The sequence below is a fragment of the Enterobacter cloacae complex sp. ECL72 genome (assembly GCF_019056635.1).
In the GTDB taxonomy this organism is placed as follows: Bacteria; Pseudomonadota; Gammaproteobacteria; order Enterobacterales; family Enterobacteriaceae; genus Enterobacter; species Enterobacter hormaechei_C.
This window is the reverse complement of record NZ_CP077659.1, coordinates 1,207,976-1,320,809: the sequence shown is the minus strand read 5'-3', so window position 1 is coordinate 1,320,809 and position 112,834 is coordinate 1,207,976. Positions and strand designations below refer to the sequence as shown.

Genomic DNA, 112,834 nt, shown 5'->3' with positions numbered 1-112,834 from the left:
GATAACTCTGGTTGGTAAAGCCAGCAAGAAGTCTTTGCATCAGGCACAAAAAAACCCGCGCGAGGCGGGTTTTTCAAAAAGCACCAGCTATGGTTATGCTGCTTTGCGATGGCGCTGCTTACCCTGCTTTTCCTTTCCGGAAACAGTGGCGTCAGTGAACGCGTTAGGAGCAGCCTTCATGAGCACTTCAACAGCAGCACCCATACCTGCGAATGCTTTCATTGTGTCGAATTTTACTTGTGGCTTGGTCGCTTTTTGAGTTTTCATGATTACCTCTGAGACTCGTGTGCCTCTTCTTTCATAATAAAGGTAGCACCGTGGCTATCCTTTACCAATCGTTCTGGCCGATTGGTGTCATCAAAACGTCCGTCAAGATAGTTTGATGGTTACGTTTACCTGAAAGGTAAATTTGGAAGGTAATCCTACAATGTGTAAAGGGATCCCGTCTACCCTAATTGTGCGAATTTGAGGAAAACAGCTTCGATTGTGGTTGTTTCACAGACCATAACATACCCGTTTCTATCCAGAACAAAGCCGAAAGAAGAATAGTAAGCAAGCAGTTCAGAAACAGGTTCAATGATACGAATTTCTTCACACTCGACCGCTTTACAGAACATGTATGCGCTCATCAGCGTAATCAGAACCATACGTCCATTAAGTGGATGAGGTTCATCATCGCGAGTAAAACGTTCAATCATATGAATGTTGAATGTATGGCTTTCTGTGTCGAACACACACAAAGCGGCACCATCTGGTACACCTTGTACTGCACCATGTGCTACAAACTTAATACATAGCTCAAATTTGCTCGGATCGTTACCATGAGTAGCAAGCGCATAATCCCACTCTAACTGTCCAAAGCCACCACAAAGAATTTTATAGTCATCATCGCTGATTGGGCCGACGGCTAAGGGAAGCTGAATATTATCCAAAATCAACTGGATATTATTTCTAACTGATTGGCCAATCTCTTCCAATGAAAGCATAGACACCTCAACAAGCGAAACGCGACGAATGCTTAGTTTACCCTATCCTACTTACGGAGGGTGCACCTGAGTTGTAAAAGATGTGTATACAGAACGACGATATGACAGGGGTATTGATGCAATGCACCTCGCGAATACCCCTGTCGTATCGCCGTAAAGCAAAAGCCCCGACTGGCGGGGCTCTCGTTATGTTCAAATTGTCGCTTATGTTCGCTGCCATCGCGGCGCAGCTCTGCCAAGCATGAATGAATTATCAAAATTCCTGGCTCGTTTTCAATGCTAAAATCGAAACTAAGCACGAAAAGCTAAAGAGCAATAATTCAATTCTGCTCAGCCAGAAGTTTCCGCGTAGATAAAAAGACCTTCGCCCTGAAGATTTCCAGGCACCAGCGAACACGTTTCCTGGCTTCCCAATCCGTTAGCCACGGTGCGATCGACTGTAACTCCCGCGTAATGTCTGAGATTTTTTTGCGTGTGGTATAATACTGGAGACCAACGATATACACCGGGTCATTAACATCAAGCGCCTGCAGCACCGACTGCTCGACAAAATCGACATCATCATCACGTATAGCTTCATCGATGATGCTGATATTGGGCTGTGGCCACAAAATGGCGTGAGCACGATTTAGCGCCTGCGGCCCTCTGAATCCCTCTGCTCGCGCTTGTTCTAGTGCAGCTGTAAAGCGAGACAATGCCTTGTCCGACCATCGCCCGCCCTTAAGAACATCCCAGCACGCATGAGAGCGAGGCAAGCGCGGCGCAGTTCCACCGCTTACCCCGTCTCCCCATGTTGTCAGTAGAGACTTAATCCATGCGGATTGAATACTGGTCAGGAGCATGCTTTTACCTAACCAGCTTTTGCGTGGCGCAGAAGCTGCTTTGCCCAGGGCTTCAATATGATTACGGCATTGACGTGGTGTCATCCTAATTAGCTCCTTACGCCAGAACGCCGAGCGCGTAGGCCCGGTCCAGCACTCTAATGATCATTTCCAACTGCGAGCCATATTTGCGCTCGAATGCCAGGCGGTCGTTATGCAGTTCGGTATGATGTTTTCGGCAAAGTGGAATGGAGAAGATGTCGTGCGCTTTTGTTGCCATGCCACCCTGCCCCCATCCGATTAAGTGATGCGGGTCGTCTGATTGCTGCTGGCAGCATTCGCAGGGCTGTGTTTTCACCCAATTCAGATAATCGCGACTTTCCCAGCGCAGACGCTTTGGTCGACGCATGAAAGACTGAGGAGGAACTGGATCCACCATCACGCCCACCAGCGGTTCTGTCAGCGCTTCAGGCAGGTCAACGGCTGACACTAATTTCTCAAGGATGCTGGTGGCCGGTACTTCGGGAATTATGTCACTTTCTCGTCCAATTGGACTTTCTTCACGCAGACGAAGAGCTTCACGAACGCATGATTCTGGAAGTGCATCCGTAACTTCTTTACGAACAGCCCACCAGCAGAGCTCTGCAAGTGAGATCTCCCGGCTTTTGTCCAGGCAAAGATGAATGCGGACAGAATCCAAAACAAAGGCAATTACATTTCTGCGTGCCAACTCTGCCAGTGCTTCGGTACGCTGCTCTCGCAAGTGGTTATCGCAATAGCCACAAAGCAGGATGGAGCCAGGCTCATGGTGCATAATAGTTAGTTCGTGATAGTGGTAATCACTATGCTCGTACTGGCACCGTCCACCAGCGTATCGCAGCAACCAGTAATCCAGACCACTAATCCCGCCAGCGGCATGAATCACTTTGTCATTCAGAAAGAAAGTGCGTAGCGATTTATCATCACCGAGAGGCTGGCGGGCATCAGGAACGCGACCCGTTTCCAGATGAGCCATGCTATCTGGCTGTCGCTCAATCAGCACTCTACCACCACCAAATAAGCTCATAAGTTCGCTGCCGGGCTTTAACAGCACGACACCAAGCTCTCTGGCGATTACAGGTTGAAGGAGCGCGCGCATCAGTCGATATTCCTGATAATTATCTGACCGACTTCACCCCATAGCTTCGTAATCCGTGCATCCCAGATATGAGCGTCATCTTCATAAATGGCATCGGAGAGTGCTTTAACTAGGTTATCGAAGTCAGGTTTACTCTGGTGTGGCTTACCATCAAACTGCTGGCGCTTCTTCTTACTCCAGCTTTTTGGCATTGGAAGAATGAAGGTAATGTGTGAATTAGATTCGGGCATAGTGACACCCAGGAGCCGGACATGGTCGCAGAAAGCCCGATAACGCATAACTTCCGGGCGCTTCTTCCATTTATCTGCACGCGTCATGCGCGGCTTTCCCATCGGGAGGATGTTGTAGGCAGTCACAATCACCCCCATGCCCGTGAACGCATACTTTGCTGCGTCTTAGGTGCGGATTTTTGCTGCGGCAGAAGTGCGCTGACTATCCAAAGGCGAGGGTCAATATCGAGACTCTTCTCGACAGGAACACCTTTAGACTTATAGCGCGCCTCCAGCTCATTGGCTTCTTCGGTTGTCAGCCCGGTGTGAGTGAACCAGCTTTTCTTCATGCAGCCTCCTGCAGTTGCAGAGGCAAAAGAAAATCGCTGGCCCTAATAAGGGTCAGTGAGGAATTAATCTTGTTTTTTTCTTGCGCCATTGTTTGTCTCCAGTGGCGCAGCAGGTATAGGGTGTTCAGGCCTATGAATTAAGTCTAACAGAGTTGAGGGTGATACGAAAACAGAAAGGAATACATAATTTATTTGTAGCAATAAAGAGGAAAACTGAGCCTGAATCGCCACGGATAATCTAGACACTTCTGAGCCGTTGATAATATAGGTTTTCATATTCAGCCGGTGGCATCTGCTCGCTCGAACCATGCCGACGCTTACTGTTATAAAACATTTCGATATAATCAAAAATATCGCTTCTGGCTTCGTCTCTCGTTCCGTAGATCCTTTTCTTAATCCGTTCGCGTTTCAGTAGCTGGAAAAAGCTTTCCGCAACCGCGTTGTCGTGGCAGTTACCGCGACGACTCATGCTGCCTTCCAGACCGTGTGATTTCAGGAACGACTGCCACTCATGGCTCGTGTACTGACTACCCTGATCAGAGTGAACCAGTACCTGCTTTTGAGGATTACGCCTCCACACCGCCATAAGTAATGCGTTCAGGACAATCTCTTTTGTCATGCGGGGTTGCATTGACCAGCCGATAACTTTTCGGGAGAACAGGTCAACCACCACGGCCAGATACAGCCAGCCTTCGTGGGTTCGGATGTAGGTTATGTCCGTCACCCAACGCTCATCCGGTGAGTCCGGATTGAACTGCCGCTGGAGCCTGTTGGGTGTCACGATACTGGCTTCGCCTTTACGTGCTCGTGGGCTACGGTACCCAACCTGAGCTTTTATTCCGGCACGCTTCATCAGCCGCCAGACCCGGTTCACTCCGCACTGCTGTCCGGTATCACGCAGATCGAGATGGATCTTGCGATAACCATAGACGCAGCCAGACTCAAGCCAGAACTGTTTGATTTGCCCGGTCAGCATCTGATCTGTCTGGTGACGCTGCGAATGTGGCTGCTGAAGCCAGAAATAAAATCCACTCGGATGGACATCCAGAACCCGACAGAGCAAACGAACAGGCCAGCAACGGCTGTTGTCGCGGATAAAGGCGTACCTCAGTCGGACAGCTTTGCGAAGTACGCCGCGGCTTTTTTTAATATGTCCCGTTCGTCCGTAACCCGCTTCAACTCTTTCTGAAGACGGCGGATCTCGGCCTGAGCATCTGACTGTTCATTATGAGTGGAAGAATCCGGGCCGTACTTCTTTATCCAGGCGTAAAGACTGTGAGTGGTGATATCGAGACGTGTTGCAACACTGGAAACAGAATGACCACGATCAACAACCTGTTTGACTGCTTCAATTTTAAACTCTTCAGGATAACGCTTACCGCTCATGGGCACCTCTCTTTAAGTCATCTTAAATGACTCTGAGGTGTCTGTTAAACCCGTGGCGATTCAGCCTAAGCCCGTTTTCAACATTACATAGCCAGTGTCAAATTACCATTTGTCACGATAATCAAAGGCGACAAAGTAATTAAACTTACTGGTATCAATACGATTCTGGAAATGAGGTTGCAGTAGTGGCACCCAACCATTATTCATATCGAATTCACCATTATTGAGGTTGTCCTTCATTGGAAGACCGAGGCTCTCTATTACTGAACTATCCTCTCCAAAGTCTTTAGAAACCTCTTCGCCCTTGAAGTCTTCTGTCTTCTTATCGAACCAGCTAATGCGAATTTTTAAGCCCATAAATCCCTATCAAAGATATTTTTTAATGTTGCGCTTCGGATCCGGCCCTTTTCCCTGCTTACCCGACGCAGGGTCAAACGCACCTAAGTGACTACCATCATTACTCGCGCGATAACCCTAAAGTTCCCCATGCTGGGAATCCCATTCCTAAATCTTACTCTTTTTATCACCATACCAGCGAGACCGTTTACCGCCAGCAGTTTGGAGGCACTTTAATGGGACTTCTTATGCAGAATGACTTGTGGTCGAATCCGAGAAGGAGAGCATAGAGTTATTGTCGCACCAACAACTCTATATTCAAAATTGAAATGTTTACTTATCTGAAACTAACTTGATGGCAAGTGAACCCGATACCCTGCCTTTTCCAACATTTGGGTAAATAACGTTGGCGTACCAATGATTTCTTCGTCCCGCAAAGGAGTGAACGACACCATATCTCCACGTCTATACATCAAAGCTCGATCACATTCTGGAAATGAGTGCAGTCTCGCAACGATAACCCCATCGTGACATCTGATTACCGCGTAGCCCTTGTTTGGTAATTCTTCTTTTTTGCTTCACCAATCTCCCCTCCAAACTGGAAAATTTCTGCATGCTGTTTCAATAAAACCAGTCGTCTGCACTTTCCCAGGTCTGCTGGAGGATTTCCTCAACCTTCTTCTTAGCTTCTTTTTTCGCCGCCGTAAACACTCAACCCATCGGAACCTGCGCGACGCACAATCAGACTGCACTCATCGAACTGACTCTGGAGTCGCTTTAATAATTCTCTCTCAAGTGCCGGGACTGCACCCTCTGGAAGTTCTTTAGTACGATCAATGGTTAATTCAACTTTCATAAGCGCCTCCACCGCAAAAGCTGTATGTTTATACAGTACACTTATGAAGAAGTTTGATCAACGCCTTAACAGCACGAATTGTTAAAGTATGATTATGTTGTTTACAAACGAGACAGTGGACGGTAATGTCGAAGCAAGTGTTATCCACCCAATAAATTCTTCATTAAATCAGCACTATATAACTAACCTTTAATAGAATCGACAAGCCATGACAATAGCCACTTCACCCAGACTCATTCTTCGTTCATTTAAAGAGAGTGATGCTTTAGCACTTCTGGATTATCTGTCTTCGCCACGTACTCCCTGTTTTCAGGATGAAACGCTCAACTCAGTTGAGGATGCCGTAGACGAAGTATGCAGAAGGGCAAAAGATCCAAGCCAATTTGCTGTTTGCCTCAAAGACACCGACCTCCTTATTGGCCATCTGTTTGCAGAAAATAGTGGCGAGCCAGATGCTAATACGTGGTCCGTAGGTTGGCACTTCAATCAGCGCTATGAAGGGTACGGGTATGCAACAGAATCAGTTGGGGCCCTGTTTAAATATTTATTTAACGTGAAACAGGCAAGGCGTCTCTATGCGTACGTTGAAGACTACAATCTGTCCTCTCAAAGATTGTGCTCCCGCCTTGGTATGCGACAGGAGGGTTGCTTTAAAGAGTTTGTTTCATTTATTACGGATGAAGGCGAGCAAAGATATGAGAATACATTTGTTTACGCCCTATTAAAAAAGGAATTTAAATCAACGATTTAAATCATATTTCAAGTACTTATCACAGTATGTAACTTTTGGCTGTGCCATATAAGTCCCCTGTGTGCAAGGATCGAACATTCATTGTACTGGTTTGTTGAGCTCAACCAGGCAAACAATGCTTCCTGCTGCAGGTTAATTATTATTTTGCCAAATGTTTTCGCATCAGTGCATTTTCTAATGTAATTCCACGGCAAATAGGAAAACCTCTCTCCACTACATGAAAGCCGTGTCGTAGAAAGAACGCTTCCGCAGCCTTACTTACATTTGAAGTAAGCTCACTAGTTCCATGTTGCCTAGCTTCCTCATGAATGCAATTCATTAGTAATGTCCCTACCCCCTGTCCTGAATAGGTTCCTGAGACATAAAAATGGTCAATGAACCCATTTGGTTGGAGATCTGCATATCCAGCTATTTCACCATCGAGCTCTACGACAAAAGGGCATAGTTCCCTCATGTGATTGGCCCATTGTTCCTGTTCGATTTCTGCCGGGGCCCAAGCATCAATTTGTTCTTGTGTGTAGTAGTGTAATGCGATGGTATGTACAGAAGAATAAAACACGTTAAATAATGAGATTTCATCCCCATTACGGAACCTTCTTATTTTCATAAAACCTCATTATGAAAACTGCTTGTAGAACAATACTACTTTTTGTGAAACAGGGTGTCATCTCCTCTCTCACAGTGGGCCCCTGCCCAGTTTGCCAGTCCGTTCCGTGCCAAAATCAGACTGATACTTCTTGTTCGAACGCATTCGCTAAAACCCGCAGTTTACCGACAATCAAAACCTTACCAGTACCTGGATTTGATATCCACCTGCTATAAGCGATATCACTTCATTGAATTATAGTGATCTATCACTTTTTCTATGCGTTCTAAAAGAGGAGTAAACCGTGAAAAATCAATAATACCTTTCTGCGCCTTAACAATATGCGTCGCAAATGCTTCTTTACTTAAGTCATTAACTTTGTCACGGTCAGCGACCGTATTAAAACGCTTTCCTTTATGTTCCCTGAGCCGATCAGCATCACTAAAGAAATACTCAATATCAGTCTCAGAACTTCCCGCTTGCTGAGGAGTGAGCACCAGATAAAGATTGCAAAAAATATGAACAAATTCAGACTGACGGATATCGCCCACACTTAGACCCGCTGGGAAAATATTAATACCCTTAACTCTTTTAACATCATTAATAAGGTTAACAGGGCCGGAGTCATTATCCACGAATGTTATTACTGGGTGCAATGGTTTAGGTGCTTTGTAAGTATTAAACAATGTTTTATAATTGGCTACAAAATCCCTCAGATAATCGCCACCACCAAAAAGCTCTAATAAGTATCGGGTTCGCTCATTATATTTGAAAAACTGAGTTAAAGTCTTATAAGGCTCTTTGGCGCTTTTCCCAGTTGCCAGTTTAGGGAATTGGACTGCGAGCTTCCATATTGCTGATTTTAAATAAATATTATCAGTCTGACCTTCAGTAAGAATCGTAGGTTTAGTGTTACCATAGAACCAGCGATAAAAAAGAAACTTACTAAATGTTGTCTCTCTGGACGTATGTAAATAACGCCTTCTTGAAGGGTTACTTTTTCTGATGGCGTCTTTTTTTAAATGATACTTAGGATTTAACTTTTCACCCTGACGAAGCCGGTTATAATGATCAACTTGGTCAATGAAAGTCAGTTTCCCTTCGAGCCTGTGAATATTGCCAGTCACCTCAGCGCCATTTATCGTCTCTTTAAACTCGCCCGTGTTAAAGAGATGATTACACTGAGCGCGAACAAGCCGCCAGTATTCTTTTTTAGTATTTGGTTTTTTATTTACAACTAACCCCGTAACTTCCTGCCGGGAGTCTTTGTATTGATCTCTCGTTTTCGATTCATTAATCGAAAATCCTGAACGGGCAATCTCTCTTCTGATGACCTTCCCTGCAACAAAAGTATGATCATCTGATTTTGCTACAGAAGAGGATAAACTTTCCCTCCTAGTTGAAAAGGTTATATCGTCTGCATATCTCGTATACGTACATGAATGCTTTGCGGCGACCGCCGCTAATTTGATATCTAAAGTATGGGTGATTAAATTAGAAATGACGGGTGAACACGGACTGCCCTGGGGCAGTTCGTTATTATAACAGGCTATTTTTGCAATCACCGTAGCTATTTCTGGTTCAAGCAAAAAGTTTCCGTTTTTAATGAAAAAACCTCTCACCCTTCCGAAATTAAAACTACCGAAGAAGTTTTCTAAATCGATATTGAAAACATGCTTTTTCCCTAAATGCATCATTGCGTTGGTAATAATTGAACGTTTTCTTTCAAATCCATGCGAAAGCGAGGGCTGTTTTATTTCTGAGCCAGAGCACTTCACTTTTAAAAAAGGAGAATTCTTTGCTTTTTGCCTCGTTATCTCTGAATCTGGGAACTTCAGAAAGATGATTTCATCCAAGCAGTCAAGTAATAAATCTGAAAGGGAGGATTGCAGTTTTTTTAGCATACCTGAGGGAGCGCTGATAATTCTTTTACCCCCATTTCTCTTGGGGATCTCGAATTTTACGTATTGATTTTCAGGTTTGACGATGTATAAGCAATGCGTTAATGCAGAGGGCTTGACGCCTAAAATCCTTGCTAAGTCCGGCTTTGTCTTTGCCGATTTTAATAATAAAAGTCTATTCACTATACGTCACCATTTGAAAAGGTTTATGGGCACTCTTACGCAAACTTGACAAGAATCTAAGTAGCGCCAGGACAATGAGTTCCTGAAAGGGCAATCCTATCGGACATTTTTTTCACTGATCGCGAAACGCGACCCAAAATCTGCCCATAAACCATCTTCAATATATCAAAAATCGGGCGACTTGCAATTTATCTGTTCCTGCTCGACTGACATTTTGTGATTTCAGCAGCATCCGCTTCTTGTACATAGGGACGTTGTTCACATTTCACGACCTGACCGCCCCTGATTTTTTTCTTTCCTTTCGGTAAAACGCCAATTCTATCGAATCGGCCTGATACAGCTCATAGCTCTATATATTGTGCCTCTCTCAGAAGGGAGACGTACCAGATATAGGGGACTGGCGGTCGGCATCGAGCAAGAACGCGCCGCTTTGCCTGCTTCAACATTCGGTAAAACTCCAGGCTTTAACCGAGTACGATTTACCGCCAGCTGAGCTTTTACCTTCCTCTTTTACAGACTTCACAATAGTTAGGTGGAGTTAGAAAATGTGATTGCTGACATTAATCAAATGTCCGCCGTGCGCTCAAAGCGGACCTTCATGAGCGTAGAGATGCCGCGGTTAAGCGGCATTCTCTTCTACATTCACCTTACTTTCTGGTGTGTGAGAAGCGTTTCAGGTCGAAATCGATAATTGCTCGTTGGTCACGGAAAATGCCGCAACGACCGTAACGGATCAATTCGTCCCGTGCAATGGCTATTCGTATGTATTTCTCTGCGGTGGTGCGATGCAGATCGAACATCGCAACGACTTCTTTCGTCGTGATACGGCCATGCTTTTTCACCAACTCAATGATCCTTGAAATGATTTGATTGCGTTCACTCTGTGTTTTTGGTCTCGGCATCGGTTACGCCCTCCCCGCTTGGCGCAGGCAGTCTTTACGACGCTTGGCGATACGGGCGACCTCAACAGCACTACCAGCTATGCCAAACATTTCTGAATACACCGCAGCAGCTCTTCGCCATAGCCCCTTATCCTCAAGTGACTTCGCTTTCTGCTCAGCAGCCTGCATCCTTACTGGATCACTTTTTTCCACCATGCACGGGATGATAACGTCTGGAATATCCGCGTGTGATACCGCCCTGTATGTGTACTGAACGCTATCACGTGATCGAATGATCACGCCTTCGTCACTGAGTTCACGCAGCAACCTGCCCGCTGTGCCGCCAGCCAAGTCCAGCGCTTCGGAAACATCGCCAACGGCGCAGTTCGGTTGATAGCGCACAAATACCGCCACCTTCTCTTTTTGTGTTAATGCTTTGGTCATTGGTCAATACTCGATTAGTTCGTTAAACCTGCCGCTTTACGGCGTTGGTATTCTTCCATCAGCAGCTGTGCCGGAGTTGGTCCTGCCGGATGCTGCGGTGCAGCTAGCTGTCGACGGATTGGTGGAACTGAAAGCCCGTTGCTTACTTGCTTCGTCCATTTGGTTAATAACTTCTTTGCCAGTTTTTTAAGTTCCCCCTCGGTCATCTGACGCTCAACACCAGTTCTGCGCATTTCGATGCAGATGTGATAGAGCACCGGCTGAGGCCAGGGGTATTTGTCACTACCCGAAAAAAGATACGACTCGTTACGCCAGCGACGGTATTCATTCATCACCCGGTCAGATGTCAGCCCGAACGGATTGGCACCACTCTCTGAAACCAGTGAAACGAACTCAGCAAGATCCGGGGGCCATGTATTACCTACTGCGCAACGGTCCATGCATTGCTGACAAACCAGTTTGATCTGGTTTTCAGTCATCGAACCTATCTGAGCTATCCACAGGGCCGTGGGTTCTGCCCCATTCTTCTGCGTCCAGCGGTTCGAGAAGATTTCCCCCATCACCTGCCATAACCGCCACGCCGTCTCCGTCGCCATCAAGTCCGTTCCGGCGTCGCCACTCTGCGTGTGCTGACTGTATTTGCTGAACAGCCCGGGATGCTGCTGGCTGTGGTCGAACTGATGCATTATCGGTACCTCCCGTTTGTGGTGCTTTCAGAACCTTTGCGCGATCCAGGTGGCGAGCGAACTTCTGCTCCCATTGAATTTGATGAAACACTTTCCCTTCGGCTTGCCAGTAAGCGATGAAGCTGCTCAGCTCGGCTTCGATATTTATGCCCGCCTTGATCGGCATTCCCCACAGATTTGCCTGTCGAGCAAAGTCGGCTGTTGGATTCCAGTTTTTAAACATCCGGAATTTGCCGAATGGCTGCTGTTGCCCAATTCCGATACCTGGCTGATCCGGATAATCAGGAATAACAGGTTCGACCAGTTCTCTATATGTGGGGTTTAGATCTTTATGGTTCCTTGGTAGATTCCGTGTCCCGTTTTTGGGACTGTTTAAAGGGAAAAACGGTACTCTTTGGTTAAAATCTGAACTGTTAACAATCCCGTTTTTGGTACCCTTATCACCTGAAATAGTCCCGTTAATGGCACTGTTTGTATTAACAGTTCCGTTTTCGGTACGGTTCAAATTAACCGTCCCGTTTTTGGGATCCTTTAAAGAGTTCCGGTTTTGGGTCTGTTCGGCATCGGGGATGCTTTCCTCAACACCGACCAACTTGTACACAGGAATTTGCTTTGTCCTGCCGCGCCGTTCACCTGTATCGACAACCAGGCCCATTTCCTGCAGATGCTGCAAGCCTGCAAGCACCGTCTTTCTGTCCATCTCAGTAGCCTCTGCAAGCGCAGCGACAGATGGATAAGCGCACAAGTCAGCGCCGCACATATCAGCCAGCCAAGTCAGGATCGCCTTACTGGAGGATTTTCCGGTCTTAACTTTCTTGGCCCACCGCATTGCATCAATGCTCATGAAGCCTCCGGGTTGAATTCATTGGTCAAAACTCGATTAAAAAAATTGCGGCGCTACGGCGCTGATACTCGCCAGTAGTGGTCCCGCCGCATCAGCAGGTAACATGTTGAACAAGGCGATTGCCGCTTCGCGGATCTCCTTCTCAAGCTTTTGTAGCGGTGCGCCTAGCAACTTCGCCTGATGCGCCTCACTGCATTCTTTGATAGCGCTCGCCACCAGCTCGGCTTCCGTTCTGGCATTACTGAGGCCATGCTTTCTGGCGATCTCAATGGGCATAGAGGCGATAATTGCCCCCGACAGTTGCATGACGTAAGCGGCGTATTTTTCCGAGCCACCTTCGTTTTTCAGATACCGGAATAAATTCTGCTTGTTGACCGCGATACCGCGGCCCCCTTCCTTCGCCCACTGCTCTGCCACCAGCTGAGCGATCTTTTCCTGAGCCTGGCCGGGCAAAGTGGATTCCCATTCCCGCACTGCAGCTTGTATTGAACGGTGCTTAAGGTTATCTCGCCGATGCGCCATAAACTGATTTTGAGTTTTCAGCGGTCCGGCCAGGCGTTGGTTATGATGTTGATATGTAGCTGACTGCATGATTAAGCCTCCTTCTGAGGTAAACCATCTGTTGCGTTGGGATAGAGGTCTGGACGTAATTCATGCGGGATGACTTCCCAATCCAAAGCTCTGCATGCGTTTAAAACCTCTGTGCTTGCTACCTGAGTACGAAACCAGACAGATACAGTCTGCGAGTTTTTACCTAAGCGGCGTGCCAGTTCTGATTGGCTGCCACACAGCGAAATAATTTTTTGTTGAATGTGTTCTTTCATGCTTCCTCCCAATTTATGAATCACATGATTGATAAATAATTTGTCAATGTCAAGAAACTTAATCAATCACATCTGATAAGAAAGTTTGTATGCTTGCTTATGGGTTTGATTTGGATACGAACATGAACTTCGAAGAAAGACTGTTACGAGCTCTTGATGAAGCCGGGATATCTCAATCTGAGCTGGGCCGCAGAGTGGGGGTAAACTCACAAACGGTTAGTAACTGGTGCAATACAGGTAATTTCCCTCGCAAGGAAAAGTTGGCTTTATTCCCGGAAGCATTAGGTAAGCCACTGTATTGGTTCTTTTTATCTGATGAAGAAGAGGCGCATCTTAAGGCAACCAGCGAAAGCAAAACGGTATTGAACGAGAAACAAGCTGCGTTGTTGGAAGTTTTTGATCAGTTACCTGAAGTTGAACAAACCAGGTTCATACAGCTGGCCAGCGACCGCCTCGAAGAGCTCGATAAATTTATGGCTGAATTTCTCAGCAAACGGAAGATTGAGCCCGCTCCAACCAAAGACTGATAAAGAACACTCTAAAGGCCGCATTTTGCGGCCTTTTTTTTGCCTCTAGTATCTCCTCAGCCCTCCTATAAAATCATCACTACAATTATTTATATCAGTTAAGTATTGACCTGTGACATATTTATTTGTAGCCTGATTTTAGAAAATCAGTCATCAAGGCAGGACGCCCACGAAGTAGCTGCCGGCGGCATACGAAACACCGGATGAGATGGCAAGACAATCGCGCAGCAGGTTTAACGTTCCGCTAGCCGGCGATAAGGCGAAATGAGTTAACACCCCTGGTTCACCCGACATAGGGGTTAACTATCAAGGTAGGAAATAATGCATATCGAAATATTCAGAATTGAAGGGCGAGCTTGTTTACTCATATCCCCCATCAGAATCTCTGTAGCGGAGCGACTGGCTTCCGCCATGGAAAACAGCGAAGTCGTTGCAGCTCTTGGTGCTTATTTCACACCCGTTGGCGAGGCACCAGTTGGTGAACTCGTTGGGCTCTATCTCTACTTTGATAACCTCGATACCGCTGCGTTCATAACGATCAATCATCTGATTGAAACGGATAAGCCAATCCCGGTAATCGTCAGGTAGAACCCACGAATCTGTCAGTAACTCTATGCAGGAATCATATTGGTCGCGGTTTTTGAACCAATAAACACTTATTGGACGGGTTGCCATTTTTATGTCCTTGCAGGCTGATTTCAGATTTCAGCATACCACCGAGACTGAGGTGGTTAAAAGGCAGGCATTAACAGGAGAAGATCAACTATGACCGATTTCGCTAGAAAACCAGCACGGTGCCAGGCCGTACATCTGCCCTATTTTTGGGCGGTAGTCCGCCGCATTTGCTACGCCCTGGCTCAAAAAGGCGATCCCACCGCTTCATAAAGCACAAAACCCGCGCAAGGCGGGTTAAGTACCCGGTCAGCCGACCAAAGCTTTCCGGAATCGAGTTTTGACCAATGACCACTACCCAAGGCGGCAATCACTAGCTGCGGGTATCTTACAACCAAAATTAAGGACCCGATATGGAATTCTTTCATTTAATCAAGGCAACACAGAAATCCGGCAAAGAAGATGCCGTTATCTGGTTCACGGCTAAATCAGAAGCGCGAGCCAATTTGCAGCTGGATGTAGAGCTGGAAGATGCTGGCATTGAAACCGGCCGGGGCAAGGATTATAGCAAGCCTATCCGTACCGATTTCCCTGTTTACAACGACCTGCCGGAAGAATGCAAAGTGGATTACACCTGGTGCAAACGCTACGAACTCCAAGACGATGGACGCACCTGGCTGCCAAAGGCTGGTGCTGAGTCGACTGGAGCCGTGGTCAACTCTGCCGCACCGGAAACCACCGTTAAAGTCGAAACTACCGTCGAGACTGTCCCTCTTGAAAACCGCACTCCAGCAGTACGTTTTGCCGTTCACCTGACCAGCGACAAGTATCAATCACGCATCACAAAAGAGCAGCAGCTGGCTGCCAGCGAAATGTCACTGGATGAAGGCAACACCTATCTTCAGAACCTGCTGCTGGCGAAGAACGACATCCCTGAAGTTACCGAACTCAGCCTGAACGCTGAGTGGAAACTCGTTCAGGCGATTAAGCAGGTATTCGCGCCAGATGAAGTTCACGAAACTGAAAATATCGCTGCATTCATGGCTGACTGGGCGAGAGCAGATGCCGGCGACCGCAATCAGTTAGTTGAAGAGTGGAGAAGCGGAAAGCTTGCTCTTCTCAAATCAGAAAGCACAAGCGACGCCGACGTTACAACTGGTCATGATCTCAAACCTGATAACGGTATCCAGATTGACGAGAATGATGACGAGACCACACGTTATCCAGTCGTTCGCATGCCCTTTCGCAAGCAGCTACTCGCCCAGTTCAACTCCAACGAACTGCGCCACCACATTACACGCGATGAATACGAAGGTATCAGCGAGCTGGAGATGGACACTGACAATAGTTATGTCCAGAACCTGCTGCTGGCGGCAGAAAACTGCGAACAGGTTAAGGGTTACGACACCAAAGACCTGTGGCGCTATACCGACGCCATTCGCAAAGTGTTCAGCCAGGAAAAGCGTGACGAACTCGCTTTGGTTCTCCGATTCTCCAGAATCTGGGCGGCGACTGATTACATTGACCGCGGCCTGCTGGTAAAAGAATGGGCCAAAGGCAATCGCATTGCAGAAATACAGCGTACTGAAAGCGGTACGAATGCTGGCGGAGGCAACAAGACCGACAGAAACCTTGACCTTAAACATGATCTCGACACTCTCGATTTAGAGATTGCGCTGGCCACGTTACCAATGGATTTCAACATTTATGATATCCCTGGTGGTGTTTTCCGTCGGGCAAAAGAGATCGTTAGTAAAAAAGAAAGTCCATTCAAAGAATGGTCTAGAGCTCTTCGCGCAACTCCGGGTGTTTTGGACTACTCGCGTGCAGCTATCTTTGCACTTATCCGCAGCGCTCACCCAGAGCATTACCTGTATCCGGCACGTCTCAGCGGATTCATTAACGCGAACCTGACTGAAAGCGATCATTCTGCTCCATCAGACGAAACTCTTGCGGCTGCGCGCCATAACCCTGAGGTGAGCTGGACAAACGAGATAGTGACTGATTCTGCTTTTGAAACTGGTGGCCAGAATGAAGGTGCACAAGTCGATGGCGGCACGCTGCCGGTTCTCGAAAAAGTTGGTAATGGTCTTTTTTCTATTGAAGGGCTGGCCACCGGCAACGCTGTAAATGTCCAACAAAATACCGCGGCGGAGTACGTTGATAATGTGCAGATGGAAGAAACTGGCAATGATGAAACCCCGGACGGTACTGCGTTATCAGAAGGCACGGAAGAAATTATCTCAGGCGCAGGCGCTACTGAAACTTATAGCAGCACAACTTCCATAAATAATGATTCCGGTCATCATAATTATACCGAGCATGAAATGCTCTATACACACCTTATGATCGATATTGAAGCTTTTGGTAAAAAAGCTGATTCACCAGTCGTATCTATCGGGGCCGTGTTCTTTGATCCATCTACAGGTAATACCGGTTCGGAATTTTACAAAGTGATTAGCCTGGAATCTGCCATGGCCAGCGGCGGAGTTCCGGATGCATCTACCATTATCTTCTGGCTAAAAGCTTCGCCCGAAGCGCGCTCTGAGTTGGTAATGGATGACGCTATTCCGCTCGATGATGCATTACTGCAGCTGAATGAGTTTATAGGAGAGAATGCGGTTAACGGCCCTGATTCTGTTCAGGTCTGGGGTAATGGTGCCACTTATGACAATGTCCTGCTTGAGGCATCTTATGACCGTACGGGGATCCCCTGCCCATGGAAATTCTGGAATAACCGGGATGTAAGAACTGTTGTCGAGTTGGGTAAAGCCGTTGGCTGCGAGCCTCGCTATGAGATCCCATTTGATGGAGAACCTCACAAGGCTATTTCGGATGCTCTTCATCAGGTCAAATACGTGTCAGCAATCTGGCAGCGTCTGACTGAACACTGATTTTTTAATTTCAGAAAATGGCCCTGATATGGGCCATTATGAGGTAAATCACATGCTTCAAATGCTGACTTTAGAAGAATGGGCTGCGGAAAAATACCGGAGTAATCCCCCAAGTCTGAATACTTTACGTCGATATGCTAAAGAGAGCATGTTCACTCCCCCAGCTACCAAAGAAGGAAGATACTGGCGGGTAAGAGAAGATGCCGAGATTACAGGTAATTTAACCCAGCCTGTGATTAAAAAATCTGATTCGCCTATGCTTCAAAGGATACTGTCTGATGGCTGCCCGACCACGTAAAAACAACGTCAAGATACCTAATCTTTATCCGCTCTACAGTCGTAAGGTAAATAAAATCTACTGGCGCTATAAGCATCCTGTTACTGGTAAATTTCACAGCCTCGGAACTAACGAGGCTGAAGCAACAGCAATAGCAATCGAAGCTAATGAGCGACTAGCTGAACAGCGCACCAGGCAGGTTTTGGCTATCAGTGACAAGATCGCCACCAGCAAAGGAAAGGCTATAACAACAAATACGTGGTTAGATCGTTATTGGAAAATTCAGGATGAAAGACTGGAGAATGGTGATATCAAGCCGAACACTCATAAGCAAAAGGCTAAACCAGTAGCCCTACTTCGTGAGAGCGTGGGAATGAAATTGATTTCATCCGTCGATGTTCGGGATGTTGCCCAGATACTGGAGTCCTATGTTGCAGAAGGTCAACCAAGGATGGCCCAGGTAATCCGCTCTGTTTTAATCGATGTTTTCAAGGAAGCCCAACATTATGGCGAGGTACCGCCGGGTTATAACCCGGCCCTTGCTACAAAACAACCGCGTCGGCGGATTAGCCGACAACGTCTAAACCTCGACGAATGGAAAAAGATTTTCGCGATAGCTGATGCCCGCCATCAATACATGGGAAATGCAATGCTATTGGCGCTCGTTACTGGTCAGCGCCTCGGGGATATTTCCAACATGAAGTTTAGCGATATTTGGGATCACCATCTGCATGTCGTACAGGAGAAGACGGGGAGCAAGCTTGCGATCCCACTATCACTTAGACTTAACGCGATTGACTGGAGTTTGAGAGATGTAGTTGCACGTTGCCGTGACTATGCAGTGAGTCCATACCTAATCCACTTCTTCCGGGCAACCTCAATGGCAGAACGTGGAGCGCAGGTGAAGTCGAATACCATAACAATGAATTTCAGTAAGGCCCGTGATAAAGCAGAGATAAATTGGGGAGACGGCACCCCAGCTACTTTCCACGAACAACGATCTTTAGCAGAGCGTCTATACGAAGTTCAGGGGGTAAATACACAAAAACTGCTGGGGCACAAATCCCCAAATCAGACAGCTAGTTACCATGATGATCGCGGTAAAGATTGGATAACTGTTGGAATTTAAGTGAAAACTCTCGAAAAATCAATTAACTAAGGAAGCTTTAAATTTCCTTAGTTAATAAGATCATTAATTAACTATTTTGATTTTTCTTTAAAGTAATAGCCAATTATAAAACCGAGCGAAGTACCTAAAGCACTAATAACAATCGAGAGTACTTTATCAATTTCAAGTGGTCTTATTAATTCAGAGGGATTCTCAATTCCTTTTTCTTTCAATTTGAGTAACCAATCAACTGCATAAGCGTTGTACCAAAAAACAAAAATAAAGCAAAAGACCAGTAAAACAAAAAAGCCCACTAAAAATGAAATGGTTAATGCACTACGAGTCTTGCTTTCACGCACACTGGAACTTAATGCGTTTTCTTCTGCTTCTTCGGCAACATTATCAGACTTTTTAGAATTAGTTGAAAGCTCTTCTAATAAATCTGTTAAATCTGAGAAATCCGTGTTAGCCATTATTGCTACCTCCATTCATTTTCGAAAGTAGCTTTAAGGCCTGGGCATAATCTTTTGTTGTTGATTCAGTAAATTTACCTGAAACTGCCAAACATTTTTTCATTTCAGGTAGAACATCATTATAGAATTCTAATCGACCACGTTCTACTTCAGAAAGATTCTGTAAGTTTTTATCGAATAAATCTTGTACATTATTAAGAATTTTTTCAATAAGACCCATTTGAGATTCGAGTAAATCACTTGAGTGCGAACGGAAGGTGGTCAGTTTACTTACAACTTTCGCATAATCATTTTTTTCTGACATTGGGTTTGATCCATCATCTAACTAGCAATAGCTTATGAGGATAATAGCATGTAAAAAAAAGAGGTCTAGCATCATAGCAGACTTGATCAGATATGCTTCTGTCGAATCGCTCCTGACGTAAGTGGAACACTATCCAGATGACTAGCTAATGGATAGGACATTGAAATTTTGATAACTCGTTTTGATAAAATTTTGATAACCATTCGAAAGCTAATAATAAAAACGGGAACCAATCGGCTCCCGTTCTTGTTTAACCCAGAGTCTGGATTACATATTCGCGATAATCGCGTCGCCAAACTCTGAGCATTTCAGCAGCTTAGCGCCTTCCATCAGACGTTCGAAGTCATAGGTTACGGTTTTCGCGTTAATCGCGCCTTCCATACCTTTAACGATCAGGTCTGCGGCTTCGAACCATTCCATATGACGCAGCATCATCTCTGCGGACAGAATGATAGAGCCTGGGTTGACTTTGTCCTGGCCTGCGTATTTAGGTGCAGTACCGTGAGTTGCTTCGAACAGGGCGCACTCGTCACCGATGTTCGCGCCCGGGGCGATACCGATACCACCCACCTGTGCTGCCAGCGCATCGGAGATGTAGTCACCATTCAGGTTCATACAGGCGATCACGTCATACTCAGCAGGTCGCAGCAGGATCTGTTGCAGGAACGCATCGGCAATCACATCTTTAATGATGATCTCTTTACCGGTGTTCGGGTTCTTAATTTTCTGCCATGGGCCGCCGTCGATCAGTTCACCGCCGAACTCTTCGGTCGCCAGCTGGTAGCCCCAGTCTTTGAACGCGCCTTCGGTGAACTTCATGATGTTGCCTTTGTGAACCAGGGTCACAGAGTCACGATCGTTGGTGATAGCGTATTCGATGGCGGCACGCACCAGACGCTTGGTCCCTTCTTCGGAGCATGGCTTGATGCCGATGCCGCAATGCTCAGGGAAGCGAATTTTCTTCACGCCCATCTCTTCGCGCAGGAATTTAATCACTTTTTCTGCATCAGCAGAGTCCGCTTTCCATTCGATACCGGCGTAGATGTCTTCTGAGTTTTCACGGAAGATAACCATGTCGGTCAGTTCCGGGTGCTTAACCGGGCTTGGGGTGCCCTGGTAGTAACGCACCGGACGCAGACACACATACAGATCCAGTTCCTGACGCAGCGCCACGTTCAGGGAGCGAATGCCGCCGCCAACTGGCGTGGTCAGAGGGCCTTTGATAGCAACGCGATAGTCGCGGATCAGGTCCAGCGTTTCGGCTGGCAGCCAGACGTCCTGGCCATAAACTTGAGTCGATTTTTCACCGGTGTAAATTTCCATCCAGGAAATTTTACGCTCGCCTTTGTAGGCTTTCTCAACAGCGGCATCAACCACTTTCAGCATTGCCGGGGTAACGTCTACGCCGATACCGTCGCCTTCAATGAACGGGATAATCGGGTTGTGAGGAACGTTAATCTTGCCGTTTTGCAGGGTGATCTTTTTACCTTCCGCCGGAACAACTACTTTGCTTTCCATTAACCTCTCCTTCGAGCGCTTCTGGTTGTTACTGATCTTATGTTAATAAATTGTAATGAGCCTTCCGATAGTACCTGATTGTCCGACGCCATGAAAGGTCTTCGTTATTAGGCTATAATGCGGCAATTGATAACGCCTGAAAATACCATGACGAAAACTTCTTTTAGAAAACACCGGGTTGAGCGATTCAGCTCACGACAAGCCACCAGAAAAACGCCAGAACCCCAGCCAACGCGGGTCATACTGTTCAATAAACCCTACGATGTATTGCCACAGTTTACCGACGAGGCAGGGCGCAGCACGCTGAAGGACTTTATTTCCGTTCAGGGAGTGTACGCGGCGGGACGTCTGGATCGTGACAGCGAAGGGTTGCTGGTGCTCACCAATGACGGCGTGCTCCAGGCCAGGCTCACTCAGCCGGGCAAGCGTACCGGGAAAATTTACTTTGTGCAGGTTGAAGGCGAGCCGGACGACGCGTCGCTGGCAAAACTGCGTAACGGCGTAACGCTGAACGACGGTCCCACCCTGCCGGCTGGTATTGAGCGCGTGAATGAACCCGAGTGGTTGTGGCCGCGCAACCCGCCGATTCGTGAGCGGAAATCCATTCCCACCAGCTGGCTTAAAATCACCCTTTATGAAGGCCGCAACCGACAGGTCAGGCGCATGACTGCGCATGTGGGCTTCCCTACCCTGCGACTCATTCGCTATGCCATGGGCAGCTACACGCTGGACTCGCTGGCAAACGGTGAATGGCGGGATGTTACCCCTAAGGAGATCTGATGTTTAAACCTCATGTTACGGTCGCCTGCGTGGTCCATGCGCAGGGGAAATTCCTGGTGGTGGAAGAGACCATCAATGGCAAAGCGCTGTGGAACCAGCCTGCCGGGCATCTTGAAGCCAATGAAACCTTACGCCAGGCGGCAGCCCGTGAGCTGTGGGAGGAGACGGGTATCCGCGCCGAACCGCAGCATTTTATCCGTATGCATCAGTGGATAGCGCCTGACCAGACGCCTTTCCTGCGCTTCTTATTCGCCGTTGAACTTAACGAAACGTGCGCCACTGAACCGCACGACGACGATATCGATCGCTGCCTGTGGGTGACTGCCGAGGAGATCCTGAACGCGCCAAACCTGCGTTCGCCGCTGGTGGCGGAAAGCATCCGCTGCTGGCAGTCTGCGGCGCGCCTGCCGCTGGATGTCATTGCAGAATTTAACTGGCCGTTTACAGAGGGTGTCAATGGTGGGGGGGCGTGATAGAATACGCCGCCTTGAAGTTCAATGTCGTGAGTATTCCATGTCAGATAACAGCCAGAAAAAAGTAATCGTCGGCATGTCCGGCGGTGTCGATTCCTCCGTTTCCGCCTACCTGTTGCAGCAACAGGGCTATAAGGTGGAGGGCCTGTTCATGAAGAACTGGGAGGAAGACGATGGCGAGGAATACTGCACTGCCGCTGCGGATCTCGCCGATGCGCAGGCCGTGTGCGATAAGCTCGGCATCGAACTGCACACCGTTAACTTTGCCGCAGAATACTGGGACAACGTTTTTGAACTCTTCCTCGAAGAGTACAAAGCGGGCCGCACGCCAAACCCGGATATCCTGTGCAACAAAGAGATCAAATTCAAAGCCTTCCTGGAATTCGCCGCGGAAGACCTGGGCGCAGACTACATTGCGACCGGCCACTACGTGCGTCGCGCGGATGTGAATGGCAAAAGCCAGCTGCTGCGCGGCCTGGACGGCAACAAAGATCAGAGCTACTTCCTCTATACGCTGAGCCACGAACAGATTGCCCAGAGCCTGTTCCCGGTCGGCGAGCTGGAAAAGCCGGAAGTGCGTAAGATTGCTGAAGATCTGGATCTGATCACCGCGAAGAAAAAAGACTCCACCGGTATTTGTTTTATCGGCGAGCGTAAATTCCGCGAGTTCCTGGGGCGCTACCTGCCTGCACAGCCGGGCAAAATCGTCACCGTTGACGGCGATGAGATTGGTCAGCACCAGGGGCTGATGTACCACACTCTCGGCCAGCGTAAAGGTCTGGGTATCGGCGGCACCAAAGAGGGCAGCGAAGATCCGTGGTACGTGGTCGACAAAGACGTCGAAAACAATATTCTGGTTGTGGCTCAGGGTCACGACCACCCGCGCCTGATGTCCGTTGGACTGATCGCGCAACAGCTGCACTGGGTCGATCGCGAGCCGCTGAAAGGCACGCTACGCTGCACAGTGAAAACGCGCTACCGCCAGACGGACATCCCTTGCACCGTAACCGCACTGGATGACGATCGCATTGACGTGCGTTTCGACGAGCCGGTTTCCGCCGTTACCCCTGGCCAGTCTGCTGTTTTCTACAGCGGCGAAATTTGCCTCGGCGGTGGGATCATTGAACAGCGCCTGCCGCTGCCTGCTGTTTAAACCGTTTGCACACATAAAGGAGACCGTGTGGCGAAGAACTATTATGACATCACCCTGGCGCTGGCGGGAATTTGCCAGTCAGCCCGTCTGGTGCAACAGCTGGCGCATCAGGGTCATTGCGACGCTGATGCCCTGCACGTTTCACTCAACAGCGTTATCGATCTTAACCCAGGCTCAACGCTGGGCGTCTTTGGCGGCAGTGAAACCAATCTTCGTCTCGGTCTTGAAACTCTGCTCGGCGTGCTCAACGCCAGCAACCGTCAGGGGTTGAACGCGGAACTGACCCGCTACACCTTAAGCCTGATGGTGCTGGAACGTAAGCTTAATGCGGCAAAAGGCGCAATGAATACCCTGGGCGACCGCATCGCCGGGCTACAGCGCCAGCTCGACCACTTTGACCTCCAGTCTGAGACCCTGCTCAGCGCGATGGCCGGTATCTACGTTGACGTGATTAGCCCGCTCGGCCCGCGTATTCAGGTCACCGGTTCGCCTGCCGTATTGCAAAGCCCACAGGTACAGGCGAAGGTACGCGCTTCGCTGCTGGCAGGCATCCGTGCCGCCGTGCTGTGGCAACAGGTCGGCGGTGGCCGCCTACAGTTAATGTTTTCTCGTCATCGCCTGACGACTCAGGCAAAACAAATTCTTGCTCATTGTTAACCTCCCGGAGTTGCGAATTATGGAATTATCCTCACTGACCGCCGTATCCCCTGTCGATGGACGCTACGGCGATAAAGTCAGCGCGCTGCGCGGGATCTTCAGCGAATATGGCCTGCTGAAGTTCCGTGTTCAGGTTGAAGTACGCTGGCTGCAAAAGCTGGCCGCCCAGACAGCAATCAAGGAAGTTCCTGCTTTTGACGCAAAGGCAAACGATTACCTTGATAAAATCGTTGCTGAGTTCAGCGAAGAAGATGCCGCGCGCATTAAAACCATCGAACGCACCACCAACCACGACGTGAAAGCGGTTGAATACTTCCTGAAAGAGAAAGTGGCAAGCGTCCCTGCCCTGCACGCGGTATCTGAATTTATTCACTTCGCCTGTACGTCTGAAGATATTAACAACCTGTCTCACGCGCTGATGCTCTCTACCGCGCGGAAAGAGGTAGTACTCCCTTACTGGCGTAAAATCATTGATGCGGTGAAAGCGCTGTCCGTGGAATACCGCGACATTCCGCTGCTGTCCCGTACTCACGGCCAGCCAGCAACCCCATCCACCATGGGTAAAGAGATGGCGAACGTGGCGTACCGCATGGAACGCCAGTATCGTCAGCTGGAGCAGGTTGAGATCCTCGGCAAAATCAACGGCGCGGTGGGTAACTATAACGCCCACATCGCCGCGTACCCGGAAGTGGACTGGCACCAGTTCAGCGAAGAGTTTGTGACCTCTCTGGGGATCCAGTGGAACCCGTACACCACCCAGATTGAGCCGCACGACTACATCGCCGAGCTGTTTGACTGCATTGCGCGCTTCAACACCATCCTGATCGACTTCGATCGTGACGTATGGGGTTACATCGCCCTGAACCACTTCAAGCAGAAGACCATCGCCGGGGAAATCGGTTCGTCCACCATGCCGCACAAAGTGAACCCAATCGACTTCGAAAACTCCGAAGGTAACCTGGGTCTGGCGAATGCCGTGTTGCAGCATATGGCGAGCAAGCTGCCGGTATCTCGCTGGCAGCGCGACCTGACTGACTCCACGGTGCTGCGTAACCTGGGCGTAGGTATTGGCTACGCGCTGATCGCCTACCAGTCCACCCTGAAAGGTGTGAGCAAACTGGAAGTTAACCGCGACCGTCTGCTGGACGAGCTGGATCATAACTGGGAAGTGCTGGCGGAGCCGATTCAGACCGTGATGCGTCGTTACGGCATCGAAAAACCGTACGAGAAACTCAAAGAGCTGACCCGCGGTAAACGCGTTGATGCTGAAGGTATGAAACAGTTTATCGACGGTCTGGCGCTGCCAGAAGAAGAAAAAGCGCGCCTGAAAGAGATGACCCCGGCAAACTATATTGGACGTGCCATCGCTATGGTTGACGAGCTGAAGTAATCGCCTTCCCCCTTTCCACCTGGAAAGGGGGCTGCTTTACATCATCGAGCCGACATTTCACGTCACATTATCTGTTTTGCCGGGATTAGAGCCTGCCGTCAGGCTGAATGTTATTTTTTGCCGTGGAATAACTTTCCGGAATATACCGTTTTAAGCCGAACGGGCAAAGTTTGAACTGGCACGGGGTTTCAGCCGTGCACGGGCGATCCATCTTCTGTCGGTTGCCTGGACACGCGTTTTTCTGTTTGAACCCCATCCAGCCTATTGATGTAAAGGGCATTGCCTGCGCTATCCATACTCTACGCCGCCGATCGTTAATCAGGATCCCCTGGTTTGAAGTGGTGATGATTTCACCTGTACGAACGTAATAATCTCCCTTTAACCACAGGATATAATTCAGGCCATACTGTGTTTCAACTTTGCAAAAGATGGTTCCGCTTTCCGGGCTCGCAATAGTCTCAACAACCTTCCATTCCATAAAATCCTCTTTACTCGCTATATTGCTGTTTTGTTGTGTAAAAATGCTGCTTTTCTGGCACATCTTATGCAAATCTAATTTCGCACCATAAAATAAGCGTAGACAAAGCCAGGCATAGTGAGAACATCCTTACAAAAAAAAGGGCAATATTTACAAAACTGGCGTGCCCGTGCTGTCCAAAAAGCGACTCGCCTTCAACAGTTCATAAACGGATGGCTGTTTTATCGGGATTGCGAAAGCTTGCGAAAACAAGTCAGTTTATATTACCCGCGCCTGCTGGGGGCGCATGAGGCTTACGTGAGTTGGATGGGTGATATGAACCAGGCTCAGGTCAACATACTTAATAATCAGGTGCCTGGCGTCATCCCCCCCTGTGTTCGGGAGCATGAAAAAAATCATTTAATTTCATTGCGCTGGTGTCAACCTGAATAATCAGCGTTAAACTATTCATACCATTTATAAAGGGAGAAGTGATGATGCGCGTACTGGTTGTTGAGGATAACGCATTGCTACGCCATCACCTGAAAGTTCAACTTCAGGAGATGGGTCATCAGGTGGATGATGCTGAAGACGCAAAAGAGGCCGATTATTATCTCAATGAACACCTGCCGGACATCGCCATTGTCGATTTAGGGCTGCCGGATGAAGACGGATTGTCCCTTATCCGCCGCTGGCGTAGCCATGACGTTTCCCTGCCGGTACTGGTGCTGACTGCCCGCGAAGGCTGGCAGGACAAGGTTGAAGTCCTGAGCGCTGGCGCGGATGACTACGTGACCAAACCCTTCCATATTGAAGAAGTCGCTGCGCGTATGCAGGCGCTGCTGCGCCGCAACAGCGGGCTGGCGTCACAGGTTTTCTCTCTGCCGCCGTTCCAGGTGGACCTCTCTCGCCGCGAATTTTCTATTAATGATGAAGTGATCAAGCTGACCGCATTCGAATACACCATCATGGAAACGCTGATCCGTAACAACGGTAAAGTGGTGAGCAAAGATTCCCTGATGCTTCAGCTCTATCCGGATGCCGAGCTGCGCGAAAGCCACACCATTGACGTGCTGATGGGTCGCCTGCGTAAAAAAATTCAGGCGCAGTACCCGCATGACGTGATCACCACCGTGCGTGGTCAGGGCTACCTGTTCGAATTACGCTAAATGAAAGGGATATTGCGCCACATTTTACCCCTTTCGCTGCGGGTTCGCTTTTTGCTGGCAACCGCCGCCGTCGTGCTGGTGCTGTCGCTCTCTTATGGGATGGTGGCGTTGGTCGGTTATAGCGTGAGCTTCGATAAAACCACCTTCCGCCTGCTTCGCGGCGAAAGTAACCTGTTTTATACCCTGGCGAAGTGGGAGAACAACCGAATCACCGTCGAGATGCCGGAAAACCTGAATCAGCAGAGCCCGACGCTGGCGCTGATCTATGATGAAAAAGGGAAATTGCTTTGGGCCCAGCGCGATGTCCCGTGGTTGAAAAAGCGCATCCGTCCGGAATGGCTGAAAACCAACGGTTTTCATGAAATAGAAGCCGACCTCAACTCCACCAGCAGCCTGCTGCGTGACGATCGCGCCTTACAGATCAAGCTAAATGAGATCCGTGCCGAAGATGACGACACGGAGATGACCCACTCTGTGGCCATCAACCTTTACCCCGCCACCCTGAACATGCCGCAGTTAACCATTGTGGTGATCGATACCATACCGGTTGAGCTGAAACGCTCGTATATGGTCTGGAACTGGTTTGTGTATGTTCTGGCTGCCAACCTGCTGCTGGTGATCCCTCTCCTGTGGGTTGCTGCGTGGTGGAGCCTCCGCCCGATTGAATCCCTTGCCAAAGAGGTGCGCGAGCTGGAGGAACATCACCGCGAGAAGCTAAACCCGGAGACCACGCGTGAGCTGACCAGCCTGGTGCGCAACCTCAACCGCCTGCTGAAAAGCGAACGTGAACGCTACGACAAGTATCGCACGACGCTCACCGACCTTACGCACAGCCTGAAAACCCCGCTGGCCGTGATGCAGAGTACCCTGCGTTCCATGCGCAGTTCGAAAATGAGCGTGGATGACGCCGAGCCGGTGATGCTGGAACAAATCAGCCGTATTTCACAGCAGATCGGCTATTACCTGCACCGCGCGAGCATGCGTTCCGGAAGCGCCCTGTTGAGCCGTGAACTGCACCCGGTAGCCCCGCTGCTGGATAACCTCACCTCTGCGCTGAACAAGGTGTACCAGCGTAAAGGGGTCAACATCAGTCTGGATATCTCACCGGAAATTAGCTTTGTCGGTGAGAAAAATGACTTTATGGAAGTGATGGGAAACCTGCTCGATAACGCCTGCAAATATTGTCTGGAGTTTGTCGAGGTGTCCGCGCGGGTAACGGATAACGAACTGCATATTATCGTTGAGGATGATGGTCCTGGCATTCCCTGTAATAAACGCGAAGTGGTGTTCGATCGCGGCCAGCGCGCCGATACGCTGCGGCCAGGCCAGGGCGTCGGATTATCCGTCGCCAGGGAAATCGTCGATCAGTACGAGGGCAAGATTGAAACCGGTGAAAGTTTGCTGGGCGGTGCCCGTATGGAAGTCATTTTTGGCCGCCAGCATCCCGTATCGAACGATAGTTGACCCGAAATGTGAAAAATACGCGGATCTCGCAGTCAGGGGGCGGTGCTTCCGTTATAATCCGTCTCAGTAAGAGCCTGCGGAATACAAAAATATGGATTATCAATTAACGCTTAACTGGCCCGAATTTATTGAACGTTACTGGCAAAAACGCCCAGTCGTTCTTAAACGCGGGATCAGCAATTTTATCGACCCTATTTCTCCTGACGAACTCGCTGGTCTGGCGATGGAAAACGAGGTAGACAGCCGTCTGGTGAGCCACCAGGACGGGAAATGGCAGGTCAGCCACGGTCCCTTTGAAAGCTACGATCACCTGGGCGAAAACAACTGGTCTTTACTGGTGCAGGCGGTCAACAACTGGCACGAACCCACCGCAGCCTTAATGCGTCCCTTCCGCGCCCTGCCAGACTGGCGAATGGACGATCTGATGATCTCCTTCTCCGTTCCCGGTGGCGGCGTGGGTCCGCATCTGGATCAGTACGACGTGTTTATCATTCAGGGTACCGGTCGCCGTCGCTGGCGCGTGGGCGAAAAAGTGCCAATGAAGCAGCACTGCCCGCACCCGGATCTGCTTCAGGTTGATCCGTTTGAAGGGATCATTGATGAAGAGCTGGAACCAGGTGACATTCTTTATATCCCACCGGGCTTCCCGCATGAAGGTTATTCCCTGGAAAACTCGCTGAACTATTCGGTTGGTTTCCGCGCGCCAAGCGGGCGCGAGATGATCAGCGGATTTGCTGACTATGTTTTACAGCGTGAGCTGGGCAGCTACCGTTACAGCGATCCGGACGTTCCGGCGCGTGAGCACCCGGCGGATATTCTGCCAGAGGAGCTGGATAAGCTGCGCGGGATGATGCTGGATCTGATCAATGAACCGGAGCACTTCAGACAGTGGTTTGGCGAGTTTATCAGCCAGTCGCGTCACGAACTGGACGTCGCACCGCCAGAGCCGCCGTATCAGGCAGATGAAATCTATGATGCGCTCCAGCAGGGCGATAAGCTGGTTCGTCTGGGCGGATTACGCGTACTACGCATTGGCGAAGAGGTATTCGTCAACGGCGAGCGCCTGGACTCTCCGCATCGCCCGGCGCTGGAAGCGATTGCCAGCCATATGGTGCTGACTGCGGATACCTTTGGCGACGCACTGGACGATCCCTCCTTCCTCGCCATGCTGGCCGCGCTGGTGAACAGCGGGTACTGGTTTTTTGAGGACTGAGCCATGATGTTTGCCGGGTGGCGGCTACGCCTTACCCGGCCTACATATTGCACCCGTAGGCCCGGTAAGCGAAGCGCCACCGGGCTTTGTTTTACTTCCGCTCCCCCGCCGCAAAATCCTCAATCTCACCCGCCCAGTCTGCCGGATATAACCCTTCCCGCACGTCCCGATGAAACGTTGAATATGGCCAGTCGACGACTTTCCCGACATAGCCATGCTTCAGCGGATTGATGTAGATGTAATCCATATGCCGCCGATAATCCTGCTCATTGCGAATAGTGTGCTCCCAGAAACGCGGTTGCCAGACGTGGCGCATTTCAATGTTGCGGCTAAACGTTTTTTTGATGTCGCGCCAGCGCGCTGAAAAGTCACTGTCCCCTTCCGGCAGGGTCCAGATACAGTGCATATGTTCAGGCAGGATAACCCAGGCGTTAATGGTAAAGGGCTTCGCACGCTTAACCGTGGCGGTAGCGGAACGCAGGCTGTCGATGTGGCGAGTAAGTAAATCGCTCTGGCGGTTTTGCAGATTGACGGTGAAAAACCAGGTCCCACCGGGGATGTAGTGGCGGCGGTAGTTTGACATTGGCACTCCTTGCCCATTGCCCGGTGGCGCTGCGCTTACCGGGCCTACGATCGAAATGTAGGCCCGGTAAGGCGTAGCCGCCACCCGGCATAAAACATTACCGCTTCGCGGTTAACTCCGCTATCCGCACGATCACCTGCACCGCTTTCTCCATCCCTTCCAGCGTCACGAACTCATGCTTGCCGTGGTAGTTATATCCACCGGTAAACAGGTTCGGGCACGGCAGGCCCATAAACGACAGCTGTGAACCATCGGTACCGCCACGGATCGGTTTCATCACCGGCTCGATGTCACAATCGCGCATCGCCTGCTGGGCGATATCAAGAATATGCGGATGCTCCATCACCTTATCGCGCATATTGTAATAGCTGTCTTCGATGATGAGTTCAATATAGCAATCCGGATGTAGCCCCTTGCCGACCTTTTTCGCGATCTCCATCATCTTACGTTTGCGTGCTTCAAAGGCTTTGCGGTCGAAATCGCGGACAATATAGTGCATCTGCGCGCTGTCCACGGTCCCCTTGATGCTGGTCAGATGATAAAAACCCTCATACCCTTCCGTCATCTCCGGGCTCTCTTCGGCGGGCACTTCCGCATGAATACGCGCAGCCAGCGACAGCGCATTCACCATCACCCCTTTCGCAGACCCCGGGTGCACGTTGTTCCCAACGATTTTGATCGTCACCGATGCCGCGTTAAAGTTTTCATACTCCAGTTCACCCACGCCGCCACCGTCGACGGTGTAGGCCCACTGCGCGTTAAACGCCTCAACGTCAAAGTGTTTCGCGCCTTTTCCAACCTCTTCATCCGGCGTGAAGGCCACGCGGATATCGCCATGTGGGATATTTTTGCCCTTCAGCACCGCCAGCGCCGTCATGATCTCGGCGATGCCCGCTTTGTCATCGGCCCCCAGCAAGGTTTTGCCGTCAGTGGTGATTAACGTCTGCCCCAGCAGCTGATGCAGTACCGGGAACATCACCGGCGACAGCACTTCGTCGCCAATGCCCAGCGCAATATCACCGCCGCGATAGTTTTCAACAATCTGCGGGTTTACGTGTTTACCGCTAAAATCAGGTGAGGTATCGACATGAGAAATAAAGCCAATTGCCGGGATATCGCCGTCAATATTCGCCGGCAGCGTTCCCATCACGGTCCCTTTTTCGCTGAGCGTGACATCAACCAGCCCCATGGCCTCCAGCTGCTCTTTCAGCAGATTTAGCAGCTTCCACTGGCCTTCGGTGCTTGGCACCTGTCGGACCCCCGGCTTAGATTGGGTATCCAGCGAAACGTAATGTAAGAAACGCTCAAGTAGTTTATCCATGCAGTCACCCTCACTTTTTGTGACAACATTATCATTAAGCAGCAAAACGCAAATATTGCGTCAGGTCACTTTTATCCCGCAAACGAGAACTTTTTACGTTTATATCGTTGTGCGTTAATAAATGTAGCTTATGAATAAGTGAGAAGGATTGGCGATTCAATGGGTTTGCCGTAGAATGTCCGCCCTCATTACGAGTCACCAAGGTGGTTACACACAAACCCCGCTTCAGTCTGCTGCCTGAGGCGTCTATATGGGACAGCGCGAAAATTGAATACACAACCCCGTTCCCTTTCACCGCTGGTGCAACTGGAACGAATTCGTAAAAGTTTCGATGGCAAAGATGTCATTTCCGACCTTAATCTGACCATCAATGACGGTGAGTTTCTCACGCTGCTCGGCCCCTCCGGCTGCGGCAAAACCACCGTCCTGCGCCTTATCGCCGGGCTGGAAAGCGTCGATAACGGCCATATCCATCTTGAGAACCAGGACATAACCCAGGTTCCAGCCGAAGATCGCCACGTCAATACCGTCTTTCAGAGCTATGCCCTGTTCCCGCACATGACCGTGTTTGAGAACGTGGCGTTTGGCCTGCGGATGCAAAAAACACCGGCCAGCGAGATCCCACCTCGGGTTACCGAAGCCCTGCGCATGGTACAGCTGGAGGCGTTCGCCCAGCGCAAGCCGCATCAACTTTCCGGTGGTCAGCAGCAGCGTGTGGCCATTGCCCGCGCCGTGGTCAACAAACCTCGCCTGCTCCTGCTGGATGAATCCCTCTCTGCGCTGGACTACAAGCTGCGCAAGCAGATGCAGAACGAGCTGAAAGCGCTTCAGCGTAAGCTCGGCATCACGTTCGTGTTTGTCACGCACGATCAGGAAGAAGCCCTGACCATGTCAGACCGTATCGTGGTGATGCGCGACGGCAAGATTGAGCAGGATGGCACCCCGCGTGAAATTTACGAAGAGCCGAAAAACCTGTTCGTCGCCAGCTTTATTGGCGAAATCAATATCTTTAACGCCACGGTGATCGAGCATCTGGACGATCGGCGCGTTCGCGCAAATGTGGAAGGCCGCGAATGCAATATTACCGTCAACTTTGCCGTCGAGAAGGGTCAAAAGCTCAACGTCCTGCTGCGCCCGGAAGATCTCCGCGTTGATGAGATCCACGACACGGCTGACGTCGAAGGTCTGATCGGTTACGTTCGCGAACGCAACTACAAAGGGATGACCCTCGAATCCGTTGTGGAACTGGAAAACGGCAAAATGGTGATGGTCAGCGAGTTCTTTAACGAGGACGATCCGGACTTCGACCATTCGCTGGATCAGAAAATGGTCATCAACTGGGTAGAAAGCTGGGAGGTTGTACTGGCTGATGAAGAACACAAGTAAGTTCCAGAATGTGGTGATTGCCACGATCGTCGGTTGGCTTGTGTTGTTTGTCTTTCTTCCCAACCTGATGATCATCGTGACCAGCTTCCTGACCCGCGACGACGCGAACTTCGTGACGATGGTCTTTACGCTGGACAACTACGCGCGCCTGCTCGATCCGCTCTATTTTGACGTGCTGCTGCACTCGCTCAATATGGCGCTGATTGCCACCCTCGCCTGTCTGGTGCTGGGGTATCCATTCGCCTGGTTCCTGGCCCGCCTGCCGCAAAAAGTGCGGCCGCTGCTGCTGTTTTTACTGATTGTACCCTTCTGGACCAACTCGTTAATCCGCATCTACGGGCTGAAAATCTTTCTCAGCACCAAAGGTTATCTGAACGAGTTCCTGCTGTGGCTGGGGGTGATCGAGACGCCGATCCGCATCATGTTCACCCCGGGCGCGGTAATTGTCGGCCTGGTCTATATCCTGCTGCCGTTTATGGTGATGCCGCTCTACTCCAGCATTGAAAAGCTCGATAAGCCGCTGCTGGAAGCGGCGAAAGACCTGGGCGCCAGTAAGTTACAAACCTTTGTCCGCATCATTATTCCGCTGACCATGCCGGGTATTATCGCCGGCTGTCTGCTGGTCATGCTGCCTGCGATGGGCCTGTTCTACGTATCGGACCTGATGGGCGGGGCGAAAAACCTGCTGATCGGTAACGTGATTAAGAGTCAGTTCCTGAATATCCGCGACTGGCCGTTCGGCTCGGCCACCAGCATAACGCTGACGGTGGTGATGGGACTGATGCTGCTGGTTTACTGGCGTGCATCACGCCTGCTGAATAAGAAGGTGGAGCTGGAATGATCGGTCGACTGCTTCGCGGCGGTTTTATGACCGCCATTTATGCGTATCTCTATATTCCGATAATCATTTTGATCGTGAACTCCTTTAACAGCTCACGCTTCGGGATCAACTGGCAAGGGTTTACCACCAAATGGTATGGCCTGCTGATGAACAATGACAGCCTGCTACAGGCCGCTCAGCACTCGCTGACGATGGCGGTATTCTCTGCCACCTTCGCGACGCTGATTGGCTCACTGACCGCCGTGGCGCTGTACCGCTACCGTTTTCGCGGTAAGCCGTTCGTCAGTGGCATGCTGTTTGTGGTGATGATGTCCCCGGATATCGTGATGGCCATTTCACTGCTGGTGCTGTTTATGCTGCTGGGCGTCCAGCTCGGTTTCTGGTCGCTGCTGTTCTCGCATATCACCTTCTGTCTGCCGTTTGTGGTGGTAACCGTCTACGCGCGTCTGAAAGGGTTCGACGTACGCATGCTGGAAGCGGCGAAAGATCTGGGTGCGAGCGAGATGACCATTCTGCGCAAAATCATTCTGCCGCTGGCGATGCCCGCCGTGGCAGCAGGATGGCTGCTCAGCTTTACCCTGTCGATGGACGACGTGGTCGTGTCCTCCTTCGTCACCGGGCCGAGCTATGAAATTCTGCCGTTGAAGATCTACTCAATGGTTAAAGTCGGTGTTTCACCCGAAGTGAACGCGCTGGCGACTATTCTGTTGGTGTTATCGCTGGTTCTGGTAATTGCCAGCCAGGTTATTGCTCGTGATAAAACAAAATCTCAGGGGACACAGAAATGAAAAAAATGCTTGCCGCTGCGGCACTGGTGCTCGGAATGGGCGCCGCGCATGCTGATGACAGCAAAACGCTCTATTTCTACAACTGGACCGAGTATGTGCCGCCGGGCCTGCTGGAGCAGTTCACCAAAGAGACGGGCATCAAGGTGATCTATTCGACCTACGAGTCGAATGAAACCATGTACGCCAAGCTCAAAACCTATAAAGATGGCGCGTATGACCTGGTGGTGCCGTCGACCTATTTCGTCGACAAGATGCGCAAAGAAGGCATGATCCAGAAGATCGACAAAACGAAGCTAACCAATTTTTCAAACCTCGATCCTGAGATGCTAAACAAGCCGTTCGACCCGAACAACGACTACTCCATTCCGTACATCTGGGGCGCGACGGCAATTGGCGTCAACAGCGATGCCATTGATCCAAAAACGGTTTCATCCTGGGCTGACCTGTGGAAGCCGGAATACAAAAGCAGCCTGCTGTTAACCGACGATGCGCGCGAAGTGTTCCAGGTTGCGCTGCGTAAACTCGGCTATTCCGGTAACACCACCGATCCGAAAGAGATCGAAGCGGCGTATAACGAACTGAAAAAGCTGATGCCAAACGTGGCGGCGTTCAACTCGGATAACCCGGCTAACCCGTATATGGAAGGTGAAGTGAATCTGGGTATGGTCTGGAACGGCTCTGCGTTTGTGGCGCGTCAGGCCGGGACGCCGCTGGAGGTGGTCTGGCCGAAGGAGGGCGGCATCTTCTGGATGGACAGCCTCGCGATCCCGGCGAATGCGAAAAACGTCGAGGGCGCCCTGAAGCTGATCAATTTCCTGCTGCGCCCGGATGTGGCAAAAGAGGTGGCGGAAACCATCGGCTACCCGACGCCAAACCTGGCCGCGCGGAAGCTGTTAAGCCCTGAAGTGGCAAATGATAAATCGCTTTATCCGGACGCTGAAACCATCAGCAAAGGGGAATGGCAGAACGACGTCGGTGACGCGAGCCGCCTGTATGAAGAGTATTATCAGAAGCTAAAAGCAGGCCGTTAATGCATAACGGGCGACGCAATGTCGCCCGTTACTCTTACAGCCCCTTCAGGAGTTTATCCACAAAGGCTGGCACCACCTCGCTCGCCAGACCGTAATGTTTCTCTTCAAACTCGCTCCCGACCTGGCTTGGCTCCAGATTAAGCTCCACCGTATGGGCACCTTGCAGTCGCGCTTCGTGAACAAATCCTGCCGCCGGATAGACATGTCCCGAAGTGCCAATGGCGATAAAGACGTCCGCCATGGCCAGGGCGCTGTAGATCTCATCCATTCCCAGCGGCATTTCGCCAAACCAGACCACATGCGGACGCAGACGCGAAGGGAACTGACAGCAATGGCAGCGGTCTTCGTCCAGCACGTCCTCTTTCCAGTCCAGCACCTGACCACTCCATGCGCACCGCACCTTGAGCAGTTCGCCGTGCATGTGGATGATGTTGTGGTTTCCGGCCCTTTCGTGAAGATTGTCGATGTTCTGCGTGACCAGCAGAAAACGATCCCCCAGCGCTTCCTCCAGCTTTGCCAGCGCCAGGTGCGCCGCATTCGGCGCAATCTCCGGCTGCTGAAGCTGGCGACGGCGGGCGTTGTAGAACGCCTGCACCAGCGCCGGGTCGCGGGCGAAACCTTCCGGCGTCGCCACATCTTCAACTCGGTGTTCTTCCCACAGTCCGTCCGCCGCGCGGAAGGTCTGAATACCGGATTCGGCGGAGATCCCCGCCCCGGTCAACACCACCACTCTGGGTTTATCCATCGCTTCTGGCATCATCCTGTCTCTGAAAAAGATCCGCTGACGCAGGCGTTCACGTAAGCGGCGTTTATTTTTGCGAAAACGGCTGAGTCGACCCTGGCGACGCGACAGCATAATAACCTCGTAAACTAATCGGTGAGATGAAGGAATGCGGCTCCGCGCATGCCTCCTGCGTCCCCGTGTCGCGCACGCTCAATGCGCGGCACGCGGGCGACCGGCAATAAATGTCGGGGCAGACGCCCGGACAACTGTTCCGTAATCGCAGTGAAATTTGACAGCCCTCCCCCGATCACCAGCAGATCCGGGTCGACGATGGTCAGGATATTCCCCAGGCACACGGCCAGCAGGTCGAGATAGCGTTCAACGTGCTCTCGCGCCTGCGCATCCCCTTGTTCCCACAGGGTAATGATTTGGGGGGCGTCATGTTTCTGATGATAGAAGTGTTCATAAAGCCATGCAAACCCACGGCCTGAAAGGTAACTCTCAATACAGCCGTGCTGACCACAACCGCAGCGGATCAACGGGAAATCACGTCCGACAACATCCAGCGCATCCACCGGCAGACGGATATGACCAAATTCGCCGGTAATGTAGCTGCGCCCGGTAATGGGCTTACCGTTAATGACTATCCCGCCCCCCACACCGGTTCCGAGAATCAAACCCATCACCAGCGGATAGCGACGAAACTCGTCGTCCCAGGCCTCTGAGAGAGCAAAACAGTTGGCATCGTTGTCTAAGCGCACGTCGCGCTCAAGGAGAGCAGAGAGATCGGCACGCAGCGGTTTGCCGCTGGCGGCAGGAACGTTGGCGGCATACAGCGTGCCATCGTCGGTTTCGGGCATACCCGGAATACCAATGCCGACGCTGCCTATGACGCCAAAGCGTTCATCCGCTTGCGCCACCAGCGCGGCAATGGCGGTTAAAAATTCATCGTAGCTTTCGCGCGGCGTGGGTACGCGGGTTTCCCATTGTAGCTTAAGGTCTTTATCGAACACGCCGAGCGCAATCTTGGTGCCGCCAATATCAAATCCGTAATACATGATGCATTCCTCTGTTTGATTCAGCGGCCAAAAGACCGCTAAACCATGACGAAATTACTGGCCACTTAATACCCTCGCCGGATCAATTCGGCTTGCGCGACGCGCCGGATACCAGCTTGCCAGCAGACTCAGTAAAAGTGCTGTAACCAGCACATAAATAACGTCCAGCCAGTGCAGTTCAGACGGCAGGAAGTCAATAAAATAGATATCGCCTGAAAGGAACTGATGGCCAATAAGCGCTTCAATCCCGTTGATAATCGGCGTCAGCTGAAGGGAAACCACCACGCCGATCGCCACGCCGCAGAGGCTGCCAAACAGCCCCGCCAGCAAACCGTACCAGACGAAGATGGCGCGAATAAGACCGTCTTTCGCCCCTAAGGTACGCAGCACGGCGATGTCGCCGCTCTTATCCTTAACGGCCATGACCAGCGTCGAGACGATATTAAAACACGCCACCCCAATCACCAGCACCATCGCCAGATACATAATCGCGCGGATCATCTGGATATCACGGTACATATACCCGTAAGTGCCGATCCAGCTTTTGATGTAGACATAGTTATTGGTCACGCTGCCAGCGTCACGCACCAGTTTATTGGCGTTGAAGACGTCGTTAACCTTAATGGCAATGCCCGTCACGCTGTCGCTCATATCCAGATACTGGCGCGCATCTTCCAGCGGCACCATCGCGAAGCTGTGATCGAGCTGGCCGCTCAGCTGCAAAATACCGGTGACGTGCAGACGTACGCGCTTAGGCTGCTGCAATTTGTGATCAGCGCTGGCGTTCGGGATCATGATCGAGACCCAGTCGCCCTGCTTCACCTTCAGCGCATCGGCAACGCCTTTGCCCATGATGATCTGCTGCTCGCCAGCCTTAAAGTTTGCCCATGCGCCATTTTGCACATAGCGCGGCAGCGCACTCAGACGCTCTTCCTGACGAGGATTTACCCCTTTCACCTGAATGGCGCGCAGGTTTACCCCGCTCTCTACCAGCCCGGTAAAGTTGATGTAAGGTGCAGCCGCCGCAATGCCGGGCACCTTTTCCACTTTGTTAAGGGCATCACGCCAGTTGGACCACGGCTGGTTAGCCGGCTCGATTTCACCGTGGGGGACAACGGCCAGAATGCGGTTATTCAGTTCACGCTCAAAGCCGTTCATGGCGCTTAAGCCCACGATCAACACCGCCACGCCCAGGGCGATACCGATGGTGGAGATCACGGAGATAAGGGATACCATCCCGCTCCGGCGACGACCGCGGCTAAAGCGTAACCCGATGAGTAACGATAACGGTGAAGCCATTACTCCGCTCCCATCAGCGTCAGTTCAGCATTCAGACGACCGTCACGCATTTCCAGCTGACGCCCCATCCGCTTAGCCAGTTGTAAATCGTGGGTGACCACCAGAAACGCGGTTCCCTGTGCGGCGTTCAGTTCGCCGAGAAGCTGGAAAATGCTGTCTGCGTTACGCGCATCGAGGTTACCTGTCGGTTCATCCGCCAGCACCAGGCGCGGGTTGTTGACCAGCGCACGGGCGATGGCCACACGCTGACGCTCACCGCCGGAAAGCTCAGACGGACGGTGATTCCCGCGATGACCCAGCCCTACCGCTTTTAGCATGTCGCTGGCGCGGGCATTAATTTCCGCGGGTTTCTTTTTACCAATCAGCAGCGGCATTGCGACGTTTTCCAGCGCCGTAAAGTCCGGCAGCAGATGGTGGAACTGATAGATAAAGCCCAGCTCGCGGTTACGCAGCTCGGCTTTCGCCGTAGACGACATTTTACTCAGCGGCTGCCCGGAGAAGATCACATCGCCTTCGGTTGGCGTGTCCAGCCCGCCAAGCAGATGCAGCAACGTACTTTTACCGGAACCGGAGCTGCCGACAATCGCCATCATCTCGCCTTCACCCACGCTAAAACTCACATTGTGCAACACGTCGGTCTGCACAGTGCCTTCCTGATAGCGTTTGGACAGGTTGTCGCACTGCAACAGGATCTTATTCATAACGTAAAGCCTCAGCGGGTTGAGTGGCGGCAGCCCGCCAGGAAGGATAAAGCGTAGAGAGCAGCGCAATGGCCATCGCGGCCAGCGCAATACCGACCACCTGGAGCGGCTCGATAGCCACCGGCAGCGCCGCGCCATCAAGCAGCGCGCCAATAATCGGCATGAGATTGTTGAGCTGGCTGGCGAGCAGCGCCCCCAGCGCCGCGCCGAGCAGCGCGCCGATGATGCCGGCGCTGGCGCCCTGGACCATAAATACCGCCATGATCTGGCGCGGAGTCAGCCCCTGAGTTTGCAGAATGGCGACTTCGCCTTGCTTCTCCATCACCATCAGCCCGAGCGAGGTGATGATATTAAACGCGGCAACGGCCACGATCAGGCTCAGCAGCAGCCCCATCATGTTTTTCTCCATGCGCACGGCCTGGAACAGTTCGCCCTTCCGGTCGCGCCAGTCCTGCCATTTCGTCCCTTCCGGTAGCGTCTGCTGGCTAAGGGTATCCACCTTCAGTGGCGCATCAAGCCACAGACGCCAGCCGGTGATATTTCCCGCCGGGTAGCGCATCAGACGCGAGGCGTCCTGAATGTTAACCAGCATCTGGTAACCATCGACTTCGCTGTTCGCCGCAAACGTGCCAATCACGTTGAACAGGCGCTGGCTTGGCAGACGCCCCATCGGCGTAAACTGACTGGCTGACGGCACCATCACGCGCAGCTGATCGCCACGGTTGACCCCGAGCTGCCCGGCAAGCTGCTCGCCGAGGATGACGTTGTATTTACCCGCTTCCAGGTCGGTTTGTTTCACATTGACCAGGAACGGCGTCAGCGGATCTTTTTGCGCCGGATCGATACCCAGCATCACCCCGACCGCCACGCTACGGGCGCTTTGCAGCACCACATCGCCCGTCGTGAGCGGCGCAACGCGCGTGACACCCTGTAACTTCACCGCGCTTTCCGGCAGCTGTTGCGGATTAACGGAACCCTGAGTGGAAGAGAGAACGGCCTGCGGCATCAGCCCCAGGATATTGTTTTGCAGCTCGCGCTCGAAGCCGTTCATGACGGAAAGCACCGTCACCAGTGCCATCACGCCAAGCGTAATGCCAATAGTCGAAAGCCAGGAGACAAAGCGAACGAAGCGGTCCGCGGCGCGCCCACGCATGTAACGTAAGCCTATAAAGAGTGCGACAGGTTGATACATGAAATCCGTCTGTTTGCTGATAGCAGACCCACGAGTATATAAGCGAATCCGCTAAGCGTAAATGACTGAAACCGTAAGATTCGGTAATCATTTTTCCGAAAAATTCAGATAAATCATCATGCTACTGACTGAACTTCCACCAGACAGCCTCCACCTTTTCCGAAAATCGTCCTGATACAGACTGTTACCCGTTACATCAGGGTTTCATTTTACAACAATCGTCCTTTCGGTTATGGCAACAAGGTCGTCACGCACAATGAAACAAAAAGCATTATGGATTAACCAGATAAAAGGTCTGTGCATCTGCCTGGTGGTGATTTACCACTCGGTGATCACTTTTTATCCTCACCTGGACGGGCTACAGCATCCGTTATCGGGCCTGCTCGCCAAATGCTGGGTCTACTTTAATCTTTACCTTGCCCCGTTCCGTATGCCGGTGTTTTTCTTTATCTCCGGCTATTTGATCCGTCGATATATTGACGAGGTGAACTGGCGCACCAGTCTCGACAAGCGGATCTGGGGCATTGTCTGGGTTTTGGCCCTGTGGGGCGTCCTGCAATGGCAGGCGCTGACTCATCTGAATGCCTGGCTCGCCCCCGAGCGAGAGCTGGCGACAGCATCCAATGCGGCCTACGCCGATTCCGTTTCAGGGTTTGTACGGGGAATGCTCACGGCCAGCACTAGCCTGTGGTATTTGTACGCCTTAGTGGTCTACTTTACGCTCTGTAAGCTGCTGAGCCGCTGGAAACTGCCGATGCTGGGGCTTCTGGCGCTGGCAAGCATCGCCATCAACTTCCTGCCGTTACCGTGGTGGGGAATGAACAGCGTGGTGCGCAACATGGTCTACTACAGCCTCGGCGCATGGTATGGCGCACAGTTGATGGCGTGGATGAAAGGGATGAATTTGCGCCGCAGCTGGCTGATCCTCATCGCCTCTGGTGCGGTGTCGGTGGTGCTGTGGTTCGCTAATGTCCCTCTGCCGCTCTCTCTGCTGTCAATCGTGGTTATCATGAAGCTCTTTTACAGCTTCGAGCAGCGTTATGCCGTTCATCCCAATAATCTGCTGAACGTCATCGGTTCAAACACCATCGCGATATATACCACCCACCGCATTTTAATCGAGGCATTTAGCCTGCTCCTGATCCGCGAAATGAATGCGGCGTACTGGCCGATCTGGGCGGAGTTAACGCTGATTCTGGTTTATCCATTTATCAGCCTGCTCGTCTGCACGCTGGTTGGGCTGGGGGCACGTAAGCTCTCGACCGCCCTCTTTGGCGATCTTTTCTTCTCCCCTCCCGCGCGGTTTTCGCCCGTGCCCACGACCCGCTAACTAACCCTGTCCCATACGGGCTACAAAATAAGGCCTGCACAGACGGCTCCCTCTCCCTATGGGAGAGGGCTGGGGTGAGGGTGAACATACAGCTGTGGTGCTCGTTCCGTTCACCTTATATTCCTTGCTATTCTATAACCGCACGAGCGGTGAACGTGCCAGGGTGGCTCATTCGCCACCACCCTGGCAACCCGGGCTCCCGGCGGTAAATCGTCGCTTCGCGATACCCTCGGCTTATTCCTTCCGGCTATCGGGTCGGGCATGAGCCTGCATCCATGCAGGCCACGCCCTCTCGGCGCATCCCTGCGCCTCGCCCCGGCCTTCAGGAAACGCCTCAGCGATTTACAGCCGGACCAGGGCATCGCTGAAAGCCCTCAGTTAGTCTGAAGACAACGTTATTGCTTCTGCTTTCAAATTACTGAGGAACCCTCTACCCATCCGGGGGCACTTTCCCTCTTGTGCGGTTACGATTTGCTTATGTAAAACGATCGAGGATAATAAAGACATTGCGTATCAGTGATATGCCCCAATACTGTTGGTATATCCCCAAGAGACTCTGACATAGCCATGCCTGAACACTATCGTTACTCCTTGCCTGTCAAAGCGGGCGACCAGCGCCAGCTGGGCGAACTCACGGGCGCGGCCTGCGCCACCCTGGTGGCGGAAATTGCTGAGCGGCATCCAGGGCCGGTGGTGCTGGTTGCCCCGGACATGCAAAACGCCCTGCGCCTGCACGACGAAATTCGTCAGTTCACCGATAGCCTGGTGTTCAGCCTGGCCGACTGGGAAACGCTTCCCTACGACAGTTTTTCTCCGCACCAGGAGATCATCTCTTCGCGCCTGTCGACGCTGTATCAGCTTCCCACCATGCAGCGCGGCGTGCTGATTGTACCGGTGAACACCCTGATGCAGCGCGTCTGTCCGCACAGCTATTTGCACGGCCATGCGCTGGTGATGAAAAAAGGCCAACGCCTGTCGCGCGATGCCCTGCGCGTGCAGCTGGACGGAGCCGGCTATCGACATGTCGACCAGGTGATGGAGCACGGCGAATATGCGACGCGCGGTGCGCTGCTGGATCTCTATCCGATGGGCAGCGATCGGCCATATCGTCTGGATTTCTTTGATGATGAGATCGACAGCCTGCGCGTGTTCGACGCTGACACCCAGCGCACGCTGGAGGAAGTGGACTCCATTAACCTACTGCCCGCCCATGAGTTCCCGACGGATAAAACCGCCATCGAGCTGTTCCGCAGCCAGTGGCGCGACAGGTTCGACGTGAAGCGCGATGCCGAACATATCTACCAGCAAGTCAGCAAGGGCACCCTTCCGGCCGGGATCGAGTACTGGCAGCCCCTGTTCTTTAACGAACCGCTGCCGGCGCTGTTCAGCTACTTCCCGGCGAATACGCTGATTGTTAACACCGGGGATATCGACGCCAGTGCCAGCCGCTTTGAAAGCGAAACGCGCGCCCGCTTTGAAAACCGGGGCGTTGACCCGATGCGTCCGCTGCTGCCGCGGGAAATGCTGTGGCTACGTACCGACGAGCTCAACGCCGAGCTGAAACGCTGGCCGCGCATGCAGCTCAAAACCGACGCGCTTGCCGAGAAGGCGGCGAACACCAATCTCGCGTTCCGGACGCTGCCTGATCTGGCCGTCCAGGCGCAGCAGAAATCCCCCCTTGATAATCTGCGCAAGTTTCTTGAGTCCTTCACCGGGCCGGTGGTCTTCTCCGTTGAAAGTGAGGGTCGCCGTGAAGCGCTGGGCGAACTGCTGGGACGGATCAAAGTTGCGCCGAAGCGCATTCTTCGCCTGAGCGAAGCGACCGGAAATGGCCGTTACCTGATGATCGGCGCCGCCGAGCACGGATTCATTGATACGCTCAATAACCTGGCGTTGATTTGTGAAAGCGACCTGCTGGGCGAGCGCGTCGCGCGCCGTCGTCAGGACAGCCGTCGCACCATCAACCCGGACACCCTGATCCGTAACCTGGCCGAACTGCACCCCGGTCAGCCGATCGTTCACCTGGAACACGGGGTGGGTCGCTATCAGGGGATGACCACCCTCGAAGCAGGCGGCATCAAAGGTGAATACCTGATGCTGACCTACGCCAACGACGCCAAACTGTACGTGCCGGTGTCGTCCCTGCACCTGATCAGTCGCTACGCCGGGGGCGCGGAAGACAACGCGCCGCTGCATAAGCTGGGCGGCGATGCCTGGGCGCGTGCGCGCCAGAAGGCAGCGGAAAAAGTGCGCGACGTGGCCGCCGAGCTGCTGGATATTTACGCCCAGCGTGCGGCCAAAGAGGGCTATGCGTTTAAGCATGATAAAGAGCAGTATCAGCTGTTCTGCGACAGCTTCCCGTTTGAAACTACGCCGGATCAGGCCCAGGCCATTAACGCCGTGCTGAGCGACATGTGCCAGCCGCTGGCCATGGACCGCTTGGTCTGCGGTGACGTGGGCTTCGGCAAAACCGAAGTGGCGATGCGTGCCGCCTTCCTGGCGGTGGAAAACAACAAGCAGGTGGCGGTGCTGGTGCCGACTACCCTCCTCGCCCAGCAGCACTTCGACAACTTCCGCGACCGCTTCGCCAACTGGCCGGTGCGCATTGAGATGCTGTCGCGTTTTCGCAGCGCCAAAGAGCAGACGCAAATCCTGGAACAGGCAAGCGAAGGCAAAATTGATATTCTGATCGGCACTCACAAGCTGCTGCAAAGCGACGTGAAGTGGAAAGATCTGGGGCTGCTGATCGTGGATGAAGAGCACCGCTTCGGGGTGCGCCATAAAGAGCGCATCAAAGCGATGCGCGCCGACGTCGACATTCTGACCCTGACCGCAACGCCGATCCCGCGCACCCTGAACATGGCGATGAGCGGCATGCGCGATCTGTCGATAATCGCCACCCCACCGGCGCGCCGTCTGGCGGTGAAAACCTTTGTTCGCGAGTACGACAATCTGGTGGTGCGCGAGGCGATCCTGCGCGAAGTGCTGCGCGGCGGCCAGGTGTATTACCTGTATAACGACGTTGAAAATATTCAGAAAGCCGCCGACAGGTTGGCAGAGCTGGTACCGGAAGCGCGCATCGCCATTGGTCACGGCCAGATGCGCGAGCGCGAGCTGGAGCGGGTGATGAACGATTTCCACCACCAGCGTTTCAACGTGCTGGTGTGTACCACCATCATTGAGACCGGGATCGACATTCCAACGGCGAACACCATCATTATCGAACGTGCGGATCACTTCGGCCTGGCCCAGCTGCACCAGCTGCGCGGGCGCGTCGGGCGCTCGCACCATCAGGCCTACGCCTGGCTGCTGACGCCGCATCCGAAGGCGATGACCACCGACGCGCAAAAGCGTCTGGAAGCTATCGCCTCGCTGGAAGATCTGGGTGCTGGCTTTGCGCTGGCGACCCACGACCTGGAGATCCGCGGCGCCGGTGAGCTGCTGGGTGAAGACCAGAGCGGCTCCATGGAAACCATCGGTTTCTCGCTGTATATGGAGCTGCTGGAAAATGCCGTCGACGCGCTTAAAGCCGGACGTGAACCGTCTCTGGAAGATCTCACCAGCCAGCAGACCGAAGTGGAACTGCGCATGCCTTCTCTGCTGCCGGATGATTTTATTCCTGACGTGAATACCCGTCTGTCGTTCTACAAACGCATTGCCAGCGCGAAAAGCGAAGGCGAGCTGGAAGAGATCAAAGTCGAACTGATTGACCGTTTTGGGATATTGCCCGATGCGGCGCGCAACCTGCTGGATATTGCCCGCCTGCGTCAGCAGGCGCAGAAGCTGGGCATTCGCAAGCTTGAAGGCAATGAGAAAGGCGGCGTCATTGAGTTTGCCGAGAAGAACCACGTCGATCCGATGTGGCTGATTGGCCTCCTGCAAAAACAGCCGCAGCATTTCCGTCTTGATGGCCCGACGCGTCTGAAATTCACTCAGGATCTGACGGAACGTAAAACCCGCATGGACTGGGTGCGTAACTTTATGCGTCAGCTGGAAGAGAACGCCATCGCATAACGGTATCCCCCGCCAGCGCCCGGCTGGCGGGGGGACAATTTACAAACTCTTTGCACTTCGCCCGAACTTCCCGACTATACATTCGCCATAATTATCATTAACGACTTAAAAAACAATAACCTTATAATTTGTATGGATTATGATAATGATGATTTCTTCGCGTTTTACCCGCTGGTTAACTCTGTTTGCGCTGGCCGCGACGGTTGCCGTCGCGCTCCCTGCTCGCGCAAATACCTGGCCTCTTCCGCCTGCCGGCAGCAACGTCGTAGGTGAAAACCGCTTTCACGTGGTTGAAAACGATGGCGGTTCGCTGGAAGCGATTGCCAAAAAATATAACGTCGGGTTCCTGGCGCTGTTGCAGGCCAACCCGGGCGTAGATCCATACGTGCCCCGGGCAGGCAGCGTACTGACGATTCCGCTGCAAACCATCCTGCCGGACGCGCCGCGTCAGGGCATTGTGATTAACCTCGCCGAGCTGCGTCTGTATTACTACCCGCCGGGCAAGAACGAAGTGACCGTCTACCCTATCGGTATTGGTCAGTTGGGGGGCGATACGCTCACGCCTACCATGGTCACCACCGTCTCTGATAAGCGCGCTAATCCAACCTGGACCCCGACGGCAAACATTCGCGCCCGTTATAAAGCTCAAGGTATCGACCTGCCTGCCGTGGTGCCTGCTGGCCCGGATAATCCGATGGGGCACCATGCGATTCGCCTGGCGGCATACGGTGGGGTTTATCTTCTGCACGGAACGAATGCGGATTTCGGGATCGGGATGCGCGTCAGCTCCGGCTGCATTCGCCTGCGCGATGACGATATCAAAACGCTCTACCGCGTGATCGCCCCTGGCACGAAAGTGAATATCATTAATACGCCGATTAAAGTGTCTGAAGAGCCGGGTGGCGTCCGTCTGGTTGAGATCCACCAGCCGCTATCGAAAAACATCAATGACGATCCGCAGACGCTGCCGATTAATCTAAATGCCTCGATGGTGAGCTTTAAAACGAATGCCAATACCGATGGCGCGGTGATGGAGCGGGCGATGGAAGCGCGCTCGGGGATGCCAACCGATGTCACGCGGCATCATGAGGTTGCTCAGCAATCAATGTAAAGCAGTAATAACGACAAACGCCCTGCATCAGCAGGGCGTTTTTTATTGCAGTGGCATAACGGAGGGTTGCGTTACGCTTATTTGTAGATAACAGCGGTACCGTGCAGGGTGTTAGGACCGGTCACAGAGGTGATGCGGAATGATTTCGCACCCATTTCGTCAGCTTTTTGTGCCAGCTGATCTTCCAGAGAGCCCAGATTAGTCCCGGCAGTGGCAGAGATGGTACCGACTTTCTGCTGGTCTGCTGGCGTGGATTGCACTTCAACAGCAGCGAAGCTTGCGAAAGAGAGTGAACTCAGAACGGCGGCAGCGATGAGGGTTTTAACGTTTTTCATGATTTTATACCTTTAGGCAGATGATGTAGTGGTCGTTAGTTATTTAGTTAACGATCGATAGGTAAATGATAGATGTGATCCAGGTCACACGTCAACCCATTTTTATAATGGTCGTTAAATTAATTTCATTTGCCTTATATTTCATAAAGATAAAATTAAATTATTTTTCAGAAATCACCGCTGGTCGTTGCAGACGTTTATTTTTATAATGACTATTCAACAAAACAACAGAGGACCAACGGCACATGACAACCGATGTCACGCGTTGCGCGAAGAAAAGCCGTGGCCGACCAAAAGTGTTCGACAGGGATGCGGCGCTCGATAAGGCCATGACGCTCTTCTGGCAGCATGGGTATGAAGCCACGTCGCTTTCCGATCTCGTGGAAGCAACGGGCGCGAAAGCCCCTACCCTGTACGCAGAGTTCACCAACAAAGAAGGCTTATTCCGGGCCGTTCTGGACAGATACATCGCGCGCTTCGCGGCAAAACATGAAGCCCAGCTGTTCTGCGAAGAAAAAACGGTTGAGCAGGCATTGCAGGATTATTTCACGGCAATCGCGACCTGCTATACCAGCAAGGACACGCCTGCGGGCTGTTTTATGATCAACACCTCCGCGACCCTCGCGGCATCGTCTAAAGAGATTGCCAACACGGTCAAATCGCGACATGCGATGCAGGAGGAGACGCTCAGCACGTTTCTGGCTCAGCGTCAGCAGCGCGGCGAAATACCGGCGCATTGCCGTCCGCAGGAGCTTTCCCAGTATCTGAGCTGTATTTTACAGGGGATGTCCATCAGCGCCCGTGAAGGCGCGACGCTGGAAAAATTGCAGGGGATTACGCAAACAACGCTGCGCCTGTGGCCTGAACTTCTTAAACTCTGACGCAAAAAAAAAGCTCCTCAGCCTGAGCGCATGAGGAGCTAAGTTCAGAGAACATCTTTTTTACACTTTGTTATTCAGTATCAGCTGACCGTTGCTGTCGAGAGGGATCTGCGTGCCAGGATCTTTATCCATGCGGATTTTGCCCTGCTGATCGCCAATTTTGTAGGTTACGTCGTAGCCCAACATTTTTTCAGACTTGTCATACACGGTTTTACAGCGCTGCTGCGTTGTGGTGTAGGTATCATTTTCCTGCATCGCGCCCTGTACCTGGTTACCGGCATAACCGCCACCCAGCGCACCAACCACCGTCGCGACATCCTTACCACGGCCGCCACCAAACTGATGACCAATCACCCCACCAGCAACCGCGCCCAGCACGGAGCCAGCGATACGGTTTTCATCCTGAACCGGACGACGGTGGGTGACAGAAACATTACGGCACTCCTGACGAGGCGTCTTGACCGTCTCTTTGATCGGTGTAGCGGAAACCACCTGCGCATACTGCGGGCCACGATCAAGTACGTTCAGACTGGCAACGGCAGCCACACCTAACGCAGCTGCGACGCCAATCCCTATACCCGCCAACATTGATTTATTCACGGGACTTCCTCCTTTGTTGCAATTGGTAGCAATTTTGCAGCGCAATAAACGCTTCGCCAATAAGATAAAGGATCAAAATCAGGGCTGTTGACCGGGACAACGTGGGTTTAAGAGAACTCTTAAGCGTCAGGAGGGAAATGCACAGCATGATGTGCTAAGAATTCCCTCCGGAGGGCCCGGAGGGAGAGAGAAATTAGTGCAGCTTCAGGCGTGGACGGATCACGCGGTTGATGCGGCCAACCAGCATCATCAGGCCGGTTTTGAAGTAGCCGTGCAGCGCAATCTGGTGCATACGGTACAGAGAAATGTACACGAAGCGGGCGATGCGCCCTTCCACCATCATGGAGCCGCGCATCAGGTTACCCATCAGGCTGCCCACGGTGGAGAAGTTTGAGAGCGACACCAGAGAGCCGTGGTCTTTGTAGACATAGGCTTTCATCGGTTTGCCTTTCATCTGCGCCAGGATGTTATGCAGCACGAGGCTTGCCATCTGGTGCGCGGCCTGAGCGCGAGGCGGTACAAATCCGCCTTCCGGACGTGCGCAGGAGGCACAGTCGCCAATGGCGAAGATGTCCGGATCGCGCGTGGTTTGCAGCGTCGGCTCTGTCACCAGCTGGTTAATGCGGTTCGTCTCCAGCCCACCGATATCTTTCATGAAATCAGGCGCTTTGATCCCCGCAGCCCAAACCATCAGGTCGGCCTGGATATATTCGCCGTCTTTGGTATGCAGGCCGCCCTCATCCGCGCTGGTCACCATGGTCTGGGTCAGCACGCGCACGCCCAGTTTGGTCAGCTCGTTGTGCGCCGCGCCGGAAATACGCGGCGGCAGCGCAGGCAGAATACGTTCACCTGCTTCCACCAGCGTCACATTCAGCGCTTCGTTAGTCAGCCCTTTGTAGCCGTAGCTGTGCAGCTGTTTGACCGCATTGTGCAACTCCGCCGATAATTCAACGCCCGTTGCGCCGCCGCCCACGATAGCAATGTTGACCTTGCCGTTAGCACCCATGTTATTGGTGTACTTCAGGAACAGGTTAAGCATCTCCTGATGGAAACGACGCGCCTGATGCGGGTTATCCAGGAAGATGCAGTGCTCTTTTACGCCTGGGGTGTTGAAATCATTGGAGGTACTGCCCAGGGCCATCACCAGCGTGTCATAGGCCAGCTTGCGCTCAGGAACCAGCAACTCGCCTTTATCATCACGCAGCTCAGCCAGCGTGATGGTTTTGTTTTCACGATTGATATCCACCACCGAACCCAGCTGGAACTGGAAGTGGTGGTTACGCGCATGCGCCAGATAGCTCAGCGCATCCACGCCCTCATCCAGCGACCCGGTCGCCACTTCGTGCAGTAACGGCTTCCACAGATGACTGTGGTTACGATCCACCAGCGTGATTTTGGCTTTCTTACCGCGACCCAGCTTCTTACCCAGCTGTGTCGCCAGCTCCAATCCGCCAGCACCACCGCCGACAATCACTATCTTTTTCAATGGCGTAGTCAACGTGACCCCCTCAAATTATTAACCAATTGTTAATTAAAAGTTATAGAAATAACCCTTAATTAACAACAGGTTACTGCGCTGAAACCATTCAGATTCATTGAGAATAGCACGTCAGGCGCATTGGTCATACCAAAATTGATATGTATCAAGTTTTGATGGTTTAAAAGTAGACAACTCTGACAAAAAAGAGGCCCGGTACGCTTTCACGTACCGGGCCTTTATCAGGTTCAAGGAGATCAGCCCAGCGTTTTAAAGGCTTTAATACGCTGCAAGTGCGGGGAAATGTTTTTGAACTTGTGGGTCTGCTCTTCGTCCCAGACAATTTCGTAGTAATGGTGCAGAAGCTCGGCGGCGCGGGAGCTGTTCAGCGCTTCATCGTTGCGGGAGAGGATCACAAGACACCGATCGCGGTTCTTTTCACGGAAATTGCTCACGCATTTAGTTGCGATGTCGGCGTACTCCTCCGGGCGATCGATTTTGCCTTCCATGTTTTCGTTCGGAAAGAGGTTAGGATTAAAAATGACCTGACGGATATCGCACAAAAAACCGATGCGCTCTGCCCAGTATCCTCCTAACCCCACGCCGCAGATCAGCGGGCGATCGTCGATATTGAGCTGCAACATTTTATCCACTTCTTTAAGCAGATGCTGCATGTCATGCTTCGGATGACGTGTGCTGTAACTGATCAGCCGGACATCCGGATCGATAAACTGCAATTGCAGCACTTTCTCATGATTACCAGGACTGTTTGAGTCAAAACCGTGTAAATAAATGATCATCGTCTCACCACGCTACGCCTTCCGGGATGAATTAAAGGGCTGCTTTATGTGCCTGCCAGCGCTCGTTCAGGGCTTCAAGCCGGGCGTTTACCGTTTTCCAGCGCGCCGAGTCCATCAGCTCCTGACGACTAAATGAACCTTTATGATACAATTGTGTAACACGTTCAGCATTGATCGGCGACAGGTTATCCAGCACGCTCACCGCCCCTTTACGATTATTGCAGACGAGGATCATATCGCAACCCGCATCCAGCGAAGCCTGCCCACGTTCGGCATAGCTACCCATAATTGCCGCCCCCTCCATGGATAAATCGTCAGAGAAAATTACGCCATTGAAGCCTAATTCCTGACGCAGTACGGTTTTCAGCCAGTGTGGAGAGCCGCTGGCCGGACGCGGATCGACCTCACTGTAGATGACGTGCGCAGGCATGATGGCATCCAGCTTGTTATCAGCGATCAGCGAGCGGAAAACCGACATGTCTTTAGCGCGAATGTCTGCTTCCGGGCGCGGATCGCGCGGGGTTTCTTTATGGGAATCCGCCGTCACCGCCCCGTGGCCCGGGAAATGTTTGCCGGTGGTTTTCATGCCCGCAGCATGCATACCGTCAATAAAGCGCGTCGCCATTGCCAGCGCAATACGCGGATCGTCATGATACGAACGCTCACCAATTGCCGCGCTAATGTGTCCTACGTCCAGCACCGGGGCGAAGCTGATGTCGATATCCATGGCGATCATCTCGCTGGCCATCAGCCAGCCGGCGTCCTGCGCCAGTTGACCGCCCTCTTCGATCCCCAGCAGCGCAGCAAAAGATTGCGCGGCGGGTAAACGGGTAAACCCTTCGCGGAAACGCTGCACACGCCCACCTTCCTGGTCTACGGCCACCACCAGGTGATTGCGCGACGCCGCACGGATCTGGCGAACCAGCTCACGCAACTGCTCCGGATCATGATAATTGCGGGTGAAAAGAATCAGCCCCCCTACCAGCGGATGCGCCAGAATTTCGCGCTCTTCCGCATCCAGCTCAAACCCTTCGACATCCAACATTACTGGACCCACACCTACCTCTCTTATCCTTTCGTTTGTAACTGACGCCAGGCATCATTTGCCAGCGCAATAAATTGTTTGTCATCTGTCTGCTGAAGGCGCATTTCAAACCATCCCGCCATCAGCATCAACACCCACGGACGCCAGCGCGCGACCTGCCGCGCAAGGGTGAGCGCATTGATGTTGGCGTTTCGGGCATAGGCGGTTATCAGCTGCTCGCGCGACGCCTCATCAGGCATCCAGACCGCAGCGAGTTCGAGCGCCACGTCACCGTCTCCGGCATATTCCCAGTCGATAAGTTTCTCGCCTGCCGTGGTATGAACGATATTACCCGCGTGGACATCCATATGCAGCGGCGCCAGACGTAACGCCTGCGGCTCTCCCGCTCTGCGTAGCCGCTTAAGCTGCGCCAGCCAGTAGGGCGTGCGTCGTCCAGGCGCAGCCTGCTGCCAGTAGTGATCCAGCAAAGGAAGTAACGTTACCCGCCAGCCCAGACGCGGCTGGCGATGCAGATGATACAGCATGGCTGCAAGCGCAGGCGTATCGGGAAGCTCGCTTTTGATCTCACCCGCAATAAACGCCACCGCCATCCAGTCTCTGATAAAGAGATGAGGTTGTGGCGCAAGGTCGGCGGGCAGGCGCTTCAGGGCGCGGAACTGGCGACGAAAATGGGAGGCAGGCGCGGCGGCATCGTGATGCTGACGTAAAACCAGCCGATGGTCGCCACGCTCAATAATGCAACTCGCGCCGCCAAGCCCGGCGGGGGCTTGCGGCGCGATAACACGGTACTGAGGGAAATAACGCGTCAGGACGTCATGACGCGTGCGCTTATTGTTGCGTAACGGCACCTTTACCTGACCAGATAATTTCGCCGGTCTGAACCAGCATTAACTGCATCTGCAACGACGGCGTGTTCACGTTGCCTGTCGCGTTAGAATAAAGGACATACTGCGCGCCAACGTTGCGGGCAATACCCATCGCTTTACTGCGCGAACCCAGGCTGTCCTGAGGCGACAGACCAAGCTGCTGCTTGGCGACCGCGAGCTGCTGAGCTGAGACCAGCGTAAATTTACCGTTGTTTGCCAGCGCGTTGCGCAGGGTTTCCGTCGCTTCTCCCGCATTCAGGGAACCGTTTGTACGGTTGTTCACGCTGTCCACCAGCAGCACGCTACCGGGCGTAACGCCCTGTGCCTGCAACATTTTGCCCACCATCGGCTGCATTGCGCCGTTCCAGTCATAGTGGCGTACTCGCGGCGCAGGCTGTGCGGTGTCGTCCGGATGTTCGATCGGGCCAGGCTGCGCCGGAATGGTCGGTACAGACGGCACGGTTGGAACAGGCTGCGCTGGCGTTGTTGGCTGTTCCGTTCCCGGCTTCGCCTGATCTACCGGTGCTGGTTCTTCCGTTCGCGTCACACAACCCGCCAGAAAGAGTGCAAAAGCACTCAGGAGCGCATAACGGCTCATTGTTTTAATCAAGGTTCACTCCTTACAAATAAAGATAAAGTCTCACCTTATGTGCACCCAGATAGCTGGCGCTGCCGTAGAGCGTGACTGACGATCTTGCCGGGATAGTCACGCTGCGCGGCGCCTCAAGCGGGTGCATCTCAAGACCTCTCACGTCATACCAGTAGAAGCGATAATGCACCGTCACTGGCTCTTGCCTTTCGTTATAGAGCGTAGAGGAGGCTGAAGACTGGATTTCGCTTATGGTCAGCGAAGGTTTCTCCGCCGTGATGCCCGCAGCAAGCACTGAGGACTCCATCACCAGCGTCTGTTCTTCACTGACCGGGATGGCGGGACGCGCGCTGCACCCAACCATTACCAGCGTCACGATCAGCGCTGCAATACGCCCAGTTAACATATTAAAGACCTTTATGTGCCAGCATCGGTCCCAGTGGACGTCCACCCAGCAGATGCATATGAATATGATAGACTTCCTGGCCGCCATGGCGATTACAGTTCATGATCAGACGGTATCCGTCTTCAGCAATCCCTTCCTGCTCTGCGATTTTCGCGGCCACCGTAAGCATACGGCCCAGCGCCACTTCATGCTCGGTTTTAACGTCATTGACGGTCGGGATCAGAATATTGGGAATAATAAGGATGTGCGTCGGCGCCTGGGGAGAAATGTCGCGGAAAGCCGTGACCAGTTCATCCTGATAGACAATATCCGACGGAATTTCTCGGCGGATAATTTTACTGAAAATCGTTTCTTCAGCCATGACCTTTTCCTTTTAAGTTTAATCTGGCGTCGTGCGTCCGTTGTTAACACACATTGTCTGATTTACTGCGTGACACAAGACAAGAGTATGAGCGAGTTTCTCCTGTCCTTTCAACCTTCTCCCGTGATTTCTTTCCTGATTGTCCGCCATCTGGCTGAAGAGGCATCGCTTTAGGACATTTCTTTTCTGAAACCTTATTTCAGTTCATCCCGAAACATCTGTTTACAGCGTTAATCACAATGCGTATATTTCGCATTTGCATTTTCATGCGCATTTTTAACATAGAAAACGACGTCAGCCCGTGCTAGCGGGACTGTCGCGAATTACCTTCACCATTCACCAAGGGTTTGATGATGTCTTTCATTAATCACACCAGGGATGGGCAACGTCAGCCTGCCGCAACACCTTCGTTGCTGGCCGCCTGCATTGCTATGGCATTGACGCCAACCGCCGCTTTCGCTGCTTCAACCACCGAAGATACCGTCGTCGTAGACGGGGGTTTTGACAACACACAGGATCTTTCTGCCAGCCAGGATCAGGATTACAGCGTAAAAACCACCACCACCGGCACCAAACTGTTGCTGGTTCCCCGCGACATCCCACAGTCCGTCAGCGTTATCAGCCAGCAACGTATGGCTGACCAGAATCTGCAATCCATCGGACAGGTGCTGACGAATACCACGGGCATTACGGCCCAGGTGCAGGACAGCGACCGTACCGTGTTTTACTCACGCGGCTTTTTCGTCAGCAACTACGCCTATGACGACCTGCCAACCTCCATCAGTGAAGTGTGGAACTTTGGTGATACCGCCGCGGATACCGCGATTTATGACCGCATCGAAGTGGTTCGCGGCGCCACCGGCCTGATGTCCGGCACGGGCAACCCGGCGGCGTACGTTAATATGGTGCGTAAGCACGCGGACAGCCCGGAATTTAAAGGTAACGTCTCCGCCAGTTACGGCAGCTGGGACAAGCAGCGCTACGTGCTGGATCTCCAGGCGCCGCTGGTAGAGTCAGGTAAGGTACGGGGCCGTCTGATTACCGGTTATCAGGACAACGACAGCTTCGTGGATAACTACCACTACCGGAAGAAATTCCTCTACGGTGTGATGGACGCGGATGTCACCGACAGCACCACCCTCTCGGTAGGGTATGAGTATCAGGAAAGCCATACCGCCGACCCAACCTGGGGCGGGCTGCCGACCTGGTACAGCGACGGAAGTAAGACCCACTACAATCGCAGCCAGACTGTCGCACCTGACTGGGCTTATTCAGATAAAGACAGCACCCGCATCTTCGCTAACCTGACTCAGCGTTTCGATAATGGCTGGGAAGCGCACATCAACGGCATGCATGCTGAAACCAACTTCGACTCCAAACTGATGTATATGTCCGGCTATCCGGATAAAGAGACCGGTGCGGGCCTGGTGGGTTACGGCGGCTGGAACCGTGGGGAACGTAAACAGGATGCGGTTGACGCCTTCCTGCGCGGCGGCTTCGATCTCTTTGGCCGTCAGCACGAAATGATGTTCGGCGGCAGCTTCAGCCGTCAGCGTAACCATTACGACAACTCCATGCCGGATGCGGTATACGGCATGGTTGATGTCGGCAACTTTAAGAACTGGAACGGGAACATCGCCGATCCCCAGTGGACGCCGTGGAAACTCTACAGCAAGGATGATATTCGCCAGTCTTCAGCCTATTCGTCGGCTCGTTTCTCGCTGGCCGATCCGCTGCACCTGATCCTGGGCGCGCGCTACACCCAATATAACATTCGTTATAACCCGGCAGGATCGCCGAATACCCGTCTGGAAAGCACCAAAGATGATGTCACGCCGTACGCCGGCCTGGTGTATGACATCAATGAGGACTGGTCGACCTACGTCAGCTATACCTCTATCTTCCAGCCGCAGGATAAGCGCGACGCCAGCGGACGTTATCTCGACCCTACCACGGGTAAAAGCTACGAAGCCGGGGTGAAGGCGGACTGGTTTAATACCCGCCTCACCACCTCGCTGGCGATTTTCCGCATTGAGCAGGATAACGTCGCCAGCAACACCTATACCTACATGCCGAGCGGTGAGTCGATCTATGAATCGCTGGACGGGGTGGTCAGCAAAGGGGTCGAGTTCGAGCTCAACGGTGCCCTGACCGATAACTGGCAGCTGACCTTCGGCGCGACGCGTTACATCGCAGAAGATAAGAATGGAAACGCCGTCAGCGCCGATCAGCCGCGCACAACCATGAAGCTCTTCACCCGCTATCAGTTGCCAATGCTGCCGGAACTGACCGTGGGCGGCGGCGTAAACTGGCAGAACAAAGTGTGGACGGACGTGGAAGGCGGCCCGGCAGGACGTTCCCGCGCGGAGCAAGGCAGCTATGGGCTGGTGAACCTGTTCAGCCGTTATCAGGTCACCAAAGATTTTGCGGTGCAGGCTAACGTCAACAACCTGTTCGACAAAGAGTATTACGATTACGTCGGTTCTTATGTAGTGTATGGCGCGCCGCTGAACGTCTCGGTGAGCGCGAGCTACGATTTCTGAGTGACAGAAGCCCGGTGGCGCTGCGCTTACCGGCCCTACCCATCACGTAGGCCGGGTAAGACGCAGCCGCCACCCGGCACCACAAACCGCAGTAATAAAAAAGGCAGCCATTCGGCTGCCTTAGTCTCCACAGGTCACAGCTTAGTTGTTGCGGATGTACTCATCCATTTCGGTTTTCAGGTTATCGGATTTCGTACCGAAGATTGCCTGAACACCAGAACCTGCAACAACGACGCCCGCTGCGCCCAGTTTTTTCAGACCCGGCTGGTCTACTTTCGCAACGTCGGCAACGCTCACACGCAGACGAGTGATACACGCGTCCAGGTTAGTGATGTTCTCTTTACCGCCGAAAGCAGCTACCAGAGCAGGCGCCATTTCGCTGGTCACACCGGCTTTGCTGTCTTCCGTTGCATCTTCACGACCCGGCGTTTTCAGGTCCAGTGCTTTGATCAGCACGCGGAAGACGGTGTAGTACACCACTGCGTAGCCCGCACCCACAATTGGGAACAGCCACAGCTTGCTGCTGTTACCGGACAGAACGATGAAGTCGATCAGACCGTGAGAGAAGGACGTACCGTCACGCATACCCAGCAGGATACAGATTGGGAATGCCAGACCTGCCAGTACCGCGTGGATGATGTACAGGATCGGCGCAACGAACATGAAGGAGAACTCGATCGGCTCGGTGATACCGGTCAGGAACGAGGTCAGCGCTGCGGAGATCATGATACCGCCCACTTTTGCACGGTTCTCTGGTTTAGCAGAGTGCCAGATCGCAATTGCGGCGGCCGGCAGACCGTACATTTTGAACAGGAAGCCACCAGACAGTTTACCTGCCGTTGGGTCACCCGCCATGTAGCGTGGGATGTCGCCGTGGAACACCTGGCCTGCTGCGTTGGTGTATTCACCAATCTGCATCTGGAATGGAACGTTCCAGATGTGGTGCAGACCAAATGGTACCAGGCAGCGCTCAATGAAGCCGTAGATACCGAACGCCACAACCGGGTTCTGGTAAGCCGCCCACTGAGAGAATGTCTGGATTGCTGTACCGATTGGTGGCCAGATGAAAGACAGAACCACACCGGTGAAAATCGCGGCCAGACCAGAAATGATCGGCACAAAACGTTTACCCGCGAAGAAGCCCAGATACTCAGGCAGCTTGATGCGATAGAAGCGGTTAAACATATACGCTGCAATCGCACCGGAGATGATACCACCGAGAACACCGGTGTCCGCCAGATGCTTAGCGGCAATCTCTTCAGCAGGTAAATGCAGTACCAGCGGCGCAACCACAGCCATGGTTTTCACCATGATGCCGTAAGCAACAACGGACGCCAGCGCGGATACACCGTCGTTATTGGTGAAGCCCAGAGCAACACCGATAGCGAAGATCAGCGGCATGTTAGCAAAAACAGAACCGCCTGCTTCGGCCATCACGTGGGAAACTACGGCTGGCAGCCAGCTGAAGTTTGCAGAACCGACACCCAGCAGGATACCTGCGATAGGCAGTACGGATACTGGCAGCATCAGCGATTTACCGACCTTTTGCAGGTTAGCAAATGCATTCTTAAACATAATTGAGAGTGCTCCTGAGTATTTGTGCTTTTTTTACGTTTTCACGCATTGGCCCGGGGGGAGTACCGCGCCGTGGACAGGACATCTAAGCGCCCTTTATTTATTACACAGAGTAAAATAATTCCCTCTGAGTTTGTTTGACGGCTATCACGTTTCAGTTCAAGACGGCCAAAAAACTTGCAGATATTTACATAAAGCATGTCTGGATGTGTCTAAAAACGCCATCACCGCCCCAAATGAGGCGGTGAACTTTACTCGTTTTACTTATTAATTACGAGCCTAAAAATAACAGGCGTATCAGACAGATTGCAGGCGGGCGGGGTCGATATGGAACAGACTGGCGAAGTTTTCCGTTGTCACGCGAGCCAGCTCTTCAATACTGACACCTTTCAGAACGGCCATATACTCAGCGACATCCCGGGTCATCGCTGGCTGATTCTCTTTGCCGCGATGAGGCACCGGCGCCAGGTACGGTGAATCGGTTTCCACCAGAATACGATCCAGCGGAACATAGCGCGCCGCATCACGCAGTTGCTCGGCATTGCGGAACGTGACGATCCCCGAAAACGAGATATAAAAGCCTAAATCAAGCAGCTTACCCGCCGTTTCTCTGTCTTCAGTGAAACAGTGTAGTACGCCACCGCAATCCGTCACCTTTTCTTCCCGCAGGATCGCCAGCGTGTCGGCACGCGCATCGCGGGTATGAACGATAACCGGCTTATTCAGTTCACGGCCAATACGGATATGGTTGCGGAAGGATTCCTGCTGGCGAGGTTTCGTTTCCGGGGTGTAGAAATAGTCGAGACCGGTCTCGCCCATCGCCACTACGCCCTCTTCTGCGGCAAGACGGCGTAAATCCTCAACGTCGTATGCTTCATCCTGATTCAGCGGATGCACGCCGCAGGAGAAGACGACATTATCGCGCTCGCCTACCAGTTCACGCATGGCGCGGTAACCCGGCAACGTGGTCGCCACGGCCAGGCAAAATTTCACATCGCGCGCGGCGGCTTTCGCCAGCACGTCGTCCACATTTTTATGCAGGGACTGATAATCCAGGCCATCGAGATGGCAGTGTGAGTCGACTAAAAACATAATGTCTCTCTCAGAGGTGGGAAACCGGCGGTATGACGCCCGGTTGCAGGTAGTGTTCGATACGCAGTAACTGGTCGGTCAGTAAAAGCTCGCGATTGAGACCGGTCACTGTCAAAAGTTGTTCACGGCTCTGGCAGATATCATGAAGGATAGCGTGCAGCGACTGCCCTGACAGGCGATTCGCCAGCGTGGTGACCAGCGCCCACACGTCAGGGTTAGTCAGAAGCGTCGCCCCCTGCTGGATTTTGAGCGCATCCAGCAGCAGTGCGGCCAGCCAGTGTAGCCGTTCCGGAGCCTGATCGCTGTTCAGCGCTGGCAGCACGCTCAGCCAGTCATGGCTGTCGAGGGCTGATTCAACCGCACGACACAGCGTTTCACGCTGAGACCACACTTCCGGCTGCAATAAGGCCAGCGCAGCCGCAGGCGCACCGCTGCACAGGCGCAACGCCGAGCGCGCCGCATCTTGTGACACCGTCACTTCTCGCTCAAGCCAGGCGAGCGCCCAGGATTCCTGAGGGACAGCGAGGTGGTGAAGACGGCAGCGACTGCGCAGCGTCGCCAGCAAGCGTTCCGGCTCGCGGCAGGAGAGGAAAAACCAGGTATTCTCTGGCGGCTCTTCCAGGGTTTTTAACAGGGCGTTGGCTGCGGCTTCCGTGAGCAGCGCGGCGTCTTTCAGCCACACCACTTTCGCCCCCCCCAGACGCGCATATTCGTACAGTTTCTCACTGACCTCACGCACCGCGTCGATACCGAGCGTATTTTTGCCCTTCTCGGGTTCGAGGGTGTAATAGTCAGGATGCGTGCCCGCCTGCATGAGCTGGCAACCCCGGCATTTACCGCAGCTTTTATGTCCTTCCGGCTGTTGGCACATCAGAAAGCGGGTGATGGCGTAAATCAACGCATCATCACCCATTCCCGGCAGCGCCTGGATCAGTAACGCATGATGCCCCCGACCAACCTGATAGCTGCCGATCAGCTGTTCAAAGTGTGGGCGCAACCATGGATACCATTTCATGCCTGCTGCTCCTGTAGCCACTGCGTAACGGTCTGCTGAATATCACGCGTAACGTCTTCAAGGGATTGCGTCGCATCGATGGTACGAATGGTCTTGTCCTGCCCGGCCAGTTCCAGATAACGCGCACGGGTGCGGTTAAAGAAATCAAAAGACTCCTGTTCAATGCGGTCCAGTTCGCCGCGGGCACGGGCGCGCTTCAGGCCCACCTCAGGGGTCACGTCCAGATACAGCGTCAGGTCAGGACGGAAATCGCCCAGAACCGCGTCGCGAAGCGTAGCCAGCATGGTCTGGTCGATACCCCGGCCACCGCCCTGATACGCCTGGGTTGAGAGATCGTGGCGATCGCCGATCACCCATTTCCCTTCTGCCAGAGCGGGTTTGATCACCGTCTCCACCAGCTGAACGCGCGCCGCATAGAACATCAGCACTTCCGCTTTGTCGGTAATAACTTCATCGCCAACGGATTTGATATCCAGAACCAGGCTGCGCAGTTTTTCCGCCAGCTGCGTACCGCCCGGCTCGCGGGTAAAGACCATGTCGGCAACGCCAAGCGACGTAAGCGTATCCACCACCACGTTACGGGCAGTTGTTTTGCCCGCCCCTTCGAGTCCCTCAATGACAATGTATTTACTGCGCATTTTTTTCCTTAAGTGCCTTCAGATAGTCCTGAACGGAGCGATTGTGGCTGGCCAGGTTGGTATTAAACGTATGCCCCCCTTTTCCGTCAGCCACAAAATAGAGATACGGCGTTTTGGCCGGGTGCGCGGCGGCCTTCAACGATGCTTCACTCGGCGTCGCGATCGGTCCAGGCGGCAGGCCGCTAATCACGTAGGTATTATACGCCGTTGGCGTCTCCAGATCTTTTCTGGAAATCCTGCCGTTGTAGTTTTCGCCCATGCCGTAGATGACGGTAGGATCGGTTTGCAAACGCATGCCGATGCGCAGACGGTTAATAAACACCGAGGCAACCTGGTCACGTTCGGCAGCAACGGCCGTCTCTTTCTCGATGATCGAGGCCATCGTCATGAACTGGTTTTGATCTTTATAAGGCAGGCCCTCTGCTCGCCCTTTCCAGGCAGCGTCTACCGCCGCGACCATTTTGTTGTGCGCGCGCTTCAGAATGGCCACATCCGTCGTGCCTGCCGTATACATCCACGTATCGGGCCAGAACCAGCCTTCCACCCACTCGGGATGTTCGAATTTTAAGGCGTCTGCCACGGTCTGGTAGCGGTCATCTTTCAGCGTATGCTTAATGTATGGCGCGTCCCGCAGCTGCCTGAGGTAATCGCTCAGACGCATACCTTCCACAAAACGCAGCGGGAACTGGGCTTCTTTACCACTCTCCAGCAGTTGCAGCATCTCGCGCACGGTCATGCCAGGGGTAAAGCGATAGGTGCCGGCCTTGAAATGGGACAGGTCCGGTTCAATACGCAGCAGCCACTGGAATACGCGTGGGCGATTGATAATTTTGTCGTCATACAGCTGCTGACCAAGCGCCTGCCGCCCGGTCCCCGCTTTCAGGGTAAAAATCGTCTCATCTTTTATCAGAATCTGACTCTCCGCCAGCTGACGGACTTTCCACACTCCCGCTCCGCCAGCGATACCGAACGCAACGATAAGAAGGAGGACAAAGCGTAACATTTTCTTCATGACTACCTGGTTTGCTCACATAACGGGGCCAGAAACTGGAACAGCTCGCGGGATGACCAGCATTTGCGGCCATAAGCGCGAACGGGGACAACGGGCATCAGCGCATTGCAGATTACGACTTCATCGGCAGACAGCAGCGCCTCTTCCTTAGCGTTGACTTCGACAACGCGAAAGCCTGCGCGTGCCAGCTGGTGCAGACAAAACTGCCGCATAATGCCGTTGACGCCGGCCTGCTCCAGCGAAGGCGTGAACACGTCACTGCCCTTCCGCCAGAGTAAATTAGCCGCACAGCATTCCGTAATGTACCCTTCGCTGTCAAGAACCAGCGCCTCCCCGGCCTCCGTCTGCTCAAGATGAGTACGAATAAGCACCTGTTCAAGGCGGTTGAGATGTTTTATGCCAGCGAGCATCGGGTTTCGCCCCAGACGTACCGGACTTAACGCCAGGGCTACGCCCTCTTCACGCCAGTGCGCATAATGGGAAGGATAATCTGAAACGGAAAGGACCCGCGTAGGATGCAGACAGGCAGAACCGCTATAGCCCCGGCCACCGCTCCCGCGGCTAATAATGACTTTCAGGACGCCGCTTGCTTTATCTGACGCCAGCCGACGCATTTCACTTTCAAGAATGTCCCACTGCGAGAAAGGGATCAGTAGTGCTTCGCAGGCTTTTTGTAAACGAAGGATATGGGCCCCGAGCAGACACACGCCACCGTCGAGAATACGCGCAGTCGTGAAACAGCCATCGCCAAACTGGGTCGCCCTGTCGCTTGCCGGCAGCGTTTCTTGCTCAAGGCCATTAATTAAAAACATGGTGGCTCCTTATGCGTGGAGGCTCAGTCTGGCAGGATGTGAGCAGCCGGACAAGGGGATTTCACCTAATAAAAAAGGCCCGGCAAGCGGACCTTTTTTTTTCGTCAGCGGCTAACCAGACTCAGACCTTTTTGAAGATCAGAGAACCGTTAGTCCCACCGAAGCCGAAGGAGTTACACAGGGTATACTCCATACCGCTAACCTGGCGCGCTTCGTGAGGAACGAAGTCCAGATCGCAACCTTCATCCGGATTATCCAGGTTGATGGTTGGCGGTACAGCCTGATCGCGCAGCGCGAGAATAGAGTAGATTGACTCTACTGCCCCCGCAGCACCCAGCAGGTGACCGGTCATGGATTTCGTGGAGCTCACCAGCACACGGCTGGCAGATTCGCCGAAGATAGACTTAACAGCCTGCGCTTCTGCTTTATCGCCCGCAGGGGTAGACGTCCCGTGCGCGTTAACGTAGCCAATCTGTGCCGGCGTAATGCCCGCATCGCGAATGGCGTTTTCCATCGCCAGCGCAGCGCCTGCGCCGTTCTCTGGAGGAGACGTCATGTGATAAGCATCGCTGCTCATGCCAAAGCCAACAACTTCAGCATAAATTTTCGCGCCACGTTTTTTCGCGTGTTCGTACTCTTCCAGTACGATCATGCCTGCACCGTCACCCAGCACGAAGCCGTCACGGTCTTTATCCCACGGACGGCTCGCCGCCTGCGGATTATCGTTTCGGGTAGAGAGCGCACGCGCTGCACCGAAGCCACCGACGCCCAGCGGGGTACTGGCTTTTTCAGCGCCGCCCGCAACCATAGCATCTGCATCGCCGTACGCAATGATACGCGCGGCCTGGCCGATGTTATGCACGCCAGACGTACAGGCTGTCGCGATTGAGATGCTTGGGCCACGCAGGCCGAACATAATGGTCAGGTGACCTGCCACCATGTTGACAATCGTAGACGGAACGAAGAACGGGCTGATTTTACGCGGGCCGCCATTCATCAGAGATGTATGGTTTTCTTCAATCAGACCAAGACCGCCAATCCCGGAGCCGATAGCGGCGCCGATACGGGTCGCGTTCTCTTCCGTAATCTCAAGGCCAGAATCCTGCATGGCCTGAACGCCAGCGACAATTCCATATTGAATGAAGGCATCCATCTTGCGCTGTTCTTTGCGCGAGATGATCTCTTCACAGTTAAAATCCTTTACTAAGCCAGCAAATTTCGTTGCATAGGCGCTAGTATCGAAATGGTCGATTAGGCTGATGCCGCTCTGACCGGCAAGGAGAGCTTTCCAGGTGGACTCTACGGTATTGCCGACAGGAGACAACATGCCAAGTCCGGTCACAACTACACGACGCTTAGACACGCTTGTCCTCCAGGGAGGGATAAAAAAAGAGATTCGTGGGACAACAAAAGATAAAACTCAGGCGGTCGAATGACCGCCTGGAGATGTTCACTTACGCCTGGTGACCGTTGATGTAATCAATGGCAGCCTGAACGGTGGTGATTTTCTCAGCTTCTTCGTCCGGAATCTCAGTATCAAACTCTTCTTCCAGAGCCATTACCAGCTCAACGGTGTCAAGAGAATCTGCGCCCAGGTCTTCAACAAAGGAAGCGGAGTTCACAACTTCTTCCTGCTTAACGCCCAGCTGTTCGCCGATAATTTTCTTAACGCGTTCTTCGATAGTGCTCATACTCTTAAATTTCCTATCAAAACTCGCTTTCGCGATGGTTTTCGTAGTGTATAAAATGTTGAAAAATTTGCAACTAAATCCCGGCAGGTCTTACCACGATTTTACGTTATTTTGAGGCCATTTGCCCAAATAACGCAAATATTTTCGATCGTGATTAAACCATGTACATCCCGCCGTTGACGTGGAGGGTTTCACCAGTGATGTAACCCGCTTCGTCAGAGGCTAAAAATGCAACCGCGCTGGCGATTTCTTTAGGGTCGCCAAGACGACCCGCCGGAACTGCCGCCAGCGTACCCGCACGCTGCTCATCAGTCAGCGCACGCGTCATGTCCGTTTCAATAAAGCCCGGAGCAACAACGTTTACAGTAATTCCGCGGGACGCGACTTCACGCGCCAGCGACTTACTGAAACCGATCAGACCTGCTTTCGCCGCAGCGTAGTTAGCCTGACCAGCATTTCCCATGGTACCAACCACAGAACCTACAGTGATAATACGACCATGACGCTTTTTCATCATAGCGCGCATTACCGCTTTTGACAGACGGAATACAGATGACAGGTTGGTTTCGATAATATCGTTCCACTCGTCGTCTTTCATTCGCATCAGCAGGTTGTCGCGAGTGATCCCGGCATTATTGACCAGAATATCCACTTCGCCAAACTCTGCGCGAATATTTTCCAGAACAGATTCGATAGATGCAGGTTCAGTCACATTCAGTACCAGACCTTTACCGTTCGCACCCAGATAGTCGCTGATGGCCTGTGCGCCATTCTCACTGGTCGCAGTCCCGATCACCGTCGCGCCGCGCGCAACCAGTGTTTCAGCAATAGCGCGCCCAATACCGCGGCTTGCGCCGGTCACCAGGGCAATTTTTCCTTCAAAACTCATGGTATTCCTCTTTTATTGCGAGAGTGCCGCTTTCATGGCTTCCGGCTCGTTAATCGCCGAGGCAGTCAGGGTGTCTACAATACGTTTTGTCAGACCGGTAAGTACCTTACCTGGACCAACTTCATACAGATGTTCAACGCCCTGAGACGCCATAAATTCAACGGTTTTAGTCCACTGAACCGGGCTGTAGAGCTGGCGAACCAGCGCGTTACGGATAGCCTCCGGCGCGGTTTCGCACTGCACATCGACGTTATTCACAACGGAAATCGTCGGTGCGTTAAAGGTCATTTTTTCCAGCTCAACCGCCAGCTTATCGGCAGCGGGCTTCATCAGCGCGCAGTGAGACGGTACGCTCACCGGCAGGGGCAGTGCACGTTTTGCGCCCGCAGCTTTACAGGCAGCGCCTGCACGCTCAACCGCTTCTTTATGACCCGCGATAACCACCTGGCCTGGCGAGTTAAAGTTTACCGGAGAAACGACCTGACCTTCAGCAGATTCTTCACAGGCTTTAGCGATAGAAGCATCATCCAGACCGATGATGGCAGACATGCCGCCCGTGCCCTCTGGCACCGCTTCCTGCATGAATTTACCACGCAATTCAACCAGGCGTACCGCGTCAGCGAAGGCAATCACCCCTGCGCAGACCAGCGCAGAGTATTCACCCAGGCTATGACCCGCCATCAGCGTCGGCGCTTTGCCGCCCTGCTGCTGCCATACGCGCCACAATGCGACGGAGGCTGCCAGCAGTGCCGGTTGAGTTTGCCAGGTTTTGTTCAGCTCTTCAGCGGGGCCCTGTTGGGTCAGCGCCCACAGATCATAACCCAGCGCGTCAGAGGCTTCACGGAAAGTCTCTTCAATAACCGGATAGTTTGCTGCCATTTCAGACAACATCCCAACAGTTTGCGAGCCCTGTCCCGGGAACACAAAAGCAAATTGCGTCATTTTTTAATCCTTATCCTAGAAACGAACCAGCGCGGAACCCCAGGTGAACCCGCCACCAAAGGCTTCAAGCAAGACCAGTTGGCCCCGTTTAATTCGTCCATCGCGTACCGCTTCGTCAAATGCGCACGGTACCGATGCCGCAGAGGTGTTGCCGTGGCGATCAAGCGTCACCACAACGTTATCCATAGACATGCCCAGCTTCTTCGCCGTCGCGCTGATGATACGCAGGTTCGCCTGATGCGGCACCAGCCAGTCGAGTGCGGTGCGTTCAAGGTTATTGGCTTCCAGCGTCTCATCGACAATATGCGCAAGCTCAGTCACCGCCACCTTGAATACTTCATTACCTGCCATGGTGAGGTAAATGGAGTTATCAGGATTAACGCGATCGGCGTTAGGCAGCGTTAACAGCTCGCCGTAGCGGCCATCGGCATGCAGGTGCGTGGAGATGATGCCCGGCTCTTCGGACTGCCCCAGCAGCACCGCGCCCGCGCCATCGCCAAAAATAATGATCGTGCCGCGATCGGTCGGATCGCAGGTACGCGCCAGCACATCAGCGCCGATCACCAGCGCATATTTTACGGCGCCCGATTTTACATACTGATCGGCGATGCTCAGCGCATAGGTGAAACCCGCGCACGCTGCTGCAACATCAAATGCCGGGCAGCCTTTGATGCCGAGCATGTTCTGCACCTGGCACGCTGCGCTTGGGAAGGCATGCGTGGCAGAGGTTGTCGCCACCACAATAAGCCCGATCTGTTCTTTATCAATGCCAGCCATCTCAAGCGCTCGCTGAGCGGCTTCGTAGCCCATGGTGGACACAGTTTCGTCTGGCGCGGCGATACGACGTTCACGGATACCTGTGCGCGTGACAATCCACTCGTCAGACGTATCTACCATTTTTTCAAGATCGGCGTTGGTACGCACTTGTTTTGGCAGGTAGCTGCCGGTACCTAAAATCTTCGTATACATGTACGCTCAGTCACTTTTAGCTAATACAGATCCCAGGCGAGCGGCAATCCTCTGAGGGACTTGTCGCTGCACCGCCTGCACTGCCTGTTCAATCGCGACGGTAAATGCTCGCTGATTGGCGGCGCCATGACTCTTAATCACGATGCCGCGCAATCCTAACAGACAGGCGCCATTATACTGGTCGGGGTTGAGGTGACTGAATCGCCGCGTCAGGCTTTTTTGTAACCAACGCTTTAATAAAATCAGCCACCAGGACCTTTTTTTACCTTCTCCCTGCGATTTCAGCAGAGAAAGGAACATTCGTACGACCCCTTCCATGGTCTTCAACGTCACGTTTCCGGTGAAGCCATCACACACTAATACATCCGTTTTGCCCGTCAGCAACTCATTGGCTTCGAGATAACCAATATAGTTGATGGAGGGGACCTGTTTGAGTATTTCCGCAGCGTCGCGGATACTGTCCAGGCCTTTAGTCTCTTCTTCACCAATATTCAGTAAAGCAACGCGGGGATTATTAATCCCGACCACGTCTTCAGCCAGCACCGACCCCATAACGGCAAACTGAGCCAGCATTGTACTATCACAATCCACGTTAGCGCCCAGATCCAGCACCACCGTTTTGCCCTTCTGCTGATGCGGTAATACCGTCACCAGCGCCGGACGCTCAATGCCCTCAATCGGCTTGAGCAATAATTTCGACAGCCCCATCAGCGCGCCAGTATTTCCCGCGCTGACGCAAGCCTGCGCTCGCCCTTCTTTCACCAGCTCCAGCGCCATTCGCATAGAGCTGCCGCGGCTATTACGAATAGCCTGCGATGGCCGGGCATCACTGGCAATAACTGACTGCGCAGGAATAATCTGCAGACGCGAACGTTGTTCAAAGTCAGCTTTTGCAAGTAATGGCGTGATTGTGTCGGGATTACCGACTAAAAGAAGTGTGAGTTGCGAATTAGAATTCAGTGCCTGCAATGCTGCAGGCACTGTCACGGTAGGGCCAAAATCTCCCCCCATGACATCTAACGCCAGGGTTAGACGTGTCAAGGTATCGTCGCAGCCTGGTTCGGTAAACTCCCCGTTTGCACGGGGAAGTTCCTCACTAAGCCTAATCACGCTGACGCGTGATTACTTAGTGATAACCTTGCGGCCGCGGTAGAAACCGTCAGCGGTGATGTGGTGACGCAGGTGTTTCTCACCAGAAGTCTTGTCTACAGACAGGCTGGTAACTGCGGTCAGCGCGTCATGGGAACGACGCATGCCACGTTTGGAACGGGTTGGTTTATTCTGTTGTACGGCCATGGACCTTACTCCTCAATTACTTACGCTTTAAGCTGGCTAATACGGCAAATGGGTTTGGTTTTTGCGCTTCATCAGGCAGTTCCCCAAAGACCATGTCCGCCTCGGACACTTCACAGTGTTCAGAATCATGCACCGGAACGACTGGCAGGGAGAGGATGACTTCATCTTCAACCAGCGCCAGAAGATCGATTTCACCGAATTCGTTAACCTCAATCGGCTCATACGCTTCCGGGAGTGCTTCAGCCTGTTCGTCAGAACGAACCGGACTAAAACAATACGTTGTGTGAACATGCTGTACAAACGGTTTCCCGCAACGCTGACATTCGAGCGTTACCGTCACCTTTGCATCACCGGTTAACACGGCGAGACGCTGGTTGTCGATAGCGAACGACATGGAGCATTCTACATCACTGTCCACACTGACTACAGATTCGGCAATACGCTCAGCCTGATCGGAAGAATAGATTCCTTCGTAATCGAGGCGTTTTTGAGCCGTACGAACCGGATCAAGAGTCAGGGGTAATTTTACCTTTTGCATAGGGCGCGCATATTAACTTTGTAACGTCATAGAGTCAAAGAAAAAGGCAACCAGAGCTGCCTTTTGCCAATTATTCGCACACATTGCGGCCTGTAGTTTAAAATGGCTGGCATCGATACGCTATATCTGGTGATAAAAATATGCCAAATCTCGTCCTTGCTTCCACTTCACCTTATCGCCGAATGCTGCTGGAAAAGCTCGGGATCCCGTTTGAATGCGCTGCGCCGGAGGTGGATGAAACGCCACAGCCGGGCGAGTCACCGCGTCATCTGGTGACCCGTCTCGCGAAAGAGAAAGCACAGTCGCTGGCCGTACGTTACCCCGCACATCTGATTATAGGCTCCGATCAGGTTTGTGTGCTGGACGGCGAAATCACCGGCAAACCGCATACGGAAGAAAACGCCTGCCAGCAGCTGTTGCGTGCGCGAGGCGGTATCGTGACCTTTTATACCGGCCTGGCGCTTTATAATTCGGCTTCCGGTCATCTGCAAACCGAGTGCGAGCCGTTTGATGTGCACTTCCGTCATCTTAGCGAGCAGGAGATTATGGATTATGTGCGTCGGGAACGTCCGCTAAACTGTGCAGGGAGCTTTAAAAGTGAAGGACTAGGGATTGCGTTGTTCGACAAGCTCGATGGCCGCGATCCCAACACGCTGGTGGGGTTGCCGCTGATTGCGCTGTGCCAGATGTTGAGGCGAGAAGAGTGTAATCCGCTGACGATGTGATCCCTGCGGCCTGATGCCCTCACCCCGGCCCTCTCCCACAGGGAGAGGGGGCAAACATAAAAAACGGCAATATACATTGCCGTTTTACATTTACCTTAGCCGCGCAGAACTTTCAGACAGCGTTTGAGCTGCTCATCCAGCGGCGCTTCAATACGGATAACTTCGCCGGTATTAGGATGGGTAAATTTCAGCGCTGCCGCGTGCAGGAACAGACGCGACAGCCCTGTTCCCGCCAGCTGCTTATCAAATTCGCGATCGCCATAGCGGTCATCAAACGCAATCGGATGGCCCGCAAACTGGGTATGGACGCGAATCTGGTGGGTACGCCCCGTCACCGGACTACAGCGCACCAGCGTGGCGAATTCGTAGCGCTCTTCAACTTTAAAGCGCGTCTCAGACGGTTTCCCTTCCTGATTAACACGAACAATGCGCTCGCCGCTTTGCAGAATATTTTTCAGCAGCGGCGCCTGCACCACTTTCACGTGGGACTGCCACTGGCCGCGCACCAGCGCCAGGTAATCTTTCTGCATCCCTTTTTCGCGCAGCTGTTCATGCAGTGAACGCAGCGCAGAACGTTTTTTCGCCACCAGCAGCACGCCAGAGGTATCGCGGTCAAGACGGTGAACCAGTTCGAGGAAACGCGCTTCCGGGCGCAGCGCGCGTAACCCTTCAATCACGCCGAAGCTCAGACCGCTCCCCCCGTGTACCGCCGTTCCGGACGGTTTATTCAGCACCAGAATGTGGTCGTCCTCATAAAGGATAACGTCGCTCAGGGCCGCGACTTTTTGCAGCTTCGGAGAAACGACCTCTTCTTCACGCTCTGTAACACGTACCGGTGGGATCCGGACTTCATCGCCCGCCTCGAGCTTATACTCTGGCTTCACGCGTTTTTTGTTCACCCGCACCTCGCCCTTACGCAAGATGCGATAAATCATACTTTTTGGCACGCCCTTCAACTGGGTGCGCAAAAAATTATCGATACGTTGCCCCGCCTCGTCGTCGGCGATGGCAACCATTTTTACGGCTGGAGTCTCTGTTTTCATGGTTGGCGATTCTAAATAGCGTCAGACATTAGCGCCACTCATTTTTCTATGCTTATATTTACTTTTATCCGGACCACTCCCCTTTCGCGCAATCGATTTGGTGGTTATTAAACCAATCACCCCGTTGAAGTGAAGAAACTGTGAGTAACCGGGTGATAATTGGTAAAAGTCATCTTGCTATAACCCGGCGAGCAGTGGAATAATGAATCCGTTTTCCGCGTTAAATCCGGGTTTTGTAAGGATGTCGACGGAATGACCAATTTTGTCTGACCGATCATCCACGCAGCAATGGCGTAAGACGTATTGATCTTTCAGGCAGTTAGCGGGCTGCGGGTTGCAGTACTTCCCGGTATAAGGATTGTTCTCTGGAGAGTTTTCCCAGGCAATTCCCCTGATAATTGCGCTGTGTTTCCGTATGAAACACAGGCAACCGACACTCTGCGCCTCTTAAGCGAGCGACAACCGTGAGGTTGGCGACGTGAATAGACACGAGGCCATCGGTTCATACCCCGGAAAGCGTCACCTTGCCCGCAGCTTTGTCGTCAATGTAAGAATAACGAGTAAGTTACGATGAAAAGAATGTTAATCAACGCAACTCAGCAAGAAGAGTTGCGTGTCGCCCTTGTGGATGGGCAGCGCCTGTACGATCTGGATATCGAAAGTCCTGGACACGAACAGAAAAAAGCGAACATTTACAAAGGCAAAATCACCCGCATTGAACCAAGCCTTGAAGCTGCATTTGTCGATTACGGTGCTGAGCGTCACGGTTTCCTTCCTCTCAAAGAAATCGCCCGCGAATATTTTCCTGCAAACTACAACTCCCATGGCCGTCCGAACATTAAAGATGTTCTGCGTGAAGGTCAGGAAGTTATCGTCCAGATCGATAAAGAAGAGCGTGGCAACAAAGGTGCCGCACTGACCACCTTTATCAGCCTGGCAGGAAGCTATCTGGTATTGATGCCAAACAACCCGCGTGCGGGTGGCATCTCTCGCCGTATCGAAGGCGATGACCGTACCGAGCTGAAAGAAGCGCTGGCAAGTCTCGAGCTGCCAGACGGCATGGGCCTTATCGTGCGCACCGCAGGCGTCGGCAAATCTGCCGAAGCGTTGCAGTGGGACCTGAGCTTCCGTCTGAAGCACTGGGAAGCCATCAAGAAAGCGGCTGAGAGCCGTCCTGCTCCGTTCCTGATCCACCAGGAAAGCAACGTTATTGTGCGTGCCTTCCGTGATTATCTACGTCAGGACATCGGTGAAATTCTGATTGATAACCCGAAAGTGCTTGAGCTGGCTCGCCAGCACATCGCCGCGCTGGGTCGCCCGGATTTCACCAGCAAAATTAAACTGTACACCGGTGAAATCCCGCTGTTCAGCCACTATCAGATTGAATCCCAGATCGAGTCTGCCTTCCAGCGTGAAGTGCGTCTGCCGTCCGGCGGTTCTATCGTAATTGATACCACCGAAGCGCTGACCGCTATCGACATCAACTCCGCGCGTGCAACCCGTGGCGGCGACATCGAAGAGACCGCCTTCAACACCAACCTTGAAGCCGCTGATGAAATCGCCCGCCAGCTCCGCCTGCGCGACCTGGGTGGTCTGATTGTTATCGACTTCATCGACATGACCCCGGTTCGCCATCAGCGTGCGGTTGAAAACCGTCTGCGTGAAGCGGTGCGCCAGGATCGCGCACGTATCCAGATTAGCCATATCTCGCGCTTCGGCCTGCTGGAAATGTCCCGTCAGCGTCTGAGCCCGTCACTCGGCGAGTCCAGCCATCACGTCTGCCCGCGCTGTTCCGGTACGGGTACCGTGCGTGACAATGAATCGCTCTCCCTCTCTATTCTGCGTCTGATTGAAGAAGAAGCGCTGAAAGAGAACACCAAAGAGGTTCACGCCATCGTTCCGGTGCCGATTGCCTCCTACCTGCTGAACGAAAAACGTGCAGCGGTAAGCGCAATCGAAGCGCGTCAGGGCGGCGTTCGCTGCATCATCGTGCCAAACGACGAGATGCAAACCCCGCACTATCACGTGCTGCGCGTGCGTAAAGGCGAAGAGACAAGCACCCTCAGCTACCTGCTACCGAAGCTGCATGAAGAAGAAATGGCGCTGCCATCGGATGAAGAGCCTGCCGAGCGTAAACTGCCTGAGCAGCCTGCATTAGCAACCTTCATCATGCCGGAAGCCCCGCCGGAAGCGACGCTGGAAAAACCAGCGGCAAAACCTGCCGTGCAAAAGGCGGCCCCTGCCGCGCCAAAAGCGCAGCCTGAGCAGCCGGGTCTCCTGAGCCGCATCTTCGGCGCGCTGAAAAAAATGTTTGCTGGCGAAGAAGTTCAGCCTGAGCAGCCGAAAGAAGCGCCAAAAGAAGCGAAACCAGAGCGTCAGCAGGACCGTCGTAAGCGTCAGAACAATCGTCGCGATCGTAATGACCGCAACGACCGTAGCGATCGTAACGAGCGCCGTGATAATCGTTCCGAGAACAACGAAGGTCGTGAACAACGCGAGGACAACCGTCGCAACCGTCGCGAGAAGCAACAGCAGAACGTTGAAGATCGTGAAATTCGCCAGCAGGCGGGCGATGAGTCCGAGAAGAGCAAACAGCGTGACGAGCAGCAACCTCGCCGCGAGCGTAACCGTCGTCGTAACGACGAGAAACGCCAGGCCCAGCAGGAAGTCAAAAACCTGAACCGCGAAGCGCCTGTTGAACAGCAGGACACGGAGCAGGAAGAGCGTACTCAGGTTATGCCGCGTCGTAAGCAGCGTCAGCTGACCCAGAAAGTACGTGTGGGTGCTGTTCAGACGGAAGAAAACGACGTTATCGCGGTTGAAGCAGCAGAAAGCACAACGGGTACCCAGGTCGCGAAAGTTGACCTGCCCGCCGTAGTGGAAAATCAGGTTGAGCAGGACGAAAGCAGCGAAAACCGTGACAACGCAGGTATGCCGCGTCGCTCCCGTCGTTCTCCGCGTCACCTGCGCGTGAGCGGCCAGCGTCGTCGTCGCTACCGTGACGAGCGTTACCCGACTCAGTCGCCAATGCCGCTGACCGTGGCGTGCGCGTCACCTGAGATGGCATCCGGTAAAGTCTGGATCCGTTATCCGGTTGCTCGCCCGGAGCAGGCTGTTGAAGAACAGGCTGTGACCGAAGAGGTGATTGCACCGGTAGCAGCGGTGGAAGACGTCGTGACTGAAGCAGCAACCGTGGTTGAACCGCAGGTTGTTGACACGGTGGCACCGCAGGCTGTGGAAGTTGAAACGACCCATCCTGAAGTCATTGCTGCGCCGGTTGATGCCGCCCCGCAGATCATTGCCGAAGAAGATACCGTGGTGGCTGAAGAAGTCGCGGAGGAAGCTGAGCCGGTCTCCGCAGCAGAAGAACCCGCAGACGTTACCGTCGAAACGGTGACGGAAGAGGTTGTTCAGGACGTCGAGATTCAGGTTGAGCCTGTTGTCGAAGAGGTCAAAGAGGCTGAAGTGAAATCCGAGCCGGTTGAGGTCGTTGCCGCTCCAGCGCCTGCTCACGTTGCTACCGCGCCGATGACTCGCGCCCCGGCACCTGAGTATGTACCTGAAGCGCCACGCCATAGCGACTGGGTTCGTCCGGCATTCAACTTCGAAGGCAAAGGTGCTGCCGGTGGTCACAGTGCAACGCACATGGCTACTGCGCCAGCGACCCGTCCTCAGCCTGTTGAATAACGCACGCTAAGACTGAAAGCCGACCTTCGGGTCGGCTTTTTTATGGCTGTTGCAGGGGCTTTCTCATTCCGGTGACCTCCGGCATTATCTGCCGCATCAGCTCCAGAAAACGCCGCAAGCGCGCCGGATAATAACGAGACCAGGGGTAAACCAGATGTACCGGTAACGCTGCCGGCTGCCACTCTGGCAGTAGATGCACCAGTCGTCCTTCCTGAATATCATCCTGTACTGTCCAGCTGGATACCACCGCCACGCCCAGCCCGGTGAGTGCCGTATTGCGCGCCACATACAGGCTGTCGGTACTCAGGCGTGGCGTAATGGTAACCCGCGCCGGGGCAGATGATGCATCGAGGAAAAGCTCCACATGACGTTGATAAAAAGAGCTGATGGCAATCCAGGGAAGCTGCTGCAAATCTTCCGGCGTTTTAACCGCGGGATAACGGGCCAGTAATTCCGGTGAAGCCACCACCGAGCGCGGCACTTCAGCCAGCAGCACGGACACGGTTGCCGGATCGACTTCCACACCCACCCGAATAGCACAGTCAAGGTTGTCGCCGAGGAAATCAACCGAGCGATCGTTGAGCATCCACTCAACAGAAAGCTGGGGATAGCGCTGTAAAAATTCGGTTAACGGTTTCAGAAGCTGATCCTGGCCAAACGCGTGCGGGGCGCGCACCCTCAGCACCCCAACCGGTTCATCTTCCGTCTGCCCTACCTCGTCTTCCAGCGCCAGCCAGCTGTCAATCACCCGTCGGGCATGCTGATAGCAGCGTTCGCCGTCATCGGTCAGCCGGGTCGTATGGGTTGTGCGCAGCATCAGGCGTACTCCCAGCATGGTCTCAAGCGACTGCAACCGTCGGCTCACCGTGGCCTGGGTTGTTGCCAGCTGACGTGCCGCCGCAGAAAGAGACCCCGCCTCCACAATGCGAACAAACGTTCGCATCAGTTCTACCCGATCTATACGCTCAGACCTTTTCATACCATTTTTACCCATACGCCGCACGTATAAGCGTTTTACCACCGCGCCCGCTACCGTCGCAAGGCGTACTGATAAAAAATAGCCGCACACAACGAATGAGGAACATCTTATGAACACAACCACCACCCGGGCCGTAAGCCGCTGGGTAATCTTAATGCTGGCGCTCGGTGCGGGCTTTAGCGTGGCATCCATCTATTATGCCCAGCCTCTGCTGCCGCTGATGGGCTCAGACCTGCATCTGAGCATCGAAGGCATGGGCATGGTCCCGACGCTCACCCAGGCGGGTTATGCCCTGGGCATCCTGTTTCTGCTCCCGCTCGGCGATCGTCATGACCGCAGAACGCTGATCCTGATAAAAAGTGCGGCCCTGGCGCTGTTCCTGCTGGGTTGTAGCCTGACCGGACAACTGCACTCCCTGCTGCTCACCAGCCTGCTGATTGGCATGGCCGCCACCATGGCGCAGGATATTGTCCCGGCCGCAGCGATCCTCGCGCCGGAAGGTAAACAGGGAAAAACGGTCGGCACGGTGATGACCGGCCTGCTGCTGGGGATTTTGCTCTCCAGAACCGTCAGCGGCGTGGTCGGTGAAGCCTTTGGCTGGCGGGTGATGTATCAGCTGGCTGCTGCAAGCATTGCCTTTGTCGGCGTGGTGATGTGGGCCGTACTCCCACGTTTTGCTATTCACTCCACGCTGAGCTATCCCGCGCTGATGCGTTCCATGGAGCACCTGTGGCGTCGTTACCCGGCACTGCGTAGCGCGGCGCTGGCTCAGGGTTTTCTGTCGATTGCCTTTAGCGCATTCTGGTCAACGCTGGCGGTCATGCTGCTGGAACGGTATCACCTTGGCAGCGCCGTAGCGGGTGGATTTGGTATTGCCGGAGCCGCTGGTGCGCTGGCTGCACCGCTGGCAGGGGGTCTGGCAGATAAGCTGGGCGCCGGTAAAGTGACCCAGCTGGGTGCCGCGCTGGTGACCCTCTCGTTTGCCCTGATGTTCCTGATGCCGGCACTGGGTGTACACGGTCAGTTGATCCTGATTGCCCTCTCAGCGGTCGGTTTCGATCTCGGCTTGCAGTCCAGCCTCGTGGCCCACCAGAACCTGGTCTACAGCCTTGAGCCGCAGGCCCGCGGACGCCTGAACGCCCTGCTGTTTACCGTCATTTTCATCGGAATGGCGCTGGGTTCGGCATTAGGCAGCAATATCTATACGCTGGCAGGCTGGTCTGGCGTGGTGGCTCTGGCAACCCTGTGTGGTGCCATTGCGCTGGCTATCAGAGTGATTGAAAGCGCCCGGGTGCTGTCCGCACAGGCAGAAAGTGTGTAAAAAAAATGCCCAACCCGGACGGGTTGGGCAGTCAAAACATGCCCAGTTTCAAGACATGTCAAACAGGTCAGAGTCTTATTTGTTCATCTGGAACAAAGACATACCCTGCATATCGCTAAAGGCTTTATACGAGGCCTGCAACGCCGCCTGCTGCATGGTGTAGGACGAAATCACCGAGTTCCAGTCCACGTCAACCAGGTTACTCATCTGCTGCGTCTGACCCAGCGCGCGGTCTTCACCCAGAGCGTCCAGCTTGCCCAGCTCATCCAGCTTGATGCCGAGGTCGGCGCGCACGGTCAGCACGTTGTTGAGGGAGTTGCTCAGGCCACGGTTGGCTTTATCAATAGCCGCCGTAAACGCCTCGGCTTTCGTTTCGTCCTCCCCAATCGGCGTATTCAACGCTTCAATTGCGGAGTCGAGGATCTTGAACAAATTCGTTTCCGGCGCACTACCATCTGGCTCTGGCTTGGCATTGCTGGTGAAGCTATCGAAAACTTCAGTGCCCGTATGGCTAATTTGCATCGTGCGCGCGGAGTCAACCTGCTGGCTGATTGGCGTTCCGCCGCCCTTATAATCACCCGTCGCCTGGTCGAAAGCCGCCGCTTCGGTCTTGTAACCGGAAAAAATATAGCGACCGTTACCGTCCGTGCTGTTAGCCAGGTTCATGAGCTGATCGCGAATACCTTGCAGGTTTGTGGCCAGCGAAGCGCGGTCATCGTCACTTAACGTACCGTTGCCCGCATTGACAATCTTTTCCTGAGCAGCCTGGATGGCGGTTGTCACTTGCGATAACACGTTCTCTTCCAGCGAGACTTTCGTCGTAGCGAAGGAGCGTGCCAGCGCATACTGGCTGTTTTGCGTTTGAGCCTGAGAGAGCACAACGGCCTGCGAGGCGGCAATCGGATCGTCAGACGGACGGTTGATACGCTTCCCCGTAGACATCTGCTCGCCGTAGCTGAGCCAGAGACTTTGGGAGTTCGTCACGCCGCGCATGCTTTGCTCATACATCATTTGAGTACTAATACGCATTTTTTATGCCTCAGCCTTAGCGGATATTGATCAATGCATCAAACAGCGTGCTCGCCGTTTGCAGCACCTGCGCATTCGCCAGATAGTACTGCTGATAGCGTTGCAGGTTGCCATACTCTTCATCCAGGTTAACCCCGGAGATTGACTGCTGTTGTTTGGTCAGCTGCGTCACCACGTTAACTTTGGTTTCGCTGCTGGTTTTCAGCGACGCCGTGGTGCTGCCCACCGTACTGACCAGCGCGGCATAAGCATCGTTAAAGGTTTTGTTCCCTCCCACCAATTTGGCGCTCTGTAAATCCAGCAGCTTCTGGCCATTGGTATTGTCGCTTTCACCGCTTCCTTTCGCGGAGGCCATCGCCAGTTTGGATTCGTCGCTGATCGCTACGTCCATATTGACAATGACGTCATTCACCGGTTTGACGATGAAACTGTCTTTATTATCGGCTGAGCCGCTAATCTTAACGTTGAGACCATCAAACGACAGATTACCGCTGGCGTCAGGCTTGGCCGTGAAGCTGGTGTTGTCCGACAGACGCGTGATTGTCCAGTCAGTACCGTTGTACTCGACTTTATAGTTTGTCGCCTGGACCTTTGTACTGTCCGTCATCGTGGCCGTAACGGACGCGCTTCCGGTGTTTTTACCGTTACTCAGCACTGCCGGCGAGCCAAAATCAAACAGCTTGCCGCCTGCATCCCCGTTGGCATCAAAGCCAGCCTGGTGCTGGGTATTCATGGCATCCGCAAACGCCAGCGCCATCTGGTTAAGGGTGTTTCGCGCCTGATCCAGATCCTGAGAACGGAACGTTAACAGCCCCCCAAGCGACCCCGTGGTGATCTGTTTTTCTGAGATCTCCACGTTGCCCGCTGCGGTATCCACATACGCAATTGTTGTACGCGCTGGGTCCGCACTGGATTTCACCGCCGCCAGCTGGCTGGCGTTGCTGCCCTGTACCAGGGTGTAACCGTTGGCGATAGAGATGTTGTAGGTGCCGCTGTCCTGTACGGTGACGTCCACACCGACAATCTTGTTCAGTTCACTCACCAGCTGATCGCGCTGATCGAGCAGTTCATTCGGGGATGCGCCCGCACCGACGCCAGTCAGCCGGGAGATCTGATCGTTAAGATTGGCAATCTGTTTCGCGTAGTTATTGATCTGATCGACGCTGGTAGAAATCGCCGTATTGACCTGCGCATCCTGATCGCGGAGATATTGATCGTTGGTTTTAAACTGGTTTACCAGACCATCCGCCTTCCCGAGTACCGTCTGGCGAGCAGCCGGATCTTCTGCGTTACTCACCAGCGTTTGCAGGCTTTTAAAGAAATCCTGGAGGTTGGCAGAAAGCGAGTTCGTGGTATCAGAAAGCACGTCGTCAATTTTTGACATCTGCTGGTAGCGCGTGGTCAGCCCACTGCTCTGGTTCTGCGCCGCGCGCAGCTGGTTGGTGATAAACGCATCATATTCACGCTGAACACCGGAGACATAGACCCCGTTACCCACCCAGCCACCGCCGGTCAGGGTGCTGTTTGATGCCCCCAGAATGGTGGTCTGGCGGGTATAACCTGCCACGTTGTAGCTTGAAATATTATTACTGACGGTATTGAGTGCCGACTGCGCAGCACTGAGGCCACTCATGGCGCTGTTAATCAAACTGGACATGGGGGTTCCTTTTATACGTTCAGACACGAGTCCTGATGAAGGTTATCGGCAACCTCCACCGGGACTTGAGAACTTTCAGAACAGATTTTCGAGATCTGTGCTATACGCTTTGCTGACCTTCTCAGACATGGATTTCAGCTGCTGGATCATGCTGGTCAGCTTGCGCGCATAGTTTGGATCGGTCGCGTAGCCAGCATTCTGCAATGCCTGAGCGCCCTGCTCTGGCGTGGCGGCCTGGGTCACGGCGGTGTAGCGCGGATTCCGGCTCAGCAGCCCGACATAATCCGACAACGCTTCCAGATACGAGCTGTAGACGCGGAATTTGGCTTTCACCTTCACTGCCGCACCGTTCTCATATTCGGTGGTGGTGATCTCGGTGGTCGGCCCTTTCCAGCTGGAGGTGGCCTTCACGCCAAAGATGTTGAAGCTCGGCTCACCGTTCTCCCTGCGGATCTGACGTTGCCCCCAGCCCGACTCCAGCGCCGCCTGCGCCAGAATCAGATGGTGCGGCACGCCGCTCTCTTCACTGGCAAGACGCGCCGGCAGGGAGAGCTGCGCCAGGAAGTCTTTGCTGTCGCCGGAGAGCGGCTCGTCACGCGTTTCTGCCGGCTTCGGCATCGCCTTACGCACCATCTGCGTCAGCGCCTGATTTTGATAACTGGTCACCTTTTCCAGATCAAACTTCAGCGGCACCTGCGGCGGGGCCTCTTCAGGCGGGAGCCCCTGAGCGGCTGCGGTCTGCTTCACAATCATGTCCGCCAGGCCGAGCCCCTTTCCGGCGGTCATTTGCTGGGCAATCTGCTGATCGTACATGCTGGTGTAAAGCCGCGTGGAATCGCTGCTGAACATGCCATCTTTCGGCAGGGTTTCACGCATGCTTTTCAACATCATTTGTACGAACATGCCTTCCACCTGACGGGCCACCGGGCGGATATTCGCCGCCGGATCCTTGCCCGCTTTGGTTTTCAGCTCGTTGAGCGACTGGGCATCCCAGGCGGCACTGGTCAACAGTTTGCTATCGGTCAGCATTTAGATGATTTCCAGTCTGGCGCGCAGGCAGCCTGCACTTTGCATGGATTGCAGAATGGACATCAGATCCATTGGCGTTGCACCCAGCGCATTCAGAGCACGCACCACGCTGTTCAGGTTGGCGCTGGAGCGCACGCTCTGCAACGAACCGCCGCTCTGTCGTAAATCAATCTGCGTTTGCGGGGTCACTACCGTCTGACCGCCACCAAACGGGGTATCCGGCTGGCTGACGTTGGCCGAGCGGTTAACCGTGACGGAGAGATTGCCCTGCGCCACGGCGCAGCTGTCCAGCGTCACTTCGCGGTTCATCACCACCGAGCCGGTACGGGAGTTGATAATGACTTTCGCATCCTGCACCGGCACGTTCACTTCCATATTCTGGATATCGGCCAGCAACCGCACCTGGTTGCTGCTGCCGGTTGACGTGCGGATCTGCACGGTACGGGCATCCAGCGCGGTGGCGCTGCCGTAGCCCCGGCTGCGGTTGATGGTGTCAGCGATCTGCTGCGCCATCGTAAAGTCTTCGTTATTCAGTTGCAGGTTAATGGTGTTGCCGGTGCCGAACTGGGTCGGCAGCTCACGTTCGATGATCGCGCCGTTGGTAATACGTCCCCCGTTCAGCTGGTTCACCTGCACGCTGCTGCCGCCCGCCGACGCGCCTGCTCCGCCAACCAGAATGTTGCCCTGCGCCAGAGCATACACCTGGCTGTCGACGCCTTTCAGCGGCGTCATCAGCAACGTACCGCCGCGCAGGCTTTTGGCGTTACCCATCGACGAGACAACCACGTCGATGGTCTGCCCCTGACGCGCAAAGGCCGGATAAGACGCGGTCACCATCACGGCCGCCACGTTTTTCAGCTGCATGTTGGTCCCGGCCGGTACGGTAATACCGAGCTGCGAGAGCATATTGTTCAGGCTCTGGGTGGTGAACGGCGTCTGGGTCGTCTGGTCACCCGTCCCATCCAGCCCCACCACCAGGCCGTAGCCAATCAGCGAGTTTTCGCGCACGCCCTGCACGCTGGTGAGATCGCGTATGCGATCGGCCTGCGCAACGGTAGCGACCAGCGACAGCGCCACGGCGAAGAGAAATTTATACATAGGTCACCTCGCTTACATCGGCGATAAGTTAAGGAAGAAGCGTTGCAGCCAGCCCATATTTTGCGCTTCGTTGATGTAGCCGTTGCCGACGTACTCAATGCGCGCATCCGCCACCTGGGTGGACGGTACGGTATTGGTGCCGCTGATGGTGCGAGGGTTAACCACACCGGAGAAGCGAATGAATTCCGTACCCTGGTTAATGGCGATCTGTTTTTCGCCCACCACGTGCAGGTTGCCGTTCACCAGAACCTGGTCAACCGTAACCGTCAGCGTTCCGCTGAAGGTGTTGCTGGCGTTCGCACCACCTTTACCGTTAAAGGTGTTGCCGCCGGAGGCTTCCACATCCGCACGGGCGTTGCCGAACAGCCCTTGCAGATAGCGCGGCACGGTGTCGAAGCCAAAATTGGTTTTGCCATCGCGGCTGGCGTTCGCCGACGAGCTCTTACTCGCACTGACGTTTTCCTGCAACACAATGGTCAGCGTATCGCCAACGTTACGCGGACGACGGTCTTCAAACAGCGGCTGATAACCGTAGTTAATCGGCTGCGCGGTCTGGAAAATAGAGCCGTTCACCACCGGCGCGGGGCCGGGAACGGGTTGGGCGGTAGTCGCACCCTGTACCAATGGTTTAGACGGGATCCAGGCACACCCGCTGAGGGTGACGGCCAGAACAGTCAGGATCGGATAACGAAACGCCGCGTTTTTTTGCATTGCCTTCATCTTCGAAAACAGGGAGCCGGTGCGACGTTTACCGCACCGGGCTACACCTTAGAGTTGCGTCAGTTTTTGCAGCATCTGGTCGGTCGTCGACACTGCTTTACTGTTAATTTCATAGGCGCGCTGGACCTGGATCATATTCACCAGCTCTTCCGCCACGTTAACGTTCGAGGTTTCCACATACCCCTGATACAGCAGCCCCGCCCCGTTCAGGCCCGGGGTACTTTCATTTGGCGTGCCGGAAGACTGCGTTTCGGTGTAGAGGTTCTCGCCGATGCTTTCCAGTCCGGTATCGTTCATGAAGGTGGTCAGGTTGAGCTGTCCAACCTGGACCGGCGCGGCCTGACCTTGCTGAGTGACGCTGACGATGCCGTCACGACCAATGGTGATACTCAGCGCGTTCGCCGGTATGGTGATCGCAGGCTGAACCTGGAAACCGCCCGCCGTCACCAGCTGGCCGTTCTGATCCACCTGGAACGAACCATCGCGGGTATAGGCGGAGGTCCCGTCAGGCAGCTGCACCTGGAAGAAACCCTGACCTTTAATGGCAACGTCTTTACTGTTGTTGGTCTGGGACAGGTTGCCCTGGCTGTGCAGACGCTCGGTGGCGACCGGGCGCACGCCGGTACCAATTTGCAGACCGGACGGCAGCGTGGTTTGCTCAGAAGACTGCGCCCCTGGCTGACGAATCGTTTGATAAAGCAAATCTTCGAAAACCGCACGCTGGCGCTTGAAACCATTGGTGCTGACGTTTGCCAGGTTGTTGGCAATCACATCCATATTGGTTTGCTGTGCGTCCAGACCGGTTTTCGCGATCCATAAAGAACTGATCATAGGGAGTCCTGTTAACTCATAGCCAGAAGTTGGTTAGCCTTGCCTGCGTTTTCATCGACGCTGCTGATGATTTTCATCTGCATTTCGAAGCGGCGGGCGCTGGCGATCATGTCGGTCATGGCTTCCACCGGTTTGACGTTACTGCCTTCCAGCACGCCGGACATCACGCGGATGGTCGGGTCGGCCTGTAACGTGGCGCCACGCGTGGCCTGCGCCGCCTGGGTCAGACGGAACATCCCGTCATCGCCACGCTGCACTTCGTTGCCTTCCGCTTTCACCAGCTTCAGACGACCGACAGGCGCAACGGTGTTCGCCGGGTCGCCCGGGTTTAACGCCGAGATCGTCCCGTCTGCCGCAATGGTCAGCTCTGACCCTTCCGGCACCGTCAACGGACCGGCTTCGCCCATCACCGGATGCCCCTGAATCGTCAGCTGCCCGGTGGCGCTCACCTGGATATTACCGTTGCGGGTATACCCTTCCCCGCCGTCAGCCGTTTGCACCGCCAGCCAGCCGTCCTGCTGAAGGGCAACGTCCAGCGGACGCGCGGTGTAATCCATCTGACCTGGCGTCATGTCGGCGCCCGGCGTGGAGGCGGTGACCAGCGTACGCGTGGGCAATGACAGCCCTTCTACCGGCACCGCACGCAGCGCGTTGAGCTGCGCACGAAAACCTGGCGTGGAAGCGTTCGCAAGGTTGCTGGCGGTAACAGCTTGCTGATTGAGCGTCTGGCTTGCTGCGCCCATCGCTGTATATATTGCGTGATCCATTGCGCTTTCCCGTCAGCTGCTTAACGCAGGTTAACCAGCGTGTTGAGGATCTGATCCTGGGTTTTGATGGTCTGCGCGTTGGACTGGTAGTTACGTTGCGCGACGATCATGTTCACCAGCTCTTTACTCAGATCGACGTTGGAGGCTTCCAGCGCGCCGTTAGTCAGCGTGCCGAAGTTACCGGAACCCGCGGTTCCCAGCAGGGCAACCCCGGAAGACTGCGTGGCAGACCAGACGTTATCCCCTTCGGATTTCAGGCCTTCGTTGTTGGCGAAGTTTGCCAGTACGATCTGGCCCAGCACCTGGGTCTGTTCGTTCGAATAGTTACCGACAACGGTACCGTCATCGTTGATCTGGTAGCTCACCAGATCGCCCGGCTTATAGCCGTTCTGGCTCGTCGCCACGATGTTGTTCGCACCGGTGTTTTGCTGCATGGAGTTGGCGAAACTCATGTCAAACGTGGCTGGCGTCGCGCCCGGAACGGTGCCCGTTGTGATCTTGATATCATCGCCACCCGTCAGCACACCACTCTCGTTAAAGGTCAGCGTGGTTGCCAGTTTCGCTGCATCTCCCGCTACGCTGCCGTCCTGCGAATACACTTTCCAGGAGTTAGCTGGCGTCTCGTTTTTGACATAAAACAGGTTCATGTTGTGCGCATTACCCTGACTGTCAAACACCGTCACGGTGCCTTTCTTGTTGTAAGAGTCAGGGTTGGACGGATCGAAGGCGACGGTTGGCGCGGTATCGGTGGAGTTCAGGTTGATCTGCTGAGAGGCCGTGGTGGTGGACTTCGCCGCCATCAGCGTCGTTGGGATGGAGATCGCCTGCGGATTCGCACCGGTTTGCACCGTAGGCGGCGTGCCGGCAACCGGATAACCGGTTAACTGAAGCCCCTGCATGTTCACCAGGTTACGGTTTTCATCCAGCTTGAACTGGCCGTTGCGGCTGTAGAACACGGAACCGTTGGCATCCACCATACGGAAGAAACCGTTCTGGCTGATGGCGACGTCCAGACCGCGACCGGTGTTGGTGGTCGTCCCGTCGGTGAAGTCCTGGGTGATACCCGCAACCTTCACGCCCAGGCCCACTTTAGAGCCTGCAAACATATCTGCAAAAGACGCAGAACCGGATTTAAAACCATAGGTCGCGGAGTTGGCGATGTTGTTGCCAATGACGTCCAGGTTGGTGGCCGCAGCATTCAGGCCGCTGACCGCTTGAGAAAAGGCCATGACTTACTCCTGATAAGTATGAAGGCTTAGATAATCTGCCGAACTTCGTCGAGTGTGGTGGTACCGGAGGTACCCAAATCCAGTTTGTTGCCATCGCTACCTTTGATGACGCCCTGAACCAGGGCAAACTGTAGCGGCTGAGCCACCAGCTGAGTGGTGCCGTTGCTGGCGCTAATCGCAACCTGATACGAGCCGTTAGGCGCTTTAGTGCCGTCGGTCAGGCTGCCATCCCAGGTAAAGGTATGAACGCCCGCTTTAAGCTCGCCAATCTCAATCGTGCGCACCACATTGCCGCTGGCGTCTTTGATTGTGGCGGTGACTTTGTCGGCCGGCTGCTGCAACTCAACGCCAAACGGCGTCGTGGTGGTGGTGGACGTGCCATCGGTAGTGCTGGTGCCCGCCAGAATCGTGGTCCCCGGGATCATCACCCCGTGACCGATCAGGTTGGCGGCCTGCAAGGACTGGCTGTTATCGATTTGACCGGAGACCGAGCCGAGCGTGGTGTTCAGTTTCTCAATGCCGCTGACGGTACTGATCTGCGCAAGCTGCGTGGTCAGTTCGTTGTTCTGCATCGGATTGGTCGGATCCTGATTTTTCAGCTGCGCCACCAGCAGGGTCAGAAAGCTACTCTGTAAATCGGAGGCATTGCTCCCGGTGAGAGAGCTGGAACCGGTCGCACTGCTGGTGCTGTTGACGCCGGTATTTGTCGGGTCATTCACGTTTACGGCGATGGACATGCGTGTCTCCTTTACTGGCCGAGAGTGAGTGTTTTGAGCATCATGCTCTTCACGGTATTAAGCACTTCGACGTTTGCCTGGTAGCTGCGCGACGCGGACATGGAGTTCACCATCTCCCCGACCACATCCACGTTCGGCATTTTCACGTAGCCGCTGGCATCCGCGAGCGGGTTGCCAGGCTCGTAAACCAGCTTGTCGGGTGCCTGGCTCTCAACCACGTCCGCCACTTTTACGCCGCCCGTTGCCGCACCCGGTGCAGCATCAACCTGGAAGACAACCTGTTTAGCGCGATACGGTTGCCCGTCAGGGCCGGTCACGCTGTCGGCGTTGGCGAGGTTACTGGCGGCCACGTTCAGTCGTTTGGACTGCGCCGTTAATGCCGAACCGGCGATATCAAAAATATTCAGCAAGGCCATTTACTAATTGCCCCCCTGTAGGACGGTCATCATGCCTTTAATTTGCCCGCCGAGTAGCGTCAGACCTGTCTGGTATTGCAGGCTGTTATCGGCAAACTGTGTGCGCTCCCGGTCCATGTCGACGGTATTGCCATCAAGTGAGGGCTGATCGGGAATACGGTAAAGCAGGTCGGTCGTTGGCGCGGTCATCGCCTGAGCGGGAATATGACGTGAGGATGTCAGGGCCAGTGAGACACCCGTTCCTTCGGCACGTCCACGCTCCATCACTTTTTTGAGTTCACTGGAAAAATCAATATCGCGCGCCTGATACCCGGGGGTATCCGCGTTGGCGATATTGGCGGCTAAAATCTCCTGCCGCTGGGCGCGTAAATTGAGCGCTTCCTGCTGAAAACGTAACGCGGCGTCGAGTTTATCGAGCATGTCTCCTCCGCTGATGAGAAAATTTCAGTTCACAGCTTAAATCTCACCCCGTCTCCCCTATCGACGGAATAAGCGCAAAATGCGTCGCTATTTGTTGCGTTGATGGAAAACCACCGCGGGTAGAATTTGCTAAATTCTGGACATGGTGGAACATGCGATGCGGACTTTTAAACGTGGCCTGGCGGCGACCCTACTGCTTTTAAGCCCTCTGGTGCAGGCTGAGGGGTTAGAGGACCAGCTCAATGCATTCTTTGCGCAGAAACTGGCCGGTTTCAGCGATGACGTACGCGTGACCGTGCGCTCCCCGCCTAACCTTTACCCTTCCTGCGAAGCCCCGTCATTTAGCGTGACCGGCAGCACCCGCTTATGGGGCAACGTGAACGTGCTGGCGCGTTGCGCCAATGAAAAACGCTACTTACAGGTTGCGGTTCAGGCGACGGGCAATTATGTTGTCGCCGCCGTTCCCATTCCCCGGGGCAGCCTGCTGCAACCTGACAGCGTAACGCTGAAGCGAGGCCGTCTGGATCAGCTTCCACCGCGGACGATGCTGGATATCAACCAGGCTCAGGAGGCGGTCAGCCTGCGCGATGTCGCTCCTGGACAGGCGATACAGCTATCCATGCTGCGCCAGGCGTGGCGGGTGAAAGCGGGACAACAGGTGATGGTGGTCGCCAATGGCGAAGGCTTTAGTATCAACAGTGAAGGAAAAGCGCTGAATAATGCCGCAGTGGCGCAAAATGCCCGGGTCAGAATGTCCTCAGGCCAGGTGGTCAGCGGCACGGTCGGTCCTGATGGGAATATTCTGATTAACCTGTAATCTTTTTAAAGATTTCGCGGCGACTGCCGATAAATATTCAACAAATGATGATGTCAGGCGCAAACGCCGCGAACCCTCGATGAGGACAACACTATGAGCATTGATCGTACATCAGCCCTGAAGCCGGTTAGCACTGTACAACCTCGCGAAACGAATGAGGCTGCCCCGCAAAAAACGCGTCTGGAAAAAACGTCGACGGCTAACAGCACCAGCGTCACGCTGAGCGATGCGCAGTCGAAGCTGATGCAGCCAGGCAGCAGCGATATCAATATGGAACGTGTTGAAGCGCTGAAAACGGCTATCCGTAACGGCGAACTGAAAATGGATACCAGCAAAATCGCTGATGCGCTGATTCAGGACGCACAGAGTTTCCTCCAGAGTAACTAACCGTATGAGTCGACTGTCAGAAATACTGGATCAGATGACGGTGGTCCTGAACGACCTGAAAACGGTGATGGATGCAGAACAGCACCACCTCTCTTCTGGTCAAATCAACGGCAGCGCGTTGCAACGCATAACTGAAGATAAAAGCTCGCTGCTGGCGACCCTGGATTATCTGGAAAAACAGCGACGCGCTGAGCAAGACGCGAAACGCAGCGCCAATGATGAGATCAACGAACGCTGGCAGACCATTACAGAAAAAACCCAGCATCTTCGCGATCTTAACCAGCATAACGGCTGGCTGCTGGAAGGACAGATTATCCGTAATCAGCAGGCGCTTGAAGTGTTAAAGCCCTATAAAGAGCCGGGGCTGTACGGTGCGGATGGTCAGACGGCCACGGCACGTATCACGGGTGGGAAAAAGATTTCGATTTGACGCAGTAGCGGCACGTCATGAAGCGGGGAGCACCTTCTGGTGAACTCCCCTTTTGGCGTTTATACCGTGCGGCGGGTGAACTCTTTCACTTTGAAGCCAAGCACCGCCAGCGTGGCAAAGTACGCCACCACACCGACCACCACCACGGCCATCAGACGCATCAGGCGGTAAGGCATGGTGCCCTGCGCCCACTCAGGCATGACATACAACATGCCAACCAGCGCGGCCGCCATCACCACTACCGCAATCGCCAGACGCAGCAGGAAGCTTGCCCAGCCCGGCTGCGGTGTGAAGATATCCTGCTTGCGCAGCTGCCAGTACAGCAGCCCGGCGTTCAGACAGGCCGCCAGACCAATCGACAATGACAGCCCCGCGTGTTTCAGCGGTCCAATAAACGCCAGGTTCATCAGCTGCGTCATGATCAGCGTCACAATGGCAATCTTAACCGGCGTTTTGATGTCCTGACGTGAATAGAAACCGGGCGCAAGCACCTTCACGACAATCAGCCCCATCAGCCCCACCGAGTAGGCTACGAGCGCACGCTGGGTCATAGCGGCATCAAAGGCGGTGAACTTTCCATACTGGAACAACGACACCGTCAGCGGTTTCGCCAGGATCCCCAGCGCCACCGCGCTTGGCAGCGCCAGCAGAAAACAGAGACGCAGGCCCCAGTCCATCAGGCGGCAGTATTCATCGTGGTTGCCGCTGGCGAAACTTTTCGACAGCGACGGCAGCAGAATAGTCCCCAGCGCCACGCCCAGCACCCCGGATGGAAACTCCATCAGACGATCGGCGTAGTACATCCAGGACACCGAGCCCGACACCAGGAAAGAGGCGAAGATGGTATTGATGATCAGCGAGATCTGGCTAACGGACACGCCGAGTATCGCCGGTCCCATCTGTTTGATAACGCGCATTGCGCCCGCATCTTTGAAATTAATGCGCGGCAGAACCAGCATGCCGATTTTTTTCAGGTGCGGAAGCTGGTAAGCAAGCTGTAACACGCCGCCGACGGTCACGGCCCAGGCCAGCGCCAGCACCGGTGGGTTAAAATGCGGCGCGGCGAACAGCGCAAAGCCAATCATGCTGACGTTGAGGAACGTGGGGGCAAAGGCCGGAACGGAGAAGCGGTTCCAGGTATTCAGGATGGCACCCACCAGCGACGCCAGCGAAATCAGCAGAATATAGGGGAAGGTTATACGCAGCAGTTGGGTGGTCAGGGTAAATTTATCCGCTGTGTCAGCAAAACCCGGCGCCGTCACCATGATCACCCAGGGCGCTGCCAGCATCCCCAGGACGGTCACGATCGCCAGCGCCAGCGTCAGTAATCCGGAAACGTAGGCCACAAAGACGCGGGTGGCATCTTCGCCCTGTTTGCTTTTATATTCTGCGAGGATCGGAACAAATGCCTGTGAAAAGGCCCCTTCGGCAAAAATACGGCGCAGCAGGTTTGGCAGCTTAAAGGCGACGAAAAAGGCGTCAGTCGCCATCCCGGCGCCAAAAACCCTAGCCACAATGGCATCGCGCGCAAAGCCAAGCACGCGGGAAAACATGGTCATCGAGCTGACGGCCGCCAGCGATTTTAATAAGTTCATTAACGTGAAGTTCCACAACCCTACGGATTTCCAGGACGGGCAAGCGTTAGCGCCACCCGGCAAAGCCAACAAGCGGCGCTTAGTCTAACCGGATTTCAACGAATTACTATCGGCAGATGTTACAACGCGTTATTCCGACATGGCTTCGCGCCAGAGTCGTTCCACAATGCGCTGCGCCAGAACAGCCTGCTCCCCGGACGTTTCAGGAACCGTCTGATTCTGCACGCAGGTGATGAAGTGACGCGCGCAGCCCACAAAGCCACGCTGCTCCAGGGTGCTTTGCCAGCCGGGAACCGGTAACGCGACCACGCCATTGCCCTTCTCTTCCCGCCACTCTCGCATATCGGTGACGTCATACAGCGCGCCATCCGTAACGGCCTGCACGGACTCGCGCTGGCTGCCCGCCCGACGATGCATGCTGGTCGTCACCTGCAAATGCTCAACGGCAAAATGATGTTCGGCGTAAACCATCTCACCCTGCTCGTTGGTCAGCAGCGTGCCGCTTTGCAGCTGGGCTTTTCCGTTACTCAGCCACAGGGCCGTATCCACGACGTGGAGATAATCATCCAGCAGCGTGAAGCGCAGGTCGTTAGGCCCCACGCTGTCGGTACGGTGCTTATCCATACGCAGAGAGGCGAACGAGCCGGACTGCGCTTTAAGCTGCTGATAGAGCGGCGCAAAACGGCGGTTGAAGCCGACCATCAGCGTCAGCTTTTTACGCGCGGCCAGCTCAATCAGTCGTTCAGCATCCTGTACATTTTCCGCCAGGGGTTTATCCACGCAGACGTGAACGCCTGCGTTCAGCAACTCGCTCACCACCTGGTAGTGCGTCGCGGTTGAGGTATGCACAAATACCGCATCACATTCACGGGCTAAATCCTGTAGCGAACCGGCATAAGGGATGCGCCAGGTTTTGCAGATGCGCTCTGCTTTCTCGCGGGTGGGCGACCACGCCCCTTGCAGCGTCCAGTCGGACGCGGCGCCTAAAACGGGCAGCCAGGCTTTTTGCGCGATCCCTCCCAGCCCCACAACACCAATGCGTAATGTTGTCACGATTAATCTCCCAGATGTGCGAGTAACGCATCCAGACGCTGCTTCAGCCCGGCAACCTCGTCTTCCAGGGCCGCCACGCGCGCGTTCAGGCTGTCGTTTGATGCTGGCGTGTCGGATTCTACGGCCAGCGCAGAGGGCTCAACGTCGCCGCTAAAAAGGTGCATGTAGCGGCTTTCACGCTTGCCCGGCTCGCGTGGCAGACGCACCACGTAAGGACCGTCCTCGCGTGAGGCTAATCGCTCCAGCGTCTGTTCAACGTCCTGCATATCCTGAAACTCATGCATGCGGGAGGCGCGCGTGCGCAGTTCACCCGGCGTCTGCGCCCCGCGCAGCAGCAGCGTGGTGATCACTGCCACTTCCGCGGCACTGAGTTTTAAATCGCCAAATTCGGAATTACAAAAGCGCTGTTCATATTTAGTGACGCGATTACCGAAGCCGCTGACGGTGCGCAGGTAGTGGCGCTTCACCAGCTCATCAAGGATATCCTGCACCTCGTGCTCGCCAAGGTTCATCACCGGCTCACGGTTCGTCTTCTGGTTGCAGGCCATCGTGACGGAATTCACGGACAGAGGATACTGTTCCGGCGTGGTGACCTGCTTTTCCAGAAGGCAGCCGACCACGCGCGCTTCGGCGCCATTTAACTGATATTTCATTTTTTCTCCTTAACGACCCGCGGTCCACTCCTGGGTGGTGAGCGCGGTGAGCACATGGTCCCGCCACTCGCCGTCAATCAGCAGATAATCTTTGGCATAGCCCTCTTTCTCAAACCCCAGGCGGGCCAGCAGATCGCCGCTGCGCTTATTGTGCGGCATGTAGTTGGCCATAATGCGATGGATATGTTGCGTGCGCTGCATGTAGCGAATCGCCGCCGTCAGCGCCTCAAACATGAGCCCCTGCCCCTGCCATTTCTGACCGATGGAATACCCGAGGTAACAGGCGTGAAACGACCCGCGTACCACGTTTGAAAAATTGGCAATGCCAACGATCTCTTTCTCTTCCGGATCGAGAAGCGCGAAATAAAACGCACTTCCCTGTTTATGAAATTCCGCAATCATACTGAGGCGCGCCTGCCAGCCAGAGGGGTAGCAGTGGCTCTCGTCCCGAACGGGTTCCCAGGGTTTTAAAAACTGGCGATTCTCGGCGTAATAATCCGCCAGACGCCAGGCATCACGCTCATGCACCAGACGAACGACCAGCCTGTCCGTCGTCAGACGCACTTTTGGCACATTACTGCGATAGCCAAACATCGTTACCACTCCTTCCCGTCGCTTCTGCTCTGCCTGTTAGCTTTACTATACCTGCGCCTGTGCCTTCTGTGAAAACAGTGACATACCATTTTGATCGCTTTTCACATTTTTCGATGAGAACTCTCTATCAAAGCACCTTTTTGATAAAAAAATATTGTCGCCAGCGGGTATGGGAAAAAGCCCGGCGACACCGCAGAATGTTAGCGTGCTCACCTTTTATTTTCCCTGGAGGGAAAATGTCCCGCGTATCACAGGCCAGGAGCCTGGGTAAATATTTCCTGCTCGTCGATAACATGCTGGTCGTGCTCGGCTTTTTTGTCGTTTTTCCGCTTATATCGATTCGTTTTGTCGATCAAATGGGCTGGGCGGCATTGATGGTCGGGATCGCGCTGGGTCTACGCCAGTTTGTACAACAGGGTCTGGGCGTGTTTGGCGGCGCAATAGCCGACCGCTTCGGCGCGAAACCGATGATCGTCACCGGCATGCTGTTACGTGCGGCGGGATTCGCCACCATGGCAATCGCTCATGAACCCTGGCTGCTGTGGTTCTCCTGTTTCCTTTCCGGGATTGGCGGCACCCTTTTCGACCCACCGCGTACCGCGCTGGTGGTTAAGCTTATCCGTCCGCAACACCGGGGGCGCTTCTTTTCGATTTTGATGATGCAGGACAGCGCTGGCGCGGTGGTGGGCGCCCTGCTGGGAAGCTGGCTGCTGCAATACGATTTCCGCCTGGTCTGCGCCACCGGCGCGGTGTTGTTTATTCTCTGCGCGCTGTTTAACGGTCTGTTTCTGCCCGCGTGGAAGCTGTCGACGGTGAAGGCGCCTGTGCGGGAAGGGCTTGACCGCGTGCTGAGCGATAAACGCTTCGTCACCTATGTGTTAACCCTGACCGGCTACTACATGCTCGCCGTGCAGGTCATGCTGATGCTGCCCATTATGGTTAACGATATTGCCGGCACGCCGGCAGCGGTGAAATGGATGTATGCCATTGAGGCCAGCCTCTCTCTGACGCTGCTCTATCCGATTGCCCGCTGGAGCGAGCGCCGTTTCCGGCTTGAGCACCGTCTGATGGCCGGGCTGTTGCTGATGACGCTGAGCATGATGCCCATCGGCCTGGTGAGTTCGCTTCAGCAACTGTTTATGCTCATCTGCACCTTCTATATTGGCTCAATCATTGCCGAGCCAGCCCGTGAAACGCTGAGCGCGTCACTTGCCGACGCCCGGGCCCGCGGCAGCTACATGGGCTTCAGCCGTCTCGGGCTGGCGCTTGGCGGCGCACTGGGTTACACCGGTGGCGGCTGGCTGTTTGATGCCGGAAAAGCGCTCCATCAGCCGGAGCTGCCGTGGGTCATGCTCGGCATGGTCGGCTTTATGACGCTGATTGCCCTCTGGTGGCAGTTCAGTGATAAACGCAGCACCCGCGGGATGCTGGAGCCTGGCGCCTGACCCTCTTTCACTATCAGTTTTTTCTGCTGGTTTCTGTTGGATCACCCTGACATACTGGCGTATCAGGACAGATGCGCCGATTTTATGTTGAGGAACGCCATGAAAAAGATCGTTATTGCCGCTGCGTTAATTGTCAGTGGTCTGCTGGTGGGATGTAACCAGCTTACGCAGTACACCGTCAGTGAGCAGGAAATTAATCAGGCGCTGGAAAAACATAATAACTTTTCAAAAGATATCGGCGTGCCCGGCCTTGCGGATGCGCATATCGTCCTGACGAATCTCGCCAGCCAGATTGGGCGCGAGGAGCCTAACAAAGTCACCCTTTCCGGCGATGCCAGCCTCGATATGACCTCGCTCTTCGGCAATCAGAAAGCGGATATCAAGCTGAAGCTCAAGGCGCTGCCGGTCTTTAATAAAGAGAAAGGGGCCATTTTCCTGCAAGAGATGGAAATCGTCGATGCAGTTGTGACGCCGGAAAAAATGAAACCGGTGCTGCAAACGCTGATGCCGTATCTCAACCAGTCGTTGCAGAACTACTTTAACCAACAGCCTGCCTATGTTCTGAGCGAAGACAAGAGCAAAGGCGAATCTCTGGCGAAAAAATATGCCAAAGGGATAGAGGTGAAACCGGGTGAAATCATCATCCCTTTCACCGACTAAACACTCCGGGCGCTCAGGCGCCCGTTTTTTTTAACGGAATAGTGTGCAAACGAAAACGTTTCCGCTTATGATTTGTGTCCGGCAAAAACAGCCCTCTTATGACTGATCTCTTTCAAGCCGGAGCTTACATGACTGTACAATCCCAGGTTCTCAAAATCCGCCGCCCAGACGACTGGCATATCCATCTTCGTGATGGCGACATGCTGAAAACCGTCGTGCCGTATACCAGCGAAATTTATGGCCGTGCGATTGTTATGCCTAACCTGGTTCCGCCAGTCACTACCGTCGAGGCCGCGATTGCCTATCGCCAGCGTATCCTTGACGCCGTTCCGGCCGGACACGATTTTACCCCATTGATGACCTGCTACCTGACGGACTCGCTGGATCCGAATGAAGTTGAGCGCGGGTTTAACGAAGGTGTATTTACCGCCGCGAAGCTCTACCCGGCGAATGCCACCACCAACTCCAGCCATGGGGTGACCAGTATTGATGCCATCATGCCTGTTCTGGAGCGTATGCAAAAACTGGGCATGCCGCTGCTGGTGCATGGGGAAGTGACCCACGCTGACATTGATATTTTCGATCGCGAAGCACGTTTTATCGAAACGGTCATGGAGCCGCTGCGCCAGCGTCTTCCGGGGCTGAAAGTGGTGTTTGAACACATTACGACTAAAGATGCCGCAGAGTATGTCCGGGATGGAAACGAGCTGATTGCCGCCACCATCACCCCGCAGCACCTGATGTTTAACCGTAACCACATGCTGGTGGGCGGCGTTCGCCCACATCTGTATTGTCTGCCAATCCTCAAGCGCAACATCCACCAGCAGGCGCTACGTGAGTTGGTCGCCAGCGGCTTCCCGCGCGCGTTCCTCGGCACGGATTCCGCCCCGCATGCCCGTCACCGTAAAGAGGCGAGCTGCGGCTGTGCAGGCTGCTTTAACGCCCCGACCGCCCTGGCAAGTTACGCAACCGTGTTTGAAGAGATGAATGCGTTAGACCATTTCGAAGCCTTCTGCTCCCTTAACGGCCCGCGTTTCTACGGTCTGCCAGTCAATGACACGTTCATTGAGCTGGAGCGCAAAGAAAGCCAGGTTGAAGCGTCGATTGCGCTCACCGACGATACGCTGATCCCCTTCCTGGCCGGTGAAACCGTAAACTGGACGGTAAAACGCTAAAAAAATCGCGCCCCCTGTTGTCAAACCGACAATATAACTGTATAAATAAACAGTATATTACACAGGGGGCATTTATGCGTATCGAAGTCACCATAGCCAAATCCACCGTCCTGCCTGCTGGCGCACTCGACGCTCTGGCGGGTGAACTATCCCGACGTATTAACAGCACTTTTCCTGAAAACGATGGTGCCGTAACGGTACGTTATGCAACAGCAAACCATCTTTCCGTCATCGGCGGCGCGAAAGAAGACAAAGAACGCATCAGCGAAATTTTGCAGGAAACATGGGAAAGCGCCGACGACTGGTTCATCACTGCTTAAAATTTGCTCCCTCATTGTGTTTTTTTGCCGGGTCGCCCCGGCTTTTTTTCGTTTCGTCTCCTGAAAGTTCAAAATATTTCAGCATCTTCTTAGAAAATCGTGAACAAGATGGCGTTTTATTGTTCGAACAATCCTAAAAAGCATAAAAATGTGTTGCTACCCGTTTATTTTTTCCTTCTGAACCCTTATTAATTGATATACTGAAATTGCTTTCAGAAAAACATGCATTGAACCTCAAAGTCGTTGTCTTCTAACACGCATTAAGGGGGTTATAATGGAAAAGAATAGTGAAGTCATCCAGACCCATCCGCTTGTTGGCTGGGATATCAGCACCGTAGACAGCTACGATGCGCTGATGCTGCGTTTGCACTACCAGACCCCAAATCAGCAAAACCGTGATGAAGCGGAAGTTGGACAGACGCTGTGGCTTACAACAGACGTCGCCCGTCAGTTTATCTCTATTTTAGAAGCAGGCATCGCAAAAATAGAATCTGGCGACTATCAGGAAAATGAGTATAAACGGCATTGACCTTATGCCCCTTTTCACTCAACAGGCACCCTCGCGGTGCCTTATTTATTTCGCTCTTGTATAAGCCCACTTAGTTAATTACTCTGCTAACAAAGCGTTAGTAAAGAGAAGCCTATGAAATACGATTTAATCATTATCGGAAGCGGCTCCGTAGGATCTGCCGCCGGTTATTACGCCACGCAGGCGGGTCTGAAAGTGCTGATGATTGACGCCCACCTTCCCCCCCACTCTGAAGGAAGCCATCACGGCGATACCCGTCTGATCCGTCACGCTTACGGCGAAGGTGAACGTTATGTACCGCTGGTGCTTCGGGCTCAGACGCTGTGGGATGAGCTGGCCACACTCACCGAAGATCGCATTTTTGAGCGCACCGGGGTCGTTAACCTGGGGCCAGCCAGCTCCACGTTTCTGGCGACCGTCGAGGAGAGCGCGAAAGCCTACCGCCTGGACGTCGAGCGTCTGGATGCAAACGGCATCATGGCGCGCTGGCCGGAAATTTCTGTCCCTGACGACTACATTGGGTTGTTTGAAGCCAACTCTGGCGTGCTGCACAGCGAAACGGCCATTAAGACCTGGATTGATCTCGCCGCCAAAGCGGGCTGCGCACAGTTGTTCAACTGTCCGGTCACGGGCATCACCCACCATGCAGAGGGTTCAACCGTCACCACCTCTGAAGGTGAATATACCGCCACGCGTCTGCTGGTGAGTGCGGGAACGTGGGTGACGAAACTGCTGCCGGACCTACCCATCCAGCCGGTGCGAAAAGTCTTCTCCTGGTTCCAGTCTGACGGGCGTTACAGCAGCCAGAACAAATTCCCGGCGTTTACAGGCGAGTTACCCAATGGCGACCAGTTCTACGGTTTCCCCTCGGAAAAAGACGCGCTCAAGATTGGCAAACATAACGGCGGACAGGTAATTTCCTCTGCGGAAGAACGCAAGCCTTACGGTGCTTATCCGCAGGATGGTTCCGAAGCCTTCACGTTCCTGCGTAATATCCTGCCGGGCATAGGCGGGTTGCTTTACGGCGCAGCGTGCACCTACGACAACACCCCGGATGAAGATTTTATCATCGACACCCTTCCGGGACACGATAACACCCTGCTCGTAACCGGACTCAGCGGTCACGGGTTTAAATTTGCCTCTGTGTTAGGTGAAATCGCCGCCCAGTTTGCGCAGGGGATCGCGCCTTCGTTTGATCTCAAGCCCTTCGCGCTCTCGCGCTTTGATCGATAATACCTCTACAGGCTCCGAATAACCGGGGCCTGTTTAGCGATAGAGGCATGATGCGCAGACTGGTGAATTACTTTATCAATAACATCCGCGAGCATTTTATGCTCTACATTGTTCTTTGGTCGCTGCTGGCGATCATTGACGTTATCTATATTGTATTCTTCTGAAAATTCTCGTTGACGTTTATTGACACTCCTTTAAATTTATTTAACTTATATTTTTTAAAAAACGTCACCTCAAATTTATTGAACGAAGCGATTGAAATACATTGCGGAAACACATTCAAATTCGCTGAAATAAATTAAATAAAAAACATTATTCATTTTTTTCAGTTGCATTATTTATTTAACCCGTCCATTTTTATTGCTCAGTCATTTGAGAACGGAAATTCATATGCAATGGCGTAACTCCTCCCGTCGCTACGGAATAATATCCATGTGTTTACACTGGCTATTTGCACTTGCCGTCTATGCCATGTTTGGTCTCGGCCTCTGGATGGTGACATTAAGCTATTATGACGGTTGGTATCATCAGGCCCCCGAATTGCACAAAAGCATTGGGGTTCTGCTGATGATGGGTCTGGTTTTTCGCGTGATCTGGCGACATATCTCTCCGCCCCCTCCAGCGCCCAAAAGCCATGGCCGCCTTACCCGCATAAGCGCTGTTGGCGCACATATCGCACTCTATGCCCTGCTGTTCGCCATTCTGATCAGCGGCTATCTCATTTCGACCGCAGACGGTAAACCGATCAGCGTGTTTGGGCTTTTTGACGTCCCAGCCACGCTGGCTGACGCCGGTTCACAGGCTGACACCGCAGGTGTGGTTCATCTGTGGCTGGCATGGAGCGTGGTGATCCTGTCTGTCCTGCATGGCCTTGCGGCCCTGAAACATCACTTTATTGATAAAGACGATACGCTGAAGCGCATGCTTGGCCGTTCGTCAGTTGACTCTGGAGCATAAAATGAAAAAACGCCTGTTGGGTATCGCATTAGGTTCGCTGCTATTTACCACCGGTTCGGCCATTGCCGCTGACTATAAAATTGATAAGGAGGGCCAGCATGCCTTTGTCAATTTCCGTATTCAGCATCTGGGTTACAGCTGGTTATATGGCACATTCAATGATTTCGATGGCACATTTACTTTCGACGAGAAAAACCCTGCTGCCGATAAAGTGAACGTCACCATTAATACCAACAGCGTCGACACTAATCACGCCGAGCGTGATAAACATCTGCGCAGCGCTGAATTTCTGAACGTGGGCAAATTCCCGCAAGCTACTTTCGCGTCGACAGAGGTGAAGAAAGACGGTGATAAGCTCGCTATTACCGGTAATCTGACGCTGAACGGCGTAACAAAACCGGTCACACTGGATGCCAAATTAATTGGACAGGGCGACGATCCGTGGGGTGGCAAACGTGCTGGCTTTGAAGCCGCAGGCAAAATTCATCTGAAAGATTTTAATATCACCACGGATTTAGGCCCGGCATCGCAGGATGTTGAGTTGATTATTTCGGTGGAAGGCGTTCAGCAGAAGTCATAAAACAGGCCCGGCAGGCTTTCGCGCCGCCGGGCAGTGTTTTACTCCGGGTCCGGAATACCCAGTTTGGTATTCAGTCGGCCCCGGGATTTATTAAAGATCTTATTCCCGTTCTCGCGTCCGGCACGGCGACGACGTTGCTCTTCTTCAGGCAAGATACTCTCTTCACTGCACAGCTCGCTACAGCAGCCATTAAACTTCTCGGCACATGCAGGGCACTGAATAAACAGCAGATGACATCCGTCGTTTTTGCAGTTGGTATGCGTATCGCACGGCGTACCGCACTGGTGGCAGTGCGCGATCACGTCCTCTGAAATTCGCTCGCCCATACGCTCGTCAAACACAAAGTTCTTACCGATAAAACGCACCGGTAAACCCTGCTCACGGGCGCGACGGGCATACTCAATGATCCCACCCTCAATGTGCCAGACTTTATTAAACCCGTTGTGCTTCATCCAGGCGCTGGCTTTTTCACAGCGGATCCCCCCGGTGCAGTACATAACGATCTTTTTGTCTTTATGCTCCTGCATCATCTCAACGGCTTTTGGCAGTTGCTCGCGGAAGGTGTCGGCAGGAATTTCCATCGCATTCTCGAAGTGCCCCACTTCATATTCGTAGTGGTTACGCATATCAATGAACACCGCATCCGGATCGTCGAGCATCGCGTTCACTTCAGCGGCCTTCAGGTACTCCCCCACATTAGCGGCATTGAAGCTCGGATCGTCAATGCCATCCGCCACAATACGCTCGCGCACCTTCATGCGCAGCACCCAGAATGATTTACCGTCATCATCCAGCGCAATGTTCAGGCGTAAGCCGTTAAGCGCCGGATCAAACCCGTAAAGGAGGTCGCGGAAGGCGCTGACCTTGCTTTCCGGCACGCTGATCTGCGCGTTAATCCCCTCACGCGCCAGATAGACGCGACCAAACACGTTCAGGGCGGTAAAAGCCTGGTAAAGCGCATCGCGGGTCGCCTGGGGATCATCGATGGTGAAATACTTATAGAAAGAGATCGTTGTGCGCGGTTCGGTTTCGGCCAACATACGCGCTTTCAACATCTCATTCGAAACGCGGTTGTGTAACACTGGCATGGTGTACAAGTCCTGCAATCGTTGAGAAATAAAAATCGGTCGGCATGATATAGCAAACAAAGACAATTTACATCCACACAATTTACGCTACATTTCAGTCAACCTGATTAATCAGACTTAACATTTGCATATTCTTTCATGTTTCGATGACAGACATTTTGGCTATGCCTTAAAAAATGAGACAATATCCTTTCAGGACGTTAGAACACAGGACAGACATGACCCAGTTACCGAAATTTACTGCCGCGCTTTTGCATCCCCGCTATTGGTTAACATGGTCAGGCATTGGCTTGTTGTGGCTAATTGTACAGCTGCCTTATCCCGTCATTTTCCGCATGGGTAAAGGACTGGGCCGCATTGCTCAGCAGTTTATGAAGCGTCGCGCCAGGATCGCGTATCGTAACCTTGAGCTTTGTTTTCCTCAGATGAGTGAATCTGAGCGCCACGACATGGTGATTAAAAACTTCGAATCTGTCGGCATGGGGCTGATGGAGACCGGTATGGCCTGGTTCTGGTCGGATAAACGCATGGCGCGCTGGACGGAAGTGGCCGGGACCGGCATGGAGCCGGTGCATACTCTTCAGGCCAACCAGACTGGCGTCCTGCTGATTGGCGTTCATTTCCTGACGCTCGAAATTGGCGCGCGCATGTTCGGCATGCAGGCGCCGGGTATAGGCGTTTATCGTTCTAACGATAATCCGGTGATCGATTTGATCCAGACCAACGGACGCATGCGCTCCAATAAAAGCATGATCGATCGCAAAGACCTGAAAGGGATGATCCGCGCCCTGAAAGCAGGTGAAGTGGTCTGGTATGCCCCGGATCATGACTATGGCCCGCAATCCAGCGTGTTTGTCCCGTTCTTTGCGGTGGAAGATGCAGCGACGACCACCGGGACCTGGATGCTGGCGCGGATGTCCAAAGCGGCTATCGTGCCGTTTGTGCCGCGCCGTAAACCAGACGGTTCAGGCTATCAGCTCATCATGCTGGAGCCGGAACTCGCGCCACCGCTGATTGATGCAGAAACCACCGCCCGCTGGATGAACGGCGTTGTCGAGAAATGCATTATGCTCGCGCCGGAGCAGTACATGTGGCTGCATCGCCGCTTTAAAACCCGGCCTCAGGGCGTCCCTTCCCGGTATTAACCTGCGTGCGGCCTTCCGGGCCGCATGTTGTTTTAGCTTTAAAAGCTCCCCGTCATTGCGGCAATCATACCCCGGGCGCATAATTAGCAGGCTTATTACCTCACTGTTCACGGTGCCCTGCACCTCATTATGCGGATAGTTATGTCCCCCACAGATGCTCCCATAAACTGGAAACGTAACCTGACGGTTGCGTGGCTGGGTTGTTTTCTTACTGGCGCCGCCTTTAGCCTGGTGATGCCCTTCCTGCCCCTCTACGTTGAACAGCTCGGCGTCACCGGACATAGCGCCCTGAATATGTGGTCCGGCCTGGTGTTCAGCATTACGTTCCTGTTCTCCGCCATTGCGTCGCCTTTCTGGGGTGGGCTGGCGGATCGCAAAGGCCGCAAAATTATGCTGCTGCGCTCCGCGCTCGGCATGGCGATCATTATGCTGCTGATGGGGGTGGCGCAGAATGTCTGGCAGTTCCTGATACTACGCGCGCTTCTGGGCCTGCTCGGGGGATTTATCCCTAACGCCAACGCCCTGATCGCCACCCAAATCCCGCGCCAGAAAAGCGGCTGGGCGTTGGGCACGCTATCCACTGGCGGCGTAAGCGGCGCACTGCTGGGCCCACTGGCGGGCGGGCTGCTGGCCGACCACTACGGACTGCGGCCGGTATTCTTCATTACCGCCAGCGTGCTGTTCCTCTGCTTCCTGGTGACGCTTATCTGTATCCGCGAGAATTTCACGCCCGTGGCCAAAAAAGAGATGCTGCACGCCCGGGATGTGCTGGCCTCGCTGAAAAACCCAAAGCTGGTGCTGAGCCTGTTTGTAACCACCATGATTATCCAGGTGGCCACCGGTTCAATCGCGCCTATACTGACGCTCTACGTACGCGACCTGGCGGGAAATGTCAGTAATATCGCCTTTATCAGCGGCCTAATCGCCTCTGTTCCCGGCGTGGCGGCGCTACTGAGCGCGCCGAGGCTCGGCAAGCTGGGAGACCGTATCGGCCCGGAAAAGATCCTGATCTGCGCCCTGATCGTCTCCGTCCTGCTGCTGATCCCCATGGCGATGGTGCAGTCTCCGTGGCAGCTCGGCGTCCTGCGCTTCCTGCTGGGGGCTGCGGATGGTGCGCTACTCCCGGCTGTACAGACGCTGCTGGTCTATAACTCCACCAACCAGATAGCCGGTCGTATTTTCAGTTATAACCAGTCGTTTCGCGATCTGGGTAACGTCACCGGACCGCTGGTTGGCGCGGGGATTTCGGCCAGCTTCGGTTTCCGGGCGGTCTTTATCGTGACGGCAGGCGTCGTGCTGTTCAACGCCGTTTATTCGTGGCTCAGCTTATCCCGGGCGCTACGCCCGGCGCGAATAAGACCACATCGTGACGGCTAATTTTCGCATTCATACTTGCAAAATCACATAATCAGCTATTCTTTCCCTGAATACCTTCACGAAAAACAGGGAGACACCAATGACCATGTACGCCACGCTGGAAGAAGCAATTGATGCCGCTCGCGAAGAGTTCCTCGCCGATAATCCCGGCGTTGAGGAAGAAGATGCTGACGTGCAACAACTCAATATCCAAAAATACGTCCTGCAGGACGGCGATATTATGTGGCAGGCCGAATTCTTTGCTGATGAAGGTGAAGATGGTGAATGTCTGCCGATACTCAGTGGTGAAGGTGCACAGGCGGTATTCGACGGCGACTATGACGAAATTGAGTTACGTCAGGAGTGGCTGGAAGAAAATACGCTGCACGAATGGGACGAAGGTGAGTTTCAGCTCGAACCGCCGCTGGATACCGAAGAGGGTCAGGCCGCAGCGGACGAATGGGACGAGCGATAAGTCACCGCTACTCGTAGGGGCCGTGGCTGGCATCGATGGGCAGCAGTAGCGTGTCGAAAATCAGCGAAAACGGCAGATCGAGCACGGTGAGATAGCGCCATGCGGAATCACGGACATCCCACTGTACGCCGGGGTAGTACTGATTCCCGTGGCCCTGCCCGGGGATGGTGCGGCTGATAATGCTGCCGCAACCGCTGAGCAGGCATGCCATCATGACGACAATGATTACTTTCATTTCTGACCTCTAAAAAAATACCGGCGATTATGCCGGTATTTTATTTGGCGGGTGGCGCTTCGCTTACCCGCCCTACTTAACAACTTACTTCGCCTTCAGGGCCAGCGGATTGAGCTTCACGTCCTTGTAGTAGTTCACCCACGAAGAGTATCTCTCCGGAGAGGACCACACGCGGTAGTGAAGCCGTGCCATCGTCACCGGATCGCTCAACAACACCAGACGACGGTCGCGGTTAAGCTTTTCTGGCGTCTCGTTCAGCGCCTGCTCAACGTGGCGATCGCGGGCGATCTCCAGCACCTGGCTGGCGCGGTGACGCGCCGTCGCCATCGCGGTTGCCAGCGCGTTGAATGACGGGTTAAACACGGCATGCATAAAGCCATCATCCAGCGTGCGTTTGCGGTTCTGCTCCAGATAGGTATCGGTATCCACCAGCACCTGCGGCGGAGAATACTCTTCCGGGATCAGGAACAGCTTCCAGCGTTTGGTACGCAGGCCCACCGTGGAACGGCTGGAGATCACCGATACAAACGGCGACAGGATCAGCGAGAACACAATCGGCGCAAGCCAGAACAGGAAACGCAGATCCAGCCAGGCCATACCAACGGCCCACACCAGGCCCAGCAGCAGCTGAGAGCCGTGGCGCATAAAGGCTTCACTCCACGGCGTAGAGTCATCGTCACGCTGCGGTGAATTCCACACCACTTCCCATCCCAGGAACGCGCTCACCACAAACACCGTATGGAACAGCATACGCACCGGCGCCAGCAGGACCGAGAACAGCACTTCCAGCAGCAGTGAAAGGGTCACGCGGCAGAAACCACCGTACTCCTTCGAACCTTTGCACCAGATCAGAATGATACTGAGCAGCTTAGGCAGGAACAGCAGCACCATGGTCGACGCGAACAGCGCGATCGCAAGCTCCGGACGCCACTGCGGCCACACCGGGAACAGCTGGCGCGGTTGCAGGAAATACTGCGGCTCCGTCAGGGCATGCACAACCTGCAACGCGGTTGAGAGCGCCAGGAACATAAACCACAGCGGCGCAGACAGATAGGACATAACGCCCGTCAGGAACACCGCACGGTGAACAGGGTGCATCCCTTTCACCAGGAACAGGCGGAAGTTCATCAGGTTACCGTGACACCAGCGGCGGTCGCGTTTGAGCTCATCCAGCAGGTTCGGCGGCAGCTCTTCATACGAGCCAGGCAGATCGTAGGCAATCCAGACTCCCCACCCTGCACGACGCATCAGCGCGGCTTCCACAAAGTCATGCGACAGAATGGACCCGGCAAACGACCCTTCACCCGGCAGCGGCGCCAGGGCGCAGTGCTCGATGAATGGCTTCACGCGGATAATGGCGTTGTGGCCCCAGTAGTGGGATTCACCCAGCTGCCAGAAGTGCAGACCGGCAGTAAACAGCGGCCCGTAGACGCGGGTCGCAAACTGCTGGCAGCGCGCATACAGCGTGTCCATACCGGACGCTTTTGGCGAGGACTGAATAATTCCCGCGTTCGGGTTGGCTTCCATCAGACGGACCAGCCCGCTCAGGCAGTCGCCGCTCATCACGGAGTCTGCATCCAGTACCACCATGTAGCTGTACTGGTTACCCCAGCGACGACAGAAGTCATCAATGTTTCCGCTCTTACGCTTAACACGACGACGACGACGACGGTAGAAGATCTGCCCTTCGCCCTGCACCTCGGCAATCAGTTCCATCCAGGCTTTTTGCTCCGCCACGCAGATATCCGGATTGTAGCTGTCGCTCAGGATATAGACGTCGAAATGCGCCGCGTTACCGGTCGCCTTCACGGACTCCCAGGTAGCACGCAGCCCGGCGAATACGCGGTCAACGTCTTCGTTACAGATAGGCATGATCAGCGCGGTACGATGCTCAGGATTGAGGGGCTCATCCCCGACCGTCGACGCGGAAATGCTGTATTTGTCACGCCCCATCAGCAGTTGCAGGAAGCCCATCAGCGCCGTCCAGAACCCGGCGGAGACCCAACAGAACAGCACCGCGAACAGCAGAAGAATGCCGCTCTGTAAAATATACGGCAGCAGCTGCATGAAGGAGACCCAGATATCCTGGCCAATCATGTCAGCAGGGTTAATCAACGCCCAGCCCTGGTACGGCAGAATGGTTTTCATGTACCAGGTGGCGACAACCGTCTGCGCCAGCGTCAGCAGCAGCAGAATGTAACGACGAATCGTTCCCACGGTACGCCATTTCTGCTCGGATGCCTGCTGTTCTTTGGTCAGACGTGACAGATAGCGCGGCGTCACGTCACGCCCACGCAGGCGATCCCAGAAGCGGCCCACCGGGTTGGTGCGCCACGGATCGGGGAACATGGAGGAACGCGTGGCCTTCGGCATCGCCTGTAGCTGGTCACGCCCTTCGTCATCCTTGATTAGCTGCCCTTCTGCCAGCGAGTCCGGCCATGCCTGCTCCAGACGTGCCTTCACTGACCCCAGCGGCGTATCATCATCACGGGAAAAGTGACGATGTTCACCATCCAGCGCGGTGTGAACCGCGCGGATGTCGCTCGCAGGGAGTGCCGCTTTTTCAATGTCCGTCAGCGGCATGGCATCAATATATTCAGATGTATTATTCATTGGCAGGTAGCTGATAGCTCCAGGTTTCACTCAGCGGCTTATCGTTACTGACCAGCGCGGCGCGCATTTCAGTGGTCTGTTTCGGATCTTTCACCTTCACGCGCAGGGTCAAACGCCACCCTTTGGTGACCGGGTTGTAACGCACGGCGTTCTCAACGATTTCACCGTTATCGCCAATGCTGGCCTGTGCCGTCACGGCAGTATCCGGGGCCAGTTTTTTCATATCCTGCCCGGTGAAGTCCACGATAAATGCCAGCGTGCCATCCGGCTGACGAATCAGGTTGGACTGCTTCACGTCACCCGTCGAACGACGCGTCTGCATTACATACGCGTTATCCGGTGCGTGCAGTTTGTCTTCGTCACGGCTGAAGGTGATCGCATACTTGAAGTTCATCTCTTTACCGGCTTCCGGCAGCTGATCCGGTGTCCAGTACGCCACAATGTTATCGTTGGTTTCATCGTTAGTTGGAATTTCAACCAGCTCAACCTTGCCTTTACCCCAGTCGCCTTTCGGCGTAACCCAGGCGCTTGGACGCAGATCGTAGCGGTCATCCAGATCTTCAAAGCGGGAGAACTGACGGCCACGTTGCAGCAGACCAAAGCCCTGCGGGTTTTCCATCGCAAAGCTGCTGACGGCGAGGTGTTTCGGGTTGTTCAGCGGACGCCAGATCCACTCGCCGTTACCCGCATGAATGGAGAGGCCATTGGAATCATGCAGTTCAGGACGGAAATTGGTCGCCGGAGAGGGCTGGTTCGGCCCGAACAGGAACATGCTGGTCAGCGGCGCGACGCCCAGTTTGCCCACTTTATCGCGCAGGTAAACTTTAGACTGTACGTCAACCACCGTGTCACGCCCTGGCATGATCACGAAGCGATAAGCGCCTGTCGCACGAGGGGAGTCCAGCAGCGCATAAATTGTCAGACGTTTGTCGGTTGGTTTTGGACGTTCGATCCAGAACTCGCGAAAACGTGGAAATTCTTCACCTGATGGCAGCGCGGTATCAATTGCCAGACCGCGCGCAGAAAGCCCGTACACCTGCCCCGCGCCAATCACGCGGAAGTAGCTGGCGCCAAGCATGCTGACGATTTCGTCGTTTTTATCTTTGCTGTTAATCGGATAAAGCACCTTGAAGCCTGCGAAGCCGAGGTCTTTTACCGTGTCTTTATCGTGTTGCACATCGCCAAAATTGAAATAATCCGGGCTGTACTTGATTTTGCGTACCGCGGTCGCCGTCACTTCGTTGATGGCAACCGGCGTGTCGAAGTACATACCCTGGTGGTAAAATTCAAGCTTGAACGGGGTTTTAATATTGTTCCAGTACGCTTTATCGTGATTGAACTGGATCTGCTGATAGTCCGCGTATTTCATGTCGCGGAAAACGGAGGGCAGGTTACTTTTTGGCGCTTCGTAGCTCTTGCCCGCCATCGATTTAGCCTGTTTTGCGACATCATCGATGTTAAAGGCCAGTGCAGATGAGGTATACAGTGACAACAGCACTGCTACACCCAACCAACGCATTTTCATCATTTGTGGTTTATGTTTCATAATAAGTAAGCACTTCCCCCTTTGTGTGCTTATATCGATCCGATCCATTTTAATGGAAACTCAGGCAATCCGACAACATTATCACTGCTTTGTTCAGCTCGCTGGCTCATGGATTAAGCAAATGAAAGAACCCGCTTTTCACTTTGCGTGCTTATCCTGGAGACAGGGTGTCGGTCTTGGTGTAGGGTTGGCTCCGAATGTAACCATTATGAGCCTTAGGGATAAGGCGAAAAGTCTGAGAATGCGCAAAGTTATATGAGCACAACCCCTGTACAACGTGAATATTTCCTCGACTCGATCCGCGCATGGCTCATGCTATTGGGGATCCCTTTTCATATTTCACTGATCTATTCCAGCCACACCTGGCACGTGAACAGCCAGATGCCCTCCTGGTGGCTGACGCTGTTTAATGATTTTATCCATGCCTTCCGCATGCAGGTGTTTTTTGTCATTTCCGGTTATTTCTCTTACATGCTCTTCTTGCGCTATCCCCTCAAACGATGGTGGAAAGTGCGCGTGGAGCGCGTGGGCATACCGATGTTGACGGCCATTCCGCTGCTGACGCTGCCGCAGTTCATCATGTTGCAGCATGTTAAAGGCAAGGCGGAAAACTGGCCGAATCTCTCCTTCTATGAGAAATACAACACCCTGGTCTGGGAGCTGATTTCCCACCTCTGGTTCCTGCTGGTACTGGTGGTGCTAACCACGGTGAGTTTGTTGATCTTCAGCCAGCTGCGCCAGCGTGCGAGCACCGCATCCTCGACCTTCTTCGCCAACATCACCCTGGGCAAGCTGTCTCTGCTGTTTCTTGCGCTGGGGGTCGCGTATGCCGCCGTCAGGCGTACCCTGCTCATTGTCTACCCTCCCATTCTGAGCGATGGGCTGTTTAATTTCGTGGTGATGCAGACCCTGTTTTACATTCCCTTCTTCCTGATTGGGGCGCTGGCATTTATTCATCCTCGGCTTAAAGCGCTGTTTACCACCCCTTCCCCCTGGTGTGCGGTGGGTGCTGCGCTGGCCTTTGCCGCCTATCTTCTCAATCAGCGCTATGGCAGCGGGGACGCGTGGATGTATGAGACAGAGAGCGTGATAACGATGCTGATGGGCCTGTGGATGGTTAACGTGGTGTTCGCCCTTGGCCATCGTCTGCTGAATTTTAAATCCAGTCGCGTCACCTATTTCGTTAATGCTTCGCTGTTTATCTACCTGGTTCACCATCCGCTGACGCTGTTTTTCGGGGCGTACATAACGCCGCATATCGCCTCGAATGCGCTGGGCTTCTTCACCGGCCTGGTCTTTGTGGTTGGCATTGCCATCGTGTTGTATGAAATCCATCTGCGGATCCCGCTTTTGCGTTTCCTGTTCTCAGGCAAACCTCAGGTTAAAGCGGGATAACAAAACGGCGCCTCCAGGGCGCCGTTTTTGCACTTCAGACATCAAAATGCCTGGCTGCGCGCGGTCAAAATCCGCTGATACAGGTCGGCGGTGTGCTCATCGAAACAGACAAAAATGACTTTTTCCGGCATGGGTTTGAGGGAAAGGTAGTGATAAACGGTATTCACGGCGATTGTAGCTGCCGCTTCCTTTGGATAACCGTACACGCCGGTGCTAATGGCGGGGAACGCCATGGTCTTATACCCGTTATCCGCCGCAAGCCGCAGGCAGTTCCGATACGCCTGCTCCAGAATCTCAGCCTCATGGCGGTCGCCACCGTGCCAGACGGGTCCAACGGTATGGATCACCGCTTTGGCCGGGAGATCGCCTGCAAGCGTAATAACAGCATGCCCCGGCGGGCACTCTCCCTGCTGCTGACGCACGGTTTTGCATGCTTCAAGGAGTTGAGGGCCTGCGGCCCGGTGAATGGCACCGTCCACCCCGCCCCCACCCATCAGGGAGGAATTGGCTGCGTTGACGATCACGTCAACGTGTACCGTCGTGATATCGCCATGAATAACGTCGATTTGCGGTCTCATAAACACCCTCTGCAACCCGCCTTTTTCATCAGTGTATCGCAGAGGGAGAAGGAGAAAAACTGCCGTGAAAAAAACGTCGGTTATCGGTAATCGACCTGAACGACCGCAAGCGTTTTCTGTTCATTCAGGTATTTCATGCTGACAGCGGCCAGAGCTGAATGAGGATGATGGCCCCGGAGCGCCTCGTCATAACTGATGGTATGCGTTTTCATACGGTTATTTTCCGGACAGGAGATCGCAAACTGCTGATGCCGGGGCGTGACTTCGCACGGGTCAGCGACCACCGCGCCACGAAAATGAATCACCCCACCATTTTCTATAGTTGCTGAATAAGCCGGAGATAAAAAAGAGGACAGGATCAGTCCCAGACCAGAAATAATACACGCTGCGGATTTGAACATTATTTGTACTCCTCAATGAAATTCGTCCTTGAGGGGTAAAAACGCTCCGTTATGACGTATCAATTTAAGCAACCCGATGACTGGGTTCTTGATATCAGCATAGCTTACCTGTGCAGCGCCGCCACTTTATTAAATCATTGATTTCATGAATTATTAAAGCGTACTTACCGGTGCGTTCCACTGCTGTGATAAATGAAGCGATTTTCCATCGGAAACGGTGACGATTATTTTTACCGCATCCCCTGAACGAATATTTAAACTGATTCGCGTTAAATCAATCGGCTGATTAGCGGGTATAAAAAGAGTATTTTTCTGCCGCGATGTACTTTGTCCCGCTTGCCCCTGTCGGACAGATAACACCTCAACCTGACATTCGCAGGCGTCTGCCAGCGTGACCTGAGGAATAATGGTTGTCATATTTGCCTGCTGTGAGGTGCTGAACGTTATCTGGCTGGCAAGCGCAGCAAGGAGAATGAAGGTGCTCATGAGATCCTCCCGAAAAAAAACAGGGCACATGCCCTGTTTTTTGGTACAGAATTGAATCAGTACTGATGTGCGGTCGCGTTGTTGCCAAAGCCAACCTGGTGCACAGTCACCGTTGAGCCGGACGCTGTCTGGTCTACCGCCGCGCCGTTGCCGCCGCCGAACTGTTTCACGTTGATAACAGAGTCTTTGCTATTCCACTGGTCGATGGTGGCGCTGTTACCAAAGCCTTTTTGCAGCAGATCGATAGAACTGTCATCAGAGCCCTGACCAACATCTGCGCCGTTACCGCCACCGTGCTGGGTAATGGTCAATTCAGAATCTCGGGCGTCCGTCTGCAAAGCAAGCGCGGAGTTACCGCCGCCGTACTGGTAAATGCTCAGGGTTGAGTCAGGGCCGTTATTGCCGCCACCCCAGCCACCACCGTGGCCGCCGCCAAATTGTGGTACCGCACCTGCGAAAGCACTGCCAGAAACTACGATTGCTGCAATAACTGCCACTTTGAAAAGTTTCATGGTAAACCCCCATCGGATTGATTAAGGCGTCACACATCGCTAGCGTTGAATAACGCGAATAGCCATTTGCGACTGTCTCTGTACTACAACTGCTGTTTTCTGCGTACCATACTGCGTTATATTCGCCCTGTTACCCGAGCCTTTCTGGATAATCATGGCGGTGTTGCCAAAAGCGCCCTGCTTAATACTCGCATCGTTGCCGTTACCGGTCTGATCGATATAAGCAAGGTTATACGTCCCTGACTGATCAACATGCGCGCGGTTATTCCCGCCCTCTTGGGAAATAATGGACAGCAATTTAGAACCGCCCTGGCGTACATCAGCATTATTACCTGAGCCCTGTTGACCAATAATGGCTGCCTGATTGTATGAAGCTTTACTTAATTCATTTATCGCAAAATTATATTCAGAACTGGCTAAATCTGAATCACCTGCGATTACAAACCCAGGCGCACCCAGTAATGTAAACATCATAAACAACATTTTGTTTTTCATGCTGTCACCCTGGACCTGGCTATAAAATAGGTATGTCTTTACCCGTTAACGCGATTCGTTTTGTTAACGCCGCGTTACGGAAAAGAGTATGTCTGCCGAAACATATTTAATATCTCACCCGTGTGCCTTATTTTTATATGCTCATTCACCTCAAAGTCGTAAATCTCGCCTGAAACGACGCGACACACCACTAATGCAGAAATAAATTCTTGTCTGAGCGCCTGGACAACAGCGAGACAGGCTGTCCAACCTGTACCGGCTTCTACAGACAAACATGGCAATGTCTTTTGCCCGGTGCGTGACACGAAGCAAGTTTTCTTAAGAAAAATTTCCAGCTTAGAGAAGTCTTAACTTTTTAGCTGAGTTCATACTTTTTACCGGCTGGCTTACAATAATTAAAAGCTCAATAATTCAATTCTTTATAATATATTGTATGACTTTCAAAATCTATGCACGTTTATACACCTGTACAACTTTCCCCTTATCTTAAAATCTATTTACCCTGCAAAATACACAACTTAATATCGAATTTTACATTCTGTTACATGATTAACACTTGCTTTAAAGTTTGCAATAGCTAGATTGAAAACAGCAGTACGTTATTTGTTTTTAATTTTACCGCCTCCTTTGGAGGAAGGTTTTTTAACTACACACAGCAGTGCCACACCTGTCAGTACTTCTGGTGCCTTTTTCAATAATACGAGGGCAGCTGCCGGGTGTCATAAATAACGTGGGGTTTCATCATGTTTAATGAAGTCCATAGCTTACCCGGTCATACATTATTGTTGATCACAAAACCTTCCCTACAAGCGACAGCGTTATTGCAGCATTTAAAACAATGCCTCTCGCTTAACGGGAAACTGCATAATATTCAACGTTCTTTTGATGATATCGCTCCTGGCAGCATCATTCTTCTCGATATGATGGAAGCGGATAAAAAACTGGTCCATTACTGGCAGGATAATTTAAGCAGGAAAAACAATAATATCCG

General features: G+C 53.6%; 119 protein-coding genes and 2 pseudogenes (1 of these 121 only partly in view). 42 read left to right on the top strand and 79 right to left on the bottom strand.

Annotated elements, in window-relative coordinates:
- Positions 1–93: 93 nt before the first annotated feature.
- The 10 genes and pseudogenes from KTH07_RS06255 to KTH07_RS06210 form a co-directional block, all read right to left on the bottom strand.
- A complete protein-coding gene (locus KTH07_RS06255; protein ID WP_010433095.1) occupies positions 94–267 on the bottom strand; it encodes a hypothetical protein in 174 nt (57 codons plus the stop codon).
- A 179-nt stretch (positions 268–446) separates the two neighbouring features.
- Positions 447–986 (bottom strand): hypothetical protein, encoded by a 540-nt coding sequence (locus KTH07_RS06250; protein ID WP_075606884.1) that lies wholly within the window; start codon positions 984–986, stop codon positions 447–449.
- Positions 987–1,306: 320 nt separating this feature from the next.
- Positions 1,307–1,912, bottom strand: a complete 606-nt coding sequence (locus tag KTH07_RS06245) for a hypothetical protein (protein ID WP_075606883.1) — start codon at positions 1,910–1,912, stop codon at positions 1,307–1,309.
- 13 nt (positions 1,913–1,925) lie between these two features.
- Positions 1,926–2,945, bottom strand: a complete 1,020-nt coding sequence (locus KTH07_RS06240) for a DUF968 domain-containing protein (protein WP_075606882.1) — start codon at positions 2,943–2,945, stop codon at positions 1,926–1,928.
- Positions 2,945–3,313, bottom strand: a complete 369-nt coding sequence (locus KTH07_RS06235; RefSeq protein WP_023315842.1) for a RusA family crossover junction endodeoxyribonuclease — start codon at positions 3,311–3,313, stop codon at positions 2,945–2,947. Before KTH07_RS06235 ends, KTH07_RS06240 begins: the two co-directional genes overlap by 1 nt.
- Positions 3,304–3,504: a hypothetical protein gene (locus KTH07_RS06230; RefSeq protein WP_042863362.1), complete on the bottom strand. Its 201-nt coding sequence runs from the start codon at positions 3,502–3,504 to the stop codon at positions 3,304–3,306. The genes KTH07_RS06235 and KTH07_RS06230 overlap by 10 nt, the downstream gene beginning before the upstream one ends.
- A gap of 238 nt (positions 3,505–3,742) precedes the next feature.
- A protein-coding gene (locus tag KTH07_RS06225) for an IS3 family transposase (RefSeq protein WP_095429518.1) occupies positions 3,743–4,890 on the bottom strand; the annotation gives its coding sequence in 2 pieces (ribosomal slippage) (positions 3,743–4,653 and positions 4,653–4,890; 1,149 coding nt in all).
- A 102-nt stretch (positions 4,891–4,992) separates the two neighbouring features.
- A complete protein-coding gene (locus KTH07_RS06220; RefSeq protein WP_042863363.1) occupies positions 4,993–5,247 on the bottom strand; it encodes a colicin E3-like toxin immunity protein in 255 nt (84 codons plus the stop codon).
- Between the two features lie 9 nt (positions 5,248–5,256).
- A pseudogene (locus KTH07_RS06215) lies at positions 5,257–5,451 on the bottom strand (colicin E3/pyocin S6 family cytotoxin); the annotation flags it as partial.
- 396 nt (positions 5,452–5,847) lie between these two features.
- Positions 5,848–6,082: pseudogene (locus KTH07_RS06210) on the bottom strand (DinI-like family protein).
- 208 nt (positions 6,083–6,290) lie between these two features.
- On the opposite strand from KTH07_RS06210, the gene KTH07_RS06205 reads away from it, so the two are divergent.
- Positions 6,291–6,833, top strand: coding sequence for a GNAT family N-acetyltransferase (locus KTH07_RS06205; RefSeq protein WP_075606880.1), 543 nt, complete (start codon positions 6,291–6,293; stop codon positions 6,831–6,833).
- Between the two features lie 139 nt (positions 6,834–6,972).
- Here KTH07_RS06205 and KTH07_RS06200 read toward each other — a convergent pair whose 3' ends face one another.
- The 8 genes from KTH07_RS06200 to KTH07_RS06170 all read right to left on the bottom strand — a co-directional run bounded on the left by KTH07_RS06200 (position 6,973) and on the right by KTH07_RS06170 (position 13,182).
- Positions 6,973–7,440, bottom strand: coding sequence for a GNAT family N-acetyltransferase (locus KTH07_RS06200; RefSeq protein ID WP_075606879.1), 468 nt, complete (start codon positions 7,438–7,440; stop codon positions 6,973–6,975).
- A gap of 221 nt (positions 7,441–7,661) precedes the next feature.
- The gene (locus KTH07_RS06195) at positions 7,662–9,503 is read right to left on the bottom strand and encodes a retron Ec67 family RNA-directed DNA polymerase/endonuclease (protein ID WP_075606878.1); all 1,842 of its coding nucleotides are present in this window, start codon (positions 9,501–9,503) and stop codon (positions 7,662–7,664) included.
- A 647-nt stretch (positions 9,504–10,150) separates the two neighbouring features.
- Positions 10,151–10,405 (bottom strand): DUF977 family protein, encoded by a 255-nt coding sequence (locus KTH07_RS06190; protein WP_023315833.1) that lies wholly within the window; start codon positions 10,403–10,405, stop codon positions 10,151–10,153.
- 3 nt (positions 10,406–10,408) lie between these two features.
- Positions 10,409–10,828: a PerC family transcriptional regulator gene (locus KTH07_RS06185; protein WP_075606877.1), complete on the bottom strand. Its 420-nt coding sequence runs from the start codon at positions 10,826–10,828 to the stop codon at positions 10,409–10,411.
- Positions 10,829–10,842: 14 nt separating this feature from the next.
- Complete coding sequence (locus KTH07_RS06180) at positions 10,843–11,388, bottom strand: replication protein P (protein WP_126530046.1); 546 nt, start codon at positions 11,386–11,388, stop codon at positions 10,843–10,845.
- On the bottom strand, positions 11,300–12,358 hold the full coding sequence (locus KTH07_RS23430) for a DnaT-like ssDNA-binding domain-containing protein (RefSeq protein ID WP_042863368.1): 1,059 nt from the start codon (positions 12,356–12,358) through the stop codon (positions 11,300–11,302). The genes KTH07_RS06180 and KTH07_RS23430 overlap by 89 nt, the downstream gene beginning before the upstream one ends.
- Before the next feature lie 36 nt (positions 12,359–12,394).
- Positions 12,395–12,949: a toxin YdaT family protein gene (locus KTH07_RS06175; RefSeq protein WP_075606875.1), complete on the bottom strand. Its 555-nt coding sequence runs from the start codon at positions 12,947–12,949 to the stop codon at positions 12,395–12,397.
- 2 nt (positions 12,950–12,951) lie between these two features.
- Entirely contained in the window at positions 12,952–13,182 is a 231-nt protein-coding gene (locus KTH07_RS06170; RefSeq protein WP_075606874.1) for a YdaS family helix-turn-helix protein, read from the bottom strand.
- 89 nt (positions 13,183–13,271) lie between these two features.
- On the opposite strand from KTH07_RS06170, the gene KTH07_RS06165 reads away from it, so the two are divergent.
- The gene (locus KTH07_RS06165; protein ID WP_080317437.1) at positions 13,272–13,709 is read left to right on the top strand and encodes a helix-turn-helix domain-containing protein; all 438 of its coding nucleotides are present in this window, start codon (positions 13,272–13,274) and stop codon (positions 13,707–13,709) included.
- Between the two features lie 360 nt (positions 13,710–14,069).
- Here the strand turns inward: KTH07_RS06165 and KTH07_RS06160 are convergent, their stop codons facing one another.
- On the bottom strand, positions 14,070–14,384 hold the full coding sequence (locus KTH07_RS06160) for a hypothetical protein (RefSeq protein WP_072044439.1): 315 nt from the start codon (positions 14,382–14,384) through the stop codon (positions 14,070–14,072).
- Between the two features lie 350 nt (positions 14,385–14,734).
- Between KTH07_RS06160 and KTH07_RS23580 the strand changes: the two genes are divergently transcribed.
- The 3 genes from KTH07_RS23580 to KTH07_RS06140 are packed head-to-tail and all read left to right on the top strand — an operon-like array spanning position 14,735 to position 18,621.
- The gene (locus KTH07_RS23580; RefSeq protein WP_075606873.1) at positions 14,735–17,215 is read left to right on the top strand and encodes an exonuclease; all 2,481 of its coding nucleotides are present in this window, start codon (positions 14,735–14,737) and stop codon (positions 17,213–17,215) included.
- 52 nt (positions 17,216–17,267) lie between these two features.
- Positions 17,268–17,513 (top strand): excisionase, encoded by a 246-nt coding sequence (locus KTH07_RS06145; RefSeq protein WP_071785721.1) that lies wholly within the window; start codon positions 17,268–17,270, stop codon positions 17,511–17,513.
- Positions 17,494–18,621, top strand: a complete 1,128-nt coding sequence (locus tag KTH07_RS06140) for a site-specific integrase (protein WP_075606872.1) — start codon at positions 17,494–17,496, stop codon at positions 18,619–18,621. Before KTH07_RS06145 ends, KTH07_RS06140 begins: the two co-directional genes overlap by 20 nt.
- A 71-nt stretch (positions 18,622–18,692) precedes the next feature.
- Here KTH07_RS06140 and KTH07_RS06135 read toward each other — a convergent pair whose 3' ends face one another.
- From KTH07_RS06135 to icd, 3 genes are all read right to left on the bottom strand, one after another.
- Positions 18,693–19,073 carry a hypothetical protein gene (locus KTH07_RS06135; RefSeq protein ID WP_047364297.1) on the bottom strand — a complete coding sequence of 127 codons (381 nt, stop codon included), beginning with the start codon at positions 19,071–19,073 and terminating at the stop codon, positions 18,693–18,695.
- Entirely contained in the window at positions 19,066–19,377 is a 312-nt protein-coding gene (locus KTH07_RS06130) for a hypothetical protein (RefSeq protein ID WP_047364296.1), read from the bottom strand. Before KTH07_RS06130 ends, KTH07_RS06135 begins: the two co-directional genes overlap by 8 nt.
- Positions 19,378–19,644: 267 nt before the next feature.
- The gene (gene icd, locus KTH07_RS06125; protein WP_003857898.1) at positions 19,645–20,895 is read right to left on the bottom strand and encodes an NADP-dependent isocitrate dehydrogenase; all 1,251 of its coding nucleotides are present in this window, start codon (positions 20,893–20,895) and stop codon (positions 19,645–19,647) included.
- Positions 20,896–21,012: 117 nt separating this feature from the next.
- Between icd and rluE the strand changes: the two genes are divergently transcribed.
- Genes rluE through purB form a run of 5 tightly spaced genes read left to right on the top strand, consistent with a single transcriptional unit; the run spans position 21,013 to position 25,348 of the window.
- Complete coding sequence (gene rluE / locus KTH07_RS06120) at positions 21,013–21,675, top strand: 23S rRNA pseudouridine(2457) synthase RluE (RefSeq protein WP_032619914.1); 663 nt, start codon at positions 21,013–21,015, stop codon at positions 21,673–21,675.
- Positions 21,675–22,148, top strand: a complete 474-nt coding sequence (locus KTH07_RS06115) for an NUDIX hydrolase (protein WP_032619915.1) — start codon at positions 21,675–21,677, stop codon at positions 22,146–22,148. The genes rluE and KTH07_RS06115 overlap by 1 nt, the downstream gene beginning before the upstream one ends.
- Before the next feature lie 40 nt (positions 22,149–22,188).
- Positions 22,189–23,301: a tRNA 2-thiouridine(34) synthase MnmA gene (mnmA, locus tag KTH07_RS06110; RefSeq protein ID WP_032103856.1), complete on the top strand. Its 1,113-nt coding sequence runs from the start codon at positions 22,189–22,191 to the stop codon at positions 23,299–23,301.
- 27 nt (positions 23,302–23,328) lie between these two features.
- Positions 23,329–23,958, top strand: coding sequence for a high frequency lysogenization protein HflD (gene hflD / locus KTH07_RS06105; RefSeq protein WP_006809213.1), 630 nt, complete (start codon positions 23,329–23,331; stop codon positions 23,956–23,958).
- A 19-nt stretch (positions 23,959–23,977) separates the two neighbouring features.
- Complete coding sequence (purB, locus tag KTH07_RS06100) at positions 23,978–25,348, top strand: adenylosuccinate lyase (RefSeq protein WP_017693620.1); 1,371 nt, start codon at positions 23,978–23,980, stop codon at positions 25,346–25,348.
- Between the two features lie 85 nt (positions 25,349–25,433).
- Here purB and KTH07_RS06095 read toward each other — a convergent pair whose 3' ends face one another.
- Complete coding sequence (locus KTH07_RS06095; RefSeq protein WP_075606871.1) at positions 25,434–25,889, bottom strand: anti-adapter protein IraM; 456 nt, start codon at positions 25,887–25,889, stop codon at positions 25,434–25,436.
- 413 nt (positions 25,890–26,302) lie between these two features.
- Between KTH07_RS06095 and phoP the strand changes: the two genes are divergently transcribed.
- From phoP to KTH07_RS06080, 3 genes are all read left to right on the top strand, one after another.
- Positions 26,303–26,974, top strand: a complete 672-nt coding sequence (gene phoP / locus KTH07_RS06090) for a two-component system response regulator PhoP (protein ID WP_032620365.1) — start codon at positions 26,303–26,305, stop codon at positions 26,972–26,974.
- A complete protein-coding gene (gene phoQ / locus KTH07_RS06085; protein ID WP_032634007.1) occupies positions 26,975–28,438 on the top strand; it encodes a two-component system sensor histidine kinase PhoQ in 1,464 nt (487 codons plus the stop codon). It abuts the gene before it with no gap.
- A gap of 91 nt (positions 28,439–28,529) precedes the next feature.
- Positions 28,530–29,651, top strand: a complete 1,122-nt coding sequence (locus KTH07_RS06080; RefSeq protein WP_017384706.1) for a cupin domain-containing protein — start codon at positions 28,530–28,532, stop codon at positions 29,649–29,651.
- Positions 29,652–29,742: 91 nt separating this feature from the next.
- Here the strand turns inward: KTH07_RS06080 and KTH07_RS06075 are convergent, their stop codons facing one another.
- Positions 29,743–30,234: a transposase gene (locus tag KTH07_RS06075; protein WP_023303482.1), complete on the bottom strand. Its 492-nt coding sequence runs from the start codon at positions 30,232–30,234 to the stop codon at positions 29,743–29,745.
- Positions 30,235–30,331: 97 nt separating this feature from the next.
- On the bottom strand, positions 30,332–31,555 hold the full coding sequence (pepT, locus tag KTH07_RS06070) for a peptidase T (protein WP_006809220.1): 1,224 nt from the start codon (positions 31,553–31,555) through the stop codon (positions 30,332–30,334).
- A 237-nt stretch (positions 31,556–31,792) separates the two neighbouring features.
- Here pepT and potA point away from each other — a divergent pair, with 237 nt between their 5' ends.
- From potA to potD, 4 genes are read left to right on the top strand one after another with little or no spacing between them, the layout of a single operon-like run.
- Positions 31,793–32,941: a spermidine/putrescine ABC transporter ATP-binding protein PotA gene (gene potA, locus KTH07_RS06065; RefSeq protein ID WP_162837483.1), complete on the top strand. Its 1,149-nt coding sequence runs from the start codon at positions 31,793–31,795 to the stop codon at positions 32,939–32,941.
- Entirely contained in the window at positions 32,925–33,782 is an 858-nt protein-coding gene (gene potB, locus KTH07_RS06060) for a spermidine/putrescine ABC transporter permease PotB (RefSeq protein WP_015570804.1), read from the top strand. The genes potA and potB overlap by 17 nt, the downstream gene beginning before the upstream one ends.
- Positions 33,779–34,570 carry a spermidine/putrescine ABC transporter permease PotC gene (gene potC, locus KTH07_RS06055; protein ID WP_015570805.1) on the top strand — a complete coding sequence of 264 codons (792 nt, stop codon included), beginning with the start codon at positions 33,779–33,781 and terminating at the stop codon, positions 34,568–34,570. Before potB ends, potC begins: the two co-directional genes overlap by 4 nt.
- Complete coding sequence (potD, locus tag KTH07_RS06050) at positions 34,567–35,601, top strand: spermidine/putrescine ABC transporter substrate-binding protein PotD (protein WP_015570806.1); 1,035 nt, start codon at positions 34,567–34,569, stop codon at positions 35,599–35,601. The genes potC and potD overlap by 4 nt, the downstream gene beginning before the upstream one ends.
- A 34-nt stretch (positions 35,602–35,635) precedes the next feature.
- Here the strand turns inward: potD and cobB are convergent, their stop codons facing one another.
- The 5 genes from cobB to lolC are packed head-to-tail and all read right to left on the bottom strand — an operon-like array spanning position 35,636 to position 40,575.
- The gene (cobB, locus tag KTH07_RS06045; RefSeq protein ID WP_006809226.1) at positions 35,636–36,457 is read right to left on the bottom strand and encodes a Sir2 family NAD+-dependent deacetylase; all 822 of its coding nucleotides are present in this window, start codon (positions 36,455–36,457) and stop codon (positions 35,636–35,638) included.
- A 14-nt stretch (positions 36,458–36,471) separates the two neighbouring features.
- Entirely contained in the window at positions 36,472–37,383 is a 912-nt protein-coding gene (gene nagK, locus KTH07_RS06040; protein WP_015570807.1) for an N-acetylglucosamine kinase, read from the bottom strand.
- 54 nt (positions 37,384–37,437) lie between these two features.
- Positions 37,438–38,682 carry a lipoprotein-releasing ABC transporter permease subunit LolE gene (lolE, locus tag KTH07_RS06035; RefSeq protein ID WP_032619921.1) on the bottom strand — a complete coding sequence of 415 codons (1,245 nt, stop codon included), beginning with the start codon at positions 38,680–38,682 and terminating at the stop codon, positions 37,438–37,440.
- The gene (gene lolD / locus KTH07_RS06030; RefSeq protein WP_015570809.1) at positions 38,682–39,383 is read right to left on the bottom strand and encodes a lipoprotein-releasing ABC transporter ATP-binding protein LolD; all 702 of its coding nucleotides are present in this window, start codon (positions 39,381–39,383) and stop codon (positions 38,682–38,684) included. Before lolD ends, lolE begins: the two co-directional genes overlap by 1 nt.
- Positions 39,376–40,575, bottom strand: coding sequence for a lipoprotein-releasing ABC transporter permease subunit LolC (lolC, locus tag KTH07_RS06025; RefSeq protein WP_217310897.1), 1,200 nt, complete (start codon positions 40,573–40,575; stop codon positions 39,376–39,378). Before lolC ends, lolD begins: the two co-directional genes overlap by 8 nt.
- A 256-nt stretch (positions 40,576–40,831) precedes the next feature.
- Between lolC and KTH07_RS06020 the strand changes: the two genes are divergently transcribed.
- The 3 genes from KTH07_RS06020 to KTH07_RS06010 all read left to right on the top strand — a co-directional run bounded on the left by KTH07_RS06020 (position 40,832) and on the right by KTH07_RS06010 (position 47,030).
- Positions 40,832–41,905 (top strand): acyltransferase family protein, encoded by a 1,074-nt coding sequence (locus KTH07_RS06020; protein ID WP_032619924.1) that lies wholly within the window; start codon positions 40,832–40,834, stop codon positions 41,903–41,905.
- Between the two features lie 567 nt (positions 41,906–42,472).
- Positions 42,473–45,919, top strand: a complete 3,447-nt coding sequence (mfd, locus tag KTH07_RS06015) for a transcription-repair coupling factor (protein WP_032619926.1) — start codon at positions 42,473–42,475, stop codon at positions 45,917–45,919.
- A 145-nt stretch (positions 45,920–46,064) separates the two neighbouring features.
- Positions 46,065–47,030, top strand: a complete 966-nt coding sequence (locus KTH07_RS06010) for a L,D-transpeptidase family protein (RefSeq protein WP_023303432.1) — start codon at positions 46,065–46,067, stop codon at positions 47,028–47,030.
- A gap of 77 nt (positions 47,031–47,107) precedes the next feature.
- On the opposite strand, the gene bhsA is transcribed toward KTH07_RS06010, so the two are convergent.
- Positions 47,108–47,365 carry a multiple stress resistance protein BhsA gene (bhsA, locus tag KTH07_RS06005; RefSeq protein ID WP_006809234.1) on the bottom strand — a complete coding sequence of 86 codons (258 nt, stop codon included), beginning with the start codon at positions 47,363–47,365 and terminating at the stop codon, positions 47,108–47,110.
- Between the two features lie 245 nt (positions 47,366–47,610).
- On the opposite strand from bhsA, the gene KTH07_RS06000 reads away from it, so the two are divergent.
- Entirely contained in the window at positions 47,611–48,246 is a 636-nt protein-coding gene (locus tag KTH07_RS06000; RefSeq protein ID WP_015570813.1) for a TetR/AcrR family transcriptional regulator, read from the top strand.
- Positions 48,247–48,306: 60 nt separating this feature from the next.
- Here KTH07_RS06000 and KTH07_RS05995 read toward each other — a convergent pair whose 3' ends face one another.
- The 8 genes from KTH07_RS05995 to hinT form a co-directional block, all read right to left on the bottom strand.
- Positions 48,307–48,846: a glycine zipper 2TM domain-containing protein gene (locus tag KTH07_RS05995; RefSeq protein ID WP_017384715.1), complete on the bottom strand. Its 540-nt coding sequence runs from the start codon at positions 48,844–48,846 to the stop codon at positions 48,307–48,309.
- A 193-nt stretch (positions 48,847–49,039) separates the two neighbouring features.
- Entirely contained in the window at positions 49,040–50,344 is a 1,305-nt protein-coding gene (locus KTH07_RS05990; RefSeq protein ID WP_017693633.1) for an NAD(P)/FAD-dependent oxidoreductase, read from the bottom strand.
- A 236-nt stretch (positions 50,345–50,580) separates the two neighbouring features.
- Entirely contained in the window at positions 50,581–51,123 is a 543-nt protein-coding gene (ycfP, locus tag KTH07_RS05985; RefSeq protein ID WP_006809239.1) for an alpha/beta hydrolase YcfP, read from the bottom strand.
- Between the two features lie 31 nt (positions 51,124–51,154).
- Positions 51,155–52,180 (bottom strand): beta-N-acetylhexosaminidase, encoded by a 1,026-nt coding sequence (gene nagZ, locus KTH07_RS05980; protein ID WP_003857934.1) that lies wholly within the window; start codon positions 52,178–52,180, stop codon positions 51,155–51,157.
- Between the two features lie 11 nt (positions 52,181–52,191).
- Positions 52,192–53,016: a thiamine kinase gene (gene thiK / locus KTH07_RS05975; protein ID WP_017384718.1), complete on the bottom strand. Its 825-nt coding sequence runs from the start codon at positions 53,014–53,016 to the stop codon at positions 52,192–52,194.
- The gene (gene lpoB, locus KTH07_RS05970; protein WP_085939398.1) at positions 52,997–53,641 is read right to left on the bottom strand and encodes a penicillin-binding protein activator LpoB; all 645 of its coding nucleotides are present in this window, start codon (positions 53,639–53,641) and stop codon (positions 52,997–52,999) included. The genes thiK and lpoB overlap by 20 nt, the downstream gene beginning before the upstream one ends.
- Before the next feature lie 13 nt (positions 53,642–53,654).
- Complete coding sequence (locus KTH07_RS05965) at positions 53,655–54,029, bottom strand: YcfL family protein (RefSeq protein ID WP_003857939.1); 375 nt, start codon at positions 54,027–54,029, stop codon at positions 53,655–53,657.
- A 1-nt stretch (position 54,030) separates the two neighbouring features.
- Entirely contained in the window at positions 54,031–54,390 is a 360-nt protein-coding gene (gene hinT / locus KTH07_RS05960; RefSeq protein WP_006809243.1) for a purine nucleoside phosphoramidase, read from the bottom strand.
- Positions 54,391–54,743: 353 nt separating this feature from the next.
- On the opposite strand from hinT, the gene fhuE reads away from it, so the two are divergent.
- Positions 54,744–56,933 (top strand): ferric-rhodotorulic acid/ferric-coprogen receptor FhuE, encoded by a 2,190-nt coding sequence (gene fhuE, locus KTH07_RS05955; RefSeq protein ID WP_045338052.1) that lies wholly within the window; start codon positions 54,744–54,746, stop codon positions 56,931–56,933.
- 141 nt (positions 56,934–57,074) lie between these two features.
- Here fhuE and ptsG read toward each other — a convergent pair whose 3' ends face one another.
- The 14 genes from ptsG to yceD all read right to left on the bottom strand — a co-directional run bounded on the left by ptsG (position 57,075) and on the right by yceD (position 69,402).
- Positions 57,075–58,508, bottom strand: coding sequence for a PTS glucose transporter subunit IIBC (ptsG, locus tag KTH07_RS05950; RefSeq protein WP_006809245.1), 1,434 nt, complete (start codon positions 58,506–58,508; stop codon positions 57,075–57,077).
- Positions 58,509–58,805: 297 nt separating this feature from the next.
- Positions 58,806–59,600, bottom strand: a complete 795-nt coding sequence (locus KTH07_RS05945) for a metal-dependent hydrolase (protein ID WP_023303429.1) — start codon at positions 59,598–59,600, stop codon at positions 58,806–58,808.
- A 10-nt stretch (positions 59,601–59,610) separates the two neighbouring features.
- On the bottom strand, positions 59,611–60,615 hold the full coding sequence (gene holB / locus KTH07_RS05940) for a DNA polymerase III subunit delta' (RefSeq protein WP_015570820.1): 1,005 nt from the start codon (positions 60,613–60,615) through the stop codon (positions 59,611–59,613).
- Complete coding sequence (gene tmk / locus KTH07_RS05935) at positions 60,612–61,253, bottom strand: dTMP kinase (RefSeq protein WP_003857946.1); 642 nt, start codon at positions 61,251–61,253, stop codon at positions 60,612–60,614. The genes holB and tmk overlap by 4 nt, the downstream gene beginning before the upstream one ends.
- Positions 61,243–62,265, bottom strand: a complete 1,023-nt coding sequence (yceG, locus tag KTH07_RS05930; RefSeq protein ID WP_017384722.1) for a cell division protein YceG — start codon at positions 62,263–62,265, stop codon at positions 61,243–61,245. The genes tmk and yceG overlap by 11 nt, the downstream gene beginning before the upstream one ends.
- 2 nt (positions 62,266–62,267) lie before the next feature.
- A complete protein-coding gene (gene pabC / locus KTH07_RS05925) occupies positions 62,268–63,077 on the bottom strand; it encodes an aminodeoxychorismate lyase (RefSeq protein ID WP_023303428.1) in 810 nt (269 codons plus the stop codon).
- Between the two features lie 121 nt (positions 63,078–63,198).
- Complete coding sequence (fabF, locus tag KTH07_RS05920) at positions 63,199–64,440, bottom strand: beta-ketoacyl-ACP synthase II (RefSeq protein ID WP_003857950.1); 1,242 nt, start codon at positions 64,438–64,440, stop codon at positions 63,199–63,201.
- Positions 64,441–64,531: 91 nt separating this feature from the next.
- Positions 64,532–64,768 carry an acyl carrier protein gene (gene acpP, locus KTH07_RS05915; protein ID WP_003857954.1) on the bottom strand — a complete coding sequence of 79 codons (237 nt, stop codon included), beginning with the start codon at positions 64,766–64,768 and terminating at the stop codon, positions 64,532–64,534.
- Between the two features lie 154 nt (positions 64,769–64,922).
- Entirely contained in the window at positions 64,923–65,657 is a 735-nt protein-coding gene (gene fabG / locus KTH07_RS05910; RefSeq protein WP_003857956.1) for a 3-oxoacyl-ACP reductase FabG, read from the bottom strand.
- Positions 65,658–65,669: 12 nt separating this feature from the next.
- Positions 65,670–66,599: an ACP S-malonyltransferase gene (fabD, locus tag KTH07_RS05905; RefSeq protein WP_015570824.1), complete on the bottom strand. Its 930-nt coding sequence runs from the start codon at positions 66,597–66,599 to the stop codon at positions 65,670–65,672.
- A 15-nt stretch (positions 66,600–66,614) separates the two neighbouring features.
- Positions 66,615–67,568, bottom strand: a complete 954-nt coding sequence (locus tag KTH07_RS05900; RefSeq protein WP_017384725.1) for a beta-ketoacyl-ACP synthase III — start codon at positions 67,566–67,568, stop codon at positions 66,615–66,617.
- A gap of 6 nt (positions 67,569–67,574) precedes the next feature.
- A complete protein-coding gene (plsX, locus tag KTH07_RS05895; RefSeq protein ID WP_017693638.1) occupies positions 67,575–68,609 on the bottom strand; it encodes a phosphate acyltransferase PlsX in 1,035 nt (344 codons plus the stop codon).
- An 81-nt stretch (positions 68,610–68,690) separates the two neighbouring features.
- The gene (gene rpmF, locus KTH07_RS05890; RefSeq protein ID WP_003857964.1) at positions 68,691–68,864 is read right to left on the bottom strand and encodes a 50S ribosomal protein L32; all 174 of its coding nucleotides are present in this window, start codon (positions 68,862–68,864) and stop codon (positions 68,691–68,693) included.
- A gap of 16 nt (positions 68,865–68,880) precedes the next feature.
- Positions 68,881–69,402 carry a 23S rRNA accumulation protein YceD gene (yceD, locus tag KTH07_RS05885; protein WP_003857966.1) on the bottom strand — a complete coding sequence of 174 codons (522 nt, stop codon included), beginning with the start codon at positions 69,400–69,402 and terminating at the stop codon, positions 68,881–68,883.
- A gap of 140 nt (positions 69,403–69,542) precedes the next feature.
- Here yceD and KTH07_RS05880 point away from each other — a divergent pair, with 140 nt between their 5' ends.
- Positions 69,543–70,127 carry a nucleoside triphosphate pyrophosphatase gene (locus KTH07_RS05880; RefSeq protein ID WP_017693639.1) on the top strand — a complete coding sequence of 195 codons (585 nt, stop codon included), beginning with the start codon at positions 69,543–69,545 and terminating at the stop codon, positions 70,125–70,127.
- Positions 70,128–70,222: 95 nt separating this feature from the next.
- On the opposite strand, the gene rluC is transcribed toward KTH07_RS05880, so the two are convergent.
- A complete protein-coding gene (gene rluC, locus KTH07_RS05875) occupies positions 70,223–71,170 on the bottom strand; it encodes a 23S rRNA pseudouridine(955/2504/2580) synthase RluC (protein ID WP_217310896.1) in 948 nt (315 codons plus the stop codon).
- Between the two features lie 570 nt (positions 71,171–71,740).
- Here rluC and rne point away from each other — a divergent pair.
- The gene (gene rne, locus KTH07_RS05870; protein ID WP_023303426.1) at positions 71,741–74,857 is read left to right on the top strand and encodes a ribonuclease E; all 3,117 of its coding nucleotides are present in this window, start codon (positions 71,741–71,743) and stop codon (positions 74,855–74,857) included.
- Between the two features lie 40 nt (positions 74,858–74,897).
- Here the strand turns inward: rne and KTH07_RS05865 are convergent, their stop codons facing one another.
- The gene (locus tag KTH07_RS05865) at positions 74,898–75,851 is read right to left on the bottom strand and encodes a LysR family transcriptional regulator (protein ID WP_017693641.1); all 954 of its coding nucleotides are present in this window, start codon (positions 75,849–75,851) and stop codon (positions 74,898–74,900) included.
- Positions 75,852–75,945: 94 nt separating this feature from the next.
- Here KTH07_RS05865 and KTH07_RS05860 point away from each other — a divergent pair, with 94 nt between their 5' ends.
- The gene (locus KTH07_RS05860; protein WP_075606870.1) at positions 75,946–77,157 is read left to right on the top strand and encodes an MFS transporter; all 1,212 of its coding nucleotides are present in this window, start codon (positions 75,946–75,948) and stop codon (positions 77,155–77,157) included.
- A gap of 75 nt (positions 77,158–77,232) precedes the next feature.
- Here KTH07_RS05860 and flgL read toward each other — a convergent pair whose 3' ends face one another.
- The 11 genes from flgL to flgB all read right to left on the bottom strand — a co-directional run bounded on the left by flgL (position 77,233) and on the right by flgB (position 87,090).
- Positions 77,233–78,186, bottom strand: coding sequence for a flagellar hook-associated protein FlgL (flgL, locus tag KTH07_RS05855; protein WP_017384730.1), 954 nt, complete (start codon positions 78,184–78,186; stop codon positions 77,233–77,235).
- Positions 78,187–78,202: 16 nt separating this feature from the next.
- Entirely contained in the window at positions 78,203–79,843 is a 1,641-nt protein-coding gene (flgK, locus tag KTH07_RS05850; RefSeq protein ID WP_017384731.1) for a flagellar hook-associated protein FlgK, read from the bottom strand.
- A 75-nt stretch (positions 79,844–79,918) separates the two neighbouring features.
- The gene (gene flgJ, locus KTH07_RS05845; RefSeq protein ID WP_017384732.1) at positions 79,919–80,872 is read right to left on the bottom strand and encodes a flagellar assembly peptidoglycan hydrolase FlgJ; all 954 of its coding nucleotides are present in this window, start codon (positions 80,870–80,872) and stop codon (positions 79,919–79,921) included.
- The gene (locus KTH07_RS05840; RefSeq protein ID WP_017384733.1) at positions 80,873–81,970 is read right to left on the bottom strand and encodes a flagellar basal body P-ring protein FlgI; all 1,098 of its coding nucleotides are present in this window, start codon (positions 81,968–81,970) and stop codon (positions 80,873–80,875) included.
- A gap of 12 nt (positions 81,971–81,982) precedes the next feature.
- On the bottom strand, positions 81,983–82,681 hold the full coding sequence (gene flgH / locus KTH07_RS05835; protein WP_003857987.1) for a flagellar basal body L-ring protein FlgH: 699 nt from the start codon (positions 82,679–82,681) through the stop codon (positions 81,983–81,985).
- A gap of 57 nt (positions 82,682–82,738) precedes the next feature.
- Positions 82,739–83,521 carry a flagellar basal-body rod protein FlgG gene (gene flgG / locus KTH07_RS05830; protein WP_000625853.1) on the bottom strand — a complete coding sequence of 261 codons (783 nt, stop codon included), beginning with the start codon at positions 83,519–83,521 and terminating at the stop codon, positions 82,739–82,741.
- An 11-nt stretch (positions 83,522–83,532) separates the two neighbouring features.
- On the bottom strand, positions 83,533–84,288 hold the full coding sequence (locus KTH07_RS05825) for a flagellar basal body rod protein FlgF (RefSeq protein ID WP_003857990.1): 756 nt from the start codon (positions 84,286–84,288) through the stop codon (positions 83,533–83,535).
- Positions 84,289–84,308: 20 nt separating this feature from the next.
- Complete coding sequence (flgE, locus tag KTH07_RS05820) at positions 84,309–85,517, bottom strand: flagellar hook protein FlgE (RefSeq protein ID WP_015570832.1); 1,209 nt, start codon at positions 85,515–85,517, stop codon at positions 84,309–84,311.
- A 26-nt stretch (positions 85,518–85,543) separates the two neighbouring features.
- On the bottom strand, positions 85,544–86,254 hold the full coding sequence (gene flgD, locus KTH07_RS05815; protein ID WP_003857994.1) for a flagellar hook assembly protein FlgD: 711 nt from the start codon (positions 86,252–86,254) through the stop codon (positions 85,544–85,546).
- Positions 86,255–86,265: 11 nt separating this feature from the next.
- Positions 86,266–86,670: a flagellar basal body rod protein FlgC gene (gene flgC, locus KTH07_RS05810; protein WP_003857997.1), complete on the bottom strand. Its 405-nt coding sequence runs from the start codon at positions 86,668–86,670 to the stop codon at positions 86,266–86,268.
- A 3-nt stretch (positions 86,671–86,673) separates the two neighbouring features.
- Positions 86,674–87,090 carry a flagellar basal body rod protein FlgB gene (flgB, locus tag KTH07_RS05805; protein ID WP_003857999.1) on the bottom strand — a complete coding sequence of 139 codons (417 nt, stop codon included), beginning with the start codon at positions 87,088–87,090 and terminating at the stop codon, positions 86,674–86,676.
- Between the two features lie 157 nt (positions 87,091–87,247).
- Between flgB and flgA the strand changes: the two genes are divergently transcribed.
- The 3 genes from flgA (at position 87,248) to flgN (ending at position 88,724) form a co-directional block, all read left to right on the top strand.
- Positions 87,248–87,907, top strand: a complete 660-nt coding sequence (flgA, locus tag KTH07_RS05800) for a flagellar basal body P-ring formation chaperone FlgA (protein WP_023303425.1) — start codon at positions 87,248–87,250, stop codon at positions 87,905–87,907.
- 93 nt (positions 87,908–88,000) lie between these two features.
- The gene (gene flgM / locus KTH07_RS05795; RefSeq protein WP_003858002.1) at positions 88,001–88,294 is read left to right on the top strand and encodes a flagellar biosynthesis anti-sigma factor FlgM; all 294 of its coding nucleotides are present in this window, start codon (positions 88,001–88,003) and stop codon (positions 88,292–88,294) included.
- A 4-nt stretch (positions 88,295–88,298) separates the two neighbouring features.
- On the top strand, positions 88,299–88,724 hold the full coding sequence (gene flgN, locus KTH07_RS05790; protein ID WP_003858003.1) for a flagella biosynthesis chaperone FlgN: 426 nt from the start codon (positions 88,299–88,301) through the stop codon (positions 88,722–88,724).
- A 59-nt stretch (positions 88,725–88,783) separates the two neighbouring features.
- On the opposite strand, the gene murJ is transcribed toward flgN, so the two are convergent.
- From murJ to rimJ, 4 genes are all read right to left on the bottom strand, one after another.
- Entirely contained in the window at positions 88,784–90,319 is a 1,536-nt protein-coding gene (murJ, locus tag KTH07_RS05785; RefSeq protein ID WP_023303424.1) for a murein biosynthesis integral membrane protein MurJ, read from the bottom strand.
- 129 nt (positions 90,320–90,448) lie between these two features.
- Positions 90,449–91,372 (bottom strand): Gfo/Idh/MocA family protein, encoded by a 924-nt coding sequence (locus tag KTH07_RS05780; RefSeq protein ID WP_063161987.1) that lies wholly within the window; start codon positions 91,370–91,372, stop codon positions 90,449–90,451.
- A gap of 2 nt (positions 91,373–91,374) precedes the next feature.
- Entirely contained in the window at positions 91,375–92,025 is a 651-nt protein-coding gene (locus KTH07_RS05775) for a YceH family protein (RefSeq protein ID WP_023303423.1), read from the bottom strand.
- Positions 92,026–92,034: 9 nt separating this feature from the next.
- Positions 92,035–92,619: a ribosomal protein S5-alanine N-acetyltransferase gene (gene rimJ / locus KTH07_RS05770; RefSeq protein WP_003858007.1), complete on the bottom strand. Its 585-nt coding sequence runs from the start codon at positions 92,617–92,619 to the stop codon at positions 92,035–92,037.
- A 236-nt stretch (positions 92,620–92,855) separates the two neighbouring features.
- Between rimJ and mdtH the strand changes: the two genes are divergently transcribed.
- The 9 genes from mdtH to KTH07_RS05725 all read left to right on the top strand — a co-directional run bounded on the left by mdtH (position 92,856) and on the right by KTH07_RS05725 (position 99,518).
- Entirely contained in the window at positions 92,856–94,064 is a 1,209-nt protein-coding gene (gene mdtH / locus KTH07_RS05765; RefSeq protein WP_023303422.1) for a multidrug efflux MFS transporter MdtH, read from the top strand.
- A gap of 99 nt (positions 94,065–94,163) precedes the next feature.
- Positions 94,164–94,724, top strand: coding sequence for a lipoprotein (locus KTH07_RS05760; RefSeq protein WP_017384739.1), 561 nt, complete (start codon positions 94,164–94,166; stop codon positions 94,722–94,724).
- A 128-nt stretch (positions 94,725–94,852) separates the two neighbouring features.
- Entirely contained in the window at positions 94,853–95,899 is a 1,047-nt protein-coding gene (gene pyrC, locus KTH07_RS05755; RefSeq protein WP_017384740.1) for a dihydroorotase, read from the top strand.
- A 74-nt stretch (positions 95,900–95,973) separates the two neighbouring features.
- Positions 95,974–96,219 (top strand): DNA damage-inducible protein I, encoded by a 246-nt coding sequence (dinI, locus tag KTH07_RS05750; protein WP_023303421.1) that lies wholly within the window; start codon positions 95,974–95,976, stop codon positions 96,217–96,219.
- Between the two features lie 274 nt (positions 96,220–96,493).
- Positions 96,494–96,748: a biofilm formation regulator BssS gene (gene bssS, locus KTH07_RS05745; protein ID WP_015570838.1), complete on the top strand. Its 255-nt coding sequence runs from the start codon at positions 96,494–96,496 to the stop codon at positions 96,746–96,748.
- A gap of 114 nt (positions 96,749–96,862) precedes the next feature.
- Positions 96,863–97,981, top strand: a complete 1,119-nt coding sequence (solA, locus tag KTH07_RS05740; RefSeq protein ID WP_023303420.1) for an N-methyl-L-tryptophan oxidase — start codon at positions 96,863–96,865, stop codon at positions 97,979–97,981.
- A 50-nt stretch (positions 97,982–98,031) separates the two neighbouring features.
- A complete protein-coding gene (locus KTH07_RS05735; protein WP_023303419.1) occupies positions 98,032–98,145 on the top strand; it encodes a YceO family protein in 114 nt (37 codons plus the stop codon).
- A 226-nt stretch (positions 98,146–98,371) separates the two neighbouring features.
- Positions 98,372–98,938 (top strand): cytochrome b, encoded by a 567-nt coding sequence (locus KTH07_RS05730; RefSeq protein ID WP_017384743.1) that lies wholly within the window; start codon positions 98,372–98,374, stop codon positions 98,936–98,938.
- A 1-nt stretch (position 98,939) separates the two neighbouring features.
- The gene (locus KTH07_RS05725) at positions 98,940–99,518 is read left to right on the top strand and encodes a YceI family protein (RefSeq protein ID WP_017384744.1); all 579 of its coding nucleotides are present in this window, start codon (positions 98,940–98,942) and stop codon (positions 99,516–99,518) included.
- 38 nt (positions 99,519–99,556) lie between these two features.
- Here the strand turns inward: KTH07_RS05725 and KTH07_RS05720 are convergent, their stop codons facing one another.
- The gene (locus KTH07_RS05720) at positions 99,557–100,606 is read right to left on the bottom strand and encodes a rhodanese-related sulfurtransferase (RefSeq protein ID WP_015570841.1); all 1,050 of its coding nucleotides are present in this window, start codon (positions 100,604–100,606) and stop codon (positions 99,557–99,559) included.
- A 218-nt stretch (positions 100,607–100,824) separates the two neighbouring features.
- Between KTH07_RS05720 and KTH07_RS05715 the strand changes: the two genes are divergently transcribed.
- The 3 genes from KTH07_RS05715 (at position 100,825) to KTH07_RS05705 (ending at position 103,582) form a co-directional block, all read left to right on the top strand.
- On the top strand, positions 100,825–101,751 hold the full coding sequence (locus KTH07_RS05715) for a Kdo(2)-lipid IV(A) acyltransferase (protein WP_075606869.1): 927 nt from the start codon (positions 100,825–100,827) through the stop codon (positions 101,749–101,751).
- A 141-nt stretch (positions 101,752–101,892) separates the two neighbouring features.
- Entirely contained in the window at positions 101,893–103,128 is a 1,236-nt protein-coding gene (gene mdtG / locus KTH07_RS05710) for a multidrug efflux MFS transporter MdtG (RefSeq protein ID WP_032619940.1), read from the top strand.
- Between the two features lie 79 nt (positions 103,129–103,207).
- Positions 103,208–103,582, top strand: a complete 375-nt coding sequence (locus tag KTH07_RS05705; RefSeq protein WP_015570844.1) for a MysB family protein — start codon at positions 103,208–103,210, stop codon at positions 103,580–103,582.
- Between the two features lie 7 nt (positions 103,583–103,589).
- On the opposite strand, the gene KTH07_RS05700 is transcribed toward KTH07_RS05705, so the two are convergent.
- The 3 genes from KTH07_RS05700 to mdoG form a co-directional block, all read right to left on the bottom strand.
- Complete coding sequence (locus KTH07_RS05700) at positions 103,590–103,817, bottom strand: YceK/YidQ family lipoprotein (RefSeq protein ID WP_003858030.1); 228 nt, start codon at positions 103,815–103,817, stop codon at positions 103,590–103,592.
- 84 nt (positions 103,818–103,901) lie between these two features.
- Positions 103,902–106,430, bottom strand: a complete 2,529-nt coding sequence (gene mdoH, locus KTH07_RS05695; protein WP_003858032.1) for a glucans biosynthesis glucosyltransferase MdoH — start codon at positions 106,428–106,430, stop codon at positions 103,902–103,904.
- Positions 106,423–107,976, bottom strand: a complete 1,554-nt coding sequence (mdoG, locus tag KTH07_RS05690) for a glucans biosynthesis protein MdoG (protein ID WP_015570847.1) — start codon at positions 107,974–107,976, stop codon at positions 106,423–106,425. Before mdoG ends, mdoH begins: the two co-directional genes overlap by 8 nt.
- Before the next feature lie 255 nt (positions 107,977–108,231).
- Here mdoG and mdoC point away from each other — a divergent pair, with 255 nt between their 5' ends.
- Complete coding sequence (gene mdoC, locus KTH07_RS05685) at positions 108,232–109,371, top strand: glucans biosynthesis protein MdoC (protein WP_017384749.1); 1,140 nt, start codon at positions 108,232–108,234, stop codon at positions 109,369–109,371.
- Between the two features lie 41 nt (positions 109,372–109,412).
- On the opposite strand, the gene ymdB is transcribed toward mdoC, so the two are convergent.
- From ymdB to csgB, 5 genes are all read right to left on the bottom strand, one after another.
- On the bottom strand, positions 109,413–109,949 hold the full coding sequence (ymdB, locus tag KTH07_RS05680) for an O-acetyl-ADP-ribose deacetylase (protein WP_015570849.1): 537 nt from the start codon (positions 109,947–109,949) through the stop codon (positions 109,413–109,415).
- 80 nt (positions 109,950–110,029) lie between these two features.
- Complete coding sequence (locus KTH07_RS05675) at positions 110,030–110,350, bottom strand: type 1 fimbrial protein (RefSeq protein ID WP_017384751.1); 321 nt, start codon at positions 110,348–110,350, stop codon at positions 110,030–110,032.
- Positions 110,351–110,503: 153 nt separating this feature from the next.
- On the bottom strand, positions 110,504–110,836 hold the full coding sequence (gene csgC, locus KTH07_RS05670) for a curli assembly chaperone CsgC (RefSeq protein WP_017384752.1): 333 nt from the start codon (positions 110,834–110,836) through the stop codon (positions 110,504–110,506).
- Positions 110,837–110,892: 56 nt separating this feature from the next.
- A complete protein-coding gene (csgA, locus tag KTH07_RS05665; RefSeq protein ID WP_003858043.1) occupies positions 110,893–111,348 on the bottom strand; it encodes a curli major subunit CsgA in 456 nt (151 codons plus the stop codon).
- Between the two features lie 39 nt (positions 111,349–111,387).
- On the bottom strand, positions 111,388–111,843 hold the full coding sequence (gene csgB, locus KTH07_RS05660) for a curli minor subunit CsgB (protein ID WP_017384753.1): 456 nt from the start codon (positions 111,841–111,843) through the stop codon (positions 111,388–111,390).
- 743 nt (positions 111,844–112,586) lie between these two features.
- Here csgB and csgD point away from each other — a divergent pair.
- Positions 112,587–112,834, top strand: partial view of a biofilm master transcriptional regulator CsgD gene (gene csgD / locus KTH07_RS05655; protein ID WP_017384754.1) — the start only. The gene runs 403 nt beyond the window's last position; the window shows 248 of its 651 coding nt (coding positions 1–248); its start codon is at positions 112,587–112,589; the stop codon falls past the right edge of the window.

Coding starts and splice junctions, on each gene's coding strand:
- KTH07_RS06185 (WP_075606877.1), bottom strand. CDS start 10,828: ATGACCAAAGCATTAACACAAAAAGAGAAGGTGGCGGTATTTGTGCGC.
- KTH07_RS06180 (WP_126530046.1), bottom strand. CDS start 11,388: ATGGGGGAAATCTTCTCGAACCGCTGGACGCAGAAGAATGGGGCAGAA.
- solA (WP_023303420.1), top strand. CDS start 96,863: ATGAAATACGATTTAATCATTATCGGAAGCGGCTCCGTAGGATCTGCC.
- KTH07_RS06200 (WP_075606879.1), bottom strand. CDS start 7,440: ATGAAAATAAGAAGGTTCCGTAATGGGGATGAAATCTCATTATTTAAC.
- KTH07_RS23430 (WP_042863368.1), bottom strand. CDS start 12,358: ATGAGCATTGATGCAATGCGGTGGGCCAAGAAAGTTAAGACCGGAAAA.
- flgH (WP_003857987.1), bottom strand. CDS start 82,681: ATGCAAAAAAACGCGGCGTTTCGTTATCCGATCCTGACTGTTCTGGCC.
- flgN (WP_003858003.1), top strand. CDS start 88,299: ATGAGTCGACTGTCAGAAATACTGGATCAGATGACGGTGGTCCTGAAC.
- KTH07_RS05675 (WP_017384751.1), bottom strand. CDS start 110,350: ATGTTCAAATCCGCAGCGTGTATTATTTCTGGTCTGGGACTGATCCTG.
- KTH07_RS06095 (WP_075606871.1), bottom strand. CDS start 25,889: ATGTGCCAGAAAAGCAGCATTTTTACACAACAAAACAGCAATATAGCG.
- nagK (WP_015570807.1), bottom strand. CDS start 37,383: ATGTATTACGGATTTGATATTGGCGGCACCAAGATTGCGCTCGGCGTG.
- rluC (WP_217310896.1), bottom strand. CDS start 71,170: ATGAAAACAGAGACTCCAGCCGTAAAAATGGTTGCCATCGCCGACGAC.
- KTH07_RS06145 (WP_071785721.1), top strand. CDS start 17,268: ATGCTTCAAATGCTGACTTTAGAAGAATGGGCTGCGGAAAAATACCGG.
- bssS (WP_015570838.1), top strand. CDS start 96,494: ATGGAAAAGAATAGTGAAGTCATCCAGACCCATCCGCTTGTTGGCTGG.
- flgE (WP_015570832.1), bottom strand. CDS start 85,517: ATGGCCTTTTCTCAAGCGGTCAGCGGCCTGAATGCTGCGGCCACCAAC.
- mdoH (WP_003858032.1), bottom strand. CDS start 106,430: ATGAATAATACATCTGAATATATTGATGCCATGCCGCTGACGGACATT.
- mdoG (WP_015570847.1), bottom strand. CDS start 107,976: ATGAAACATAAACCACAAATGATGAAAATGCGTTGGTTGGGTGTAGCA.
- pyrC (WP_017384740.1), top strand. CDS start 94,853: ATGACTGTACAATCCCAGGTTCTCAAAATCCGCCGCCCAGACGACTGG.
- KTH07_RS05730 (WP_017384743.1), top strand. CDS start 98,372: ATGCAATGGCGTAACTCCTCCCGTCGCTACGGAATAATATCCATGTGT.
- phoQ (WP_032634007.1), top strand. CDS start 26,975: ATGAAAGGGATATTGCGCCACATTTTACCCCTTTCGCTGCGGGTTCGC.
- KTH07_RS06175 (WP_075606875.1), bottom strand. CDS start 12,949: ATGCAGTCAGCTACATATCAACATCATAACCAACGCCTGGCCGGACCG.
- KTH07_RS05775 (WP_023303423.1), bottom strand. CDS start 92,025: ATGAAATATCAGTTAAATGGCGCCGAAGCGCGCGTGGTCGGCTGCCTT.
- flgC (WP_003857997.1), bottom strand. CDS start 86,670: ATGGCCTTGCTGAATATTTTTGATATCGCCGGTTCGGCATTAACGGCG.
- yceG (WP_017384722.1), bottom strand. CDS start 62,265: ATGAAGAAAATGTTACGCTTTGTCCTCCTTCTTATCGTTGCGTTCGGT.
- KTH07_RS06075 (WP_023303482.1), bottom strand. CDS start 30,234: ATGTCAAACTACCGCCGCCACTACATCCCCGGTGGGACCTGGTTTTTC.
- KTH07_RS06000 (WP_015570813.1), top strand. CDS start 47,611: ATGACAACCGATGTCACGCGTTGCGCGAAGAAAAGCCGTGGCCGACCA.
- csgC (WP_017384752.1), bottom strand. CDS start 110,836: ATGAGCACCTTCATTCTCCTTGCTGCGCTTGCCAGCCAGATAACGTTC.
- acpP (WP_003857954.1), bottom strand. CDS start 64,768: ATGAGCACTATCGAAGAACGCGTTAAGAAAATTATCGGCGAACAGCTG.
- KTH07_RS06255 (WP_010433095.1), bottom strand. CDS start 267: ATGAAAACTCAAAAAGCGACCAAGCCACAAGTAAAATTCGACACAATG.
- ptsG (WP_006809245.1), bottom strand. CDS start 58,508: ATGTTTAAGAATGCATTTGCTAACCTGCAAAAGGTCGGTAAATCGCTG.
- KTH07_RS06130 (WP_047364296.1), bottom strand. CDS start 19,377: ATGTCAGAAAAAAATGATTATGCGAAAGTTGTAAGTAAACTGACCACC.
- KTH07_RS06115 (WP_032619915.1), top strand. CDS start 21,675: ATGTTTAAACCTCATGTTACGGTCGCCTGCGTGGTCCATGCGCAGGGG.
- rluE (WP_032619914.1), top strand. CDS start 21,013: ATGCGGCAATTGATAACGCCTGAAAATACCATGACGAAAACTTCTTTT.
- icd (WP_003857898.1), bottom strand. CDS start 20,895: ATGGAAAGCAAAGTAGTTGTTCCGGCGGAAGGTAAAAAGATCACCCTG.
- mnmA (WP_032103856.1), top strand. CDS start 22,189: ATGTCAGATAACAGCCAGAAAAAAGTAATCGTCGGCATGTCCGGCGGT.
- KTH07_RS05860 (WP_075606870.1), top strand. CDS start 75,946: ATGAACACAACCACCACCCGGGCCGTAAGCCGCTGGGTAATCTTAATG.
- potD (WP_015570806.1), top strand. CDS start 34,567: ATGAAAAAAATGCTTGCCGCTGCGGCACTGGTGCTCGGAATGGGCGCC.
- lolC (WP_217310897.1), bottom strand. CDS start 40,575: ATGTATCAACCTGTCGCACTCTTTATAGGCTTACGTTACATGCGTGGG.
- flgG (WP_000625853.1), bottom strand. CDS start 83,521: ATGATCAGTTCTTTATGGATCGCGAAAACCGGTCTGGACGCACAGCAA.
- pepT (WP_006809220.1), bottom strand. CDS start 31,555: ATGGATAAACTACTTGAGCGTTTCTTACATTACGTTTCGCTGGATACC.
- KTH07_RS06010 (WP_023303432.1), top strand. CDS start 46,065: ATGATGATTTCTTCGCGTTTTACCCGCTGGTTAACTCTGTTTGCGCTG.
- fabG (WP_003857956.1), bottom strand. CDS start 65,657: ATGAGTTTTGAAGGAAAAATTGCCCTGGTGACCGGCGCAAGCCGCGGT.
- KTH07_RS05840 (WP_017384733.1), bottom strand. CDS start 81,970: ATGTATAAATTTCTCTTCGCCGTGGCGCTGTCGCTGGTCGCTACCGTT.
- bhsA (WP_006809234.1), bottom strand. CDS start 47,365: ATGAAAAACGTTAAAACCCTCATCGCTGCCGCCGTTCTGAGTTCACTC.
- ycfP (WP_006809239.1), bottom strand. CDS start 51,123: ATGATCATTTATTTACACGGTTTTGACTCAAACAGTCCTGGTAATCAT.
- yceD (WP_003857966.1), bottom strand. CDS start 69,402: ATGCAAAAGGTAAAATTACCCCTGACTCTTGATCCGGTTCGTACGGCT.
- KTH07_RS05865 (WP_017693641.1), bottom strand. CDS start 75,851: ATGGGTAAAAATGGTATGAAAAGGTCTGAGCGTATAGATCGGGTAGAA.
- KTH07_RS05705 (WP_015570844.1), top strand. CDS start 103,208: ATGACCATGTACGCCACGCTGGAAGAAGCAATTGATGCCGCTCGCGAA.
- flgK (WP_017384731.1), bottom strand. CDS start 79,843: ATGTCCAGTTTGATTAACAGCGCCATGAGTGGCCTCAGTGCTGCGCAG.
- KTH07_RS05900 (WP_017384725.1), bottom strand. CDS start 67,568: ATGTATACGAAGATTTTAGGTACCGGCAGCTACCTGCCAAAACAAGTG.
- phoP (WP_032620365.1), top strand. CDS start 26,303: ATGCGCGTACTGGTTGTTGAGGATAACGCATTGCTACGCCATCACCTG.
- csgB (WP_017384753.1), bottom strand. CDS start 111,843: ATGAAAAACAAAATGTTGTTTATGATGTTTACATTACTGGGTGCGCCT.
- lolD (WP_015570809.1), bottom strand. CDS start 39,383: ATGAATAAGATCCTGTTGCAGTGCGACAACCTGTCCAAACGCTATCAG.
- KTH07_RS06245 (WP_075606883.1), bottom strand. CDS start 1,912: ATGACACCACGTCAATGCCGTAATCATATTGAAGCCCTGGGCAAAGCA.
- KTH07_RS05825 (WP_003857990.1), bottom strand. CDS start 84,288: ATGGATCACGCAATATATACAGCGATGGGCGCAGCAAGCCAGACGCTC.
- csgA (WP_003858043.1), bottom strand. CDS start 111,348: ATGAAACTTTTCAAAGTGGCAGTTATTGCAGCAATCGTAGTTTCTGGC.
- hinT (WP_006809243.1), bottom strand. CDS start 54,390: ATGGCTGAAGAAACGATTTTCAGTAAAATTATCCGCCGAGAAATTCCG.
- purB (WP_017693620.1), top strand. CDS start 23,978: ATGGAATTATCCTCACTGACCGCCGTATCCCCTGTCGATGGACGCTAC.
- flgM (WP_003858002.1), top strand. CDS start 88,001: ATGAGCATTGATCGTACATCAGCCCTGAAGCCGGTTAGCACTGTACAA.
- KTH07_RS06170 (WP_075606874.1), bottom strand. CDS start 13,182: ATGAAAGAACACATTCAACAAAAAATTATTTCGCTGTGTGGCAGCCAA.
- mdtH (WP_023303422.1), top strand. CDS start 92,856: ATGTCCCGCGTATCACAGGCCAGGAGCCTGGGTAAATATTTCCTGCTC.
- potC (WP_015570805.1), top strand. CDS start 33,779: ATGATCGGTCGACTGCTTCGCGGCGGTTTTATGACCGCCATTTATGCG.
- KTH07_RS05735 (WP_023303419.1), top strand. CDS start 98,032: ATGCGCAGACTGGTGAATTACTTTATCAATAACATCCGCGAGCATTTT.
- KTH07_RS05880 (WP_017693639.1), top strand. CDS start 69,543: ATGCCAAATCTCGTCCTTGCTTCCACTTCACCTTATCGCCGAATGCTG.
- holB (WP_015570820.1), bottom strand. CDS start 60,615: ATGAAATGGTATCCATGGTTGCGCCCACACTTTGAACAGCTGATCGGC.
- flgB (WP_003857999.1), bottom strand. CDS start 87,090: ATGCTCGATAAACTCGACGCCGCGTTACGTTTTCAGCAGGAAGCGCTC.
- KTH07_RS06080 (WP_017384706.1), top strand. CDS start 28,530: ATGGATTATCAATTAACGCTTAACTGGCCCGAATTTATTGAACGTTAC.
- KTH07_RS06140 (WP_075606872.1), top strand. CDS start 17,494: ATGGCTGCCCGACCACGTAAAAACAACGTCAAGATACCTAATCTTTAT.
- KTH07_RS06230 (WP_042863362.1), bottom strand. CDS start 3,504: ATGAAGAAAAGCTGGTTCACTCACACCGGGCTGACAACCGAAGAAGCC.
- KTH07_RS06250 (WP_075606884.1), bottom strand. CDS start 986: ATGCTTTCATTGGAAGAGATTGGCCAATCAGTTAGAAATAATATCCAG.
- KTH07_RS06020 (WP_032619924.1), top strand. CDS start 40,832: ATGAAACAAAAAGCATTATGGATTAACCAGATAAAAGGTCTGTGCATC.
- mdoC (WP_017384749.1), top strand. CDS start 108,232: ATGAGCACAACCCCTGTACAACGTGAATATTTCCTCGACTCGATCCGC.
- lolE (WP_032619921.1), bottom strand. CDS start 38,682: ATGGCTTCACCGTTATCGTTACTCATCGGGTTACGCTTTAGCCGCGGT.
- KTH07_RS06190 (WP_023315833.1), bottom strand. CDS start 10,405: ATGCCGAGACCAAAAACACAGAGTGAACGCAATCAAATCATTTCAAGG.
- KTH07_RS05715 (WP_075606869.1), top strand. CDS start 100,825: ATGACCCAGTTACCGAAATTTACTGCCGCGCTTTTGCATCCCCGCTAT.
- rpmF (WP_003857964.1), bottom strand. CDS start 68,864: ATGGCCGTACAACAGAATAAACCAACCCGTTCCAAACGTGGCATGCGT.
- potB (WP_015570804.1), top strand. CDS start 32,925: ATGAAGAACACAAGTAAGTTCCAGAATGTGGTGATTGCCACGATCGTC.
- KTH07_RS06160 (WP_072044439.1), bottom strand. CDS start 14,384: ATGGCAACCCGTCCAATAAGTGTTTATTGGTTCAAAAACCGCGACCAA.
- KTH07_RS05725 (WP_017384744.1), top strand. CDS start 98,940: ATGAAAAAACGCCTGTTGGGTATCGCATTAGGTTCGCTGCTATTTACC.
- dinI (WP_023303421.1), top strand. CDS start 95,974: ATGCGTATCGAAGTCACCATAGCCAAATCCACCGTCCTGCCTGCTGGC.
- KTH07_RS06165 (WP_080317437.1), top strand. CDS start 13,272: ATGCTTGCTTATGGGTTTGATTTGGATACGAACATGAACTTCGAAGAA.
- flgJ (WP_017384732.1), bottom strand. CDS start 80,872: ATGCTGACCGATAGCAAACTGTTGACCAGTGCCGCCTGGGATGCCCAG.
- rne (WP_023303426.1), top strand. CDS start 71,741: ATGAAAAGAATGTTAATCAACGCAACTCAGCAAGAAGAGTTGCGTGTC.
- KTH07_RS05760 (WP_017384739.1), top strand. CDS start 94,164: ATGAAAAAGATCGTTATTGCCGCTGCGTTAATTGTCAGTGGTCTGCTG.
- KTH07_RS05965 (WP_003857939.1), bottom strand. CDS start 54,029: ATGTTAACTGGGCGTATTGCAGCGCTGATCGTGACGCTGGTAATGGTT.
- mfd (WP_032619926.1), top strand. CDS start 42,473: ATGCCTGAACACTATCGTTACTCCTTGCCTGTCAAAGCGGGCGACCAG.
- pabC (WP_023303428.1), bottom strand. CDS start 63,077: ATGTTTTTAATTAATGGCCTTGAGCAAGAAACGCTGCCGGCAAGCGAC.
- mdtG (WP_032619940.1), top strand. CDS start 101,893: ATGTCCCCCACAGATGCTCCCATAAACTGGAAACGTAACCTGACGGTT.
- ymdB (WP_015570849.1), bottom strand. CDS start 109,949: ATGAGACCGCAAATCGACGTTATTCATGGCGATATCACGACGGTACAC.
- KTH07_RS05720 (WP_015570841.1), bottom strand. CDS start 100,606: ATGCCAGTGTTACACAACCGCGTTTCGAATGAGATGTTGAAAGCGCGT.
- cobB (WP_006809226.1), bottom strand. CDS start 36,457: ATGCTGTCGCGTCGCCAGGGTCGACTCAGCCGTTTTCGCAAAAATAAA.
- KTH07_RS06240 (WP_075606882.1), bottom strand. CDS start 2,945: ATGCGCGCGCTCCTTCAACCTGTAATCGCCAGAGAGCTTGGTGTCGTG.
- flgA (WP_023303425.1), top strand. CDS start 87,248: ATGCGGACTTTTAAACGTGGCCTGGCGGCGACCCTACTGCTTTTAAGC.
- tmk (WP_003857946.1), bottom strand. CDS start 61,253: ATGCGCAGTAAATACATTGTCATTGAGGGACTCGAAGGGGCGGGCAAA.
- KTH07_RS06220 (WP_042863363.1), bottom strand. CDS start 5,247: ATGGGCTTAAAAATTCGCATTAGCTGGTTCGATAAGAAGACAGAAGAC.
- flgL (WP_017384730.1), bottom strand. CDS start 78,186: ATGCGTATTAGTACTCAAATGATGTATGAGCAAAGCATGCGCGGCGTG.
- KTH07_RS05945 (WP_023303429.1), bottom strand. CDS start 59,600: ATGTTTTTAGTCGACTCACACTGCCATCTCGATGGCCTGGATTATCAG.
- KTH07_RS06235 (WP_023315842.1), bottom strand. CDS start 3,313: ATGGGGGTGATTGTGACTGCCTACAACATCCTCCCGATGGGAAAGCCG.
- murJ (WP_023303424.1), bottom strand. CDS start 90,319: ATGAACTTATTAAAATCGCTGGCGGCCGTCAGCTCGATGACCATGTTT.
- fabD (WP_015570824.1), bottom strand. CDS start 66,599: ATGACGCAATTTGCTTTTGTGTTCCCGGGACAGGGCTCGCAAACTGTT.
- flgD (WP_003857994.1), bottom strand. CDS start 86,254: ATGTCCATCGCCGTAAACGTGAATGACCCGACAAATACCGGCGTCAAC.
- fhuE (WP_045338052.1), top strand. CDS start 54,744: ATGTCTTTCATTAATCACACCAGGGATGGGCAACGTCAGCCTGCCGCA.
- KTH07_RS05700 (WP_003858030.1), bottom strand. CDS start 103,817: ATGAAAGTAATCATTGTCGTCATGATGGCATGCCTGCTCAGCGGTTGC.
- KTH07_RS23580 (WP_075606873.1), top strand. CDS start 14,735: ATGGAATTCTTTCATTTAATCAAGGCAACACAGAAATCCGGCAAAGAA.
- rimJ (WP_003858007.1), bottom strand. CDS start 92,619: ATGTTTGGCTATCGCAGTAATGTGCCAAAAGTGCGTCTGACGACGGAC.
- KTH07_RS06135 (WP_047364297.1), bottom strand. CDS start 19,073: ATGGCTAACACGGATTTCTCAGATTTAACAGATTTATTAGAAGAGCTT.
- KTH07_RS06205 (WP_075606880.1), top strand. CDS start 6,291: ATGACAATAGCCACTTCACCCAGACTCATTCTTCGTTCATTTAAAGAG.